Source organism: Microbispora sp. H10949 (genome assembly GCF_014161435.1).
In the GTDB taxonomy this organism is placed as follows: Bacteria; Actinomycetota; Actinomycetes; order Streptosporangiales; family Streptosporangiaceae; genus Microbispora; species Microbispora triticiradicis.
This window is the reverse complement of sequence record NZ_JABBWZ010000011.1, coordinates 1-112,418: the sequence shown is the minus strand read 5'-3', so window position 1 is coordinate 112,418 and position 112,418 is coordinate 1. Positions and strand designations below refer to the sequence as shown.

Genomic DNA, 112,418 nt, shown 5'->3' with positions numbered 1-112,418 from the left:
CCAGCCGCCCGGTCGTCAGCTCGATGAGCCAGCCGGTGAGCGCGGTCGACTTGGCCCGCACCATGCCGGGATCGGCCTCGCAGGCCAGCGCGACACCCTCGTCGAGCGCGACCAGGCTGAGCAGCGGGGGACAGCCCGTGGTCAGGCGTCCGACGCCGGGGTCGGGGCGGTACTCCGCTTCGAAGGCGAACGGATCAGCGTGGCCGAGCCAGCCGGTGATCGGCTGCTCGAATCCGGGGAGCAGCCGCGAGGCGACGTACATGTAGCCGGGCGCGCCCGGTCCGCCGTTGAGGTACTTGTATCCGCACCCGACCGCCAGGTCCGCACCGTCGGCGTCCAGGGCCAGCGGCAGCACGCCCGCGCTGTGCGACAGGTCCCACAGGACCAGGGCGCCCGCGGCGTGCGCCCGCTCGTTGATCTCCTTCATCGGCAGGATCTCGGCCGTCCGGTAGTCGGCGTGGCTCAGCATGACCACGGCGACGTCGTCGTCCAGCGCGTCGAGGAGATCCGGGGCGGGGACCCGGCGCACCCGGGCGTCCGGGTGGACATGGGCGGCGATCCCGTCCGCTACGTAGAGGTCGCTCGGGAAGTTGCCGGAATCGGTGAGGACGGTCCGCCGGGTGCTGATCCGCAACGCGCCGCAGAGCAGCTTGAAGAGGTTGACCGAGGTGGACTCGCCCACCACGACCTGCCCGGGCCCGGCGCCGACGAGCCGTCCGATGCGGTCTCCCACCGTACGGGGCAGGTCGAGCCAGCCGTGCTTCCACCAGCCGGAGTTCATGTCGTCGCGCCAGTCCTGCCCGACGAGTCGGGAGAGCCGGTTCCACGTGCTCTTGGGAGGCGCGCCCAGCGAGTTCCCGTTGAGGAAGACGCGATCGCCGGGCAGATCGAACCTGGTGCGGAACGACGACAGCGGGTCGGCCTGGTCCAGGGCTTCGAAGAAGGATCTGTCGAGGGCCGCCATCGCTCAGTCCGTGATCTGCTGCATCATGCCGAACATGTCCTCGTTGTGCCACCACTCGGCGAGGTGCTCGCCGTCGAACCGCATGATGTCGATGCCGGTGAGCGACACCTTGCGGCCGGTCCCGGGGATCCCGGACAGCACCCCCAGGTGGGTGCCGCAGGAGACGTACCGGGCCACCAGCCTGTCGCCCTCCACGATCACGTCCTCGATCAGGAACCGGTAGTCGGGAAAGGCCTGGTGCCAGTCCAGAGCCATGGCGATGTGGCCCTCCTTGGTGTTCGGGAAGGCGTCGATCGGCCGGTGGTCGACGAAATGCTCCGCGAGCGCCCGGCCGCCCGCGGGGTCTCCGCGGTTCCAGAGCTCGCCGATCCAGATCTCCTCATATACGTGCCGCATAAGGCTGCGCTGTGCCGACGATACGGAACTGGGCATCAGAGAGCACACCTCTCGAAATACGTCCGGGAGTCCCGGGGTCTATTTAAGAAGGTCGAGTGATTCGAAGATCTCGCCTTGCAGGCCGCCCTTCCCGCGCTCGAACCTGCGGGTGACCATTTCCGTGGGCCGGAAACCCGCGTCGAGGACGGGAAGCGCCTTGTCGGGCTGGGCGGAACCGCACATGAAGATGTCGATGGCGGCGAACCGGTATTCCGGCCAGCTGTGGATGCTGATGTGCGATTCGGCCAGTACGGCGACCCCGGACACCCCTTCGCCACGGTCGAAGTGGTGCACGTAGACGTAGAGCAGGGACGCGCCCGCGGCCGTCACGCATTCGCGGAGCACCTTCTCGACGTGCTCGGGGTCGTCGAGTCTGCTGGCGCCGATCAGGTCGGCCAGGATGTGGATGCCGGCGGCTTCGTCTGAGGAAAGCGGGCCCGCCGAGGCGTGCGACATCAGGGACTCTCCTTGAGGAGTTCACGGTCGTTTCACCGGCATGCCGGCGTGGAGGAGTGCCGGGTCACAGGGGGTTCAGCGAGAATCCGCAGACGTCCCGGACCGCCAGGTCGTCCCCCTCGGCCACGGTCACCGGCGTCACGTCGTGCAGGCAGCGCGGATCTTCGAAGACGACGGTGTCGCCCGGCGTCTCGAGCTCCAGCGTCCGGTAGACGCGGCCGTCGAGGTCGGCGAACATGCTGCACCCGCCCTCGACCGACCTCCGGTCGACGAGTGTGATCGAGGTGAACGCGTGCCCGTCGTGATGCATCCCCTCCGGGGCCGGATAGCCCGGCTGGCCGGGGCGGGCCAGGATGCGCATCAGGTGGACGCCGATCTCCCACTCCTTGGCCGCCGCCACCCGCTCGGGCGGCAGCACGGCGAGGACGTCCCACATGAGCCGGTGGAGAAAGGGGTTGGCGGCCGTGCGCTCGGCGAGCGGGGCGAACCTCCGCTCCATCCCGCCCGCGTACGGATTCAGGTCGACGCTCTGGAAGAACGGCCTGTCCTCAAGCCGCTCCACGCGGTGCCCGGCGGTGTCCACCTTGAACAGGCTGAACCGGCGCTGCCGGAAGACGTAGTCGGTCTTGAGCCAGAGATCGTCGGGCAGATCCTCGAAGTCCTCGCAGAGCTCGTGCAGTCCTGCTCCCAGGCTTCCCCGGAACGCGGCGGCACGGCCGGGGAGCAGGATGACCGGATCGTCGACGAAACGATCGGGGGAGAGTGGGCCGAAGAGTTCGGTGCTCGTTGCCATCTGTCGTCCTCATTCGCTGTGGCGGGCCGCGGTTCCGGTGAGTCCCCTCGGGGACCCGCGAGTCATGGCACGTAGTCGAGGTAGGCGTCGAAGTCCCAGGAGGTGGTCGTCGCCAGGAAGCGCTCCCATTCGTCCTGCTTGTGGTCACGGAACACCGAGTAGAGGTCGCCGTGGAGCGCGGAGCGGACGAGCGCGTCGTCGTGGAGCGCGGCCAGCGCCTCGCCGAGGTTCATCGGCAGCCGGTCGGCTCGGGCGGCGTCCGACTCGTAGGTGTTCGCGGTGGTCGGCTCGCCCGCGGGCAGCTTAGAACGGAGGCCGTCGCCGACGGCGGCGAGCAGCCCGGCCGCCATCAGGTACGGGTTCACCATCGAGTCGGCGGCCCGGTACTCGATCCGGTCCGGCGCGGACACCCGCAGAGCGCACGTCCGGTTCTGGTGTCCCCACCCACGGGTGAAGGGCGCCCACAGCCCGCTGTCCCACATGCGGCGGTAGGAGTTGACCGTGGACGCGGCGAGCGCGGTCAGGGCCGGGAGATGCGCGAGAACCCCGCCGATCGAGTGCAGCGCCTCCTCGCTCAGGCCGGCGCCGTCCGCGCGCGGGAAGAGGTTGCGGCCGCCTCGGCGATAGGCGGCGACGTTCCTCCCGACGGCGTCCGGAGCGTCGGCCATCGGAGCGTCCTCGCCACCGCTCCAGAGCGAGAAGTTGTGATGACAGCCGGACGCCGACAGTCCCATGAAGGGCTTGGTCATGAAACACGCGACGAGATCGAACTCGCGGGCCACCTGCCGGCAGATCTGGCGGTAGGTGATCAGCCTGTCCGCGTTGCGGAGCGGCTCGTCGAAGGCGAAGTTGAGCTCCAGCTGCCCCGGCGCGTCCTCGTGGTCACCCTGGATCATGTCCAGGCCCATCTCCCGCGCGTACCGCAGCACCCTGAGCATCACGTCGCGCAGTTCCTCGAACTGGTCGATGTGGTAGCAGTAGGGCTTCGAGGCGCCCACCAGTTCCGCACCGTCGCGGCGCAGCCACATCATCTCCGGCTCGGTCCCGATCCGCAGTTCGAGCCCGTGCCGGTCCGCGAAGCCGGCCGTCATCCGGGCCAGGTTCCCCCGGCAGTCGGACGTCAGCGGGGCGCCCGGCTCGTGCTCCTCCTCCCGGTTGCGGAAGAGCCTGGCGAAGACCCTCGCCACCCGGCCGTCCCAGGGGAGCCGCGCGAAGGTGTCGGGTTCGGGGACGGCGACCAGTTCCGAGGCCTCCGGGCCGTAACCGAGATAGCGTCCGGTCCGGCCGGCCGAGACGTTCGCGGTCGAGCCGTAGACGAGTTGCACTCCGCGCTCGGCCACCCGCTCCCAGTGCGCGGCCGGCATGCCTTTGCCGACCACTCTGCCCGTCACCGTCACGTACTGCACATAGATGTATTCGATTTCGAAAGTGTCGATGAGTTTGCGGGCGTGGGCGACGTCGTCCGCCCGGCCCTGCCTGTTCAGGAAATCGTCGATTCCCGTCATCGCCTTTCCTTCCGAGGCGTGGGGTTTCCTGCTCCGGCGAGTGACGTGGGCATGGTCCGGCTGGAGATTTGCGCCTCCGGGGGGAACGGTGGTTGTCAGCGACAGTAAATATCCAAAGTCGGGACACGAATCCGCGTCAAGGAGTTCCCCATTGCAGCTTCCTGCGGCGGGCCTTTTCGCCGTGTGTTCCGGCGGCGCCGCAGGCATTCGTCATCCGGACGGCGGAGCGCCGCCCCCCGTGGGCGGGGAGCGGCGCTCAGGGCCACAGGATGCGCGGGAGACGTCAGATCTCCGCACCCACCGCGGCCTCGCCCGGCTCGTCCAGGGAGAACACGGCCGTCCTCCCGCCGGCCGACACCTCGTACTCGCCGAGGAAGCCGGTGAAGCGCACCCGGCCGTCGTCGTCGGTGACCATCGTCGTGGGCGGCAGCCACCACTCGCCCTTGACGAGCGAGCGCAGCGCCTCGTACGACGGCTTGGGCGTGCCGTCGACCCGGACGAAGCCGCCCGGCGCGCCGAGCCAGCCGCCGTCCGACAGCCCCCAGTAGGTCATCGCCTCGACCGACGGGTGTGACAGCAGCGTCTTGTAGTGGCGCACGACCTCGTCGGCCTGGCGGGCCTCCCCCTCGGGGGTCGTCGGCCACTCGGGGATCTGGTAGTCGTTCAGGTCGACGATCTCCTCGGGCATGATGTGGCCGGAGACGATCGTCGTCTCGGTGAAGTGGATGGGCAGGCCGTACCGCGCGAAGCGGTCGATGGTCGCGAGCGTCTTCTCCTCGCCCCAGTAGCCCTGGTGCATGTGGCTCTGCAGGCCGAGCACGTCGATCTCGACGCCCGCCTCCAGCACGCCCTCGATCAGGCACTCGTACGCCGCGGACATGTCGAAGTCGTTGAGCAGGAGCGTGGCGCGCGGGTTGGCCTCGCGGGCCGCGTCGAAGACCATCCGGACCAACGGGATGCGGCCCATCTCCCGGCAGATCCGGGTGATGCCGTTGTCGTACTTGTCGAAGATCGGCATGATCACGACCTCGTTGACGACGTCCCACATGTCGATCACGCCGGCGAACTCGGTCACCTCGCGCCGGATGCGGTCCGCCTGCGCCTTGGCGATCTCGGCGTTCGGCAGGTCCATCAGCCAGCCGGCCGTCTCGGTGTGCCAGGCCAGCGGGTGCCCCTTCACCACGCACCCCCGGTCGGCGAACCACCGCGCGGCGGTGAGTGTCCGCTCGGTGTCCGGACGGCCGCGTTCGGGCTCGAACCACCCCCAGTAGAAGGGCAGCGTGGCGAAGTTGAAGACGTCGAGCCACAGGTCGGCGACTGCCTGGGAGCCGGTGGCGGGCGGCTGGTCCGGCGCGGGGGCCTCGCCGTTCGCCAGCGGGATGAAGTCGCCGCCGGTGCAGCCGAAGAGGAACCTGTGCCGCCGCTGCGCGACGACCACCTCCTGACCGGCCAGCGGCGCGCCCTGCGCGGTCACGGTCAGCGTGGCGTCCGCGGTGCGGTGCTTCCTGATCAACGGGTCGGGGTCGAAGGAGGAGGGGTCGAAGCCGGAGGGGTCGAAGGCGGGGCGCGACGACATGGGCGGCCTCCAGGGAGTGCGCGGGGCGGAGGACCCTCTCCGAGAGCCTCCACGCTCCCGCCGGAGGGGTCTCATGATCCAGTGCACAGTATCGCTTGTGCTGGGAAAGGCCCAGGCTGTCTGAAAGGTGCAGACAACAGTCGGAATGCGCATCGCGCTATCGCCAGAAAGTGCACCCGCTGTCACGATGAGCGCATGAGAGTCCCGGCCGGGTGGCGGCGCGCCGCCCTTCCCTCCGCGGGGCTGGTCGCCGTCGGCGGCCTCGGCTACGGCCTGACGAAACTCTCCGACTCCGACGCCGCGGCCAACTGGGCCCAGCTCGCGAGCGTGGCCCTCGCCGTGTTCGCCCTGGTGCCGCCCTTGATCAGCAGCTGGCGGCAGCGGCAGCCGGGCGGGACGAGCACGATCGAGCAGATCGACCGCGCCGAGCGGACGCTGCGGGTGCTGGTGCGGGAGCAGTGGCGCGAGGAGATCGTCATGCGCGAGCTCGACCAGCCCGCCCGGCTGCCCGTCCGCTGGAAGATCTCCGGCCTCGACGTGATGGACCAGGACGAGCGGATCGACGGGGCGCGGCTGCTGCGCTCCTGGTTCGGCCTCGGCAGGGTGCGGTTCGACGGGCGCACCGACCGGATGCCCGAGATGGCCGGACGGTTCCGCAAGCTCGCGCGGCGCCGGCTCGTGATCATCGGCGAGGTCGGCATGGGCAAGACCACGCTGGCCGTCCTGCTGCTCAGCGAACTGCTGAAGGAGCACCGGGAGGGCGACCCGGTGCCCGTGCTGTTGTCGATGTCCGGGTGGGACCCGTCGGACGAGCCCGTCCACCGCTGGCTGGCCAGGCGGCTGCGGGAGAACTACCCGGCGCTGCGCGCGTCCGGCTTCGGCCCCGACGCGGCGCGCGGCCTCGTGACGTACCGCCGGATCCTGCCCGTCCTCGACGGCCTCGACGAACTGCCGAGCCCGGTGCGGTCCAAGGTGGTCGACGCCCTGAACGACGCCTCGGCCGTCGAGGCGCTCATCCTCACCTGCCGTACGTCGGAGTACCTGGCCGCCGTGAACGGGGGCGGTGGCGCGCCGCTGGCCGGCGCGGCCGTCATCGAGCCCAGGCCGGTGAAGAGCGCCGACGTCATCTCCTATCTCCTCGACCGGCTCGCGCCCGGCCAGCGAGCCGGCTGGGCGGAGCTGCTGGCCGCGCTGAAGAGCGAGCCGGACGGCCCGCTGGCCGAGGCGCTGTCCACGCCGCTGGTCGTGTGGCTGCTCTACAAGGTCTACATCGAGACCCGCGCCAACCCCGCGCCGCTGTGCGACTCCGGACGCTTCGACACGGCGGACGCCGTCACCGAGCACCTGCTCGACAACCTCGTCCAGGCGACGTTCTCGGCCGCCCCGCCGGACGACGACCCCGACGAGCGGCACGAACACGACCATCCGTTCCGCCCGCAGCGGTCGTGGGACCCGGAGGAGGCCCGCGGCCGGCTGGCCTTCGTCGCGCACCACATGTCCGAGACCGGCAGCAGGGACTTCCGCTGGTGGCACCTCCACCGGTCGGTGCCGCGGCGTACGAGCATCCTGATCGGCGGTGTGTCCGTCGGCCTGACGGTCGGGACGACCGTGGGACTGGTCAGCGACGCCGTCGTGGCGCTGCGCAGCCCGCACGCGGGCAGCCTGCGCGACGCCCTGCTGTTCGGCCTCGCCGGGGGACCGGTGGGCGGCCTCGTGGGCGGGCTGACCGGCGGGATCATCCTGGAGCGCCTCAAGGGCTACTCGCTGGAGCCGGCGTACGCCAACCTGCGCTGGCGCGGCAACGTCACCGGCCTCGCCGGGCAGCTGGCGCTCGGGCTGGTGACGGTGCTCCCGGTCGGCATGGCCGCGGCGTTCGCCCTGTGGCGGGTCGCGGGCATGTCCTCCGAGGTCGGCGGCCTGGTCCTCTACGGGCTCGTCGTGGGAGCCATCGGCGGCGTCACCCTCGGGCTGAACAAGTGGGTGACGACCCCCCTGACGAACGACCGGCCGCAGGGCCCGGTGACCACGCTCCGGCGGGACCTCCGGCTCGTGTACGGCAGGTCCCTCACGTTCGGCACGGCGCTCGGCCTCGCCTTCGGCGTCGCCGGCACGCTCGTGGACGGGTTCTCCGGGCTGCTGCGCGGAGCCGAGGCCGGGATCGCCTTCGGCCTCGCCGGCGGCGTCGTGTTCACGCTGACCTTCGGGTTCACCGGCGCCAGCTCAACCTACCTGGTGGCCGTCGCCATGCTCCGCGCCCGGCGCCGCGTCCCGCTCCGGCTGATGACCCTCCTGGAGGACGCCCATCGGGTCGGCCTGCTCCGCCAGGTGGGGCCGGTGTACCGGTTCCGGCACGAGAGGCTCCAGGACCGCCTCGCCCACCTGCACCGTCACCCCGGCGAGAACCGGTGATCAGACCGCTCGGCGGGTGAAACGGGCGCTGGGCTCGCCGCGCAGCCGTCCTTCCGGCAGCCTGCGGCCGGACAGCACCAGGACCAGGTCCTGCGCCGCGCCGGTGAGCAGGACGCCCGACCCGAACGACCAGTCCACGTCGTCGGCCCGCAGTTCGATCCCGTCGAGATCGACGCCGAAGTAACGGCGGGCCCTCGGCGACAGCGCGCCGTCGAGCAGCACGCGCAGCCGTTCGCCGGGAACCCGCCGGTCGATCCCCAGAGCCACCGTGATGTCCATCCCGTGGATCACGTCGTGCGACAGCGCGCCCTCGAAGCCGCCGCCCGGGGGCCGCCACGGGTGCTCGGCGTTGTCCCGCAGGCACGCGGTCAGCTCCTCCGCGGTCAGCGAGGCCGTGTCGCGGCGGGCGAGCCGGTCGGCCAGCCGGTCGAAGTTCCCCCGGGCCGCGACCAGGCCGGCCAGCACGCGCGGCCCCGAGTGGCGGTAGGGCAGGGTCAGGTGCGCCACCACTTCCCGGACCCGCCAGCCCGCGCACAGCGACGGCGCGTCCCACGCCCGCGGCGGCAGCCCGCTCAGCAGGTCCGCCAGCTCGCGGCGCTCGGCCGCGATCATCCGCCGTATGTCCGTTCCCATCTGTCCGCCGTCCTTCCGGTCGTCCACCTGTACGTCCTGCCGACGAACGGGAACGGCCCGGACGGACACCTACTCCAGGGCCGCGAGGCGGCGGGCGAGATGGCGGCGTTCCGCGCCGGTCGGGGCCAGGCCCATCGCCTCCCGGTAGGCGTCGCCCGCCTCGGCCGTACGGCCCAGGCGGCGCAGCAGGTCGGCCCGGGCGGCGGGCAGCAGGTGGTAACCGGCCAGCGCCCCCGACTCCCGCAACGCGTCGAGCAACGCCAGACCGGCGGCGGGACCGGCCGACATCCCCACCGCCACCGCCCGGTTCAGCTCCACGACGGGGGACGGGACCAGGCCCGCGAGCCGCGCGTACAGGACGGAGATCTGGGCCCAGTCGGTGTCCTCCGGGCGGGCGGCGGTGGCGTGACAGGCGGCGATGGCGGCCTGCACCTGGTAGGGGCCGGGACGGCCCCGCCGCAGCGCGCCGTCCAGGAGGGCGACGCCCTCGGCGATCCGTGCGGCGTCCCACAGCGTGCGGTCCTGCTCCTCCAGGACCACCAGGTCGCCGGCCCCGTCCAGGCGGGCGGCCCGGCGGGCGTGGTGCAGCAGCATGAGCGCGAGCAGGCCCGCCGCCTCCGGCTCGTCCGGCATCAGCCGCACCAGCACCCGGGCCAGCCGGATCGCCTCGGCGGCGAGGTCCGGCCGCATCAGGCCGGCGCCGGACGTCGCCGAGTAGCCCTCGTTGAACAGCAGGTACAGCACGGCGAGCACCGCCGGGAGGCGCTCGGGCAGCAGATGCGCCGGCGGCACCCGGTAGGGGATCGCCGCGTGCCGGATCTTCTGCTTGGCCCGGGCCAGGCGCTTGGCCATCGCCTGCTCCCCGACCAGGAACGCGTGGGCGATCTCGGCGGTGGTGAGCCCGGCGAGGGTCCGCAGGGTCAGCGCCACCCGGGCCTCCGGCGCGAGCGCCGGGTGGCAGCAGGTGAAGATCAGCCGCAGCCGGTCGTCGGGCACGTCCGGCTCGTCGCCGGGCTCCGGTCCGTACGGCACGCCGTCCTCCCGCATCGCGCTCGCGACCTCCCGCAGTTTGGCGGCGCCGGCCGCCTCGCGGCGCAGCAGGTCCACGGCCCGGTTGCGCGCGGCGGTGGTCAGCCACGCCCCGGGCCGGCGTGGCACGCCGTCGCGCCGCCAGGCGCGCAGGGCCAGGGCGAACGCGTCCTGCACACACTCCTCGGCCAGGTCCCAGTCACCGGTCCGGCGGATGAGCGTCGCCACGAGCTGCCCCCACTCCTCCCGGAACGCCTCGGCGACGGCGGCCTCGACCGGAGACGGCGCGGCGCCGGCCGTCGTGGCTCCGGGTGCGGTGGCTCTGGGTCTCATCTCGGGGAACGCCTCACGGCGACACGAGCGGGCGGATCTCGATCGTCCCGTACGCCGCGGCGGGGTGGGCGGCGGCGACCTCGATCGCCTCGTCGAGGTCGGCGCACTCGATCAGGCAGAACCCGCCGATCTGCTCCTTGGTCTCGGCGAACGGCCCGTCCGACAGCAGCACCTCGCCGCCGCGCACCCGCAGTGTGGTGGCGTCGTCCGGCGGGCGCAGCCCCGCCCCTCCCCGGAGCACGCCGCGCTCCAGCATCGTCTCCGACCACCCGCCGCAGCCGTCGGCGGCGTGTTCCGCCGCCGACTCGTCGCCGCAGATCAGCAGCACGTACTTCATCCGTCCTCCTCGGGCCGTCGTCCCATCCTGACCGTACGACGAACGGGACGGCCCGGAACGGACACCGCCGGCGGGAACCCGGCGGGGAAACGGGTCGTTCCGACCGGTGTACGCCGCAGACAAGGGAGTGATCGGTGTTCCGTAAGCTGATGGCCGCGCTGGGATCCGGGGTCGAGGTCGACACGGTGCTGCGTGACCCGCACGTGCGCCCGGGGGAGACCCTGTACGGCGAGGTCCGTTTCCGGGGTGGTTCCTCCGACCACAAGGTGGAGGGGATCACCGTCGACTTCACCGCCGTGGTGGAGGTCGAGCGCGGCGACGAGGAACACCACGTCACCTACAGCTTCCTGCGCGCGCCGGTGTCCGGGCCGTTCGACCTGCGGGCGGGAGAGGCGCGCACGCTGCCCTTCGCGATCCCGGTGCCCTGGGAGACGCCGGTCAGCGCGATCGGCGGGCGTCCGCTGCCGGGCATGCGTCTCGGCGTGGCCACCGAGCTCGCGCTCGCGGGCGCGCTCGACAAGGGCGACCTCGACCCGCTGCACGTCGCTCCGCTGCCCGCGCAGGACCACCTGCTGGGGGCGCTCATGCACATGGGCTTCCACTTCAAGCGGGCCGACCTGGAACGCGGGACGATCCGGGGCTCGTCCATGCCGTTCTACCAGGAGATCGAGTATCACGCGGGCTCCGAGTGGCGGCGCCACTTCAGCGAGCTCGAGCTGACCTTCATCGCCGGGCCGCACTCGATGGACGTGATCCTGGAGGCCGACAAGAGGGGCGGCTTCCTCACCTCGAGTCACGACGTCTACAACCGGTTCCGGGTGGGGTACGGCGACCATCCGGGCGCGGTGGAGCAGGCGCTGCGCGACGGCCTGGCGTCCATGGCCCGCCACCGCGGCTGGTTCTGACCCTTCGGCCGCCTCCGGCGGGTCAGCCGGGCCGGCCTGCCGGGTGGTGGCCGTGACGGCGATCCTGCCGGTGGTCGCGCCGGTTCTCGGGCCGGTGGGTCCGGCGGTGGTCCTGGGGGTGATCCTGCCGCTGATCCCGGTGGTGGCCGTCGAGGACGGCGTGGTGGTCCACGCCGTCACCGGGCAGCGGATCGGGATGCACGATCACGGCGGTCAGCCGGGGCACGGCGTGGATCAGGTTGTGCTCCGCCTCGACCGCGACCCGGTGGGCCTCCACCACGGTCGTCCCCGCGTCGACGATCACCTCGCACTCGGCCCTCAGCCGGTGCCCGATCCAGCGCAGCCGCACCTGGCCGGTGCCCAGCACGCCCGGCGTACCGCGGAGGGTCTCCTCGGCGAGGTCCACGAGAGCGGGGTCGACGGCGTCCATCAGCCGCCGGTACACCTCCCGCGCGGCCTGCCGCAGGACCGTCAGGATCGCGACCGTGATGAGCAGTCCCACGGCGGGGTCGGCCCAGGTCCAGCCGAGCGCGGCCCCGCCCGCCCCGGCCAGCACGGCCAGCGAGGTGAGACCGTCGGTGCGGGCGTGCAGGCCGTCGGCGACGAGCGCCGCCGAGCCGATCTCCCGGCCGACCCGGATGCGGTGACGGGCGACCAGTTCGTTGCCGGCGAAGCCCACCAGGGCCGCCGCCGCGACGGCCCCGAGGTGGGTGACCTCCCGCGGCTCCAGGAGCCGGACGATCGCGGCGTACGCCGCGGCGGCCGAGGAGGCGGCGATCGTCAGCACGATGGCCACGCCCGCGAGATCCTCGGCCCGCCCGTAGCCGTACGTGTAGCGGCGGGTCGGCGGGCGGCGGCCGAGCAGGAACGCGATCCCGAGCGGCACCGCGGTCAGGGCGTCGGCCGCGTTGTGCAGCGTGTCGCCGAGCAGCGCCACCGACCCCGACAGCACCACGACCACCGCCTGGACCAGCGTCGTCGCCCCCAGACCGGCCAGCGACACCCACAGCGCCCGCATGCCCCGGGCGGAGGACTCCATCGCCGGGTCGACCTTGTCCGCGGCCTCGTGCGAGTGCGGCCGCAGCAGGTGCGCGACCCGCCCCCGCAACCCGCCCCCACCGTGCCCGTGCCCATGCCCGTGGCCGTGCTCGTGCCCGTGGTGGTGCTCGTGCCCGTGGCCGTGCTCGTGCCGGGGACCGGGACCGGCCTGTTCCTGGCTCATGGCACCACCATGCCTCGGAAAAGCCGTCGCAGCACCTCGACAACAGCGTGCCCGGCGCAGTTGCGAGCGTTCCGCAGCCGCACCCCGTCCGCGACGGGCGCCGAGCTGGAGACCCAGCCGGGATCAGCCGCCCGAGATCTCCCGTACGAGGGCCTCGCTGCGGCGGACGAGATGGGGCAGGCCGAGACGGCGATGGGCATCGCGCGCCGCCTCGGCGTGCGCCAGCGCGGCGGAGGTGTCGCCGGTCCGGTGCAGCAGTTCGGCGACCACGTCGTGGAGTGTTCCCCAGGCGACGCAGCCGGTGCCCATGATCACCAGCTCGTGGGCGATGGGCCGCAGCTCCGCGAGCATGGCGTGGGGGTCGGGACGGCCGAGCCGCGCGGCGACCAGACCCCACTGCCAGGCGACGAACTGCCACGTCCAGTCCTGTGGCGCCACGGTTCCCCAGCGGTCGATCAGCCGGTGGGCCAGGTCGTGGTCCCCCGCCTCGACCGCCGCGAGCACGGCCGTCGGGCGTGCGATCATGTTGGACTCGTCGGCCGCGGACTCGACGAGCTCGGCGAGGAGGCCACCGCCCCGGCCCTGGCCCCACTCCACGAAGAACGAGTTGATCCGCTTCAGGACGTCCGGCCCCCAGAGGCTGGTGCGACGGTAGCTCCCGGTGCTGAGGTCGGCGAGGCGCTTCGCCTCCGCCCAGTCGCCCGCCAGCAACGCTCGCCCGGCCGCGGCGTACGAGACCTGTGTCTCGATCTCCGGCATCCGCACTTCGGCGGTGAGTCGCAGGCAGCGGGCGAGCTCCGCGTCGTAGTCGGCGATCAGGCCCGCCTTCAGGAACCTGGGCATGCGGTGCAGGCGGGCGATGATCTCGGTGGCCCGGGGGAGGCCGGGAAGGCCCAGCATCTCCTCCGCCGCGCGGTAGCGCTCCTCCTCGTTCTCCGGCGTCCAGGCCGCGATGACGAAGTTGTTCAGCGTGCGCGCCAGCAACCGGGTGTCACCCGTACGGCGGGCCAGCTCCACCGCCTCCAGCGCGTGCCGGCGGCCCTCCCCGCGCCGCTCGCCGTAGTACAGCTCGACGGCGAGCGTGCCGAGCAGCTCCGCCCGGGTGCCGGCGGCGTCCGGATCCAGCCGGGAGAGCTGGTCCTCCAGCACGGTCACCATGCGCTCGTCCACGACGCCGTACGAGCGCCAGTTCCACAGCGTGACGCCGCCGAAGACCGTGGCCGCCTCGATGACCGCCGCGTCGTCGCCGAGGGCGGTGGCGAGCGTCACGGCCTCGTCGAGCGCGCTCCGCGCGCCGTTCACGTCGCCGGTCACCCGCCGGGCCCTGCCCAGGCCGATCAGCAGCGAGCACCGGGTGGCCGGGGGCCCGGCGGCGCAGGCGTCGAGCGCCTGCTCCCAGTAGAGGACGGCCTCGTCGTAGGCGAGCCGCGCCGCCGCCTGCCCGGCCGCCTCCACGGCGTACGCGACCGCCTTGCCGGCGTACCCGACCCTGGCGGCCAGCGCGAAGTGGTGGGCCAGCGCGGGCAGCCGCGAGGCGGCCTCGCCCCACCGCAGGCTCTCGATCGCCTCGCCGACGCGGCCGTGCAGCTGGGCGCGCTGCCTCCGGCTGAGCCCCGAGTACAGCGCCTCCTGCACCAGGGCGTGCGAGAAGCGGTAGTCCCAGCCGCCGTCCACCTCGACCAGCAGCCCGGTCGCGACGGCGGGTTCGAGCAGCATCATCACCCGGGAACCGCCGATGCCGGTCGCGGTCTCCAGCACGTCGGCGTCCACGTCCCGGCCGATGACGGCGGCGGCGCGCAGCAGGGTCTGGGAGTCCTCCGGCAGCCGCGACACCCGCTGGTTGATCACGTCGCGTACGCCGTCGGGCACGGCGGTCTCCAGCACGTCCGCCGCGCCGACCCGGCCGCCGGTGTGGGTGCTGGTCAGCAGGCGCAACAGCTCGCCGAGGAAGAACGGGTTCCCGCCGGTCCTGTCGTGCAGCGCGCGGGCGAGCTCGGGCCCGGACCCGTCCCGGCCCGCCTCCCGCAGGTAGTCGGTGATCTGCTCGGGGGTGAACGGCGCGACGCTCATCCGCTCGGTGCCGCGCTGGCGGGTCAGCTCGCCGAGCGCCTCGGTCAGCGCCTGCCTGCCCGTCGCGGGCTCGGGCCGTACGGTCGCGAGCACCAGCAGCGGGAGGCGGTGCAGGTCGGCGCCGAGAAAGGTGAGCAGCTTCAGCGACGCCGCGTCGGCCCAGTGGAGGTCCTCCACCACGACCAGGACCGGCGTGGCGGCGGCCCGCCGCGCCAGCGCCCGCGCCACGGCGTCGTGCAGCAGGAACCGGGCGGTGTCGGGGTCGGCCGTGTCCGTCCGGTCGCCCGTCCGGTCGCCTGTCCTGTCGTCTGCCCTGTCGTCTGCTCTGTCGCCGTCCGACAGGCGGTGGGCGAGGCGGGTGAGGTCGCCGTCCGTCTCAAGGGCGTGCAGGGCCTGGATCCAGGGCCAGAACGCGGGAGCGCCGCTTCCCTCGACGCACCTGCTCCAGGCGACCACGGCTCCGCGTCCGGCCGCCATCGCCGCGGCGGCCTCCGCGAGGCGCGTCTTGCCGATGCCGGACTCCCCGCTGACCAGGAACACCCCGCCGACGCCCCGGCGCAGGTCGTCGAGCCGCTCGGCGATCCGCCGCAGGTACGGCTCCCGCCCCACGAGGCCCGGCGTTCCGGAGGCCTGCGCGGACGCGTCCGCGCTGTCCACGGCGTCCGCGGTGCCCGGGGCGCCGGGCGCGGTGGCGTCCCTGTCCGGGGAGACCGGCGGGTCCGGCACGAGCCCGGCGGGCCGCGCCGGCGCGGCGGCGGGCGGCCACGGACCCGCCGGCGACTCGTCCTGGTGCAGGATGGCCTGCTCCAGCCGCCGCAGCTCCGGGCTCGGGTCGAGCCCCAGTTCGTCGTCGAGCAGCGTACGGCAGCGCTGGTAGGCCGCCAGCGCCTCGGCCTGGCGGCGTTCCCGGTACAGGGCACGCATGAGCAGCGCCCACAGGCCCTCGCGGTAGGGGTCCCGCTCCAGCAGGCGCTCGGCCTCGACCGTCACCTCGGCCGCCCGTCCCAGCGCGAGCCACGCCTCCGCCCTTACGGTCAGCGCGGAGAGGCGGGTCTCGGCCAGCCGGGAGATCGTGGACCGGGCGAACGGCTCGTCGGCGAGGTCGGCCAGCGGCTCGCCGCGCCACAGGGCCAGTGCGGGCCGGAGGATCCGGTCGGCCTCCTCGGGACGGCCGGCGGCGAGGGCGGCGTGCGCGGCCTCGGCGGCCCGGGTGAACCGCTCGGCGTCGATCTGGTCCGGCTGCACGTCGAGCAGGTAGCCGGGTTCCCTCGTACGCAGCACCTGGGCGGGCGAGCGCGGGCTGCGCAGGGGTTCGAGCGTCCTGCGCAGGTGCGAGATGTACGCCTGGAGCGTTCCCGTGGCGCTGGAGGGCGGTTCGTCGCTCCACAGCCGGTCGATGAGCTGGTCGAGCGGCACGACGTGGGGGGCGTTCAGCAACAGCAGCGCCAGCACGGCGCGTTGCTTGCGCGGGCCGAGGTCGAGGACCGTTCCGGCGGCGTCGGCGACCTCGACCGTGCCGAGAAGGCGGAAGTCCAGGGCGGAGTTCCGCCGGTCGGCCCGGGCCGGGCGAGGCGCCGGTAATCGCCCGCCGTCGATGCTTGTCCGCATCACAACTCCCGAACAAGCCATACGGCCCTAAGTCGGATTTCTGGCTCATCATACTCAGATGTCCGGTGATTCTCGCCAGCGAACGGGGGGCCGGTCCGCTCGGTGAAACCGGCGTCCTCCAGGAGGGCGCGCACCGCGGCGCCCCCGGTTCCGTTCCCGGTGCCGTCGCCGGGGATGTCGCCGGGGACGGCGTGGAAGACGACGGACCGGATCCCGTCCGCGCGCAGTTCCATGAGCAGGTCGTCGAGCAGGCGGTCGAGCAGGCGGCGGACGAGGCCCCCGCCGCATACGTGACCTCGGTCCGGCGGAGCGACGGTGAGGGCGCGCAACAGGGCCCAGCGCCCGCCGCCGCACGCCGCGTCGCCCCCGGCGGACCGGGCGCGCGAGGGCTCCGCCGTCTCCAGCAGCGCGGCGGCCAGGGGCGCGGCGGCGGCCGGGTCGGCGAGGTCGGCCAGCACGTAGAGGCGGCAGCGGGCGGGCGGGACCTCCCGCAGGGCGAGCGGCAGCGCCGGGCCGAGGATCTCGGCGCCCGGCGCGCCCGCGTGCGCGGCCACCTCGCGCAGCAGCAGCGTGCTGGGCGGCGGACGGCCCTCCGGCTCGTCGGCGTACGGCTCGCCGGCGTACGGCTCGTGGGGACGCGGCGGCCGCTCGTTCGTTGGCGACGACATCGCCCCAGCGTGCGCGGGGTCTCTTGGACGTCTCTAGGAGTTCGCTTGGTCCGTCCCGCCGCCCGGCGGCGCGGGCGGCGCAAGAACATCCCAAGCGGTGGCTGCGACAACTGTGACCGTCAACCACAGCGACATCGAGGACGGACATGTACAGCACCATCGAGGACGCGCTCCGCGGGCAGGTCACCGGGCGGGTCCTGGTCCCGGGGCAGGACGGGTACGCCGAGGAGGCCGCGGGGTTCAACCTCGCCGTGCGGCACCGGCCCGCGGTGATCGTGGCGGCGGAGGGCGCCGCCGACGTGGCCGCGGCCGTGCGGCTCGCCGCCGCGCACGGACTGCCGGTGGCGGTCCAGTCGACCGGCCACGGAGCCGTGCAGGCGGCCGACGGCGCGCTGCTGATCAGCACCCGCGCCATGCGGGAGATCGTGGTCGACGCCTCCGCCCGCACCGCCGTGATCGCGGCGGGCTGCACCTGGGGCGAGGTGATCGCCGCCGCCGCGCCGTACGGGCTGGCCCCGCTGTGCGGCTCGGCGACCGGCGTCGGCGTGGTGGGCTTCACGCTCGGCGGCGGCATCGGGCCGATCGCGCGGACCTTCGGCTTCGCCGCCGACCACGTGCGGGAGATCACCGTCGTGACCGGCGACGGCGTCGTCCGCACCGCCGGCCCCGGGAGCGAGCCCGACCTCTTCTGGGCGCTGCGCGGCGGCAAGGCCGGATTCGGCGTCGTCACCTCGATCACCGTGGACCTGCTGCCGCTCACCCACCTCTACGGCGGCGGCCTGTTCTACGCCGCCGAGGACGCCGGGCGGGTCCTGCACGCCTACCGCACCTGGGCCGGCACGCTGCCCGAGGCCACCACGACCTCGGTCGCGCTGCTGCGCCTGCCCCCGCTGCCCGAGCTGCCGCCGCAGCTCAGCGGCAAATTCGTCGTCCACCTGCGGGTCGCGCACGTGGGGGAGGGGCAGGAGGCCGAGGACCTGCTCGCGCCCATGCGGGCCGTGGCCGAGCCCGTGCTCCAGGCCGTCGGCCCCCTGCCGTACGCGGCGATCGACTCCATCCATCAGGACCCGGCCGGGCCGATGCCGGTCGCGGAGCGGGGGGTGCTCCTGCGGGAGCTGACCGCGGAGACCGTGGAGGCGCTGCTGGCGGCGGCCGGGCCGGCCGTGCCCGCGCCGCTCGCCGTCGTCGAGATCCGCCAGCTCGGCGGGGCGCTCGCCCGTGAGCCCAGGGAGCCGAACGCCGTGGGCGGGCGCGACGCCGCCTTCTCGCTGCTGGTCATCGGCGCGCCGGTGCCCGAGCTGATGGAGACCGCCGTCCCCGCCGCCGTACGGGCGGTGACCGAGGCCGCCGCGCCCTGGGCCACCGGCGGCACGCAGATCAACTTCCACGGCGGCGCGCTGGCGCCCGAGGAGCTCTCCCGGGCCTGGCCCGCGGAGACGCTGCGGCGGCTGGCGAAGCTGCGGGACGTCTACGACCCGGCGAACCTGTTCCGCTTCGGTCACGTCGTTCCTCGCGAGGGCTGAGCACGCGGGCCCGGCTGAGCACGCGGGCCCGGCCGTCCGCCGGAGTTTCGCGAGAAGCCGCATCGATGCGGCCGTACGCCTCCTCGCCGGCTCTTCAATGGGAGAAACGACGGAGGGGATGCCGATGTACGGGCGCAGGAACCGGCTCACGCCGAACGAGGCGCTCCAGGTGGCGCTGACGGCTGTCGGCGCCTTCCAGGGCTACGTGCAGCACGCCGATTCCAAGGTGGCCACGGTGACCACCGTGCATCTCGGCGCGGCGGCGGTGGCGGCCACACAGATCGGAGTGCTCGCCGCTCTCCGGGCGCCCGGCAGGCCGGCGCTGCTCGGCGTCGTCGCCGTGGTCCTTCTCGCGCTCTACGCGGCGGGGTTCTTCGTGGCGGGCTACCACCTCGTTCAGGGACTGCGGCCCAGGCTCGGCGGGCCGGCGGGTCCGAACAGGTTCGGCCTGGCGGGCGGCGAGCCCGGGCCGTCGCCGCAGGCGGACGCGACGCAGCAGGAACGGGAGGCCTGGCTGCTGGCGGGCAGGCTCGCCGAGCTGAGCCGCGACAAGCACCGCAGGGTGGGGCGGGCACTGCCGTGGACGGCGCTCATGCTCGCCGCCACCCTGCTGTGGCTGGCGCTCGGAGGTCTCTACGGCTGACCGGCGCCACCCGGCGGCGACGGATCCGGAACCCGGGTCGGCGCGGCTTCCAGCCGGACGGCCGGAGGCGCGGGCCGGCCAGGGCTCAGGCCGGCGAACGCCGTGAGGCCCGCCATGTCGCGGACGACCACGCCGCGATGGCGCTGCAGCACGAGACTTCGGGCGGACAGGTCGTGCATCGCCTTCTGCACCGTGCGTTCCCTGATCCCGACCAGTTCCCCCAGTTCGGCCTGGGTGACGGGCACACCGACGTCGACGCCCGCACGGTGGGGTCTTCCGTGCCGCACAGCTAGGTCGACCAGGATGCGGGCCAGGCAGACGTCGGCCTCGTACCCCGCGAAGTCGAGACGCCGGCGGTTGGCGAAGCGCAGCCGGCCGCCCGGATCGACAGCAGCGTCCGGGACCCGTTCTCGGCGAGAGCCGTGACCTTCACCAGCGCGTCGAGCAGCAGGTAGACCGCGCTGCCCGGGTCGCCCTCGCGGACGAGGACATGCCTGCCGGGGAACGTCACCGGAGAGCCGAGACGAAGGAGTTCGTCGCGCGCGGCCTCCGGGAGCCGGTCGAGGAACGATCCGGTCAACCATGGTCGTCGCTCGGTCCTCCGCGTCACCTCGGCACCTCCAAGCCGGAGTATGACCCGGCGGGGCTCTCCACGTCACCGGGTCCCGGCGGGGGCCGAACGCCAAGACGCCCTTAGCCAGTCATTACGCTCATAACGTTGTGAGACTGATCCGTCACGCGATGTAATCACATCGGCGATGGGCCGGACCTACTGGCTCCGAAGGAGTGACTATGACGTTCACAGCTATGCACCCCGCGTCCATGGCGACCACGCTGGGCTACGGCTCCCAGCACCAGATCACGCCGCTGCAGCTCGCCCAGCAGATTCCGGGGCTGCAGCAGCAGGTGTCGCCCCTGGCGATGATCCAGCAGGAGGAGCAGATCCTCCCCCAGGAGCACCTGGTGAGCCCGGTGACCTTCTGGACCAAGGTCGCCAGGCACGCCGTCCGCTACGGCGCGCCCGCGGCCCGCCAGATGCTGGAGAGCGTGCTCTACCAGCAGCTGGTGCAGCAGCAGATTCAGGCCCAGATCCAGCAGCAGCAGGTGCAGCAGCAGATCCAGGCCCAGATCCAGCAGCAGCTTCAGCAGCAGATCCAGCAGCAGGCGCTGCCGCCTCAGGTGCTGCAGGCGCTGCAGGCCATCCAGGCCCAGGCCCTGCAGATCCCGCAGGCCGCCTACGCCCAGCCGTACGCGCAGGCGTACGGCGCGCAGGCGTACTCCCAGCCCTACGCGGCCCAGGCGTACGCCCAGCAGCCCGGCCAGCAGATCCCGCAGCTCGGCGTCCAGTCGGTCCTGCCCCAGCACGTCCAGGCGGCGTACGGGCAGCAGGTCCCGCTGACGATGCAGTCGCCGAACCCGCTGGGCCAGGGGTACGGCCAGCTCCACCAGCAGGCCGCCCAGCAGGTCCCGGTGCCGGCCGGTGCCGGACTCTGAGCGGAGGAACACCGTGGAGTCGATGGGTCCCGGGACGGGTGTCCCCGGAATGGGTCCCGGGATGGGACCCGGGATGGGTTCGCCGACGCCCCCGGCCACGGGAGTGACGGCGGGGCAGCCGACGCCGGCGGCGCAGTTGCAGGCGCACTGCGCCGTGACGCTCCAGCAGCTGTACGAATGGCTGCAGACGTCGATCCCGCAGGCGCCCCAGGTCGCGGGGGTCATCCCGCTGCTGGTGCAGGCGGTGCAGCTGTACCGGGCCGGGCGGTACGAGGCGTGCCTGGCGCAGATCCAGTACGCGCTCGGCGTCGTCGCCCCCGGACGGCCCATGGTTCCACTGCTGTGACGTGATCACCTCGGTGGCCCGGACCGGTCGGCGGCCGGTCCGGGCCCCCGCCGTCCCGAGACCGGCGAACCGTGATGACAGAGCCTGAACGGCCGGCCGCGCCGTGCGCGCGACCGGTGACACCAGTCTGAGCTGGGGAGAGTCGAGACGTTGTGACCACTAACGACAAGCCCAAGGACGCAATCGAGGAGCCGCGCCCGGCGACCCCACGGGGGCGGCAGGCGTCGCGCCAGGCGCCGCAGCCGGTGGAGTCCCGGCCGCGGCGCTACATGGTGGCGGCGCTGCCGCAGCCGCACCCGGCGGCGCCGGGAGCCGCCGGGCCGGCGTACGACGACGACACGGTGCGCAGGCTGCTGGAGGACGACCCCGAGGTGCGCGTGCTGCGCCGCGTACGGGGACGGGCGGCGGGGAACCCGGAGGCCGCGGTCCCGGGGTTCCCCGCCGTGGTCGTGGCGGAGACGACGCCGCAGCACGTCGAGGCGCTGCGCCGCCAGTATCCGCAGCTCCACTTCGAGCGCGACCGGCTGCTGACCTACAGCGAGGTGCCGCGGCCACCGCGCCGGCGGCGGCCCGCCCCGGTGGTGGCGCCGCCCGGCCTGGAGAGCACGTTCGCCGTCCTGGTCAGGGACGCGGACGGCACGCCGCTGCCGGGCGCGAGCGTCCTGGTGACCGGGCACGGCTGGCCGGGCCAGGCGGTCACGGGGGCCGACGGACGCGCCGTGGTGACGATGGCGGGAGAGACGCCCGACTCGATCACCGGGCTGACGGTCCGGCCGCGCTCGGGCTACTGGAGCGTGCACGTCGAGCGCCCGGCCCTGTCGACCACAAGGGACAACCTCGTCGAGCCGGTGCGCCTGGCCGAGACCTTCGGCGGCTTCCCGGACCGGCAGGTCTTCGGCTGGGGCCAGCAGGCGATGAACCTCGACCGGCTGCCCCCCACGCTGCGCGGTGCGGGGGTCAGGATCGCCATCGTCGACTCCGGGGCCGACGTCCGCCACCCGGACCTGCGCGAACGCGTACGCGCCGGGATCGACCTGGTCGACGCCGAGCCCGAGGGATGGAGGGCCGACGCGGCCTATCACGGCTCCCACTGCGCGGCCGTCATCTCGGGCGCGGACGACGGCCGGGGCATCGTGGGCTTCGCCGTCGAGGCCGAGGTGCACGCGTGCAAGATCTTCCCGGGCGGGCGGTTCAGCGACCTCGTCGAGGCGCTCGACTACTGCGTCGAGCAGCGCGTCGACGTGGTCAACCTGAGCCTCGCGAGCAGGCACCACTCCCCGCTGGTGGCCGCCAAGATCGAGCAGGCCCGGGCGGCGGGGGTGGCGTGCGTGGTGGCCGCGGGCAACGACGGGGGACCGGTCGCCTTCCCCGGCACCCTGCCCGGCGTGCTGACCGTCGCCGCCGTCGGCAAGGCGGACGCGTTCCCGCCCGGCACCGCGCACGAGGCCGAGATCGACGGTCCCGTCACCGGTGACGGGTACTTCTCACCCCGCTTCACCTGCCGCGGACCCGAGATCGACGTCTGCGCTCCGGGCGTGGCCGTCCTGTCGGCCGTGCCGCCGGACGCGTACGCCGTCCTGGACGGCACCTCGATGGCCGCGCCGCACGTCGCCGGCCTGGCGGCGCTCGTGCTCGCCCATCACGGCGACTTCCGCACCGCCTACGCCGCACGGGACGCGCGGCGGGTCGACCGCCTCTTCCAGATCATCAAGTCGAGTTGCGTGCCGCTGAACCTCGGGGACCTCCACCGCACCGGCGCCGGGATGCCGAACGCGCTGCGCGCCCTCGCGCCCGCTCTCGCGCAGATCACCCCCGAACCGGCCGGGACGGACACGCTGCTTGGCCGGCTCGCCGCCGAGATGACGGAGGCCGGGCTGCTCGCGCCCGCCCCCGTGGGACAGGGCGGCCGGTCCGGGTATCCGGGTCATCCCGGGCAGGCCGGCTCGGGGGCGCAGCACGGCCTCGCGGGCCAGACGGCGTACAGCACGGGCGTCACGACGAACGGGCCGCTGTCCGGGGGGTCCCTCCCGGGCGGGCTCGTCCCCGGCGGTCCCCGCACGGGCGCCAAGGGCGGCGGCTCCGGCCCGGATCCGCGGGAAGGGGCCGGCGGCGCCGGTTCCCCGGGGGGCAGGCGCGGCAGCGGACCGTCCGCCACCCGGTCGTACGCCACCGGCTCGACGGGACCGGGCCGCGCGCAGGGCGCCCGCGGCGCGGCCGGCGAGGCGGCCCCGGTGATGGACGTCACGACCGGCGGCGGGCCGCGGACGGCGAACGGCGCGCCCGCGATGGGCTCACCTGTGGGCTCACCGATGGGTGCGCCGATGGGCTCACCGGCGGGGACGGGGGCGCCGATGGGCGCCGTGCCGTACGAGCAGGTCGCCCTGGCCTGGCTGGCCGAGGAGATGCGCGCCGCCGGGCTGATCGGTGGTTGACAGGGGCTGACCGGGGGCTGACCGGTGGTTGCCCGTGGCTGATCGGTGGCTGATCGGTGAGTAGATCGGTGGCGACACCTGGCGGACCCCGGCCCGGCACGGGGCCGGGGCGCCACGGGTGAATCACCTCGGCAGGACCTCAGCAGGACCCGGCGGCGGGCACTCGGTATCAGTAGGACTCGTACGCGGGCCCGGCCAGCTGGGCCACGTCCTCGGCTCCGTCGCCGATCAGCTTCGACCCCAGGTCGGCCAGCGCGCGACCGGCCGCGAGTTCGTCGCCGATCTCCGGCACCGGCCTGTCGGCCGGGTTGCGGCGGGCCCGGCCGACGCTCTCGTGCCGCCGCCCCGAAGGCGTGTAGAGCACGGCGGTCGCCGTGGTGATGTCGTCCTTGTCGTCCTCGTTCACGAAGATCTCGACGGTCCAGCGCTTCGACTCCATGCGGACCACCTCCCAGGAGTCCAGCATCCCTCCGGGCCGTACGGCCCCGGCACCCACCCCGCCATGAGGAGCGACGAGGACCGACGAGGACCGACGAGGGCCGACGCGACCCGGCGAGGACCGGCGCGGCCCGAAACGCCGCCCCTGGGCGGTGGCGCCACGAAGGGGGCCGGCCAAGGAAGGAGCGCCCATGCCCGGCCAGATCGTCGTCGGCACCGACGGCTCGCCCGCCGCGACGGCCGCCGTGCGGTGGGCCGCGGACGACGCCGCCCGCCGCGGCTGCCCGCTCCACCTCGTCTCGGTCGTGGACCATTGGGCGTACGGGATACCGAAGTTCCCCACCTCGGGCGGTGACCCGCTGACCCGGCACGCCGAGCGGGCGCTCGCCGCCGCCGAGGCCGTGGTTCGCGAACACCGGCCGGACGTGCGGATCAGCGCGGAGATCGTCGAAGGCGTCCCCGCCCGCGCGCTGCGGGACAAGGGGGAGGAGGCCGTCGAGATCGTCCTCGGCAGCAGGGGGCTCGGCGGCTTCGCCGGCATCGTCGTCGGGTCGGTCGGCTTCCACGTCGCCGGGCACGCTCCCTGCCCGGTCGTCGTCGTACGGCCCGGGTGGTCCGGAGGCCGCGGTGAGATCGTCGTGGGGGTGGACGACTCGCCCGAGTGCGATCCGGCGCTGGCGTACGCCTTCGAGCAGGCGAGGCTGCACGGCTGCGGCCTGCGGGCGGTGCACGCGTGGCGGGTTCCCGCCCACCCGCTCGCCCCCGAGATCACCTATGACGTCGCGGAGGCGCGCGAGGCCCGCAGGCGCGTGGCGGCGGAGAAACTGGCGGGCCCGCGCCGCGGGCATCCGGAGGTGGCGGTGCACGAGGAGGTCGTCTACGGCCACCCCGTCGACGCGCTCATCCAGGCGTCACGCGCCGCCGGCCTGCTCGTGGTCGGCTCGCGCGGCCGGGGAGCGCTGGGGTCGGTGATGCTCGGCTCGGTCAGCCGGGGCGTCCTGAACCACGCAGACTGTCCCGTCGCCGTCGTTCGGCCGGCCTGCTGAGCCGTCTCCCTTCCGTTCCGGATGCGCGGGCGACGGTCCGGGCGTGTGACGGAAAGGCCCGGCAGTCGGCGGCCTGGGCAGGTGGCCCTGACGGCCTGGGCAGGTGGCCCGCCCGGTCGGGCGGGCCGTGGTGGGCCCTGGCGGGCTCTGGGGCGGCGCCGGTACTCCCGGGCGCGTCAGTCCTGCTGCCGCTGTCCCTCCGGCCGCTCGATCGGGATGCGCCTGCGCTCCTCCCGCTCCTCGGCGAGCCGTACGCTCACCTCCAGGATGCCCTGGTCATAGGTGGCCTTCACGTCGTTCTCGTCCACGTTCGGGGGCAGCACGACGGACCGGGTGAAGGTCCCGTACCGGAACTCGGTGCGGTGCCCCTGCCGCTCCTCGTGGCGCCGTTCGGCGTGGATGGTCAGAACCCCGTTCGACACACTGATCTCGACGTCCTTCTCCGGGTCGATGCCGGGCAGTTCCGCCCGCAGCACGTACCGGCCGTTCCTGACGTAGTCCTCCAGCCGCATCTGCTGGCCGGCCATCGGCCTCATCGCGGCCAGCGGCGCCTCCAGCAGGTCGAACAGGTCGGGCACGAGGCCCCGGGACTCCCGCCGCATCGGAACGCTCATGGCTGTCACCTCCGTCCGGCAGAACTCATCAGAAGAGACGTACCCGGCATAAATCGGGCAAATCGCCATAGCTGGGCCGCCGCCGCGTGATGCAGGATGCGGAGACGGGTGCGGGCGGCGCCGGAACGACCCGACCGGCCCGCGGTGAAGGGAGTGGGCGATGAGGTTCGTACGCGAGAGTGACATGAAGGCCACCCGGCCGGGACCGGACAGGTTCACCGACGGCGTGTGGGAGGCGGAGGCGCTGGAGGCGGTGCGGCCGGACGGCCTGCGTGCCCAGCGTTTCTCCTACGAACCGCAGGCCCGCTCGGGCTGGCACACCCACGACGGTGAGCAGGCGCTGTACGTGGTGTCGGGACGCGGGGTGGTGGTGCGCTGGGGCGAGACCGGGGGCACGCCCATCGGGCCGGGCGACTGGGTCCACGTGGAGCCGGGTGAGAAGCACTGGCACGGCGCCGCCGCCGACGACACACTGGTGCACCTCGCCGTCACGGCGAGCGGCAAGACCCACTGGCACGGGCCGGTCAGCGACGAGGAGTACCGCGCCGGCCTGGGCTGATCGGCGGCGCCTCAGCCGGTGACGACGACGAGGCCGGCCCGGGAACGCACGTCGTGGCGGGCGTAGTACCGCTCCTCCTGTTCGGCCCAGCGCCGCCAGTGGGGCGCGTACGTCTCGCCGTCACGGGCGAGCGCCCGCGCCCGGCGGACCTCCTCGCCGGCCTCCAGCCACACCAGCCCGCCGAGGTACGGCCCGGCCTCGCGGGCGCCGCAGCCCACGCCCTCGATCACAAGGGTGTCCGCCCCGGCGATCTCGTGCCATTCCGCGTACTCGCCACGCGCCCAGTCGTAGCGCCGCCAGCGTGCCGGGCGGCCGAGGCCGAGCGGTCGCAGCACCCACTCCATCAGGGCGTCCACCCCGGCCTGCAGGCCGTCCCAGCCGTCGTACAGGTCGTCCATGCGGACGACCGGCGCGACGAGCGCCGCGGCCACGGCGGCGGCCAGCCTCGACTTGCCCGCACCCGAGCGTCCCTCGACGGCCAGGACGCGGGTGCCGCCCGCGCGGGCGGGCCGCATGCGCAGCCAGCGCGCGACGGCGGCGGGGTCCGGTGTCACGCGCGCCGAGCCTGGCGGAGCCGCCGGAGCGTGGGCGGCACTCCCTCCGCTCACCGCCGGCTGGGGCTGACTCCCGCCACGGCCAGGCCGAGCAGCCGGTCCGCCTCGGCGGCGGCGTCCGGACGGTGCTCCGTGGCCAGGGCGATGCCGGTGATCAGGGTGAGCAGGTCGGCGATGGTCACGCCCGGCGCCAGCGCGCCGTCGTCCGCGGCGCGGCGCACCAGTGGCTCGCCCGCCTCGGTGAGCTGCGCCGAGCAGCAGTACTCGTGCGCCGCGCCGGCGTCGATCGCGGGGTCGAGGGTCAGCGCGGTGGCCAGCCCCCGGATGGTCGCGGCGTCCGCGACGACGGCGCTCAGCCACTCCAGCAGCGCGGCCCGGGTGTCGGACCCGCCGGTCAGCTCGCGGGCGCGGGCGCACAGGGTCTCGACCCGTTCGCGGAAGACCGCCTCCAGCAGGGCGTGACGGCTGGGAAAGTGCCGGCGCAACGTGGCGGACCCGACCCCCGCGACGCGCGCGATCTGCTCCAGGGAGGCGTCGGGACCGTGCGCGGCGATCTCCTCCTTGGCCACGGCGAGCAGGAGGCCGTAGTTGCGCCGGGCGTCCGCACGCTGGGCGGGCATCGCGTCACCTCACGGTTGCTAACTGGCGGGGTCCGCCGTATCTTACCGAAGCATAAACGGCGGGGTCCGCCGTTTAGCTACCGCCCACCTGTAGGAGGGGTCTCATGTCCACCGATTCCGCACCCGTTCTGGTCACCGGCGCCACCGGACGGCAGGGCGGCGCCACCGCCCGCGCCCTGCTCGCGAACGGCGTTCCCGTCCGGGCGCTGGTCCGCGACCCCACGTCCGCCCGGGCGAGGGCGGTCGAGGAGCTCGGCGCCGAACTGGTCACCGGCGACCTCAACGACCGCGACTCCGTGGTCAGGGCCGCGAGGGGGGCCCGGGGCGTCTTCTCGGTGCAGATGCCCCCGATCAAGGGAGACGCCTACGACTTCGAGGGCGAGGTGGCCCAGGCCGTCAACCTGGTCGAGGGCGCCCTGGCCGCGGGCGTGCCGCAGTTCGTGCACACGTCCGTCACGGGCGCGGGGCGGCACACGGAGGCCCCCGGCTGGGCCGAAGGCCGCTGGGCGTCCATAGAGCCCGCCCTCTCCGCCAAGGCCGAGGCCCAGGAGCGGGTGCGGAAGGCGGGCTTCACGCGCTGGACGATCATCAAGCCCGGCTTCTTCATGGAGAACTTCCTGCCGTCGACGGCCTACCTGCTTCCCCGCGGCGTCGAAGGGGGGATCGTGACCGTGCTGAAGCCGGGCACCCGGCTCTCCCTCGTCGCGTCCGGCGACATCGGGGCGGCGGCCGCCGCGGCCTTCGCCGAGCCGGACCGGTTCCACGAGGTCGAGCTGGAACTGGCCAGTGACTACCTCTCGATGACGGAGATCGCCGGGGTTCTCTCCCGCGTTCTGGGCACGGAGCTGGCCGCGCCCGACATGACCATGGAGGAGGCGATCGCCGCCGGAATGCCGGGAGCGGGCGTCACCTCACACGAGTACATCGACACGGTCGGCCAGCCCGCCCGCCCGGAGTACGCGCGGGCATTCGGCATCCCGCTCACGACCTTCGAGGAATGGGCGCGGGCGCACTTCCGGGCCGAGGCCTGACGGGCCCTTCGCCGGGACACGGCCCGTGGCAGGCGCGTGTGAGCACGGGTGGGCGCCAGGCGGCCCGGAGGGGCCGTCCGGTCCCTCCGGGCCGCACACGGAGCGCCCGCTAGCTAGACGCCCGCGCGGGTGGGGCGGCGGATGTCGCTGCTCTGCTCCTGCCACTCGGGGGTCTCGCGCCCCTTCTCCTCGGACATCTCCTCAAGCTGCAGGGCGATGCCCATCGCGAAGAAGGTCGGGGCCCACTCGCCGACGAACAGCGCCCAGCGGTCCGCGCGTTCGATGCCCGCCTGCTCGTATTTGTTCGAGAGGATCCAGGAGGCGATCGACATGCCGATCGACCCGAACGCCGCGCCGTACATCATGTTGGAGCGGAGCCCTATTTTGTGAAGCATCTTGATCATGGTGTCCCCCTTGTGGTGATTTGCCCCCATTTGTGGGCTACCCGGCCTCTTCTGACGTAACCCGCCGGGCCCGTGACGGCGTGCGATACTCGCGTCCGCGCATGAGGACAGGCCTGCGGGGTAGCCGTGAAGCCGGACCGGGAGGGAAGTCATGGAAGTTCTGGGCATCGACATCGGCGGCTCGGGGATCAAGGGCGCCACCGTGGACACGCTCACCGGGACGCTCACCCGTGAGCGCCTGCGCGTCCCGACGCCGCGTCCCTCCTCGCCGGGGGCCGTCGCCGCGGCCGTGCAGGCGATCGTGGACCACTTCTCCTGGACCGGCCCGATCGGCGTCACCTTCCCCGGAGTGGTCCTCGACGGCGTCATCCGTACGGCCGCCAACGTCGACAAGTCGTGGATCGGGGTGAAGGGCGCCGACCTGTTCGGCGACCAGTCGGTCGTCCTCAACGACGCCGACGCGGCCGGGGTCGCCGAGATGACGTTCGGCGCGGGGCGGGGCAGGCCCGGGGTGGTCCTGATGCTGACCTTCGGCACCGGCATCGGTAGCGCGCTGTTCGTGGACGGACATCTGGTGCCCAACACCGAGTTCGGCCATATCGAGATCCGCGGCAAGGAGGCCGAGCACCGCGCCTCCGACCGGGTGCGCGAGGAGGAGGACCTGGACTGGGACGAGTGGGCCGAGCGCGTCGAGGAGTACCTCGCGCACATGCGCGACCTGCTGTCTCCCACTCTGATCGTCGTCGGCGGAGGCGTGAGCAAGAAGGCGGAGAAGTTCCTGCCGCACGTCCACCTGGGGGACACCCCTGTGGTGCCGGCGGAGCTGCGGAACGAGGCCGGGATCATCGGCGCCGCGATGGCCGCGGTGGGCGCCGCGCGCCTGCCCTGAGTCCGCCTGCCTCGGACGATAGATCTCCCTTATTCCTACCTGGACAGCGGGTAATTTCGCTGTCATGATTGACTCATGAACTCCTCGGGCGGGCTGACCCAACGCCGGCACATCGACCTGCTGCGCGTCTGCGCCGCCGCCTGTTGACCACCTGTCGACGAACCGCCGGCGACCGTGGTCACCACCATTCCGTAAGACAGGCATCCCGTACGCGACAGGCCCTCTTGCGACAGGCGAGGAGAAGCGACATGTCCCACCAGAATGTGATCGATTCCGGCGTACGGGGGTACGAGCACGGCCACGAGCCCCCGGACCCCGGGCAGGGATCGGTGCTCGGCGTGCTTCCCGTGCCGGGCACCGGGGCCGCGCTGATGATCGTTGGCTATCTCGTGCCCGCCGACACGTCCCTGGACGTACCGGCCCGGACGCCCCGTCCGGCCGCCGGAGAGGCGAGCGACGCGGTGAGCAGGACGGCCAGGGCGGCCGTCGAGTCCGCCGGGTCCGCCATCGCGGGCGGACCGCCGTCCGCCGCCACCGCCGAGACGCCGGCCACGCGGGAGCGGGCGCCAGGACCGGCGTGGCACGAGTTCTCCGCCGTGTCCCTCCCGGAGGAGGACCTGGTCCTGGACCGGACCGCGCGGGTGGTCCGCAGCGGCGGCGAGGAGATCGAGCTCACCTACCGCGAGTTCGAGCTTCTCGACTATCTCACCTCGGCGCCGGGCCGGGTCTACAACCGCCGCCAGCTCATGGCGGCCGTCTGGGACCGGTACGACGAGGAGGGCGGGCGCACGGTCGACGTGCACGTGCTGAGGCTGCGCCGCAAGCTCGGCAGGCACGCCGGACGGATCGTCACCGTCCGGAACGTGGGATACAAGTACCAGCCCCCGCGCCGCCACTGAGGCCCCCAGGGCCGTGGCGGGGGTGCCCGCCCGGCCCTCGGCGGTCTCCTCCGGCGGGCCGCCCGCCGCGCGGTTCGAAAACGGCTGGCAGATCGGCCGGGTGCGTTGCCTATCCTTGAGCCTGGAATGAACACGCTCGCCGATCTCCAGGGCCGTATCCCCGATCTGATGCTGCGCGACCAGCGCAGGCTGCGCCGCCGTATCGACGGCATGCGCCGGGTCCGCGACCGCGCCTCCCGCCAGTCCGTCGTCCAGGAGATCGCGGGGGACGTGGAGGCCGCCGAACGCCGCGTGGCCGAGCGCCGCGCGGCCGTGCCGGTCATCAGCTATCCCCCCGATCTCCCGGTCAGCCGGCACAAGGACGACCTGCTCGCGGCCATCAGGGACCACCAGGTCGTGATCGTGGCCGGGGAGACCGGCTCTGGCAAGACCACCCAGATCCCCAAGATCTGCCTGGAGCTGGGCCGGGGCGTCCACGGGGTCATCGGGCACACCCAGCCCCGCCGCATCGCCGCCCGCACGGTCGCCGAACGCATCGCGGAGGAGCTGTCGATCGACCTCGGATCGGCGGTCGGCTACAAGGTCCGCTTCACCGACCACTCCAGCGACGGGACGCTCGTCAAGCTCATGACCGACGGCATCCTCCTCGCGGAGATGCAGACCGACCCGCTCCTGCTGCAGTACGACACGCTGATCATCGACGAGGCGCACGAACGCAGCCTCAACATCGACTTCATCCTCGGCTATATCCGCCAGCTCCTTCCCCGGCGGCCCGATCTCAAGGTCGTCATCACCTCCGCGACCATCGACCCCGAGCGGTTCGCCCGGCACTTCGCCGCCCCGGGCGGCGACCCGGCGCCGATCGTCGAGGTGTCCGGCCGGACCTACCCGGTCGAGGTGCGCTACCGCCCGATCGACGAGGACGACGACCAGACCCAGGCCATCGTGGACGCGGTGGACGAGCTGTGCGCCGAGGGGCCGGGCGACATCCTGGTCTTCCTCAGCGGCGAGCGGGAGATCCGCGACACCGCCGACGCGCTCAAGGGACGCCCGGAGGAGGTCCTCCCGCTGTACGCGCGGCTGACGGCCGCCGAGCAGCACCGGGTGTTCCAGTCCCATCGCGGCCGCCGGATCGTGCTGGCCACCAACGTGGCCGAGACGTCGCTGACCGTGCCGGGCATCAAGTACGTGGTGGACCCCGGCACGGCGCGGATCTCCCGGTACAGCCACCGGCTGAAGGTGCAGCGGCTGCCGATCGAGCCGGTCTCGCAGGCCTCGGCCAACCAGCGCAAGGGCCGCTGCGGCCGTACGTCCGACGGCGTCTGCATCCGCCTCTACTCGGAGGAGGACTTCCTCTCCCGCCCCGAGTTCACCGACCCGGAGATCCTCCGTACGAACCTGGCGAGCGTCATCCTGCAGATGACCTCGCTGGGCCTGGGCGACATCGCGGCGTTCCCGTTCGTGGAGCCGCCGGACAGCCGCCAGATCAGGGACGGCGTCAACCTGCTGGTCGAGCTCGGCGCCCTCGCCGACCGAAGTGCGGACCGGAGCGCGGAGCAGGACGGCGACCGGAGCGCCGAGCGGAGTGGAGACCGGGGCGCCGAGAGGGCCGGAGGCCGGGGCGGACGGGGTCCGGGGCGGGAGGCGCGGCAGGGGCCGCAGCTCACGCCGGTGGGACGCAGGCTCGCCCAGCTGCCGGTCGACCCCCGGCTGGCCCGGATGGTGCTGGAGGCGGAGAAGAACGGCTGCGCCCGCGAAGTGATGATCATCGCGGCCGCGCTGTCCATCCAGGACCCGCGCGAACGCCCGGCCGACAAGCAGCAGGCGGCCGACGAGAAGCACCGCCGCTTCGCGGACAAGGAATCCGACTTCCTGACCTACCTGAACCTCTGGAACTACCTGCGCGAACGGCAGAAGGAGCTGTCGTCGGGCGCGTTCCGGCGGTTGTGCAAGGCCGAGTTCCTCAACTACCTGCGCGTACGGGAGTGGCAGGACATCGACAGCCAGCTCCGCCAGGTGGCGCGGACGCTGAACGTCGTGCCCAACAGCGCGCCCGCCGATCCCCGGCGTGTGCACGAGTCGCTGCTGGCCGGTCTGCTGTCGCACATCGGCGTCAAGGACGTCGAGGCCAAGCGCAGGCAGGACGGCCCGCGCCGTCCGCTCACCGAGTACATCGGCGCCCGCAACGCCCGATTCGCCATCTTCCCCGGCTCGGCCCTGGCCAAGACGCAGCCGCAGTGGGTCATGTCGGCCGAGCTGGTCGAGACCTCCCGGCTGTGGGCCCGGGTCAACGCCAAGATCGAGCCCGAGTGGATCGAGCCGCTCGCCCAGCACCTCGTCAAGCGCACCTACAGCGAGCCGCACTGGGAGAAGGACCAGGCCGCCGTCGTCGCGCTGGAGAAGGTCACCCTGTACGGCGTGCCGATCGTGACCGAGCGGAAGGTCAACTACGGCCGCATCGACCCCGAGCTCAGCCGTGAGCTGTTCATCCGGCACGCGCTGGTCGAGGGCGACTGGCGGACCCACCACAGGTTCTTCCACGACAACCGCAAGCTGCTCGACGAGGTCGGGCAACTGGAGGAGAAGGCCCGCCGCCGCGACATCCTCGTCGACGACGAGACGCTGTTCGACTTCTACGACCAGCGGATCCCCGCCGAGGTGGTCTCGGGCCGGCACTTCGACAGCTGGTGGAAGAAGGCGTCCCGCGAGACGCCCGACCTGCTGACGTTCACCCAGGAGATGCTGGTCAACGACAGCGCCGGGGTCAGCGCCCGCGACTACCCCGACGCCTGGCGGCAGAACGGCCAGCGGATGCGGCTCACCTACCGGTTCGAGCCCGGCGCGCCGGAGACGGGGGAGGCGGACGGCGTGACCGTCCACATCCCGCTCGCCGTGCTCAACCAGGTGGAGCCGGAGGGCTTCGACTGGCAGATCCCGGGTCTGCGGGAGGACCTCGTCACCGCCCTCATCAGGTCGCTGCCGAAGCACCTGCGCCGCAACTTCGTGCCCGCCCCCAACTACGCCAAGGCCGTGCTGGAACGCGTACGGGCGGGCGGCGAGCCCATCCTCGGCGCGCTGGAGCGCGAGCTGCACGCGATGACCGGGGTGGCGATCCCGCGCGACGCCTGGGCGCTCGACCAGCTCCCCGCGCACCTGCGGATCACCTACCGGGTGATCGACGACCGCAGGCGCACGGTGGACGAGGACAAGGACCTGGAGGCCCTCAAGCGGCGGCTCGCCTCCAAGCTGCGCGCCACCCTGTCGAGGGCCGCCGACGACCTGGAGCGCGACGGCCTGCGGAGCTGGACGATCGGGACCCTGCCGAAGGTGTTCGAGCAGGGTAGGATGCGCGCGTACCCGGCCCTGGTGGACGAGGGCGGCAGCGTCGCGGTCCGGATGTTCGACACCGAGGCCGAGCGCGACCGGGCGATGTGGGCGGGCACCCGGCGGCTGGTGCTGCTCACGGTGGTCAGCCCGGCCAAGGCCATCCTGCGCGGGCTGACCACCGCGCAGAAGCTCGCCCTCAGCCGCAGCCCGCACGGCGGCGCCGCCGCCCTGTTCGACGACTGCACGGAGTGCGCGGCCGACCGGCTGATCGCCGAGGCGGGCGGGCCCGCGTGGGACGAGGCCGCCTTCGAGCGGCTGCGCGACCACGTGCGCGCCTCGCTGTTCGAGACGACGGAGGAGGTCGTCACCCGGGTGGAGCGCGTCCTCGCGGTGTGGCACACCGCGCAGACGCGGCTCGACGCGCTGGGCGGCGCCGTCGCCGACCTCGCCGCCGACGTCCGCGACCAGCTCGACGCGCTGGTCCACGCCGGGTTCGTCACCGAGACGGGGTACGACCGGCTGCCGGACGTGCTCCGCTACCTGCGCGCGGTCGAGCGGCGGCTGGACAAGCTCCCCGACGACCCCGGCCGCGACCGTGAGTGGATGCACCGGGTGCACGATGTCGAGGACGACTACCGCGACCTGCTCGACCGGCTGAAGCCCGCCGAGCGGGACGCCAAGGCCGTACGGGACATCCGGTGGATGATCGAGGAACTGCGGGTGAGCTTCTTCGCCCAGCAGATCGGCACCCCGACACCGGTCTCCGAGAAGCGCATCCGTAAGGCCGTCGAGCAGGCCGAGTCCGCCGCCCGGGCCGGGTGACCCCGGCGTCGGCGGCCCCGGCGGCGGGCTTTCAGTGGCCGAGCGCGGCGCCGATGAGGGCGCGGGGGTCGGCCGCCCCGGCGAGCGAGCCCGACGGGAGCAGGTCGATCAGGTGGGCGTGCCCGAAGTCCGTGCCGTACGCGGCCGTCCCGACCGCATGGCCGCGCTCGCGCAGGCCGTCCGCCCACGGTGCCCCCTCCTCGACCTCGACCCCCTGATCGGACCGCCAGGTGTCGAAGCCGGTGTCGCCGCCGCTCAGCCGCCACCGGGGGGCGCCTACGGCCTCTCCCGGCGTCTGCCCGTGCAGGAGGAGGCGGGTGACGATCTGCAGCAGGATCTGCGGCTGGGCGTCCCCGCCCATCGTGCCGAGGACCGCGCGCAGGGTCCCGTCCGGGCGGGTGACCAGCGCCGGGCACAGGGTGTGGGGCGGCCTGCGGCCCGGGCCGTACTCCGCGGGATGACCGGGCGTGAGCGAGAAGCCGATGCCGCGGTTGTGCAGGTTGATGCCGGTGCCGGGCTCGAAGAGCAGGCTGCCGAAGCCCGACGCGTTCGACTGGATCAGTGAGACGCCCATGCCGTCGCCGTCCACCGCGCACAGGTACGTCGTGTCGCCGGACGCGGAGGGGGCGGCCGGCAGCGGCGAGCGGCGCGCCGGATCGACCAGGGCCCGCCGGGCGGCCGCCGTGTCCAGGGGCGCGACGGCCGTCTCGTGCAGCACGCCGAGGCGGTCGTGCCCGGCCGCTCTGGCCGACTCCACCAGCAGGTGCGCCCAGCGCGGCTCGGCCGGATCGGCGGGCGGGCCGAGCCCGGCGAGGATCTCCAGAGCGAGCAGCAGCAGGTAGCCCTGCGAGTTCGGCGGCGTCGTCCAGACGCGGTGCCCGAACACCTCGATCTCCAGTGGCTCCACCCAGTCGGCGTTCGGCCGGGCCAGGTCGTCCCCGGTGTACTCGCCGCCGCCCAGCGCCAGCAGTCCCTCGCCGAACTCGCCCTGGTAGAACGCTTCCCGGCCGCCTTCGGCGAGGGCGGAGAGCGCCCTGGCGACCCCGGGACGCCGGATCACGTCTCCGGGGCGCCGTACGGCCGCGAAGTCGCCCGCACCGGCGAGCGTGCCGACGAAGTCGGCCGTCGGCCCCAGCAGCGGCGAAGCGGGGAAGCCGCCGGCCGCGTGGCGGATCGCCGGGGCCAGCAGGTCGGCGAGCGGCAGGCGGGCGTACCGCTCGTGCAGCGCCAGCCATCCGTCCGCGCAGCCCGGCACCGGGACCGACCGGATGTCGAACAGGTGCGGCATGCGGTCCCGGCCCTCCGCCCGCAGCCGGCCGGGGTCCGCGCCCGATCCCGCCCGTCCGGACGCGTTGAGCGCGGACACGGCGCCGTCGTGGACGAGCGCGAACAGGTCGCCGCCGAGACCGCACAGATGCGGGGCGGTGACCGCCAGCACGGCATTGGCGGCGATGGCGGCGTCCACCGCGTTGCCGCCCCGGTCGAGCATCGCGACACCGGCCGCCGAGGCCAGGTGGTCGGCCGTGCACACCATGCCGTTCAGGGCGTACCGCGTCTCGCTCACGACCGGTGATCGTACGGCACGTCGTAGAGTGGCTGCCGTCAATCAGGACGTAAGGGATGGGATGGTCATGGTCCGGGCGCTCGTGTTCGACGTGGGGGAGACGCTCATCGACGAGACCCGGATCTGGTCGCGGTGGGCCGACCGGCTGGGCGTGCCGCGCCTGACCTTCATGGGCGTCCTCGGCGGCATGGCGGCTCTCGACCGAAGCCACCGGGAGGCCTTCGAGCTGGTCAGGCCGGGAATCGACGTCGAGGCCGAGATCGAGGCCTGGCGGCGCGAGGACCCGGCCGGGCTGCGCGAGAACTTCGACGCCGACGACCTGTACCCCGACGTCCGGCCGGGCCTCGCGGCGCTGCGCGCGGCGGGCTACGACCTGGTGGTCGCGGGAAACCAGCCGCCCCAGGCCTACGACGCGCTGGTCGCGATGGACCTGCCGGTCGACGGTGTCCACACCTCCGCCGCCTGGAACGTTGAGAAGCCCGACCCGGCGTTCTTCGCCAAGGTCGCGGCCGTGTGCGGGCACGAGCCGGAGGAGATCCTCTACGTGGGCGACCGCCTCGACAACGACGTCCTCCCGGCCGCGGCGGCGGGGATGCGGACGGCCCTGCTGCGCCGGGGCCCCTGGGGCCACCTGCACGCCGCCCGCCCCGAGTCCGCCCGCGCCGACCTGGTCGTCGACGCCCTCACCGACCTCGTCCACCTGGTCCCCGCCCTCGGCTGAGCCGGAGCTTCCCGGCGCCCGGCCGGACGGAGGCCACGCCGGGAGCGGTGATCGTTCCGGCCTTTCCCGGCACGGCGCGCGCGGGAGGACGTCGTCACTGGGGGCGTAGCCGGCGGGAGAGCAGGTCGCTCAGGGCGCCGGTCTCCCGGGCGAGCCGGTCGAGCGACGCCAGGAACTCCTCCGGGGCGTCGAGGAGGCCGAGCATTCCGGCGGACACCTCGGCGCGGGCGGTGCGGCCCGCCTCGATCGCGGCCTGGCCGTACGGCGTGAGTTCGATCATCCGCGCCCGCTGGTCGCCGGGGTCGGTCCGGCGCGCGACGTAACCGGCGCGTTCCATCTCGGCCGCCACCTTGGACGCGCCCTGGGGAGTCATGCCGAGCAGCCCGGCCAGGTCGGAGACCCGTACGGGCCCCTGGAGCAGGTGCTGGAACACGTACCCGTGCACCGTGCGCACCCGGTCGTGCCCGGCCGCGGTCATCCGGGCGCGCACCTCGGCGTCGCAGGCCGCGCTGAGGGCGGCGAACAGCAGGGTCAGGTCACTTGACACCACAGGAGGATGCTCTAATACTCAACCATGGTTTCGCAACCAAGGTTGAGTATCTGGAGGACGTATGTGGTGTGATCCCGCGTTCCGGCCCGTCGCCGAGGCGTTCCGGCAGGTGTGCGAGGGACGGCCGGGTGGCGCGGCCGTCGCGGTGTACGCGGACGGGCGGCTGGTGGTGGACCTCTGGCACGGCACGGCCGACCGGGACGGCGGCCGTGCCTGGGAGCGCGACACGGTCGTCAACGTGTTCTCCGCGTCCAAGGGGGTGCTCGCGACGCTCGCGCACCTGTACGTCCAGCGCGGGCTGCTCGACCTCGACGCCCCGGTGGCCCGTTACTGGCCCGGGTTCGCCACCGCGACCACCATCGCCGACCTGCTGGCGCACCGGTCGGGGTTGCCCGCCGTCCGCCGCACCCTGCCGCCGGGCTCGCTGTTCGACTGGGACGCCATGACCGGCGCGCTCGCCGCGGAGAGCCCGTGGTGGCCGCCCGGCGAGCGGCACGGGTACCACGCGGTGACCTTCGGCTGGCTCGTCGGAGAGGTCCTGCGCCGGATCGGAGGGCGGCCGGTGCGTGACCTGGTCCGCGACGAGTTGCGCGTACCCGGCCTGTCGATCGGCCTGCCCGCCGCCCAGGCGGGCAGAGCGGCCCACCTGGCGCCCCCGGAGGCGGCACCTCAGGAAACCCGGGAGGAGGCCGGGCAGGCCGGGCAGGACGCCGCCCCGCCGGCGTTGGCGTCGGCCATGGCGGATCCCGGCTCGATCACCATGAAGGCCTTCTGCAACCCGCCGGAGCAGCTCACGCCCGGCCTGGTCAACACCGCGCGCTGGCGCTCCGCCGAGATACCCGCGTCTAACGGGCACGCCAACGCCCGGGCCCTGGCCACCCTGTACGGCAGGCTCGTGTGCGGTGAACTGCTCGATCCCGACGTGCTCGGACGCGCCGTCGAGCCGCGCAGCGAGGGGCGCGACGAGGTGCTGCTCGCCGGGACCAGGTTCGCCCTCGGCTACATGCTGCCCGGTGAGATCCGGCCGTTCGCGCCGGACCCGCGCGCCTTCGGCCACAGCGGCACGGGCGGGGCGCTGGCCTTCGCCGACCCGGCGGCGGGCGTGGCCCTGGCCTTCACCCCGAGCCGCCTCCTCGTCAGTCCCGCCGGGCCGGACCCGAGGTGGCGGCCCATGGTCGCGGCGCTGTACGGCTGCCTCTGACCGGCGGGGCACGCGTCGCCGCCGTGCGACGTCCGGCGTGCCCGCCTCGGCTGCCCGCCCGTACGATGCCCGCCGTACGGCGCCGCGGCCCGGGGTCAGCCCTGCTGCTTCTTCTGCCTGATCGCGGCGACGAGCTCGTCCTTGGTCATCCCGGACGCGCCCTCGAGCTCCAGCTCCTTGGCCTGGTGCAGCAGCTCCTCCTTGGTGCGCGAGCGCGGCTTGATCGGCTTGGCCAGCACCTCGGCCTTCCGCCTGCTGAAGGCCTTGCCCGCCCGCACCCGCTCCTCCAGCGAGACGGCCTGCTCCAGGAGGGGGAGGATGTCGGTCTCCTCCTCCTCGACGTGGTGGGACACCGCCGCCACCAGCTCCCGCAGCAGGGTGTCGAACTCTGTGCTCTCCGGGTCGCTCTCCAGCAGCCGCGAGAGCATCTCCTCGGCCTCGTGGTGCTCCTCGGCGCCGTGGTGGACCTCTTCCTTCTCCTCCGGCCGCCGCCTGGCGAGCAGGGGGTAGACCACGTCCTCCTCGCCCTCGCTGTGGGCGATGAACTTCGCCGCCAGCTCCGCGAGCAGAGCCGGACGGTTCTCCGGCATCTTCTGGAGCCGCTCGAACAGCGACTCCACATCGCGGTGATCTTCCTTGATCAGGCCGATGACGTCGGTTGCCATGGATTTCCTCCTGTGCGTGGACGCCCTCGCGACTACCCCGCGTCCCGCCGCTCACACCGATCACGGCCGGTAGGAGCACCCGCTTGTCGAACCCCTCGTCGGCCCTCCGCTCACAGCCGTGGGCGAATCGGCCCGAAATCGGCTCACACCGGGAAGGTGGCTAGTGCCGCATCAGAGGACCTGCGCCCCGTAGTGACGTGACGCGCCGTTCGGATGCTGGTCCGTGCGGCGCGGTGTCGCCAGGCTGCCCGGGTGGCAGAACGGGTACGCGTCCCGACTGTGTCGTCGGCCGCATCGATCCCCACTTCGTTCGCCGCTCGTCAGGGCAGGCGGGCGTGTTCGGCTCGGGTGGCAGCGATCCGCTCACGCGCGAGCGTACGGGCCCGCTTGGTGTCGTCGCCGGTGAGTCGGGCGAGGATCGTCGCGAGCGGCCTGATCTGGCCCCGGCCGCCCCAGTGACCCTCGGGGATCTCGGTGGGGAATACCCAGACCCGGCTGGCGTCACGCGGCCAGGCGCCGTTCTCCGCGTCGAGGATTGCCTCGGTGACCTCGGCGATGACGCTCGCACGCTTCTGCTCGTCGAGCTGGCCTTCGGGGACGGACGGGACGACCTTGTAGCGAGGTGCGTCCGCGGGTTCTCCGCCGACGTAGATGCCGGCCGGTCGGTGCAGCCAGAGCCAGGAGACGGAACGGCTCACAGGGTCGGCAGGGTCGAATCCCTCGTTGCGGACGAGGATCTCGGTGATGCGGTTCAGCAGGGCCGCCTCGGCGTCCGGCTGGAGCGCGCCGTCGGGAATGTACACGTCGAGCATGGGCATGGTCGATCTCCTTGATGAGTTTAGTTCTTCAACTCAGGCCGGAGTCTACGAGGGCTAAGTACAGCTTGTAAACCCAGATGGGTACACTCGTCCCATGGAGACGCGGCGAATCGACCCAGTGAACTGCTCGGTGGCGCGCGCCCTCTCGGTGGTGGGGGAGCGCTGGTCGCTGCTGATCGTTCGTGAAGCGCTGGACGGCGCGCGCCGGTTCGGAGAGTTCCACTCCCGCCTCGGGATCGCCAGAAATCTTCTGGCGACTCGGCTCGAGGCCTTGGTGACCGCGGGAGTGATGCGCCGCGTGCCCTATCAGGAGCCCGGGGAGCGGCAGCGCTTCGCCTACGAGCTCACCGAGCAGGGCCGGGCGTTGCGGCCCACGCTCGTGGCGCTCCTGGAATGGGGCGACACCTACCTCGCCGACCCGCAGGGCCCGTCGGTCATCGTCCGGCACCGGCCCGTCGACGATGCGAGCTCCTGCGACGAGCCGGTCAAGGTCGTCCTCGAGTGCGCTGCGGGGCACAGCCACCTCGCCCCGGAAGACGTCTGCCGCACGCCCGGGCCGGGCGCGCGCTTCGTGGAAAGCTCCTGAGATCCCAGGATCGTACTGAGCAGCCCACTACACCGGCTCCTTCGTCTCCGACGACGGACGCACCCGACGACAGCCCCGTGATGCAGTGGGTGGAGAAGGGGGAAGCCGATACTGCCACGCCGTCTCCACGTACATATATCTGCCACCCAATACGGCCCAGCCGCAGACGCTGACGGGCAAGGTGGACTATTACACGGGAAGTATCTACACCACCGTCGCCAGAACGACCTTCCATCAGGTGGGTGGATACTAATACTTCCTGGTGAGGTCGCCGGTGTAGGTGAACAGCTTGGCGTCGTCGCTGTGGCGGTAGGCGAGGGCGTCACCCTTCCGGGTGAGCATCACCTCGCCCAGCACGCACCCGTCCACGTCCTCCAGGCGGAAGGTGAGCGCGGGGCCGGAGCCCCCCGTGAGCCCTCCCGTCAGCCGCAGCGTGCCCTCGCAGGAGTTCGCCGGCTCCTTCCACCTGCCCGTCTTCTCGCCCCGCCGCAGTTCGATCTCGATGTCGTACTCGCCCATCAGCGGGGTGTCGGGCGCGATGTGACCCTGCCACTTGCCCGCGAACGCGGCCGGAATCGCGGCCACCGTCGTGGTCGTCGAAAGGGAGGAGGACGGTGTGGAGCCGCCTCCGGGCGAGGCGGTCGCCTCCGCGCCGGTGCCGTACGTCCCGGTGGCGGACGTGTCCGGGGCGGACGTGGCGGTAGTGCCGCTCGTCGGCGGCGGGTCCGCGGACGCGGAGGGGGAGGTGCCGTCAGGCGCGGCGTTGAGGCGCGGCACCAGCACCGCCGCGGTGATCCCGAGCGCCGCCACGACCGTGGCCGCCCCCGCCAGGACGCGGGCGCGCGAGCCCCCGCGGGCCGCGCCGCCGGGAGAGGTGACCGCCGCGCCGGTCCCGGCCACCCCGGACCCCGCCGCCCCGGGTTCCGGCGCGCCGTACGGCGGGCGCGGGAGCGTGCCGTACGAGTCGCCGGCGGCGGCTGGGGCGGCTCCGGCGGCGGCACCCGCGCGCAGCGGGTCGGGCGCGCTCCCGACCAGAGTGAGCAGCAGATCGCGGGCGGTCGGCCGGGCCGCCGGATCCTTCGCCAGGCACCGCTCGACCAGGGCCCGCAGCGACGGCGGCAACGCCGTCAGGTCGGGGGAGGCCGTCATGATCCGGTGCAGCACGGCGGCGACGTTGTCGGCGCCGAAGGCCGCGCGCCCGGTGGCGGCGAAGACGATCGTGGCTCCCCACGCGAACACGTCGGACGCGGGCGTGGCCGGCTGCCCGGCGATCTGCTCGGGCGCCAGGTAGGCCGGGGTGCCCACCGGCCCCGCCGTGATCGTCTGGCTCTCGCCCTGGCGGGCGATGCCGAAGTCGACCACCCGCGGGCCGTCCGGCCCCAGCAGCACGTTGCCGGGCTTGAAGTCGCGGTGCACGATCCCCGCGGCGTGGATCGCCGCGAGGGCGGTCGCCGTGCCCACCGCGAGCCGGTCGAGGTCGCCGCCGCGCAGCGGGCCCGAGGCGGCCACCCGCTGCTGGAGCGAGGGGCCGTCGACGAACTCGCTCACGACGTACGGCCGGCTCCCCTCGACGACCGCCGCGATCACTCTCGCCGTGCAGAAGGGGGCGACGCCGCGCATGGCGTCGAGTTCGCGGGCCAGCCGTTCGCGCACGACGGGGTCGAGCCCGGTCTTGAGCACCTTGACCGCGACCGGGTCGCCGTCCGGCCCGTGGCCCAGGTAGACGACGCCCTGGCCGCCCTCGCCGAGCCGGCCGCCGAGGCGGTAACCGCCGAGCGTGCGCGGGTCATCTGCCTCAAGGGGGGCAATCATGGTCAAACCGTAGCGACCCTGGGGCCGCTCCGGGTCAAAGGGCGCCGAGGCTCACCGTGTAGGCGAGCTTGCGCCGGCCGGCGTCGCTCAGGTGCAGATGGTCGCCCGAGTCGTACGGCACGGCGAGTTGCTCGGGGAACTCGGGGTCGCGCACGGCCTTGTCGAAGTCGAGGACGCCGTCGAACGCCTTGCTCGTGCGGATCCACTGGTTGAGCCGCAGCCGGACGTCCTCGCGCTCCGGCGTCCAGGTGCCGAACCCGTAGAACGGGGTGAGCGTGGCGCCCAGCACCCTGATCTTGCGGGCGTGCGCCAGGCGGATCAGCCGCTTGTACCCGTACGCGAGGGGTTTGATCGAGGTGTACTCGCCCCGGGAGATGTCGTTGATGCCCATGAACACCACGACGGTCCGTACGCCGGGCTGGGTGAGCGCGTCGCGGTAGAACCGGCTGAGACCGCTCGGGCCGACGCCGGAGTGCAGCAGCCGGTTCCCGGCGATGCCCGCGTTGAGCACCGCCATCCTGCGCGACGGCGAGAGCCGGGCCATGCGCTGCCGCAGGTAGTCGGTCCAGCGGCGGTTGGCGTCGGTGTTCTGGCCCGCCCCGTCGGTGATCGAGTCGCCGAAGGCGACCACCGAGCCCGCCTTCGACGTGGTCTCGACCGCGATGCGGTCCAGGAAGTACCACTGCGTGCTGGTGTAGGTGAAGCCGTCGGCGGTCTCCTCCGCCGCGTGGTCGCCGGGGTCGGACAGGAACGTCGTGGCGTAGGCGCGCTCGTGCCCGGTGATGGCGCTGACCGTGCCCGGCAGATAGAGGCTGACGACCAGGGCGGAGCCCGTGACGATCCGGCCCGGGATCGGATCGCTCCAGACCGCCCGCCCGGCCGGCACCCGCACCGACTTCCGGCCGCCGAAGGTGACCTGCCGGTTGGTGCCGGTGAGGATCTCCGCGCCGTACGCCTGGACGCCCACATGGACCTGGGCGAAGGTCACCGGCGCCGTCCCGAACACGTTGGACAGCCGGAGGCGCGTTCCGCCGCCGCCGGCGCTCACCCGCACGACCATCCGCACGGTCTGCCCGCCGAGAGCCGCCACCACGCGGTCGGTCGAGGTGGTCCAGGCGCCCACCAGGTGCGGCCGGGCGGGCGTGTCTCCCTTCCGTGCGGCGGCCGGCGAAGCAGCCGCGCGAGCCGCGGCCGTGACGTTCGCGGTCGCCGGGGACTCCGCGTGGACCGGTGCCGTGGGGAGCGCGGCGGTCGCGCCGGTCACGGCGAGGGCAAGAGCGGCCATGGTCAACCGGTGAGCCGGCCGTGCCATCCGGGTCCTCCAAGTGGGTCGGGCTGCCTGGGCGGGTCGACGGCGGCGGCGCGATAGGGCCGCCGGAACCGTTGATCGTAGAGCATGCGCGACGCCCTACATTACGGCTGTTTGCCGAACACTGGGGGACAACTTGACGGGTGCGTGTGATCGCCGGTGCCGTCCCCGATGCCGAAGGGGTTTCGGACCTTCACTCTGCCCACATTCTTCCGTCACAGAGGGGCGGATAGGCTCGGAATGATGAATGCACACAAGCGTTGGATCGTTCTCGAAGGCGCGGCGAACGTGCGCGACCTCGGCGGGCTCCCCACCGAGGACGGGGGGACCACGGCGTCCGGACGGATACTGCGGGCCGACAACCTGCAGGGCCTCACCACCCGTGACATCGGGCTGCTCGTCGGCGACCTCAAGCTGCGGCACGTCGTCGACCTGCGGTCGGGGACCGAGGTGCGCCTGGAGGGGCCCGGCCCCCTGACCCGCCTGCCGGAGGTCGCCGTACACCATCACAGCCTGTTCGCGGAGGGCGGGCGCTTCACCGACGTCGAGGCCGACACCATCGACGACAGGGCGCTGCCGTGGCAGGACGAGCGGAGCGAGGAGGACCTCGCCGAACTCCGGGTGACCGGCTACTACTACGGCTACCTGCGCGACCGGCCCGACTCGGTGGTGGCGGCGCTGCGGGTGCTCGCCCGTGACGACGGCGCGGCCGTGGTGCACTGCGCGGCGGGCAAGGACCGCACCGGGGTGGTCTGCGCGCTGGCCCTGGCCGTCGCCGGGGCCACCCGGGAGGCGATCATCGGCGACTACGTCGCGACCGGGGAGCGGCTGGCGGGCATCCTCGCCCGACTGCGGGCCAGCCCCACCTACCGCGCCGACCTCGACGGCAAGCCGGTCGACAGCCACCTGCCGCGGCCCGAGTACATGGCCCAGTTCCTGGCCACCCTGGACGACCGGTTCGGCGGCCCCCTCGGCTGGCTGCACGCCCACGGCTGGACCGGCGCCGACACCGGGGCGTTGTACGGCCGCCTCCGCGGCTGACCCGGCCGGGACCGGAGTCGTGGGCGGGCCGGCTCACTCCCCGTGTGCGGGGACGGGCACCACCTGGCCGAGGGACGCGGAGAGCCGGGCCGCCTCCAGCACGGCGATCGCCGCGACGGCCTCCTCCGCCGGCACCGGCGGCGGCGCGCCGTCGCGCAGGCAGGCCACCACGCCCTCGTAGAACCGCTGGTAGGCGCCCGGCTCCGTCCGGACCGGGCGGACGTCGCCCTCGACCCCGAGGGTGCCCCAGCGCTCGGGCGGCTCCGTGCCCCAGCCGTCGCGCCGCTCGGTGTCCCGGGGGTCGCGCCGCTCGGTGTCCTGGGGGTCGCGCCGCTCGGTGTCCCGGGGGTCGCGCCGCTCAATGTCCCAGCCGGCGGGCGGCTCCGTGCCCCAGCCGTCGCGCGGGTCACCGCCGCGGCCGAAGTCGGCGGGCCCCGGGCGCTCGCCCGCGCGCAGGCGTTCCTCCTGCGGGTCGAGGCCCCACTTGACGTAGGCGGCGCGGGAGCCGAGCACCCGCAGCCTCGGGCCGGGCAGCCCGGCAACCGCGCTCATCCACAGGTGCGACCGGGTCCCGCTCCGATGGGTCAGCGCGACGAACGCGTCGTCGTCATTGCGGATGCCGGCCCGCCTGACGTCGGTCTCCGCGTACACGTGGGTGACCGGGCCGAACAACGTCAGGGCCTGGTCGACCAGATGGCTGCCGAGGTCGAAGAGCGTGCCGCCCACGTCCTCGGGGCCGCCCGCCTCGCGCCAGCCGCCCTTGGGCACCGGCCGCCACCGCTCGAACCGCGACTCGAAGCGGTGGACCTCGCCCAGTTCGGGCAGCAGGCGGCGCAGCGTGAGGAAGTCGCCGTCCCAGCGTCTGTTCTGGAAGACGGTCAGCATGAGGCCGCGGTCACGGGCCAGCCGCACGAGGTCGCGGGCCTCGTCCGCGGCGCCGGCGAGCGGCTTGTCGACGACCACGGGAAGACCGGCCTTGAGCGCCTCGGCCGCCAGCGGCACATGGGTGCGGTTCGGCGTCGCGATCACCACGAGGTCGCAGGCGTCCCAGAGGTCCTCCGCCGCCGCGACGACCTCGGCACCGGGGTGGTCCGCGCGTACCTGCCCGGCTCTGCCGGGGTCGCGGGTGACGACGGCGGACAGGCGCAACCCGGGGGTGGCGGCGATCAGCGGAGCGTGGAAGAAGGACCCGGCCGGGCCGAAGCCCGCGAGCCCGACCCGGATGTCGGAGGTGTCGCCGGAAGACGGCGTGAGCGGGGAAGGCATGAGTGGTGCGTTCTAGCCGTCGTGGTCGTCGCGTTCGGCGAGGAACGCCTCGAACTGGGCGGCGAGCTCCTCACCCGTGGGCATCGGCGTGTCCTCCGCCAGGAGGCTCTCCCGCGTGGCGCCCGACTGGAACGCGTCGTACTGCTGCTCCAGGCCGTGGATGGCGCCGGCGAGCTCGTCGGAGGCCGCGATCTGCTCCTCGATCTCGGCGGTGGTCTTCTCGGCGGCGTCCCGCAGGGCCTCGGTGGGGAACACCAGGCCGGTGCCGCGGGTGATCGCCTCCAGGGCCGCGACGGCGGCCTGCGGATACTCCGCCTGGGCGAGGTAGTGCGGCACATGGATCGCGTAACCGAGCGCGTCGTGGCCCTTGGCCCCGAGACGCAGCTCGATCAGCCCGGCGAGGCTGCCCGGCACCCGGACCTTCCCGAACGGGCTGTTCTGCCCGTGGACGAGGTCGGGGCGGCTGGCGTGGGCCGTCAGGCCGAGCGGCCGGGTGTGCGGGACGCCCATCGGGATGCCGTGCACGGTCACCAGCGTGCGGATGCCGAGCCGGGTCACCAGCATGCCGACGGCCTCGGTGACCAGCTCCCACTCCCGGTCCGGCTCCGGCCCGCTCATGATGAGGAACGGGGTGCCGGTGACGTCACGGGTCAGGTAGACGGCCAGCTCCGGGGTCTCGTAGTCGGTCCAGCGGTCGGTGTCGAACGTCATCACCGGCCGGCGGGACCGGTAGTCGAGCAGCCGGTCGACGTCGAACGTCGCGATTACCCGGTGCTCCAGCTCGGCGAGGAGGTGCCCCAGGGCGAGCCGCCCCGCTGCGCCGGCGTCGACGAACCCCTCGAAGTGGTAGAGCAGCACCGGATCGGTCAGCTCGGGAAGGTCCCCGTCGAGCCGATAGAGATCCGTGGGGTCGGACACGTGTCCCAGCCTTTCTCAGGAAGCCTTTACCTACTGAACCTACGGGGTGCCCGGTCGATTCCGCGGTGGTTGCGGCGACCTTATCGGTGGACGGTGTCCAACGGGCACCCGGACCCGGAGCCGGACCGGCCGGGCGCCGGGCACCCGGGCCGGTCCGAACCGGCTGCGCTGAATCGCTGACCGATGTGTCCGTAATCAGGGCAAGGGTGGCCCCTGTCTCCCCGGCGGGATCATTCTTGTCGGATGGCTACTGCGAAAGCGGATTCCCTCAGTGGACACCCCCTCCGCATCCCCCCGCTCGCCTGCCCTTTCCCCCGTGCGGTCAACCCCCACGTGGACGAGGTGGACCGGGACACGCTGGCCTGGCTGGCCGCATCCGGCATGATCGCCGGCGACCAGTTCGAGCGTTTCCGGATCGCCCGGTACGGATGGCTCGGCGCCCGCACCTACCCGTACGCCTCACGGGAGCTGTGCCAGCTCGTCACCGACTGGTGCGTATGGCTGTTCGCGTTCGACGACGCCTACTGCGAGTCGGACCGGAGGGCGGCCGAGATCGCCCGGGCGCTGCCCCAGCTCTACACCGTCGTGGAGGACGCCGGGGGAGGTGGTGCGGTCGAAGACGTCTTCGCCCGGGCGCTGCTCGGCATCAAGACCCGCATCGCCGCCCACGCCACCCCCGATCAGCTCGACCGCTGGCGCACGACGACCAAGGACTATCTGTTCGCCCAGGTGTGGGAGGCCGCCAACCGGGAGGACGACGTGCTCCCCACCATCGACGACTACGTCTTCATGCGCCGCAGGACCGGCGCGATGCTCACCGTCTTCGCGCTGATCGACGTGGCCGCCGGGGTACGCCTCACAGTGGACGAGTGGCTCCACCCGGCCGTCCACGAAATGACCGGGCACGCCAACGACGTGGTCGTCTGGGACAATGACCTGATCTCCTACGCGAAGGAGCGGGGGCAGGCGAACATCCGCAACAACCTCGTCAGCGTGCTCGCCGGGCACACCGGCTGCGGCGTCCAGGAGGCGATGAACCGCATCGGCGTCATGCGCGACGAGGCGGTCGCCGCCATGGTGGAGCTCACCCCCGCCACCGAGGCGCTCGGCTCGCCCGCGGTCGACGCGTACGTGCGGGGCCTGAAGTTCTGGGTCAGCGGCAGCGTGGACTACTCGCTGACCAGCTCCCGGTACGCCGGCGCCTGGCAGTGACCCGACCGGCCCGGAACAGCCCCGAGAAGCCCGGCCGGTCCGGTCAGTCCTCGGGGAGGTCGTCGAGACCGTCGAGGTCGTCCAGCGCGTACTCGACGAGATCGCCCAGGCTGAACCGGGCCCCGGCGGCGTACGCCTCGTCGTAGGCGTCCTCGCCGACCAGCTTCTTGCACTCCTTGACGCACTGCTCGTGCTCGGTCGTGAAGAACGGCGACCCGAACTGGGGCAGCCCGAACGTCCGCCAGTTGGCCTGGGCCGCCCCGAGGAGGGTCGCCGTCCGTTCCGGCTCACCGGCCTCCAGGCTCAGCCTGGCGAGGTTGTCCACGCACAGGACGATGCCGAGCACGTCGTGGAAGCGCCGCTTGATGCGCAGCGCCTCCTTGCACGCCACCAGGGCCTCGTCCCGCCGCCCGGTCTCCCGGTGGACGAGGGAGGTGACGTACCAGGCGTAGGAGCGCAGCCACAGCTCGCCGCGTTCCCGGCAGACCTGCAGGCAGTCGGCCAGCAGCGTCTCCGCCTCCTCGAACTCGCCCTGTGCGAGCAGCACCATCGACAGCTCGACGATCGCCGGGAGCAGGCCCGGGTTCAGCTCCCGGCCACCCCGGTGGAACTCGATCGCGACGCCGAGCAGCGCCGTCGCCTTCTTCGCGTCGCCCTGCAGCATGGCGGCGGTGCCCTGCATCTTCGTCGCGAGCAGTACGGCGCCCGAGTCGCCCACCCGCACCGCGTCGGTGCTGCACTGCTCGGCCGCGGCCAGCGCGCCGGCCATGTCTCCCTGGGCGCTGCGGATGTAGGCCAGCACCCACAGCGCCTTGCAGCGTTCCCTGCTCGGCGCCGGGCTCGCCTTGAGGGCGCGCTCCAGGTAGACCACCCCCTCGCGGGCGAAGCCGCAGGCCACCCAGAGGAACCACAGGGCCGACAGCAGTTCCAGGCCGACGCGTTCCTCTCCCGGCGCCGACAGGCAGTAGTCGAGGGCGACCCGGACGTTGTCGTGCTCCTGGCGCATCCGGCTGAACCAGTGCACCTGGCGGGGCCCCGACCAGGAGTGCTCGCTGAGCTCGGCGAGCCGGAGGTAGTGGTCGCGGTGGCGCCGCCGCAGGTCCTGCGTCTCGCGGAGCTTGTCCAGCCACTCGCCGCCGTACTGCCGCAGCGTGTCGATCAGCCGGTACCGCTGCCCGGCCGGGGTGGCGAAGCTCAGCAGGACCGACTTGTCGACCAGACCGGTGATCACGTCGAGGATCCGGTCGGCGGGCAGGGCGTCGCCCGCGCAGACCTGCCGGGCGGCGTCGAGGTCGAAGTCGCCGGCGAACACCGACAGCCGGGCCCACAGCAGCCGCTCGGCGGGCTCGCACAGCTCGTGGCTCCACCCGATCGCCGCGCGCAGCGTCTGGTGCCGCGGCAGAGCCGTGCGACTGGCCCCCGCCAGCAGGCTGAACCGGTCGGCGAGCAGGGCGAGGATCTGCTCGACCGACAGCGTGCGCAGCCGTACGGCGGCCAGTTCGATCGCCAGCGGGATGCCGTCGAGGCGGCGGCACAGCTCGGCGACGGCCGCGATGTTGTCCTCGTCCACCGTGAAGTCGGGCACCACGGCGGAGGCCCGCGTGCCGAACAGTTCGACCGCCTCGTTGGTGAAGGGATCGTCCGACAGGTCCTCGCCGGGCACCGTGAGCGGCGGCACGGCCACCGTGAGCTCTCCCGCCGCGTTCAGCGAGCGCCTGCTGGTCGCGAGGATCCGCAGGTGCGGCGAGGTGCCGAGGAGGTCCTCTGTGAGCCGGGCGCACGCGTCGACCAGATGCTCGCAGGTGTCCAGGATGAGCAGGATCTCCCGCTCGGCCAGCCATTCGGCGAGCGTGTCCGACCCCTCGCGCGGGGACTGGTCCGCGATGCCGAGCGCGGCCGTGATCGTGTGATACACCATCGCCGGGTCCTGCAGGCGGGCCAGGTCGACGTACCAGACGCCGTCCCTGAACCGCCGCCGCACCTGGTGCGCCAGGCGCAGCGCCATGCGGGACTTGCCGACGCCGCCGATGCCGGTGACCGTGATGAGCCGGGACTCCTGCAACCTCTGCCTGAGCGACGCGAGTAACCGTGTCCGCCCGACGAAGCCGGTGAGCTCCACGGGAAGGTTGCCCTCTTGCCGCCATCCTGCTGGCGCTGCCATGCCGCCTCACGGGGGGGATTTGTCCGGCGTGCTCCCTGCTCCCGCATCGTACCCGCGCCGCCGTCGGCTGTCCGGTCGTACGGGCGTGAGGCCGGTACGCCAGAGAGGCTGTTGTTTCTCCCCTCACCGGAAGGAGTCCCAGGGCATGACAGGCGTCTCCACGGGCCGCCGCGGGAGCCGATACCATTGGGATCGTGAGTATGCGGCATCCGGATGACATGCGTCCGGTGGACCTCTTCGACGAGGGGCTGCCGGTGCTGCCAGACCAGACGAGCGACGACACCGACCTCGGGTGGGGCGAGTGGCGCTCCGACTCCGACGTCTCCCACCTGCTGGAGGAGCGTCCGCCCCACTGGGACTAGACGTTCACGGGGAGCTCGAACCAGACGGCCTTGCCCCTGCGGGTGGGGAGCACGCCCCAGGCGCGGGACAGCGTGTCGACGATCAGCAGTCCCCGCCCGCCCTCCTCCTCGCGCCGGGCGGTTTCGTCGCGCGGTGACGTGCCGCGTGCCCGGACCGGGACGCGGGCCTCGTCCTCGACCTCGCACCGGAGGGTGTCGTCCCGCAGCAGCAGGAGGGTGAGGAGGGGTGATCCCCGCCCGTGCCGCATGGCGTTGGCGACGAGCTCGCTGACGAGGAGTTCGGCCACCTCCGCAGCCTCCCGGTCTCCGTCGCCGCACCAGTCGCGCAGTGCGGCGCGGACGAACCGGCGGGCCAGGCACGTGGACGACGCGTCGAGGGGCAGGGTCCAGCAGGAGCGGTGGACGGCCGGCACGTCGTCTGCCGGCCGCCGGCTCAACGGGACGAGCGAGCACATCATGTTCGCATCCCTCTTCATGCGGCCCGCGTGCAGCGGGCCCGGTGCGTGGGAAGGCTCCGGCCGTCGGGCAGCAGTTCGCCGGTGTCCTCGAACACCACGACGCCGTTGCAGAGCAGGCCCCACCCCTGCTCGGGATGGAACGCCACCAGCCGGGCCGCCTCGTGGTCGTGCGCGTACGCGGGCGGACACGGCGGACTGTGCGGGCAGGTGGGGCACATGCGTGTCACCTCGATCCTTCAGATGAGCAGGACGGTTCGCGGGGGGCCGGCCCGGGCCGGGCAGCCCGGCTCGGGGAGCGGAGGCGTGCGGTGCCGGCGCCGGAAGGCCGCACCGGGCCGAGGCCGTCGATCCCGTCGGCCCACGCGTCGTGACGGTCGGTCAGCATCGCCGCCCTCTTCCTGTCCTGTGACCTCGCCGGCTTCGCGGTCGCCCGCTCACCCCCCTACGATCGCTCGTGGAGGGCGCCGCGTCTGCGCGGGCAGCCCCCATCTCGCACGGGTGTCCACCGGCATGCCGAGATGCCTGCTACCTGCAATGACGTGGACGCGAGCCGGTGTCAGCATGGTGTTGTGCCTCTGCGGTGTCTCATCGTCGACGACAGCGATCACTTCAAGGACGCCGCCCGCCCGTTGCTGGAGGCGGACGGCATCTCCGTCGTGGGCGCGGCGTCCACCACGGCCGAGGCTCTCCGGAACTGTCAGGAGCTCCGGCCGGATGTCGTGCTGGTCGACATCGACCTGGGCGAGGAGAGCGGCTTCGACCTGGTGCCGCGGCTCTGCGCGGAGACGGGGGAGCGCCCGCCCCGGGTCATCCTGATCTCGACGTACGACGAGCAGGACTTCGCCGAGATGATCGCGTCCAGCCAGGCGCTCGCCTTCCTGTCCAAGCCGAGACTGTCGGGCCGGGCCATCGACGAGATCCTGCGGAGAGCGGACGCCTGAAGCGGCCGTTTCGGTCCCGGCCGAGGCGCCGCCGATGTTCCCGTGCTCGGTCCGGGCGCCGCCGTACGGCGTCAGCGGGCGTCGAGGAAGGCGAGCACGGCGAGCACGCGGCGGTGGTCGTCCTCGGTCTCCGGCAGCCGCATCCTCGACATGATGCTGCGGACGTGCTTCTCGACGGTGCCCTCGGTGATCCACAGTTTGTGCGCGATCCCCGCGTTCGAGCGGCCCTCCGCCATCAGGGCGAGCACCTCACGCTCACGCTGGGTGAGCTCCTCCAGCGGATCGTGCCGGCGGCGGGCGTTGATCAGCTCGGCGACGAGGCTGGGGTCGACGACCGAGCCGCCGTGGACGATGCGTTCGAGCGTCTCGACGAAGTCGGACACCGCGGTCACCCGGCTCTTGAGCAGGTAGCCGACCCGTTGGCCCGCCGCGAGCAGCTCCATCGCCTGGTCGACCTCGATGTGCGCGGACAGCAGCAGGATGCCCACGTCGGGAAGTTCCGCGCGGATGACCTTGGCCGCCTCGACGCCCTCCGTGGTGTGTCCCGGCGGCATCCGGATGTCGATGACGGCGAGGTCGGGATGGTGTTCCCGGACCAGGGCGAGCAGCTCGGACGCGTCACCCGCCTGCCCCGCCACTTCGAACCCCGCGCGCTCCAGCAGGCTCGCGAGCCCCTCCCGCAGCAGGACGTCGTCGTCCGCCAGGACCACCCGGCTCGGGGTCTCGTCCACCGCTCCGCCGCCTTCCGCGTGCGCAGGTCACGCCGGATCGAGGGTCGTGCCTCGATCGCGCCGGCGATCGGGGCGGCCGTGCCAGCCGTGGTCGTCCGATCTGCGTCGACGTGGTGCGAACAGCCGCGTAACGTGGGCTTATGCGCGCGCGAATGTTGTCGTCGCTGCTCCGCGTGACGCGCCCGCCCCTCTTGGTGGGCGTCATCGTCGGCGTCGCATGCGTGACGGCGGAGACTTTTCTGACCTTCCTGCTGGAGCGGGTGGCCCCCTCGAACGCCCTGAACGTAGTTTATCTGGTCGGCGTTCTCGTGGTCTCCTACCTGTGGGGCCTGCCGCTCGGCATGCTCACCGCCGTGGCGAGCGGCTTCGTCTACGACTACTTCCTGGTCGTTCCCCGCCACGCGATCAGCGTCTTCAGCGGCTGGTCGTGGATGCCGCTGCTGGTCTTCCTGGTCGTCGGGCTGCTGGTCAGCGCCGCCGCCGCGCTGATGCGGACGCTGCTGATGGAGGCGGAGGAACGCCGCGGCGAGGCCGATCTGGAGGCCGCCACGGCCCGTCTCCTCCTGCGCGCCGAGCACCTGCCCGCCGCGCTGCCGGTCGTGGCCCGTCGTCTGGCGCAGGGCCTCGGCCTGCCGTTCCTGGCCGTGGAGCTCGGAGCGACCGGTGCCGGGGACCCGGGCAAGGTCGCACTGCCGCTGAGCGACGACGACGTACGGCTCGGCACGCTCGTCGCGCCCGCGAACCTGCCGGCGGCGGTGCTGCGCCGCCTCCGGGAGCGCGTGGTGCCCTCACTGGAGGCGGTGCTGGCGGCGGCGTGTGATCGTGAGGCCATCGGGAACGCCCTGGCCACGAGCCGGGACGAGCTCGCCAGGGTCGCCGACGAGCAGGCCGCCCTGCGCCGGGTCGCGACGCTGGTCGCGCGTGGCGTCCGCCCGGCGGAGATCTTCGGCGCGGTCGCCCGCGAGATGGGTCTGATCGTGAACGCGGACCACACGGCGGTGGAGCGATACGAGCCCGACCGGACGGTCGCCCTGATGAGCTTCTGGAGCGCCTCGGACGGCGGCCCGGCGCCGCCGATCGGCTCACACCGGCCGCTCCGGGAGGACGGCCTGTCCGCCCTCGTCCTGCGCACGGGACAGCCGGCCAGGATGGCCGCGGCCGAGGGCGCGGCGGGAGAGCTGGAGACCTGGGTCAGGGACGACAAGGTCGTCTCCGCGATCGCCAGCCCGATCGTCGTCGAGGCCCGTTTGTGGGGTGTGGTGATCGCCTTCTTCCGCGGCCGTGAGCCGCAGCCCGAGGGCATCGAGGAACGCATCCGGGACTTCACCGAACTCGTCGCCACCGCGATCTCCAACGCCCAGGCCCGCGACGAGCTCGCCGCCTCACGCGCCCGCGTGGTCGCGGCCTCGGACGAGACCCGGCACCGCATCGAACGCGACCTGCACGACGGTGCCCAGCAGCGCCTCGTCTCCCTGGGGCTGCAACTGCGGATGGCGGAGACCGCCGTGCCTCCCGAACTGCCGAAGCTCAGGGAACAGCTCTCCCGCACGGCCGAGGGCCTGACGCTGGTGCTGGAGGACCTGCGGGAGCTGTCCCGTGGCATCCACCCGGCGATCCTGTCCAAGGGCGGCCTCGCACCGGCCCTGAAGATGCTCGCCCGCAGGTCGTCGGTCCCCGTCGATCTGCGGGTGCGGGTCGACGGGCGCCTTCCCGAGCGGGTCGAGGTGGCGGTCTACTACATCGTCTCCGAGTCGCTGACGAACGTCGCCAAGCACGCGCACGCCTCGCTGGCGTGCGTCGAGGTGGACGCGGTGGGCGAGGCCGCGCGGGTCGCGATCCGCGACGACGGGAAGGGCGGCGCGGACCCGCGCGGGGGTTCCGGTCTCATCGGCCTCCTCGACCGCGTGCAGGCCCTCGGCGGCACGATCGAGATCACCAGCCCGGCCGGCCATGGCACCACTCTGACGGCCGTCATCCCGGTCGGCGGCGGCTGAACACGGCCTGGTCAGGAGACGACGTCCCGGCGCCGGAAGCGGCGGAAGGCGAAGGCGACGATGATCGCCGAATAGGTCACCGAGATCGCCACGCCCTTCACCATGCCGCCGTACTCGGGCTCCGGCGCGAGGGCGTCGAGCCACGCGGCGTTCCAGAACGTGGGCAGGAACTCGCGCAGCGAGCCCAGCGCCTCGACCGCCTGGAGGATGCTGCTGACGATCACCAGGCCGACCGCGCCGCCGACCGCGCCGAGCGGGGAGTCGGTGGTCACCGACAGCAGGAAGGCCACCGAGGCGACGACCAGCTGACTGACCATGGCGTACCCGATCACGACGGCGAACTTCGGCAGCACGTCGGCGGCGGGGATCACCTCGCCCGTCCCCGGCACGGTGATGTCGTTCCACCCGAAGGCGAGCGTGCCGGCGAGCAGGGCCATCAGCGGGAGCACGGTCACCGCGGCGGCCGAGTACGCCAGCGCCACCACCAGCTTCTGGCGCAGCAGCCGGTCGCGGGGGACCGGGGCGGCCAGCAGGTAGCGCAGCGACGACCAGCTCGCCTCGCTCGCCACCGTGTCGCCGCAGAACAGCGCCACGGCGACGACCAGCAGGAAGCTGGCCGACACCGACAGGGCGAACGCCGCGAAGTTGAGCCCGCCCGCCGTGGCGAGGTCCGACAGCCGCAGGCTGCCCTGGCCCCGCCCGGCCGGGCCGAACTGGAACGCCACCACGAGCACCCAGGGCAGGGCGAGCAGCACGCCGAACATCGCCATCGTCCGGCGGCGGCGCAACTGCCGGACGAACTCCACCCGCAGCGGCAGCGTGCGTCCCGGCGCGTATCCGGGCGCGTGCGCGGCCGCCGCCTGTCCGGGCGTGTGGCCGTCCGCGTCGCTCCCGTGTGCGTCCGGCCCGTCGTGCCGGACGGCCCGCCCGGCGGCGGGGGCTTCTCCGGCCACGTCCGGGGCCGGTCGATCCATCGGGCTCAACGGCGCTCTCCGATCAGGTCGAGGAACACGTCCTCCAGGCGCGGGCCGGCGCCGTTGGCGGTGGTGGCGGTGCCGAGCAGGTCGCCGACCGGTCCGGCCGACACCAGCCGCCCGCGATGCATGACGACCACGTGGGTGCAGGTCTGCTCGACCTCCGCGAGCAGGTGGCTGGAGACGATGACCGTGCGCCCCCGTTCGGCGTACGCCCTGAGCACCCGGCGCATCTCGGCGATCTGCGGCGGGTCGAGGCCGTTCGTCGGCTCGTCGAGCACGAGCAGGTCGGGGAGGCCGAGCATGGCCTGCGCGATGGCCAGGCGCTGCCGCATGCCCTGGGAGTAGGTGCGCACCGCGCGGCCCAGGGCCGCGCCGAGCCCGGCGATCTCCAGCGCCTCCTCCAGGTGGGCGTCCTGAGGCGGACGGCCGGTGGCCCGCCAGTACAGCTCCAGGTTGGCCCGCCCGGACAGGTGCGGCAGGAACCCCGGCCCCTCGACGAACGACCCCAGCCGGGACAGCACGGGCGCCCCCGGCGCCACGCGGGTGCCGAAGATCCGGATCTCGCCCTCGTCGGGATGGATGAGACCCATCAGCATGCGCATGGTGGTCGTCTTGCCCGCGCCGTTCGGCCCGAGCAGGCCGAGCACCTGCCCCTTCTCGACCCGGAACGACAGGCCGTCGACCGCCTTCTCGCCGTTGCGGTAACGCTTGACCAGCCCGCTGATCACCAGGGGCACCTCGGCCGGCCCGGCGTCTGCGGCCCGGTCGCCGGTAGGGGCCGGGTCGCGCCTCGCGGCCCGGCCGGTCAGCAGGAGGACGGCCGCGATCAGGATCGCCGCGAGCGGCATGGCCCACGTCCACCAGGCGGGGCCGGTGGCGGGCGTCCGCAGCGCCGCGAACCCCGGGACCTCCAGCGCCGGGGACTCCAGCCCGATCCGGTAGACGGCGGGGGCGGCGGGTGTCGCGTAGCCGAGGTCGGTGGTCGACACCACCACCCGCATCCGGTGCCCGGCGTCGAAGCGCCTGTCGACGGCCGGGAGCGTCACCGTGACCGGCGTGCCCGCCTCGCTCGCGGTCACCCGCAGCGGCGCGACGAGGCCGGACGGCAGCACCGGGAGCGACCCCCCGGAGACGTCGTAGAGCTTGGCGAACAGCGTGGCCTCGCCCGTGCCGTAGACCCTGATCCGGACGGCCGGGCTGCCGGTGACCTGGGTGGGCCGGGCCAGCGGGGCGGACTCGAAGACGGCCGCCTGGCCCGGCATGTCCAGCGCGACCGACACGCCGCCTCCGCCACCTCCGCCGGCGCCGCCGAGCAGCCCGCCGAGGCCGGGCACCGCCGAGATCGACGCCGGCGACCCGCCCGCGGGGTTGGCGACCGGCTGGGCGGCGCCGTGCAGAGCGATCGTGGTGCGTTCTCCACCCGCCAGGCCGGGGTATCGGCCCGCGGTCGCGTGCAGGAGCACGGGGCGGCGGGTGCCCGGGTCGCGTCCGCCGTCCCGGGTCACGGTGAACGCGGCCGAGGCGGCGTCGGCGGGGGAGCCGGACCGCTTGAGATAGCGGTCGAACCAGCCCGCCGTCCGGTCGGACAGCCAGTCCGCCTCGCCGTCGCCGCCGTCGTGGCCGCCGTTGAACCAGGCCACCTCCACGGGAGCGCCGGTCGCGGCGATGGCCCGGGCGTTGGCGTCGGCGTGGGAGAGGGGGAACAGCGAGTCGCGCTGGCCCTGCACGAGAAGCGTCGGCACCTTGATCCGGCCGGGCACGGAGATCGGGCTCGACCGCCGGAGGAGGTCGACCGCCTCCTTGGTGGCCCTGCCGGTCTCGGCCACCTTCTGGTACATCGCGCAGATCTCCGGCCGGAACCGCCCGCACTGGACCTGCTCCGCCTCCCCGCCCCCCGACGTGCCGCCCGGCCCGGTCCGCTGCCCGGACCCCTGGCCGGTCTGCGGGGCGGCCGTGTCCCCGGGCCTCGCGGTGGCCGCACCGGCCTCCGGCGAGGGCGCGCCGGGCCCCTGCTCGCCGGTGCCCGGTGCCCGGCCGCCGCTGCCGGCGGCGGCGCCCGCGAGGCCGGCGAGACCCCCGGCTCCGAGCCCCCCGGCGCCGAGGCCGCCGTCCGGGGCCAGCCGGTCGGCGGCGGCGCTGAAGAAGATGCCGGCCCACATCTTCTTGAACACGCCGTTGGCCGGCCCGGCGCCCGAGGCGTCGGGGAAGAGCGCGTCGGCGAGGTCGTACCAGGTGATCTGGGGCACGATCGCGTCGACCCGGCTGTCGTAGGCCGCCGCCATCAGCGCGATCGCCCCGCCGTACGAGCCGCCGGCGATGCCGACGCGCGGGTCGCCGGGGGCGTCGAGACGCACCTCGGGCCGCGCGGCGAGCCAGTCGACCAGCCCCCGCACGTCCTTGACCTCGTAGTCGGGGGAGTTGAGCGCGATCTGACCCGTCGAGCGGCCGAACCCGCGGGCCGACCAGGTCAGCACGGCGTAACCGCGCCCGGCGAGCCGCTCCGCCTGCTCGCGCATGCTGTCCTTGCTGCCGCCGAAGCCGTGGGCGAGCAGCACGGCGGGGGCCCTGCCGCCGGAGGCGGGGGGATAGAAGGTGGCGTCGAGATCGACGCGCTGGTCGCCCGAAGGCCCGTCGACGACGGGGATGGCGAGATCGCGCCCCTGCACCGCCGGGCCGGAGGGCCACAGGGCCCACGCCACCCCTCCGGCCACCAGGATGACCAGCGTGACCACGATCGCGAGGGCACGCCGCCCACCCGGAAACGTCATATCGCGATGCTACTTGTCGCACCTGAGAGCGGGCTGAGGAGCCCGCCGCGCCTGTGGACAACCGGCCCGCGACACCGGGCGCGGCCTCCCTCGGCATACGAATCGTGATGATGCATCGGGGTAATCCCTGATTGCGCCTGACCTTGGGGGACGGCATCATTTCGCGCGTGAACGGAACGCCGCTGAAGCAAGTCCCCACGCGCGTGGTCGAGTGGGCCCTTCCCTACTGGACCCGGGGGGAGGCGGGCAGGCAGACCCCGTCCGACCTGTTCCGGGTGCTCTACGCTGGCTGGCTCGCGGCGTTCGTCCTCAAGGTGCTCGGGTCGAGCTGGGACGTGTCGTGGCACTTCAGGTGGCTGCGCGACGACCTGGCCCCGCCGCATCTGCTCAACACCGTCGGCACGGCGATCGCCGTCGCGCTGACCATCGTGCACTGGTACACCGGTTACGGGGTGGACCGCGCGTCCTCCCGCCTGATCGTGTGGGGCACCGGCGTCTTCCTCATCGCCATCCCGCTCGACCTGATCAACCACCGGGTCAACGGCATCGACATCACCGCCTGGAGCCCCTCTCACGCGCTGCTGTTCGTCGGCACCGCGCTGATGCTCGCGGGTGTGATCCGCGGCTGGTACCTCGGCTCGGGCCGCTACGCCGAGATCTCCGGCGGGCGGCGCGCCCTGGTGCTCGGCGGCCTGTTCGCGTTCTTCCTGGAGAACGCGCACTTCCCGGAGCAGCACCAGGAGTACGGCGTGCTGGAGCTGGCCTCGTGGGACCGCGGCCAGCCGTACGCCGAGCCGACGCTGCTGAACTTCGCGGCCGACCAGATGGGCCGCGCCGTGGACCGCGCGATGGTGCTCAAGTTCTCGCTGCCCGTGCCCGACGCCGTCTACTCCGTCTACGCCGGCGTGTTCGGCGTCGCGATCCTGGTCTTCGCCCGGGTCATGACAGGCCGCCGCCTCACCGCCACCACGATCACCGCGGGGTACCTCGCCTACCGCTGCCTGATCTGGCCGCTGCTCGTCGGCGGCGGGTTCCCGCCGTCGGCGATCCCGTTCTTCTTCCTGCTCGCCGGGATCGGCGTCGACCTGGCCTTCCTGGTGCCGATCCGGCTCCTGCGCCCGCTCGCGGGCGGGGTGCTCGCCACCGTCGGCGTGTACGGAGGCCTGATGGCGCAGGACCGCCTGCTGGAGGCCCCGCCGTACGCGCCGGAGGCCTGGCCGTACGCGCTCGCCGGGCTGGTGGTCGTGTGGTACGCCGTCGAGTGGTTCGCCGGGCGCAAGGGGCTGACGGCCGCCGACGCGGAGGCCAGGGACGCCCGGGAGAGGGCGGCGGACTCCGGGTCGCCCGTCTCCACGTCGCCGGTCTGAGGACGTTCAGGCGACGGGCGTCCGGGTCAGCGCGACCGCGACGCCGAACGCGAGGCCCATCACCGTGACTTCGAGGGCCGCCCAGGCGGCGAACGCCGTGGGCTCACGCCGCGCGATCGCCGGCAGCAGCCGCCAGCGGATGTTCGCCCCCAGCAGCGCGATCACGCCGGTGAGCACCGCCTTGGCGATGACCAGCCAGCCGTACCGGGTGGTCACGAGCGACCCGGGCAGGGTCTCGCCGGGCGAGAGCGCGAGCTCGACCAGGCCGTTGAAGAGCCCGGAGAGCCCCACCACGAGCAGGGCGTAGGTCGCCAGCCGGGAGAACCTGGGCAGCGTGGGGGCGAGCAGGTCGCGGTCGCGCGGGAGCAGCACGCCGAGCGCGACCAGGCCGCCCACCCAGGCGCACGCGCCGATGACGTGCAGCTCCATCGACACCATGCTGAGGTCGTGCCAGTACCAGTTCGACGCGTGCCCGGTCACCGGCAGCGGCAGCAGCCCGAACCCGGCGACGAGCACCCGCAGCTCGGCGGGCACCTTCTCGCCGAAGCGCACCGCGAGCATCCCCACGGCGGCGCTGGCCAGGGCGCACGACGCGCTCACGATCATGCCCTGCCCCGAGCCGATGCCGTCCACGTACGCCGCGACGTCCGGCGCCCCTCCCGGCATGATCTCGGCGGCGCCGAGCACGGCCGACAGCAGGGCAGCCGCGCACCAGACGAGGGAGAAGGCCACGGCCCAGTGCCGTGCCCTGGCGGCGACGGGCTCCGTCCGGTCCGGATCGTCGAAGCCGAGCAGCTTGGGCAGCAGACTCAGGCCGAGGGCGGCGGTGGCGGCCAGGTCGAGGACGACCCGGACGACCGGCAGGCCGTACTCCACGACCGCGCCCGGCATCGGAATGCCCGGCGCCGCCCCCGGACGGGTGAGCCACGTCGCGGTCACGACGGCGAGGACGGCCGCCACGGTCAGCCCCGCGACCGGGATCCGGGTCCTGGCGGGCGTGGCGCGGCGGTCCGTGGTGGCGGGCCGCTCCGTGGTCGCGGTCATCCGGCCTCCCCGGCGGCGGAGTGGCCCGGCGCGGCGCTCGCCACGCGGCGGTCGTGCCGGAAGAGGACGAGGGCGGACAGCGCCAGCAGCGCCGCGGTGAAGATCAGCAGCCCCCAGACCCAGCCTCCGCCGCCCTGGCCGCCCGCCGCCGCGGAAAGCCCGGTGCCGGGCTTCGGGTCCACCGTCTCCACGGCGACCACTTCGGTGTTCACGTAGCCGGTCGGCAGGGTGAACCGGAGGGTGCCGGTGACCGGATGGCCGTCGTTCGACACGATGCGGTAGCCGACGGCGTACGACCCGGCGGGGACGGTGAACGCCTTTCCCGGGGCGGCCGGTGGTCGCACCGCGATCGAGATGCTCCCGCCTTCGACGGTGACATCGCCGTCCTCGTAGTGCCCGCCGTCCGGTCCGGTGACGGCGATCCGGGCGAAGTCCGCACGCACCGCCTGGTCGAACGTGAGCGTGACGGTGCGGGGCAAACTGTCGAGTACGGCGCCGTCCTTGGGGTCGCTGGACACCAGGACGTTGTGCGCGCTCGCGGGTGTCGCGACCAGCGTGACGGCGAGCAGGGCGAGCACGGGCCACACGAGCAGGGCGAGCGCAGGAGACGCCAGGCGGGCGAGTACCCGCGACATGGGCCGAGCGGGCGGGGGCGGCGGCACGAGCCGCGCGGGCATCCGCGACACAAGCCGTGCCGGCGTGGGCGGGGCGGTTCGTCCAGCCGTACGCCGGCCACCGCGCGGGGCCGGGGCGTCGTGGCACGTCGGGGTGCGTGCGACCTGGTCCACCTGCCTTGCCTTCCTTTTGCCGGGCACCGACCCTGACATGGTCCCACTGATCGCGTGCCCGGAACGCCCCGGGCGGGGCGCGTACGGCCGGGCCGTTGTTGAGCGCGGGCCGGGCGGAGGCCAGCATGGGGGGCACGGTCACCGGCCCCATCGTCACGACCGCGAGAAGGAGAAGCCTCTTGACCCCCCAGCCCTCGTCATGCGAGTCCCAGCGCGACCCGGCCCGGAGCGAAGCGTCGACGCCGCGCTCGTCATGGGTGACGATCATCGTCATCTATCTGGCCGGGGTCGCCGCGGCGACGAGCCTCGGCAAGTTCTCCTCGGTGGGGCCGCAGATGACGGCGCAGCTCGGGCTGTCGCTGTCCCAACTGGGCTGGGTGATCTCGGCGGTGGTCGCGCTCGGAGCCGTCGCCGGGCTGCCGGCCGGTTACCTGGTCCGCCGGTTCGGCGCGGCGAGGTCCCTGGTCGTCGCTCTCGTGCTGATGGTGGCGGCGAGCGCGCTCAGCGCGGCCGCCGGAAACCTCGCCTGGCTGCTGACGTCCCGCGTCGCCGAGAGCGCGGGCTACCTGCTGGTCTCCATCACCTGCCCGGCGCTGATCCTCCGTCTCGCGCACGAGCGGGATCGAGGGGTCGCCCTGTCCATCTGGGCGACGTTCGTCCCGGTGGGCATCGGACTGAGCACCCTCGCGGGAGGCGCCGCCGGCGCCGCCCTCGGCTGGCGCGGCTGGGTCCTGCTGCTCGCCGGGTTGACGCTGGTCATGACGCTGATCGTCCGGGCGCGGCTGCCGTGGACGTCCGCTCCCGAGACGGCGGCCGGGTCCGTGCCCGGCGCGCGGGCGCTGGCGTGGCCCGCGCTGCTCACCGTGGCCTTCTGCCTGATGGTCCTGGTGACCATCCCGGTGATCGTGCTGCTGCCGACGCTGCTGATCGAGCAGCACGGGCGGTCGGCCGCCGTCGCCGGAGCCCTGACCTCGGCGATCTCGCTGGTCGGGGTGCCGGGAGGGCTGGCCGTGGGACTCCTGCTCCGCCGGAGGGTCCCGCTCGGGGTGCTGGCGGCGTCCGGACTGCTGGTCGTGCCGGCCGCCTGGCTCACCTACGACAGCGAAGGGTCGCTGGCCGCCGCGGTGACGGGCGCGGGAGTGATCTCGCTGGAGAACGGGCTGCTCGGCGCCCTCGTCTTCGCCGCCCTCCCGCAGGTGCTGGAGCGGCTCGACCACGCCGACGTGGGCAACGGCCTGGTGACCCAGATGGGCAGCCTCGGATCGCTACTCGGTCCTCCGCTGTTCGGCCTCGTCGCCGGCGCCTCCGGGTACGGCGCCGCCGTGCCGGTCATCGTGGCGGGCATGGTGGCCTCGGTCGGGATCATGCTGCTGGTGACCCGGCACGTGAGCGGGCGGGCGCGGCGGGCCGCGCCGGAGATCGGCTGAGCCGCGGGCCCGTCAGGCCAGCAGCCAGCCGTACAGCCAGGCGAGGAACGCCATGCCGGTCAGAGCGGGCACGATCTTCGCGGCGCCGGCGGTGAGCCGGAACGCCTCGATCACCGACAGCACGGTGCAGACGATCGCGAGCAGGCCGAACCAGGCCAGCGCCGGAGGCACCCCGATCGCCAGCACGACGGGATCGGTGATCGCCGAGAGGCTGAGCGCCGACAGCGCGCCGAGCACGACACCCGCGAGGCCCGCGAGCACGCTCAGCCCGCCGCCGCGGCGGCGCAGGAGGGAGACCAGCCCCACGAGCAGCTGTACGGCGGCCACGAGGAGGAACGCCGCGGGTATCGCGAGCGGAGCGGGCGACCGCAGCATGCGGTACACCGAGGAGGTGAGGAGGAGATCGCCCGGCCGGACCATCGCGTACGGCGCGACGCCGGGGTCGCAGGGCCGGGCGGCCGAGGCCGGGTCGGCCAGGAACGCGGCGATCGTCCGGCGGCCGCACTCGCTCGACAGGAAGACCGCGTGCCCGACGCCGTCGAACTCGGCGAACCGGGCGCCCGGCACCGCCGACACCGCTTCACGGGCGGCCTCCGGCGGCGTGGTCGGGTCGTAACGCCCGCCAAGCGCCAGGATCGGCACCCCGCCCCCGGCCGTCGTCTTCCCGGCTGTCCTGCGCCTGGCGGCCGCGCTCCCGGCCGTCGCGCGCCCGGTCGCCCTGCCCTCGGCTGTCGCGCCCGTGGTTGCCGTGCCCGTGGTTGCCGTGCTTTCGGCCGCTGCGTGCCCTGCGAACGCGTTCCTGGTCGCGTTGCCCCCGGCCCTCGCGGTTCCGGCATTCGTGCGCCCGGCCGTCCTGCCCTCGGCTGTCGCGCTCCTGGCCGTCGTGTGCCCGGTCGTCGTGCCCCGGGTGTCCGCGGTCGCGGAGCGCCCGGCGATGGTGGCGTCCGCGCCGACGGCGGTGACCGCCGGGTCGGGGGTCAGGGCGTCGGGTTCGGTGCGGGAGGCCGGGAGCCCCCACGCGCCGCACACCGCGGCGTCGACGACACCGGTGAACAGCCGCGGGTGCGCGGAGCCGGGGAAGGAGTTGCCCGGCGTCTCGTCCTGGCACTGGACCGCGTAGTACAGGCCCCACTCGTGCGAGGTGAGCCCGTCGCCGGCCTGGTCGACCAGGGGTTGCAGCAGCTCGGTGCGCCCCGCGGCCAGCCCGTCGACGAGAGCCGGCATGACCGGGATCACGTCCGTCTCGTGCAGGGCCTCACCCAGGATCGTGGCCACGTCGTCCCCGTTGAGCCACACGGTCAGCCGCTTGCGGGTCAGCGGGTCCCGGGTCTCGTACGCGGCCGGATGGGCGTTGAGCGCGGCCACCATGGTGTCGAACCGGCTGGTGAGCCCAAGCTTCGCCATGGTGGCCGTGAGCGAGCCGGGGGACTCGTCGTACCACCGGGCGCGCGGGGGGAGGAGGGAGTCGAGCACGATCCCTCGGCTGCCCTGGGGATCGAGCGCCGCCGCCCGCAGCATCGGGCGGGTCGAGTAGCTGACGCCGAACAGGTACCACCGCCGGTAGCCGAGCGCGGACCGCAGGTCGACGATGTCGGCCGCGATCTCGGCGGTCCGGTAGCCGCGCAGGTCGACGTGCTCGCTCTCCAGCCGGGACTGGCAGGCCGCCGCCCGCCGTACGACCGCCGCCGTCTCGTCCGCGGTCGGGCCGGGGGTGCGCAGGGTGTCCACGATCCCCTCGACGATCTCCGGGCAGCTCAGGCGTGGCTCGGAGTAGCGCCCCCCGCGCTGCTCCAGCACGATCACGTCGCGGCCGGGAAGCATCTGCGTCAGCAGCCCGGTGAGCTGGAGAGAGGCGGAGCCGGGGCCACCGCTCATGTAGACGACCGGGTCGGCGTCCTGCGCGCCCGCCTGCCCTGTGACCTGCCCTGGCGCCTCTCCTCCGGCGCGGTGCACGGCGTAACCGACCTTGATCGTCCTGCTGTTGGGGACGTCACGCCGCTCGGGCACCAGGAGATAACCACACGTCGTGCCGGCGGGAACGGTGACCGGGCAGGGCCGCTCCTCGACGGGCGCCGTGGCGGACGCCCCGGCGGCCGTCGCACCGGCCGCCGTCGCGGCCCCGGGCCGGCCGGACACCGGCGCCGCCAGGGCCGCCGACCCCGGACCTTCCATCAGCATGAGGGCCGCGACGAATGCCGCGACGGCCGCTCCGCGCAAACTACGCAACCGTCAGCCCCGTCCCGCGAACCCGGCGATATCGGCAGAAACCTTAGCGTGTCCGTTGGTCATCCCGCCCACATTCGCCACATGCGCCGCCGGTCGGACGATCACCGAAACGCCCGCCGGCTCCCTGTCCGGGAAAGCGGATGACCGGGAGGAGGCCGGAGCGCGAGAATGCGCCCCATGTCCCAGGCGACACTGCGTACGGGCCGGATCGAACTCGTCCCGCTGTCCGACGAGCACCTCGAAGACGAGATCGAACTGGACGCCGACCCCGAGGTCATGCGTTACATCACCGGCCGTGCCCGCGACCGCGCGGAGGTCGAGGCGCTCCACCGCCGGAGACTCGCCGCCGCGGAGCGCGTCGCCGGGCTCGGCTTCTGGGCCGGTCTCGTCGACGGGCGGTTCGTCGGTTGGTGGATCCTGGAGCCGCCCACCCGCGCCGACCAGGGTCCGGTCGAAGGGCAGGCCGAACTCGGCTACCGGCTCCTGCGCCGCCACTGGCGTCAGGGGCTCGCCGGCGAGGGGGCCCGCGAACTGGTGCGGCACGCCTTCGAAGACCTTCGGCTGTCCCGCGTGTTCGCCGAGACGATGGCGGTCAACACCGCCTCCCGCGCGACGATGACCGCGATCGGCATGCGGTACGTCCGTACGTTCCACCCGGACTGGGAGGAACCGCTCCCCGGGAGTCATCTCGGCGAAGTCGAGTACGAGATCACCCGGGAGCAGTGGCTCGCCTCCCGGGCGGCCGGAGCGTAACGGCCCGGCCGAGTCGGCTCCATTTCTCATCGCGGCCTGGCGGTGCTCTCCCTGATCACCAGATCGGTGGACAGCTCGACCCTGCGGGCCTCGGTGTTCTCACCGCGGCCCATGGCCAGCACCATCCGCGCGGCGAGGGCCGCCATCTCCTCCAGAGGCTGGCGTACGGTGGTCAGCGGCGGCCACGCGGAACTGGACAGCGGCAGGTCGTCGAAGCCGACCACGCTGAGGTCCTCCGGCACCCGCAGGCCGCGCTGGCGCGCGGCCTCGAACACGCCGAACGCCTGCATGTCGCTGCCCGCGAAGATTGCGGTCGGGGGAGTCTCCAGCGAGAGCAGCGAGTGGCCGTGGTCGTGGCCCGAGTTGACCAGGAAGTCGCCGTACCGGATGAGCTCGGGGTCGATGGACACCCCCGCGGTCTCCAGCGCGGCCCGGTAGCCGTCGATCCTGGCCCGGCTGCAGAGCATGTCGGGCGGGCCGCCGATCATGCCGATCCGGGTGTGGCCGAGGTCGAGGAGGTGACGCGTGGCCGCCAGGCCGCCGTGCCAGTTGGTCGCGCCGACCGACGCCACCCCCGGCGGCGGCTCGCCCTCGGGATCGACGACGACGAACGGGATCGAACGCGCGCTGAGCTGGCCCTGCTGACGCACGGAGAGGCGTGAGCTGACGATGATGACGCCGTCGGTCCGCCGCGCCGCGATGCGCTCCAGCCAGTCGCGGCCGGGTCCCGCATGGGTGTGCAGCACCGAGATCACCACGCTCGCCGCGGCCTCGTGCGCGGCCTGCTCGGCCCCGCGCACCAGTTCCATGGCCCACGGGCTCTCGATCTCGGCGAACACCAGGTCAAGTAAACCGACCGGGCCGTCGCCCTGCCCGGTCCTGCGCTGGTAGCCGTGCTTCTGCAGGAGGCGCTCCACCCGCTGGCGGGTCTCCGGCGCCACCTCGGGACGGCCGTTGATCACCTTGGACACGGTCGGAACGGAGACCCCGGCCTCCTCCGCTATCTGGGCGATGGTCACCCGCCTTTTCACTGGCATGGTGCAGATCGTAGCCGAAAGTTTCGGGGGAGCCGTACCGGATACCTCCTGATGGCGCGGATGTCGCAGGTGATCAAGCCCGCGATGCTCTTGACGCTTAACGACCGTATTACATATTCTCCGGTCCGCGAAAACATTCGGATATCAGCCGAAACTTTTCAAAAGCGGACAGAGGAGAGGCAGGCCCGTCGCCCCTCCGGCCACGCCACTGGTTTCGAGGTTTAGGAGAATCGATGACGCTGCTGCGCGTGTCCGGATCCCGGCTGGTGAACGAGACGGGTGACACGGTCCGGCTCCGGGGGGTCGGCCTGGGCGGCTGGCTCAACATGGAGAACTTCATCACCGGCTACTCGGCCAACGAGTCCTCGATGCGCGCGGCGGTCCGCGGGGTGCTCGGCGAGGAACGCTACGAGCTGTTCTTCGACCGTTTCCTGACCTCGTTCTTCACCGAGGCCGACGCCGACCTCCTGCGCGACATGGGCGTCAACTGCGTACGCATCCCGGTGAACTACCGCCACTTCGAGTCGGACGACCGACCGATGGAGATCATCGAGCGGGGGTTCCACCACCTCGACCGGGTCGTCGCGATGCTCGGCGAGCGCGGCGTCTACAGCGTCATCGACCTCCACGCGCTCCCCGGGGCGCAGAACCAGCACTGGCACTCCGACAACCCCACCCATGTCGCCTCATTCTGGCAGCAGCGGCACTTTCAGGATCGGGCGGTCCACCTCTGGGAGGCGGTGGCCGACCACTACAAGGACAATCCGTGGGTGGCCGGCTACAACCCGGTCAACGAGCCGGGCGATCCGAGCGGCCAGGTGGTCGGCCCCTTCTACGACCGGCTGGTCAAGGCGCTGCGCGCCGTCGACCCCGCCCACGTGCTCTTCCTGGACGGCAACACCTACTCGACGGACTTCTCGGTGTTCCGGGAGGTGTACGAGAACACGGTGTTCGTCTGCCACGACTACGCCCTTGCCGGTTTCGCCCACGGCGGGCCGTACCCCGGCTACACCCGGGGCGAGTGGTGCGACCGCGAGGAGCTGGAGCGCACCTTCGCCCGCCGCACCGCGTTCCAGCGCGAGACGGGCACCCCGATCTGGGTCGGCGAGTTCGGGCCCGTCTACACCGGCGACCCCACGGTGGACGAGCAGCGCTACCGGATCCTCAGCGACCAGCTGGAGATCTTCGACGCCCACGGGGCCGGCTGGTCCATCTGGACCTACAAGGACGTCGGCCTGCAGGGCCTCGTCTGCGCCGGCGGGACGTACATGGAGCGGTTCGGGCCGTTCATCGCGAAGAAGAAGCGTCTCGGCGCCGACCGGTGGGGCTCCACGATGGAGGAGACGGCCAACGAGCTCGCGCCGCTGCACCGCCTGATCGACACCGAGTTCCCCTCCTGGACCCCCTACCCCTGGGGCGCCCGCTACCAGACCGACGACCTCATCCGGCACATCCTGATCGCGCAGGCGCTGCTGCCCGAGTACGCCGAGCTGTTCGGCGGGCTGGACGACGACGAACTGGTCGCGCTCGCGGACTCCTTCGCCCTGTCCGCCTGCACCAGGCGGGAGCCGCTCATCCAGCTCCTCGGTGACAACCTGTCCGCGGGCTAGCCGACGAACTCGGGAAGGGGCACGTTCCCGAATTCCCGCCTCGGCGCAGGCCGGCGGGATACAGTGCGGCAAGGCCACGCGTCTGTGACCTTCTTGAACGGCCCTTACTCGCCTACTGTCGAAGCGAGGGGATGGCGAACTGGGAGCCCGCGTGCCTGGAACCTGCGACGTCGTGATCATCGGTGGTGGCGTGATCGGCTGTGCGATCGCGCACCGGCTCGCCGCGCGGGGCACGAAGGTCGCGGTCGTCGACTCGGGCCAGCGGCTCGGGCTCGGCGCCTCCGACGCCGCCATGGGCGGCATCCTCACTCAGACGGAGCCGTCCTGTCTCGGCCCGCTCAGCGTCGTCATCAAGCGCAGCCGGGACATCTACCCCCGGTGGCTGGAGGAGGTCGCGGCCGCCTCGGGCCTCACGGTCCCGGTGCTGGAGGGCGGCGACATACAGGTCGCCCTCGACGAGGCCGAGATGGAGCGCCTGGAGTCCGAGGTCCTGCCCGAGTGGAAGAACTCGCCATTCCAGGTCGTGCGCCTGACCGCCGCCGACGCGAGAGACCTGGAGCCCCTGCTGAGCGATCGGGTGGTCGGGGGGTTCCTGCTGCCGCAGGAGCTCGCGCTCGACCCCCGCGTGCTGATGGCCTCGCTGGGCCGCGCGGTGCTGGAGCACCCGGGGATCCGCGTGCACAACCAGGCGCACGCCACCGCCCTGCGCTCCACGCCGGGCGGCGTCGAGGTGGACCTGCACGACGGCCGCCGGCTGCGCGCGGAGACGGCCGTGGTCGCCGCCGGGCACCTGAGCGGGGTGTTCCTGCCCCGCCTCCGCGAGCACCTGTTCCCGATCAAGGGCGTGGCGTTCGACCTGCGGCCTCCCGGCGCCACCACCTACCCCCTGCGCCACCACGTCTTCGCGGAGTTCACCGACGGCGAGCGGGAGTACTTCCCCTACCTCGTGCCGCGGCACGACGGCCGGGTGGCCGCGGGCGTCACCTACGAGGAGAACGTCGGTGACGTGACGGTGACCGCCGAGGCGATCGAGGAGATCCGGCAGGGGGTCGCCACCCTCATGCCGGAGGCGGCGACCTGGCCGATCGGCCGGCGCTGGGCCGGCCTGCGGCCCGGCAGCGCCGACCACCGGCCCATCCTCGGCCAGGTGGACGACCACGGCAGGATCGTCGCCGCCACCGGCCACAGCGGCCTCGGCGTCACCCTCGCCCCCGTCACGGCCGAGCTGGTTACGGCACTTGTCACCGGGGAGGTGGGCGCGCCGGAGCGGAGACTGCTCGACGTGTGCAGGCCCGACCGCCCCTTCCCGCCCGCGCCGCCGGTGCCTGCTCCTCCGGTGCCTACGCCGCCGGCGTCGCCGCCTGCCACAGTTCGCTGAACCGCTCCACGCGTTCCCGCACCCTCTCCTGGTCCCGTACGAGGATCGTGCTGTGGATCACCGGCGCGATGTCGTCGCCGAGCTGGGGGGCGGGGTTGGACTCGTAGTAGACGACCCCGTCGAACAGGATGAAGTCCGACAGCGAGCCGCGTAGCAGGGGCGGCGCGTCGGTCAGCAGGAGCGTGCGGACCTCGATCCCGACGCCGGCCTGCCACTTCCACACCCTGCGGAACGCGTCGGAGTCGAGTCGTTCGGAACGATCCATGACGAACACGCGGCGCACCCGCACCCCGCGCTGGACGAGATCGCGCTGGAGCTTGACGTAGCGCTGCCCGAGATCGGTGTGCCAGAAGCCGCCGGCGAACTCGATGTCGCGGGCGTCCACGCTGGTCAGGCTGATCGCGTCCAGGCTGACCTGGGTGTTCTTGGCGAGCGCGAGCAGCCAGTCGCGGTCCTCGCCCTCGTAGAGGGCGTACCTGCCGTCGGTCAGCTCGCCGAGGAACTTCGCCATCCGGCTGATCTCGTGGTGCACCAGGAGCTTGACGAGGTCGGGCATGTCGTCGCGGATCTTGGTGGCGTTCCGCACCAGCTCGGCCACGCCCCTGGTGTGCAACGACGACATCTCCATCAGGCCGAAGAGCTTGCTCGCCTCGTTGATCCTGGTGAAGCTGTCGGCCACGAGGGTGTGGGTCTTCGAGTGCTGCCTGCTCTGCTCCTTCCGTACGGTCTGCAGCTGGTCGTCCACGTCGACCAGGAACTGCACGACGAAGGCGACGCCGCTGATGAACGTCGCGAGCAGCAGGCTCCACAGGTCCTCGTTCGGGCCGTGGATGAGCGCGTTGCTCACCAGATAGCTGACGCCGCCCACGAGCACGGTCACGAGCGCCTTGCGCACGATCCTCGGCACGAGCGTGGGGGGCGGCTCCGGTTCCGCTCCGGTCACGGTCACCTCCCTCCGGTTTCGGCGTTCGCGCTGAGCAGGGCGAGGGTGTGCACCGCCAACTGGTCGCGGACGCGGTCGACCAGCGACCGCCACTGGCGGCTGAAGCCCGGCCGCCGCTCCAGGCTCTCCCAGAACGGCGTCAGCCGCTCCTCGACCCGGGCGGCGGGCATCCACAGGTGCAGCAGATGGTCGACGGCGGGCGACAGCCGCGCCGCCACCTCGGCCGCCGGGGTCGCGCCGACGCGCGCCCGCTCGACGACGACCAGCAGCGAGGTGAGCAGCCAGTCGTGCACCGCCAGGTCCTCGCAGAGGTCCACCACCGCGGGCGTGAACGGGCCCGGATGCGTCAGGCGCAGCGTGCGCTCCTGCTCGGTGTGCAGGGTGAAGGCGATCGACGGCTCGCCGGTCTCCGCCACCCATCGCAGGATCGTCCGCGGCATCCTGAAGGGCGCCCGCCGGTTCAGCAGCGGGGACGTCTGGACGAGGTCGAGGAAGCGGCCGGTGACCGCCGTCAGGTCGAGGCAGCCGTGGAGGCGCGGGGCGCCCTCGCCGACGAACCCCTCGGCGATGTCGGCCGCCCTGGCCTTGCCCAGGACCTCGATGACGCCCGGCCGCGCCAGGTAGTGCGACCAGGGCAGCCGCCGGTCGGTCTCCGAGCGCGCCAGCCGGACGTACGACGAGCCCTGGGCCACCCGGCCCCCGGTCACCGCGCAGCGGGACACGACGGTGCCGACGCCCCTGATCCGCGAGCCGGAGGCGGCGGGCAGCACGCAGTCCACTCCGGTCAGCCGGTCGGGCGACAGCGCGTGGACGATGGGGCGGCGGGACACTCGCACGGTCTCCCCGGTCATCAGCCCGAGCACCTGACGGCACGCCGGTTCGGAGATCTCCCCGGAGTTCTGCAGCAGCCCGGTGTGGACCTCCCCCATCACCAGCATCGGGCCCCTCAGGTGAAGACGTAGGAGACGCGGTCGACGAGCTCCTCTTCGAGCCGGACTCGTTCGCTCTCGCTCCGGGCCGCTACCTGCCGCAGGACTTCGTCGTCCACCGCGACCTGACCGAGGATCGTCCGAACGGCCAGCTCGACGGGCAGGAACCGGGGGGAGAGGACGGAAAGCGTGGTGTACGCGCTGAACGGCGCGGCCTGGGGGTTGATCCGGACGACGGCGGGCAGCCGGTCCCAGTCGCCGGGCCAGTCACCCTCCAGGGGCACCGGGGGCAGCGGCACCCGGCCCTCGGCGCGCAGCAGGCCGAGCCGCAGGAGCTGCCAGACGGCGGCGAGGAAGGGACACGACCAGGTGCGCCGCGCCCCCCTCTCGTCCCACAGCTCCACGTCCACGAAGATCGAGTGGCCGCGCTTGGCGTTCTGGGTGGGCGGCTCCCAGGGCCGGGCCTTTCCCATCGCCTGCAGCGGGGTGGTGAGGGGTGAGCGGGAGCCGTTGCACAGCCAGCCCGTCTCCTTCACCGGCGGGCGGGACCCGTCGGTCTCCGGCGGCGGGTCGTCGACGAGGCGGTCCTCCACCAGCCGGGCCAGCTCCACGGCTCCGGACCGGCCGTCCTCGAACTGCGCGCACGCCGACTCTCGGGCCAGGTAGTCGATGGTCAGATCGTGCTCGGCCGCCGCCTCCAGGATCATCGGGACCAGCTCGGCCGGGGTGCTGAACCGGCTGAAGTAGTCGTCCACGAGGAAGCAGGTGCTCACCCGGGCCCGGCCCCCGGGCACCCGCTCCCGCCACACGGAGCGGATGGTGGCGAGCCACGGCGCGACCCGGCGGAACTGCTCGCGTAACCGGGCCGGGCCCGCCTCGAAGTCCTCCATGTAGAGGTGCCCGAGCTCGACGGACACGTGCGAGAGAGGGACGGACGCGATCCTGCGCTCGGCCGCCACCTCGCCGAACGTCGCGTGCACCGGCGTCACAGACCCTCCCACGCGTTGTCGTCGACGATCTTCTTGGCGAGGTCGTCGAACGCGGCGGCGGTCTCGACGTTGGCGATCTTGCTGGCGAGCACGTCCTCGTCGGTGATGAGCTGCTCGCGCCACTGGAGCACCGGGTCCAGCGGCACCTTGCCCAGCATCGTCGTACGGCCGACGCCGTGGCGGCCCGCGAGCTCGCGCAGCTCGCTGTCGCACGCGCTCAGCCAGGCCCGCTGCTCGTCGCGCAGGCCGACCAGCTCCGCCGCGTCCGGCTCCAGCACGGCCGTGCGCACGAAGCGGATGCGGTCGCGCAGGACCTCCGGGTCGTGCCCGAACCGGGTGCCGACGTCGAACAGCCCGTCCGTGCCGGTGACGAGCCCGTCGGCCGCGATGATGTGCTGGCGCGTCCAGCGGTGGAAGACCAGCCAGCGGAACGGGACCGCGGGCATCCGCACGGTCGCCGCCAGGACCAGCTCGGCGGTGAACGACCGGCCGGCGCTGACGTCGACCATGCAGAGGTCGAACTCCTCCTCCAGCCGCCCGAACAGCTGGACGCACCGCCCGACGACCTCCTCGGAGAGCGCGGACAGCTCGCCGCCGCCCTCGCTGCCCGGCAGCAGCACGAGCCGTCCCGCGCCGGGCGGACGGGTGCGCAGTCCCTCGCGGTCGGACTCGGCCCACACGTCCACCCGCCGCGGCTGCGGGCAGTCGCCCCGCAGGTACTCGTGCAGGCCGCTCTCCCGCGTGCCGCGCGCCACCGAGCCGACGCTGAAGATGGCTCCGGCCGTGGGCGAGCCGAAGTCGAAGTCGAGGTAGCAGACGTCGTTGCCCTGCAGGGCGTGCCGGTAGGTGATGTTGGTGCCGGTGACCGAGCGCCCGGTCCCGCCCTTGTCCGAGATCGCGAAGACCAGCACTCAGATCGCCTCCGACGCGCTGTCGCGGGCGGCGGCCAGCCGTTCGAGGTCGAGCAGCGCGTCGTTGATCAGCGCCTGGGCCGTCGCGGGCCGGTCGCTGATGATCGTCCTGGCCCGCTGGAGCGCGGACTGGATCGTGCGCAGCTTGGGCTGGATCGTCTGCCCGGCGACCAGCGGCCGGGTGACCATCTCCTGGTCGAGCAGGTGCTCGGCCTCCCCGAGCATCTGGTAGGCCAGCTCGACGAGCTGCGGGCTGCGCAGCGGCGGCTCCCCGCTGGCCGTCGCCGCGGCGACGAGGAACTCGGCGACCCGTTCGGAGAAGTACCAGGACGGCTCCTCGTCCCGCACCGGGATGTCGGTGAAGACGTTGCCCGGCTGGTCCCACAGGCCGGCGGCCGGGCCGGCGGTGTGGCGGCGCTGCAGGATGTGCCGCCAGATCTGGTCGGCGAGCGTGAGCAGCCGCTCCCGCATGCGGGTGTTCTGGGCGATGCTGGCGGCCCAGATCGTCCGCTTCAGCAGCGTGATGGCGAAGTCGGACACCATCCAGAGGAGGTGCGGGCCGAGCATGTCGCTGCCGTGCAGGTTGACCGGCACACCGGGGGAGTGCATGAGCACCGGCGGGTCGCCCGGCACCGCCCTGCGGATGATCCTGGCGCGGATGGCCAGCTCCTCCAGCACCGCGCCGACCCGGTCGAGGTCGACGTCGGCCGACCGGTTGTTCACCAGGCTCTGCACCACCATGGCGGTGACGCCGAGGCTGTAGTAGTCCGACTCCTTCTCGTCGACCGTCCGCCAGGGGATGTCCTCCAGCGGCCAGGTGCCCCGCCCGTACGTCGCGATGGTGCGCCAGTAGAGCTGCGTGAGGTCCCAGCGGCGCTGGATGGCCTCGGCGAGCGTGATCTGGTCGTCGTTGAGCAGGCTCAGCACTCTGGTGCGCGGCGAGAACAGGTCGGCGATGCCGACGAGGGCGTTCACGGTGAAGTACAGGAACGGCGTGTCGGCGGCCACGCCCTCCGGCTGGGGGCCGATGTCGAGCGGCGTGACGACGGCCGGCGCGTCCTTCACGATGCCCCACGTCCAGCCGCACTCGAACAGCAGGTTCTCGTTGTCGAGGTCGGCCTGGCTGCCCGAGCCGATCGTCAGGTCGCGCAGGCCGGCCCGCACCGGCCGCAGCTCGCGCCGCAGATCGTCGAGCACCCGGCGGGTGGGCGCGCCGGTCTGGTTCACCGTGCGCAGCAGCGCGCGGCCCGCCGGGGAGGCGGGGTCGAACGCGTTCACCGTGAAGCTGCGCAGCAGGCCGGCCATCGCGGCCGAGAGGCGTTTGCCGGCCAGGTCCTCCAGCTCCCGGATCTCGGTGCGGATGGACTGGCGCCGCACGCTCTGACGGAAGACCTTCAGGAAGCCGAGTGTGCCGAGCGCGAGCGTGACCGACATCGAGAACGAGTCGACCACGTCGAGCTGGAGCTGTTCCGGGGTGACCTTGGCGTCGTCCTCCTGGGTGCGGAAGTAGCTGCCGCCGGAGAAGATCGGGCGCCCGTCCTCGGCGGTGTAGGTGCGCAGGTACTGGCCGATGACCTTGAGCAGCAGCTTGGGGATCTCCACGGAGTCGCCGAGCACGGTGAGCGCGGCCAGCACGTCGTCGCCGGTCTCGTTCGGCGTGTCCAGCCGGAAGCCCGGCAGCTCGGAGGCGGGGTACATGAAGCACAGGAGCTGCTCGGCGTCGGAGATGGAGTTCGACCCGTCCCGGCCGCCCCACGTCCATACGCCGTCCCGGTAGGAGGTGCGGGCGGCCGCCTCCCACAGCTCCAGAAGCTGCTGTCGCGGCTGGAGTCTCATACGGGCCCTCTCTGCACTGCCTTCGCTTGCCTCGGGTTCGCCTATAAGGGGCGGATACCTGATGGCGGGCCGAAGACCGGTGTTCCCGCGGCCCACCTGGGGAGTTCCTTGCGAGGAGTTGTCCGTACCTGGCACGTCGCTATCAATATTCTGTATATCATTGAACTCGCACTTCGTCGCTACAATCGTCCGCGATATTTGGCATTCCAGCTGGGCTGCAGTGATTCCGGAGCCTACGGAAACCAGTGAGAAGCGGGTCCTGAATCGAGAGATAACGCAATGGTCCACCCACCGGTTGTCGGGGCTGAAACATTCGGCGATGCCGCGACGTCACGGGTGGACGGTGCGGAGAGGCCGGCGAGGGGCGGGGTGGTCCTCGTCACCGGCGCCGGCATCGACACGAAGCTGCTGGCGCCGCTGAAGGAGCGGCACGGTCTGAAGGTGCTGTACCTGCCCGGCCCGCTGGACGAGACCGAGCTCGGTCATCGCCTGGGGCAGCACGTGCGCGCCTACCTCCACGGAGGCGAGGAGCGGGCGACCGGCGGCGTGCTGCGCAAGGCGACGTCCCTGCAGGTGGTCGCCTTCGTGGGGGTGGGCTACGAGAACTTCGTCGACGTGCCGACGGCCGACGAGCTCAACATCGCCGTCACGAACACCCCGGGGGCGGCGACGGACGCGGTCGCGGCGTTCACGGTGGGCCAGATCATCAATGCCAACTGGCGCATACCCCACCGTCTCGGCCGGCGCGTCCCGGGCTGGGGGGACCCCGGTGACATGCCGCACGAGCTGGGCGCCTGCCGCGTCGGCATCCTCGGCATGGGGGCGAACGGGCAGCGTATCGCCGAGATCCTCCGCGACGGATTCGACGCGACCGTCGCCTACCACAGCCGCACCCGGAAGGCGGACGTCGAGCGCAGGCTCGGCCTCTCCTATCGGGGATCGGTGTCCGAGCTGGCCGAGGGCAGCGACATCCTCGTCGTCATGGTGCCGGAGACCGACGAGACCAGATCGATGATCGACCGCTCGGTGATCAAGCTGATGCCCTGGGGGTCGGTCATCGTCAACACCGCGCGCCCGGCGATCGTCGATCCCCATGCCCTGTACGAAGGGCTGAGCGACGGCAGAGTGCGCATGGCGGTCTTCGACGGCTTCTACGACCTCGACTCCGATGCCGGGCTGAAATTGACCCGGGATTTCGCCGACCGCCTTCTCGTTACCGGGCATATCGCCTCCCACACCCAGGAGACGATGAACCGCATGATCACTCAGGCCGTCGCTTCCATCGACAATTATCTGACAAATGGGACGGATGAGCACGAGGTAGGCAAACGCCGCGACACGTTTGGGACGGCGCTCCGGGTGACATGCGGTCGGTCATCATAATTCGAGTGCCGGAAGAGCGTACGCGGTGCACGACGGGGGAAACCTAGGGAGTAAACCTCCGTAAACCCCTTCTCTCCCCGGGAAGTGACGTGGCCACCGAGGACCCGATCCATTCCAAGGGGACGCCCGCCGGGATCACCGGTGCCCGTGCCCTGGTCGAGACGTTGACGGCGCACGGCATCAAAACGATTTTCGGTATACCGGGCACCCACAATCTCGCGATCTACCAGGAACTCGACGGCGCGGGCGTGCGATGCGTGACGCCGCGGCACGAGCAGGGCGCGGGATACGCCGCCGACGGGTACGCCAGGGTGACCGGCAGGCCGGGCGTCGTCGTCACCACCACCGGCCCCGGCGTGGTCAACGCGGCCACGGCGATCGGGCAGGCGTACTCAGACTCGTCCCCGATCCTGCTCGTCTCCCCGGGCGTCCCGACCGGCCATCCCCGCGACGGCCGCGGCTACCTGCACGAAAGCAGGGACCAGTCGCGGGCGATCGGCGCCCTGTGCGACTGGAGCCACCGTGTGACGAGCGTGCGCGAGATCCCCGCCGCCGTCGCCCGCGCCTTCGGGCACTTCGCCGAGGGACGCCCCCGGCCGGTCCACATCGAGATCCCCGCCGACCTGCTCGACCTGGAGGGCCACGTCAAGATCGTGCCGCCGTACCGGGTCATGCCTCGCGAACCGGATCCGCAGGCCCTGGACGAGGCGGCCGAACTGCTGCGTGCGGCGCGGCGCCCGGGTTTCGTGCTGGGCGGCGGCGCCCAGCGGCCGGGCTCTGACGAGCCGCCGGTGGGCCGCCTGGCGATGCGCCTGGCGGAACGGCTCGGCGCGCGGGTCGTGACCACGGTCAACGGCAAGGGCGCGGTGCCGGAGAGCCATCCGCTGGCGCTCGGCGCCACCCTGCACCTCGCGGCCGTCCGCCGCTGGCTCGCCGCGTGTGACGTCGTGCTGGCCGTCGGCACCGAGCTGGGACCGGCCGACCTGTGGGAGGACCCCTTCGCCCTCACCGGCCGCCTCGTACGGATCGACATCGACCCCGGGCAGATGCACGGCGACCACGTGGCCGACGTGGCGATCGTCGCGGACGCCGAGCGAGCCATGCGCGGCCTGACCGAGCGGCTCGACGGGCGGCTCAATGGCCGGGCCGGCGGGCAGGGGGACGCGCCGGGCCCGGAGCGGGAGCCGGGCGTCGGCCACGAGACGGAGCTCCAGGACCTGGTTCGCAGGTGGTCCGGCCAGCTCGCGGCGCTGCGCCGCGCCATGCCGCCGGAGACCGTCGTGGTGGGGGACAACTCCATGTTCGTCTACCACGGCGCGCTCGTCGGCATGCCGATGGACCCGCCCGGGCGGTTCCTGTTCCCCACCGGGTTCGGGACCCTCGGCTTCGCGCTGCCGGCCGCCATCGGCGCGAAGCTGGGTCAGCCCGAGCGGCCGGTGGTGGCGCTGGCGGGCGACGGGGCGTTCCAGTTCACCCTGCAGGAGCTGGCCACGGCCGTGGAGCTGCGGCTGAGCCTGCCGATCGTGGTGTCTCTTAATGGCGGTTTCGGGGAGATCCGGGAGGAGATGGTCGCCCGCGGCATGACGCCGGTCGCCGTGGACCTGCACGCGCCGGACTTCCCCGCACTAGCCGCCGCGTTCGGCGCGCGGGGCCTCGCCGTCAAGACGCCCGGGGAGCTGGAGGAGGCGGTCGCCGAGGCCCTGCGCGCCCCACTGCCCACGTTGATCGCTGTACCCGAGGGGGAGTGACGCCGCCGCCGGATCGCCGGCGCTCGACGACGTAGCAGCCGTCGGCGAAGCCCGTCACCCGGCCGCCCTCAGCCATCAGGCCGCCGAGCACCTCGCGTACGGCGTGCCGCCACGCCGCGGCCGTCGCGGGGTCGCGGCGGCGCAGCGTCTCCATGTCCGCGGGCACGGCGACGAGCACCGCCGGGGCGTCCGTCCGCAGGACCAGGGGCCGCCCGTCCCGTTCGATCAGCGCGCGGCCCGCGCCGTCCGCGCTCACCGGCCGGTACGGCACGCCGGCGCAGGCCCGCGACACGGCGGGCGAACTGAGCCGCCAGACCGCCAGGAGCCGGTCGGACTCGTCCCCGGCGTTCAGCGCGTCGCCCATCGGGCCGTAGAAGTCGGGAAGGTACTCCTCCGGCCGCGCGGCGAGCTTGACCAGGTTGAAATGGGCGTTGCGCCGGACCAGCGGATCGAACGTCCAGGTGATCCGGCTCAGCCCGCGCCGCAGGGCCCAGGCGCGCTGGTGCAGCTTGAGCGCGAAGCCGGCCCCCGGCCGCACGGCGCCGGTGACGTGCGAGTGCAGCACCTGTCCCGCGGGCGCGGCGAGGAAGCCGACGCACGCCCCGACGAGATCGGGTCCGTCGAACGCCCCCGCGACGTATCCGCCCGCGTGCGACAGGGCCCGCATCAGCTCCGCGGTGACCGGCGGGTTCGACGGCTCGGGATGCCAGATGTCGTCGAACAGCTCGACCACCCGGCCGAACTCGTCGTTCGTGTCCAGCTCGGCTATCCGCAGGCCGCCGCGGCCCGCCGGTCTCCCGGCGGCCCGCGTTCACGCCGTGTCCCCGGCTTCGAGAGGACCGGTCTCCACGTGACCCGTCTTCCCACGACCGGTCTTCCCGCGACCGGTCTCCACGTGACCCGTCTCCCCGAGGCCGAAATGGCCGGTCCCCGCGCGGCCGTGCGCCGCGTGCGTTCCGCCACGGCCGTTGTCCGCCGTGTCGCCAAGGTCGCCGGGGTCGCCGGGGTCGCCGGGGTCTCGGGGGTCGCGGGGGTCGCCGTCCGTCGTCTCCCCGCAGCCCGGGGGTCCGACGGCCCCGCCGGCCAGGACGTACGCGGTGAGCGCGGCCACGAGGCGGGCCCGGACCGGCATCTCGGCGACCACGACGTGCTCCCCGGCGGCGTGCGCGCCGCCGCCGACCGCGCCCAGGCCGTCGAGCGTGGGGCAGCCGGCCCCGGCGGTGAAGTTGCCGTCGGAGCCGCCGCCGACCGCGACCCCGCGCAGCGGCGCCGTGCCCAGCTCGCGCGCGGTCCGTACGGCGACCTCGAAGAGCCCGGCGGAGGCGGCCGGGTCGAGAGGCGGGCGGTTCGGCCCGCCCCGCAACTCAAGGCGTACGCCCGGGGTGCGGGGGGTGAGCGCGCGCATCAGCTCGTCCACCCGCCGCTGCGCGGCCTGGTCGGGCACCCGCACGTCGACCGCGACCCGGGCCCGCGCGGGCACGGTGTTGGTGCTCGTCCCGGCGGACAGCATGGTGGGGGTCACCGACGTGGCCCCCGCCCTGGACGACGACCCGACCTGGTCACCGATCGCCGCGACGGCAAGCACCTGATGGGCCAGCTCCACGGCGGCGTTGGCGCCCAGCTCGGGTTCGAGCCCGGCGTGCGCGGCCCGGCCGTGCACGATCAGCTCGTAGCGGGAGATGCCCTTGCGCGCCGTCTTGAGCGCGCCCCCGTCCGCGCTGGCCTCCAGCACGAACGCGGCGGCGCACCGCGCCGCGATCGACTCGATCAGCGGGCGGGAGGTCGGCGAGCCGAGTTCCTCGTCGCCGACGACGAGCACGCTCAGGCCGTCGGCGGACGGCAGCGAGGCGGCCGCGTGGAACAGCTGCACGAGCCCGGCCTTCATGTCGAACACCCCCGGGCCGCGGGCCACGCCGTCCGTCACCGACCAGGGGTGCTCGCGCAGCGTGCCGACGGGCCAGACGGTGTCGTGGTGGCCGAGCAGCAGCACCCGCGGGGCGCCGAACGACCAGAGCAGGTGCGTCACCCCGTCGATCACCAGGATCTCCGGGTCCGCCCCGAGCAGCCTGCGGCCCTGCGCGGCCACGACCCGGGCGCTGCGCGCCACCGCGTCGTGGTCGCTGGAGTACGACTCGCAGAGCACCAGATCTTCGAGGTCGGCCAGCATCGCGTCCAGGTTCACCGCGCGGGCTGTTCCTCTCCCGCCCCTTCGGGCGCCGGCCGGCCGAGCTCGGCCCGGAACAGGCGCATCACGTTCGCGCCCAGGATCTTCTGGATCTCCTCCTCCGAGAATCCCCGCTTGACCAGCGCGTCGGTCACCAGTGGAAGCCCGCGCGGCCCCTCCAGGCCGGGGATCGCCGCGTTGGCGTCGATCCCCGGGTAGCCGAAGCCCTCGCAGCACGGTGGGGTGAGGTCCTCGTTGACCTCGCGCATGAAGTCGGGGCCGAGGCCCACGTGGTCGATCCCGGCGACGGAGGCGACGTGCTCGATGTGGTCCACCAGATGGTCGGCGGTGGCCGAGCGCGCGTCCTCGGTGAGGAAGGCGGCCAGGAAGTTCACGCAGATCACGCCGCCGCCCGCGGCGACGCCCCTGAGCTGCTCGTCGGTGAGGTTCCGGTGGTGGTCGCGCAGGGCGCGGGCCGAGGAGTGGGTCGCGATGACCGGCCGGGCCGCGATCTCCAGCACGTGCGCGACCCCGGCCGCGCCCAGATGCGAGATGTCGAAGAGCATGCCGAGCCGTTCCATCTCGCGCAGCGCCTGAACTCCGTGGCTGGTGAGCCGGGAGCCGGCGCCGTCCTGGCCGCTGCCGTCGGCGAGAGCCGTACGGCCCCAGTGGGCGATCGACGCGACGCGGACCCCGAGCCGGTGCAGGGTCGGGATCAGCTCCACGCTCTCGTCGATCCCGGGCATGCTCTCCAGGGCGAGGACCAGGGCGATCCTGCCGAGGGCGAGCGCCTCGTCGATCTGCTGCCCGTCGTGGCACAGCGCGACCGCGTCCTGGTTGCCCTCGGCCAGCACGTGGGCGCACTCGATCATGCGCAGGGTCTGGCGCAGCGCCCCCTCCGGGCGGAACCGGCTCTCCACGAACACCGGCAGCACCTGCACGTCGACCCCGCCCTCGGCGAGCTGGGGCAGCCATCGGTCCCGGAAGAACGAGGACCAGACCTCCGGGGGCCTGGCGGAGACGGCCATCAGAAGGTCGTTGTGCGTGTCGGCGACCACGAATCTGTCGTGCGGGCTCTGCTGACCATCGGGCACGGCGGGGTCCCTCCCTGTGTCGAGTCCTCGGTTGGGACGTTACCTTTCCCGGGCCGCCCCGCCACCAGGCTGTAGTGTGCGCGGGTGGATTCGATCTCCTCCTGCGCCCTCGCCGAGGTCGTCGCGCGCCTGGACGCGTTGTACGACCCCTCCTGGGCCGAGTCGTGGGACGCGGTGGGCCTCGTCTGCGGCGACCCGGAGCAGCCCGTACGGAAGATCCTCTTCGCGGTCGACCCGGTCGCGGTCGTCGTCGACGAGGCCCTCGCCTGGGGGGCCGACCTCGTCGTCACCCACCACCCGCTCTATCTGCGCGGCACCACGAGCGTCGCCGCGACCACGTTCAAGGGCCGGGTCGTCCACCGGCTCATCCGCGGCGGCGCCGCGCTGTACGCCGCGCACACCAATGCCGACGTGGCCGATCCGGGCGTCTCGGACGCGCTCGCGCGGGCCGTCGGCCTCGCGGGTGAGCTGCGGCCCCTCCAGCCCGCCGCGGACGATCCGCGCCGGGGGCTCGGCCGGATCGGGGACCTGCCCGCCCCGATGCCGCTGCGGGAGTTCGCCGCGCTGGCCGCCGCCGGACTGCCGCGTACGGCGGCTCCGCTCCGCGTCGCGGGGGACCCGGACCGCGCGGTGCGGACCGTCGCCGTCTGCGGCGGCGCCGGTGACTCCCTCCTGGGCACGGCCCGGGCGGCGGGGGTGGACGTCTACCTGACGGCCGACCTCCGGCACCACCCCGCCGGTGAGCACCTGGAGGCGGGCGGGCCCGCATTGGTCGACGCCTCCCACTGGGCCACCGAATGGCCCTGGCTCGCGGACGCCGCCGAGCGTCTGACGTCAGCGTTGGCCGCAGGTGGCATTACTGTTGAGGCGCGCGTCTCGGGCGCCGTCACCGACGCCTGGACGGCGACGACCACCGACTTGGACCCCCGAGCATCTTGAGGGATTTGGGATGAAGGCCGCACCGGAAGCACAGAAGCGTCTGCTCGATCTCGCGGAGCTCGACACGGGTCTCGACCGGGTGCGGCATCGCCGCCGCACCCTGCCCGACCTGGCCGAGATCGACGAGCTGTCCAAGAGGCTCGCACGGCTCGCCACACAGGTCATCGCCGCCGAGACCGAGGCCGGCGACCTCGCCCGCGACCAGGCCAAGGCCGAGTCGGACGTCGACGCCGTACGCGTCCGGGTCGACCGCGACACCAAGCGTCTCGACTCCGGGCAGGTCTCCTCGCCCAAGGACCTGGCGAGCCTCCAGTCCGAGATCACCTCGCTGCGGCGCAGGCAGTCGGACCTGGAGGAGGTCGTGCTGGAGATCATGGAGCGCCGGGAGGCGGCGGACGCCCAGGTGGAGTCGCTCAGGTCGGAGCGCGACAAGGTCACCGGGACGCTGCGGGCCGCCGAGGAACGGCGTGACGCGGCCTTCGCCGAGATCGACAAGGAGGCCGGCGAGCTGACCGGCGGCCGGACCGCGATCACCGCGGACATCCCCGCCGACCTGCTCGCCCTGTACGAGAAGCTGCGCGAGCAGAGCGGCGTCGGCGCCGCCATGCTGCACGGCGGCCGGTGCCTCGGCTGCCGTACGACCCTGTCGATCGCCGACCTGAACCGGATCAGGGCCGCCGCCCACGACGAGGTGGTCCGCTGCGAGGAGTGCCGCCGGATCCTCGTCCGCACGGCCGAGTCCGGGCTGTGACACCGGCTGCGTGAACGAGGGTGTGCGGATGACGAGGGCGTGCGGGTGACGGGGGTGCGTGGATGACCGGGGGGTACGTCGTCGAGGCCGACGGCGGGTCGCGGGGCAACCCCGGCCCGGCCGGGTACGGCGCGGTGGTCAAGGACGAGGCCGGGCACGTGCTCGCCGAGGCGGCCGAGTCGATCGGCACCACGACCAACAACGTGGCCGAGTACCGCGGCCTGATCGCCGGGCTCGAGTCGCTGCTCGCCCTCGGCCTGGAGGGCGCGCGGGTCGAGGTGCGGATGGATTCCAAGCTGGTCATCGAGCAGATGGCCGGGCGCTGGAAGGTCAAGCACGAAGGGCTGCGCCCGCTCGCCCTGGAGGCGGCGGCCCTGGCCCGGCGCCTGCGCGTCACCTGGACCTGGATTCCGCGGGAGCGCAACACCCACGCCGACCGCCTCGCCAACGAGGCGATGGACGCCGCGGCCCGGGGGGAGACCTGGCGGGCGGGCCCGGCCACCTCCGCCCCGCGGACACCGCCCACCACTGGGCCTGATAGCGGGTCCGCTAAAAGGCACGCCGTGGGCCCGGGCACCGACCCGTCCGACCCCGGCACGCTCTTCCCCGCCCCCGCGCGGGACGACGGCACCGGTGCCCACGGCGGGACCGCGTCGGCGGAACGCGGCGCGAGACCCGGGGACCGCGAGGCTCGGGGCACGGACGCCGTGGCCGACGATCGGCGCGGGCACGGATGGATGCCCGGGGCCACCCGGACCGCCACGTCGCTGCTGCTGCTCCGGCACGGGCAGACGCCGCTCTCGATCGAGAAGCGGTTCTCCGGGCTCGGCGACCCGGAGCTCACTCCGACCGGGCTCGCGCAGGCCGAGGCCGCCGCCGCGCGCCTGGCCCGCGGGCCGCGGCGGGTGGAGGTGATCGTCACCTCCCCGCTCGCCCGCGCCCGGCAGACGGCGGAGGCCGTGGCGTCCCGTACGGGTTCGGCGGTGCTCGTGGACGAGGACCTGCGCGAGACCGACTTCGGGGCGTGGGAGGGGTACACGTTCGCGGAGATCCAGCGGCGCTGGCCTGATGAGCTGGCCGCCTGGCTGGCCGACCCTGAGGTGGCGCCGCCCGGCGGCGAGAGTTTCGCCTCGACGGCCCGGCGGGTCGAGCAGGCGAGGGAACGCATCGTCAAGGCCCACGAGAGCCGCAGCGTCGTCGTGGTCTCCCATGTGACCCCGATCAAGACGCTGATCCGCTTCGCGCTGGGCGCGCCGCCCGAGGCCCTCTACCGGATGCACCTCGATCTGGCCTGCCTGTCGGCGATCGACTACTACGCCGACGGTCCTTCCGTGGTGCGGACGTTCAACGACACGGCGCACCTCGGCTGAGGCCACCCGCCCGGCGGAGTCGGCGCGCCGGTCGCCGGGTGGACGGGCAGGGAGACGCGGAAGGCAGCCCCGGCGCCGGGCGCGGTCCGCAGTTCCACCCGCCCGCCGTGGGCGGCGACGATCGACCGGACGATGGCCAGTCCGAGGCCGGCCCCTCCCGCGCCGCCGCGGCTGCGTGATCCGTCCACGCGGTAGAAGCGGTCGAAGACCCGCTCCGCCTCCTCCGGCGGCAGCCCCGGCCCCTCGTCGGCGATCACCAGGACGCCTTCGGCGCCGCCGCCGGTACCGACCGTGCCGACGCCGATCCTCACCGGGGTGCCCGGCGGCGTGTGGGCGACGGCGTTGCCCACCAGGTTGGAGACCACCTGCCGCAGCCGCGCCTCGTCGCCGCGTACCGGCGCGGCACCGGCCGGGCCCCCGTCGGGGCCGGTCAGCGTGACCGTCCGGGCCGGATCGAGCGCTCGGAGGTCGTGGTGCGCGTCGGCGGCGAGCGTCCGCAGGTCCATGGGTGCGAGGTCCATCGGCAGGGCGTCCTCGCCCTCGTCGAGGCGGGCCAGCAGGAGCAGGTCCTCCACGAGCCGGACCAGGCGCACCGCCTCGCTCTCGATCCGGCCGAGGGTGTGGTCGACGTCGGGAAGGCCGCCCATCCGGTGCAGTTCCGCGAATCCCTTGATCCCGAAGAGCGGCGTGCGCAACTCGTGGCTCGCGTCGGCGACGAATCGCCGCATCCGGGCCTGCGACCGCTCCCGTCCGGCGAACGCCGCCTCCAGCTGGGCGAGCATCGTGTTGAGCGCGGCGGCCAGCCGCCCGACCTCGGTGTGGGGAGCGGCGGGCACGGGCACCCGCCGGGACAGGTCGCCCGCGGCGATCGCCGCCGCCGTCCGCTCTATCGCGCGCAGCGGCCGCAGCCCCCGGCGTACGGCGAACCAGCCGATGACGGCGAGCGACGTCATGAGGGCGGCGGCGGTCGCGGCGCAGACGAGCGTCAGGCGGCCGACGGTCGACCTGACCCCGCCGAGTGACGCGGCCACGACGACGGTGCCCACCTCAGCCGCACCCGCACGAGGCCCCTCGCCAGGCCCCTCACCAGGCCCCACGGCGGTGAGAGCGGCCCGAGGGACGGCGACGACCCGCCACGCGGCGCCGTGGTCGTCCCTCGCGTCGAACGGCCGCCCGCCCAGCCGGCGGACCGCCGCGGCGTCGAGCCGGGGGAGCTCCGGACCCCGTCCCCGCAGCCAGGGGCCGCCCTCCTGCTCGACGGTCCCGTCCGCCCGCAGGTACGCCAGATACACCTGGTCGATCAGGTCCATGCCGGGCAGGGCGCTCAGCGGCACCCGGCTCTGGCCGGTGAGCGGGGCCGTCAGCAGCCGGGCGGGGACCCGCGACAACAGCGTCGCCATCGGCCCGAGCTGCTGGTCCACCCGTTCGATGAGGTGGGCCCTGAGCGTGGCGACGGCGACCGCGCCGCTGGTCGCGAGGCCCGCCGCGAGCAGGGCCAGGGTGATGAGCAGGAGCCGCCCCCTCAGCGACAGGCTCCTCCGGTGTGTCGTCCGGCGGGTCACGGGCGCGGCCCGCGCAGGACGTAGCCCACGCCGTGCATGGTGTGGATCAGCTTCGGCCCGGCCTTGTCGATCTTCCGCCGCACGTAGCTCACGTACGTGTCCACGATGCTGGTGTCACCCGCGAAGTCGTACCGCCAGACGTGCTCCAGGATCTGCGCCTTGGAGACGACCCTCCCGGCGTTGAGGATCAGGTAGTGCAGCAGGCGGAACTCGGTCGGCGACAGCCGTACGGGAACGCCCGCGCGTGTCACCTGATGGCCGTCGGGGTCGAGTTCGAGGTCGGCCACCCGCAGCGTGCGGTCCTCCGGGGCCGCCCCCGCCCGCCTGAGCACGGCCTCGATCCGGGCGAGCAACTCCTCCAGGTCGAAGGGCTTGGTCACGTAGTCGTCGCCGCCCAGCCGAAGCCCGTTGATCTTGTCCTGGGTCGTGTCGCGCGCGGTGAGGAACAGGACGGGCACCTGTCCCGGACGGTCACCGGACAGCGGGCGGGGGCGTTCCCGGAGACGCCGGATGACCTCGAACCCGTCCATGTCGGGCAGCATGACGTCGAGGAGGACGAGATCGGGAGGCTCGGCCCCCGCCGCCTCAAGGGCCTGCGACCCGGTCGCGGCGGAGGTCACGGTGTATCCCGCGAAGCGCAGCGTGGCCGCCAGCAGTTCCCGCACCACGGGCTCGTCGTCGACCACGAGCAGGCGCCGCCCGTCCACTCCGGCCTCCCTTCGTCGGTCAGCGGCAGGATAGGTCCGCCGTCCAGGATCACGTGCCTTCAGACGTCCCGTGCCCGGAAGACGGCGGCGGCCGCGCACAGCAGCGCGAGCACGGTGGCGGCCAGCACCCCGATCCCCGTGAGCGGGGCCGGCCCGCCGGACCCCGGATGGACCGCGAACACCCGCGCGCCCGCCGCGCTCGGCCACCAGGCGACGATCCATTCGGCCAGCGCATCGGGGAACAGGGACGCCATGCCGGGCAGGATCAGCAGGAAAGTCCCGAGCGAGACGGCGCCCGCCGACCTGCGCAGCAGGAACCCGAGCGCCACGCCGTACAGTCCGACCAGCCCCGTGAACAGGCCGGCGCCCGCGACGGCCCCCAGCACGCCCGGGTCGCCGAGGCCCGCGCTCGGCACGTTCCGCGCGGCCAGCGAGAGCTGGCTCAGCGTGAACGACACCAGCGCCATCGGCGGCCCGGCGACGAGCGTGACCACCGCGACGACGGCGGCCTTGCCGCCGAGCAGCAGGCCCCGCCTGGGCACGGCGGCGACGCTGACCGGCATCGTCCCCGAGGCGTACTCCGACGTCACGGCGAGCACGCCGACCGCGCTGACGAGCACCCCCGCGAGCACGAGAGCGCGGAAGCCCGTGTCGGTGGGATCGAAGGCCGCCCGGTCCGCCGCCGACCCGGCCAGATACCGGCGGGCGTCGGCCAGCCCGAAGAGGTACCCGTACGCCGCGGTCGCCGCCAGGGCCCCGGCCAGGCAGCCGAGCGTCGCCCGGATGCTGTGGAACTTGCCCCATTCCGAACGCAGGACGTCGTACGCGGTCATCGGGCGGCTCCGCTGGCAGTCATGGATGTGGTGGTGGCTTCGGTTTCGGCGGGGGGCGCGGGCCGGGCGCCGGCCGAGGCGAAATCGGCGCTGCCGCCGGTGAGTTCGAGGTACGCCTCCTCCAGGGAGGCCCGCCGCGGCGTCAGTTCGTGCAGGACGACGCCGTGCGCGCCGGCGATGTCACCGACCGCGGCGCCGGACACCCCCGTCACCAGCAACTCGTCCCCGGCGCCGGGCCGTACGGTCGCGCCGGCCTCTTCGAGCAGGGCGGCGAGCGGCCGCGCGGCCGGCGTGCGGACCAGGACCGTCTCCCGGGCCGCGGACCGTACGAACGCGTCGAGACCGGTGTCCGCGAGCAGCCGCCCGCGGCCGACGACGACCAGGTGATCGGCGGTGAGCGCCATCTCGCTCATCAGGTGGCTGGAGAGCAGGACGGTGCGGCCCTCGGAGGCCAGATCGCGTGTCAAGGAGCGGATCCAGCGGATCCCCTCCGGGTCGAGCCCGTTGACGGGCTCGTCGAGCAGCACGACGCCGGGATCGCCGAGCAGCGCCGCCGCGATGCCGAGGCGCTGCTTCATGCCGAGGGAGAACCCGCCCGGGCGGCGACCCGCGACGTCGGCCAGCCCCACCAGCCCGAGCACCTCGTCCACCCGGCGCCGGCCGATGCCGTTGCCGCGGGCCAGGGCCAGCAGGTGCTTCGCGGCGCTCCTGTACGGATGCACGGCGTGCGCGTCAAGCAGCGCGCCCACCTCGCGGAGCGGCGTGGGCAGATCGGCGTAGCGCCGTCCGCCGATCGTGGCGCTTCCGCTCGTCGGCCGGTCGAGGCCGAGGATCATCCGCATCGTGCTCGTCTTGCCCGCGCCGTTCGGGCCGAGAAAGCCGGTGACGACGCCCGGCCGTACGTCGAAGCTCAGCCCGTCGACGGCCGTGACATCGCCGTAGCGCTTGGTCAGTCCGCGTATCTCAATCATGCGCTCAGGCTGGCCCACGCGTCTTGGCGTTCCGGGAGAGAGCCTGTGAGATCTCTGTGAGCGGTCCCCCCGTGGCCTGCGCCGCTGCCGCCGGCCCGCCCGCCCCGGGTGGAGAACTCGCAGAATCCTCACATGACTTCCGGCCGTGCCGGGGAACGGAGCGGAAGCCGATAGGCTTGTCCTCACGGCGGACGAGCCGGCCGGGCGGCCGCGTCAGGGCCTCGCGCTCTGCCGAGGAAGGTCCGGGCTCCACAGGGCAGGGTGGTCGGTAACGCCGACCCGGGGTGACCCGCGGGACAGTGCCACAGAAAACAGACCGCCCCTTCCCAGGGGTAAGGGTGAAACGGTGGTGTAAGAGACCACCAGCGCCCACGGTGACGTGGGCGGCTCGGTAAACCCCACCCGGAGCAAGGTCAAGAAGGGACGTTCTCCGGAACGTCCCGCGCGCGACGTTCGAGGGCTGCCCGCCCGAGCCGCGCGGGTAGACCGCTTGAGGCCGCCGGCAACGGCGGTCCTAGATGGATGGCCGCCGGTCAGCCCCCGTGGCTGACCACAGAACCCGGCCTACAGGCCGGCTCGTCCACCTTCACATCTCTGATCAGGGCCTTGGCGCGGGCCGGGTGCCGCTGTCCAACCCCGGCAGCGACCCGTCGGGGACCGGGGAACAGACGCCCCCGGCCGGGATCACCTATCCGGGGAGGGTGTCTCCGGGGAAGCCGTGGCACGGGTGGACCTCGCAGCGCAGCATCCCGGCTCGAACGCAGGGGTCCCCGGCCATGATCTCCGCGGCCTCCTCGGCCGGCACGGTCATGATCACGACGCCGGCCACGGTGTCGGAGGCGACCGGGCACAGGATCGCGATCACCCCCTCGGCGCGCAGCGACACCATGCGTCGCTGGTGTTCGAGTTCGATCGCGTCGGCGCCGTCCATGGTCCGCTCCGGCCCCCACTGAAGGAGCGCCAGGCTGTAGGGCTTCGCGGTCGCGGCCAGAGCCCGGATCTGTTCGTCGGTCACGGTCGTGCTCATGATGTCTCCTTACTTCTCGATGCGCTCGGCCAGCGAGACGATGATTCCTTCGGGCCCGCGGACGTAGGCCATCCGCCACACGCCCTCGTATTCGCCGATGCCCCCCACCAGGCCGTAGCCGCCGGCCGCGGCGTGGCCGACCGCGGCTTGGAGGTCGTGCACCTCGAAGGCGACGTTGCGCAGGCCCAGCTCGTTGGCCGGCGCGGCAGGCGAACCCGGGAGGTGGTCCGGCCGCGTGAAGCTCGAGAGCTCCAGCGTCGTACCCCCGCCGGGCGCTCGCAGCATGACGATCTCGGTGCGGGCGCCGGTCATGCCGATCACCGTGTCCAGGAACTCGCCTTCGACGGCCATCTTCTGATCAGCCTCCAGACCGAGGCTGACGAAGAACGCCGTCGCGGCGTCGAGGTCGGCGACGGTGATCCCGACGTGGTCGAAGCGCCTTACGAATGTCATCGGATCCCTTTCGAGGTTTCTTCAAGAGACGCTGAGAAAGGTAACACCCGAGGTTTCGTAAGGGAACCCCACTTGCTAGATTGCTGCCATGCAGCGAACGCGGTTCGGGGAGATGGCGTGTTCCATCGCGCGCACCTTGGACGTGATCGGCGAGCCCTGGTCGCCACTGATCCTGCGCGACGTGTGGGCCGGGGTGCGCCGCTTCGACCACATCCAGGCCGACCTGGGGATCTCCCGCAAGGTACTCACCGAGCGGCTCAATTACCTGGTCGAACAGGGTGTGCTCGAACGGCTGCCCTACGACGCCCGTCCCCGCTACGAGTACCACCTCACCGCCAAGGGTGTGGATCTCGTCGAGATGCTCATGGTGATGGCCCGGTGGGGTGACCGCTGGCTCGCCGGCGAGGCCGGGCCTCCCGTCCTGTACCGTCACCACGCCTGCGGGCAGATCGGCCACGTCGACCCACGCTGCAGTCACTGCGGGGAGCCGATGCACGCCGACGACGTCGATCTCCTCCCGGGCCCGGGTTCGGCCGGATGACCGTGACGACGGTCCGGACCCCGCGGCTATCCGAGGACGAGCGGGAGTCTCGTGGTCAGCTCGCCCAGTTCGGTCCTCTCCGCGTCTGTGGGGGCTCGCCGTCCGGTGCCGACCAGCAGCGCGTCCCTGTCTGAGAACGACGAGGGAAACGCGCTCCCCGCGATCTTCTCCAGCATCTCGCGGGACCGGGCAAGCCCCTCCGCGGGCGGTCCCGCGGCGTCCGCCAGGTGCGCGACCAGGTCGAGGTGGTGCAGTGTCCACTCCATGACGTACGCGGACAGGTAGGCGTCCACGGTGAGGACCTCGCCGCGGGTCCCGACCCGGAGGTGCGGGTCGGCGAGCCCGGCGGCACGGCCTGCGGCGGAGCCGACGTCGTCGAGGTGGAACTTGAGCAGCCGCGGCTCCTCGTACGCGGCGGCCAGCCGGACGACCAGCGCGTCGAGCGGGTCGTCGCCGGTCGGCGGCGTCGTGGCGACCTCCCAGTAGGTCACCGCGTCGCGGGTCGGTTCCGTCTCCACGGGGGTCGCCAGGGTGATCAGGACATCCTGCGCGTCGATGACCAGATGGCACACGAGATCCCGCACGAGCCAGCCGGCACAGCCCGACCGCTGGGCGAAGTCCTCATCCGGAAGCTCGGCGACCGCCCTGCGCAACGCCGTCCACGAGCGCGCGAAAAGATCCGTGCGGTACTTCGGCGCCACGAGGACATCCACCTCGCCTTCCTCAGCATCGGCTGCGCCCTGATCTGCTGGCGCCGCCTCAGTTTGCCACGCCAGTAGACGCGGGGGATTGAACGGCGCCGGCGTGACCGGTGCCCTGGCCACGGTCCTCGGCTACGGTACCGAGGACGCCATGGCTTCGGTCCACTCCGACTTTCGGTAGAGCGCACCGCGGCACGAAGAACCGGGGCGGGCAGGAGAGGAGACGGGGCGGTCAGTTCTCCGGGTCAGGGAGCAGGACGGAGGGGAGGGAGGTGTCGGGGTGCAGGCGTAGTAGTTGGTAGAGCATGCCGCCCACTCCCGGCATCAGACCTGGGCTGAAGGCGTCACGTGAAAGGCCACTCACCGGGCCGTGCTCGTCCATGCTGCCGATCACGTACGCGGCGAGGTACTCCGGCGTCAGCTCTTCGGGCCCGACACCCACATCGATCGCGTGGCGCACGATTTCCCAGGTGCCGAGGTCTCCGTGGCAGAGTGTGTGGTTCCAGCCGATGCCCCTCGACCAGGACGACGCGGCGGCCCGGCGCAGCACGTCCGCCCAGCGCGGGGCACCTTCGCGGGCCAGCCGGTCGGCCGCGACGAGGCCGATGCCGGCGGCTCCGTGGCACCATGCGCTGGAGGTCACGCGATGGTCGTCCATTTCACGCAGGTCACGCCAGCCCTTCTCCGCCGGGTCGTACAGTGACTCCTCGTACAGAAAGGCCCTGTCTGCCAGTGCGCGGAAGTCCGCAGCGCCGGCCGTGGCACTGTCAGCGAGCCGGGCCAGCGCCCAGGCGATCCCGGTGGCGCCGTGTGAGACCCCGCCTAACCCTTGTGGGAAGGCGGTGCTGGGCCAGCGTGCTCCCCGGTCGTCGATGTGGGCCAGTGAGAGCAGGCGCTCCCCGATGCGGTCGGCCTGCATGGACCACTGCTGGTCACCGGTCTGTTCCGACAGGCGGAGCAACGGCACGATGGCGCCTGCCATGCCGGTGAGCAGGTCGTACACCCCGTCGGCGGCCACCGCCTCGGGCAGTTGCCCCGCCAGGGCGCCGGCCCGGGCGACCGCCTCCTGCGAGCCGACGGTGCCCAGCCTGCGCAGCAGCAGCCAGCTCCAGATTTGCGAGCCGATGCCGACATAGCCACCTGGGGTGGCGGGGCGGCGCCGCGGCCCGGTGCGGCGTGCCTCCGCGTCGCGCTCCTCGGCCAGCCTGATCGTATGGAGGAGATCGGCGAGCAGCCCGTCCAGCCCCGGCACCTCGTCGGCCCTGCCCTGCCCGGTCTCACTCACGTAGGCGGCCAGGGTGATGGCGACCCCGTACGCCCCGCCGTACACGTCGGGAGACAGCGACTGTACGAACCAGCCGTCGGAGGTGAGCACCGGCGCGGTCCAGGTGACGGTGCCGTCGTCGCCCCGGACCGCCGTGTCAAGCATGCTGCGGGCGATCCCGGCCGCGATCCGGCGCCGGCGCCGCTCGAGGTCCTGGTGCTGGATGAGAGGCACGGTCATACGCTTGTTGGCAGGCATCCACCCTTCGTTGAGGTAGGCGCTGACCAGAGCGGACCGGATCACCTCACGGTCCAGGGCCGCGTCACGGTCGCGCCAGCGCCGCAGCGCGTCCGCGATGAGGTCCTGCTCGTCTCCGTACGAGGTTCTGCCAGGGCCGTCCAGACGGCCGCGAGCAGGGGTTGTGGCGAAGAAGGGGATGTCGCCGACCAGCAACTCGGCCACCTCGGCGTCGATCACCTCGGGGTCCGATGGCGCGCCGGGCAGGTTCTCGGCATGCTGGGCCAGCAACCCCGCCGCCTTGCCCATCGCGGTCGGCTCGTCGTGCAGTGAGGCCGGGTGCCACAACATGCGGGCCAGCTCGGCGTACGCCTCGGTGGCGCGGAGCACGACCCGGATCGGACGGTCGGCGAAGTCCGTGAGCAGCCCGGCGAGCTCACCCCGCCGATCCAGCATGTCGAGGTGCTCGGCCAGCTCGCTGAATCCGGACAGCACCAGATCCCAGTAGTGGACGAGGATCGGATCGGGGCTCGGGTGGTTGCTCACCGCTCCCAGCTCGACCCGTTCCATTCCCAGTCTCGCCATGTCCGTGCCCGCGTCGACGACGACCGGCACCTGCGTGTACGGCTGCTGGCCAGGCAGGCCTCCGACGGCGGACATGTCGACGCCGCGCCAGGCGAGCGAGACGCCGCGTCCGGGAAGGAGTCCGGTGCGCAGCACCGATCCGCTGAGCAGGTCGGTCGCCTGGTCGACGGCGTCGCCGTATCCGGACGGTTTGGCCGGGACGTGCGGGGTGAACAGCGTCTCGCAGTCGACGACGACGGGCGCGGGACCGGCCGCGATGAGGTTCTCCATGTGCAGGTCGCTGCCGCCGATCAGCCGCATCAGCGCCAGCCAGTGCCCGACACCGCGGTAGAAGGACCGCAGCTCCGTCTCGTCGGCGCAGTAGCGGTGCTGGATGTGCTCCGCCCAGCCGTACCCCTGGCGAATCAGCACGTCGGGTACCCGGATGCGGCTGCCGGCGGGCAGCTGGGGTGCCAGGCGGTCGATCAGCCGCGCCAGCGCCTCGTCCACGGCGAGGGACCGGGGCTTGTATACCACCTTGCCCTGCGAGCCGTGCAGGACGACGACGCTGTGCCCTCCGCGATGGCTGTCTCCCGCCCCGAAGTCGACTCCGACCAGCTCGCCGCGGAGACCGCCGGGCAGTGTGGTGAGCGCCGCGCGATCGGCGGCGAACCTGCGGGCCAGTTCCACGGCCGCGGCGCACCTGTTGTCGATGATCGTGCCGAGCCTGGACAGCATCGTGGGGTAGTGCTTGGTCAGGGACAGCCAGAACTCGGGCGTCGCGGCCGTCGCCTTCCACTCCTGCCACCGCAGCTGCGGCGTCTCGGCGGTCAGCCTTCCGCTGATTCTGGCGGCGTTGAGTTCCAGCAGCAGAACCCTGTTGACCTTGAGGCGGACGGTCTCCTCCAGCGCTTCGGCGGTGCTCTGGCATACCAGCCGGGCCTCCGCCTCCGTGAGGCCGGGGATCGATCCCAGCGTGGCGGACAGCCCGGCCAGCGCCGGTGCGGTCAAAAAGTCCAGCGACGGGTCGAAGTCCCCGGCCATTCGGATCCTCCTTCCTTGATCAGCAGCAGAAGCGGCTGCAGGTGCACGAGCTCGCCAGCCGGGTGTCCAGGGCCGTCAGCGTGATCTCCGACTCGGCGTACTCGCCGATGAACAGCGGACCGGCGGGGCTGTCCCAGCCCTCGACGTCGGCTCCGCTGCGCCACGCGGAGACGATCTCCTCAGAGCGATCCAGTGTGAGAGGCATTGCTACTCCCTTCGTGACTGTGCGTTCCGATCCGCATTGACCGGGTAGGTCCGATCAGCAGCAGGGAATGGTGTTGGCGCCCGTGCACGAGCTCGGCCTCCGCGTGTCCAGGGCCGTCAGCGTGATCTCCGACTCGGCGTACTCGCCGATGAACAGCGGACCGGCCGGGCTGTCCCAGCCCTCGACGTCGGCTCCGCTGCGCCACGCGGAGACGATCTCCTCAGAGCGATCCAGGGTGACAGGCATTCTTACTCCCTCCATGACTAGGCGTCCCGATCAGCGTTAGTCAGCCGATCGAAAAAATCAATACATAGCAGGCGAAATGTAGACTTGTCGGCATTCGGCGGAAATGGCGAAAGCTGCGGTTGACTGTGACGGAGCTTGCCTGGACGCCGAAGGGATGTCCGGAACGCGCGAGCGAGACCGGCCACCCTCCACGCCACGCGCCCACGCCCTCCAAGGGGGCGAAAGCACACGTCAGGGGGGGTTCCTCCCGCAACGGGCTATGACTACCACCTCGGCGACGGCGCTCATGTACGGGACGACCCAGCGAACCGCTTTGATACGGAAGAGGCGGGCGCGAGAAGGTTTCCGCTGTTCGGGAGCGCGGCAGACGGCGGCGAACAGCCCCGGTCACGGGGCGTCCGGCGACATTTCCCACCAATGTGCCGGAGATTCTCCACATATTGCGGGCGACAATTATCGCGATTTGTGAATATAGCTCTCCGGCGGCGCGCCGCCCCGGCCCGAGCACCCCTCCCTCCAGGCGTGGTGTACCCCTACTGCTGGACTCCGCGGCGGGCCAGCACCTCGGCCGGCGTCGGGCGGGCGCGTGGGTAATCTCTTCGGCCTTCGGCCCACAGGAGGAGTCCCTGTACCGGCACGAGACAGTGGCTCCCGCGCTCGCGCCGGCCAGCCGCCTCTCCGGGGTCCTGTTCCACCGGGACATGGTGGAAAGTCACACTCTGCTCGGCGGGGTCATCACCGCTCCCGTACCCGACGACCCTAAGTAAGCTCCCCGCCGATCCCGGCTCAGTCCGACCATCTCCGTGACCCCCGCACCAGGAATACGGCGCACCCACACCTCACATCCTTTCGTTCGGTCAGGCGCAGCCCACGCTACTCACGCAGCTCGCCATCGCTGCCGGGGCACGCACTGCTGAAGACGATGCGGCGTCCGTCCATCGCGGACCAGGCGCGGGGAGCGCCGGGCTCATTCGTCACCCTCTTCGTACGGGACCCATCGCATGCCGGCGGGCATGGCGACCGTTCCGACGCCGCTGCGGTCCCATCCCAGCTGGGCCACGGCGAAGATGTTGTCGGCACGCCCTCGTAATCCGGCCATGGCCGGGCACGTCGTCCTGTTCGGCTCGTTGCCGGCGGCGACCGTCATCACCCGTACGTCTGCGGCCGCCGCCACGGCCGCCTCGCAGAGATCGCAGGTGCCGTCGCAGGCGAACAACCCCCAGCGCCGTGAGTAGCAGCCGAGGCTGATGTTGACGCACACCGGCGACGACGTCCCCCGCGCGAAGTCGCGGACCCATTCGATCCCTTTGATCAGGTCGCGGGGCGTCGCGCGGCCGTTTCCGTCGGCGACCTTCACGTTGAGAAGGCGCGGCCGGCGGGTCAGGCCGGCCGCGAGGATGAGCGCCACCATCGTTCCGTGGCCGTTCGCGTCCTCGCCGTCGGGTTCCGTGGTCAGGTTGGTCCCGTCCACGATCAGCCCTCGCAGGAGGGGGTGACGGGAGAGCAGGCCCGTGTCGAGGACGGCGTAATACTCGGGCGTCGGTTCCGGGCGCTTCCTCGTCAGTTCGCGCCAGATTTCCGGCCACGCGCGCTCGAGCGCGTCCGCGTCGAATTCGGCTCCGGCCTGTGCCTGCAGGTACGCCGCCTTCACGCCCCGCTCGCGGAAGGCGAGCATCTCCTCGCTGTCCGCCGGACGGAGGTACGTGCCGGTGCCGGCGTCGAAAACGTACTGCATATATCTGCCGGGTGAGCTGCCCTCGTCTCCGGCGATCTCGACAATTCGCTCATCCATATGAGCCGTGACCCACGACATCGCCGGCCTAGACGAAGAGGGAAACGATCAGAAGGACCACGCCGGCCGCCACCAGAAGGGCGCAGAGTCTGACCCCGAACTCGGAGAACCACTCGGTGAAGCCTCTCCGGCCACCGTCTCCCAGCACGTTCACCTGCGCCGGCAGTTTGACGGCCACGATCCCCGCCAGCAGTGCGCCCACCACCAGCACCGCGAGTCCGACGCTCGTGGTCTCCGCCTTCGCCCCGGCGACCTCGCCCTTGAACTCGACGACGCCACCCAGGCCCAGTATCGCCACCACGGCCCCCGCCACGGCGAGCAGAAGTCCCGTGATGATAAGCACCGTGTACGTGATCGAAATTCTGGTTCTGTTGGTTTTCTTGCCCGCACGCCCTTTGCCCATGCTGCCGCTCCAGAGCCCAGATCAATACAGAACCAACGTGAAAGGATCTATATCACATCTTCTTCTGAAGTATCCATGGTTTCCTCGAATAAGGTTTGTGATGGCCCTTCTGTCGGGACTCCGAGAATGGGTGATAAAGACAGCCTTAGGCGATATTTCCTCTTGTGAGAATTACGAGAATCGTTCGATGGTCACGGGGATCGGGCCCGCGTGACGTATCGCCGTGGTCAGGCTCCGGAGCAGCGGCCGGAGGGCGTCGTCGGACATGGTGCCCAGGTGTGCCGTGAGATCGACGCAGCAGGCGACGCCGGGCCCGATCCGGCGCAGTTCCCAGGTGAACTCGTCCCGCGCCGTCCGCAGCCCGCCCGTGCCGGCGATCCGGGTACGCGGGTCGTCGGCGTTCTCGGCGAGTGTGACGACCTCCGGCGCGAGGCGGGCGAGGCCGGCAAGGCGGAGATCGCCCGCGAACAGGACGCGGTATGTCCGGGAGTCGTGGAACCCGCTGGAGCCCCCCTCCGGGCCGAGGCGCAGGGGAGCGGAGTCCGGAAGGGCGAGGGTGTCGCGGAAGCGATCCCGCAGCGTCGCCTCGCCGGGGAGTTCCTCTCCTCCGAGGCGGAGATAGGCGGCCTCGGCGTCCGTACGGCCGACGGCGACCACCCGGGCGCGCAGTTCCGGGTCCTCGCGCATGGCCCGCCCGAAGGCCGCCGAACTCCACCAGGCGCGGTCGTCCCCGCTCCATCCGGCGGTGTCCAGGCCGATGGTCCGATGGTCGCCGCTGAAGACGAACTCCTCGACGACGAGACCCTCCGCTCGTACGGCGCCGGCCCCCGCCCCGGGCGTGATCACGTAGTAGTCCAGGGCCGGCTGGGTGGGGGCGGAGGCGGTCGCCGCCAGCCCGGCCCGGAGGAGGTCACCAGTCACGGGCATACCGTACTGATCCGCCCCACATCTGAAGCGGTGTCTCCATCGGCGAGGCGCCCCCGTCCCTCCGACGGGGGAGGGCTCGGGGGCGCCGTCGCGTCGCGTCCGTACCGCCTGCCGTCGCGACGTACGTGCTCGCGTCAGGCCGGGCGCGTGGTCGGGCGCGTGGTCGGGTGTGCGGTCGGGCGTGTGGTGGGGCGGGGGCCGGTACGCCTCAGTGGGACATGTCCATGCCGCCGCCGGAACCGCCGCCCATGCCGCCCATGTCATGGCCGCCCGGCACGTTCCCCTTCTCATCGGACACCATGAAGACCCCGGCCATGCCCATGTCCGAGTGGCTCTGCACGTGGCAGTGGTACATCCACATGCCGGGACCGACACGCTCTCCCGCGACCACCTGGAAGCCGAACGACTCGGCCGGGCCGGTGGTCTTCGTGTCGATGATCCGGCTCGGGTCCTGGGGGCTCTCCAGCAGGCCGGTGCGGTTGTCGGCCCACCGGTGCCCGTGGATGTGGAACGTGTGGAACGCGCTCCCGTGCGTGATCACGATGAACTCGACCCGCTCGCCGATCTTGGCGAGGAAGTGCGGCCCGGCCGGGAGGTTGTTGATCCGTACGTCGTTGAAGACGACGGTGAACGTCTTGTCCGGCAGCACGTCGCCCTTACGGCGGACCACCAGCGGGCCGTAGAGGCCCTTCTTGATGCCTCCCGTGCCGTGGTCGGTGCCGACCACGTGGTCGTGGTAGTGCCAGTAGCCCGCGCTGCCGGGCTCGATGGTCCCGCCGGGGCGGCGGCCCGGTGCGTGGGTGCGCCAGACGTAGACGCGCCGGGCCCCCGGCTCGACCACGCTGTCGTTCATCCGCGTGCCGTCGCTGCTCGTCTCGTAGTCCACTCCGTGCACATGGAGGCTGGCGGTGACGTCCGCGTTGTTCACCAGCTCGACTTCGAGGGTCTCGCCCTCGACCATCTCGATGAGGGGGCCGGGGATCGTGGCCTTGCCCGGCTCGAGGCCGTAGCCCATGTCGCCGTTCGGCAGGTTCTCGACGTAGAGGGTGATGCGGCGCGGGTTGCCCAGGCGAACAGGCGCTGTCGCGTTCCTGCCGACGGGCGCCGCGTCGGCCTGAGCCGACACGACCAGCGGTGCTATCGCGGCGGCCGTCGCCGCCGTGGTGAAGGCGCGCCGCGAGAACGTGCTCCGCGTCGTTCCCCTGCCTACCTCGGTCATGGTTCCCCAATCCGTTGTGCCGTTCCGTCCGCGAGGCGCGTGGCCGCGAGCCGGCGGTGGGGCCGGGCCTCGCGGCGTGACGCCGGGACCGGACCACGGGCGCGGTCCGGCCCTGGAACCAGGCGGGACGAGACGGGTGCCCGATGCTTTCCACCACACCGGGCATCACTTTTGATGGAATTAGGCGATAGTGGCCGAGGAAAGTCAATAAGTTGGACATAAAGCGATAGGACTTCGTCACATACCAGACTGAAGTGATGTGAGATGGCTCCGTTCTGTCGTCGCACCGTCGCATTCTGTCGCTCGCGCCGCCGGTCCGGTGGCGATTCGCGAGCCGGACGGGAGCGCGTGGCAGGTGTCCGCGTGGGGCGTGTCGGGCGTGCCGGACATGCAGGTGTGCAGGTGTGCAGGGTGCGCCGGGGGCGGCTCAGTCGGTGCGGAAGGGGTCGTGCTCGGCCAGCAGCCTGTCGAGCCTGGCCTGGTCCACCCGGCTGACGACGGTGGCCTCCTCCTGCCGGTCCCGCACACACTTGGCCAGCGTGAAGGTCGAGGTCACCACGTACATCAGCCCGAGGGCGAGGAACGAGCGCACCCAGGTCGTGACGGGCAGGTAGAGGATCCCGGCGGCCAGTCCGGCGAGGGAGATCGCGAACGAGATGACGGCCTGCAGGTAGAAGGCCGTCGTCGTCGTGCTCTTCACTGGTTTCGTCATGGCGCCCATGCTGCGCGCCCGGCGCCGCCCGGACATGAGCGCCGATACTCAGTTACCGATGAGTACGATCTCTCGGTCAGGCCGCCGGGGCGCGGCCCGGAGCGGCCCGGAGCGGCCCGGAGCGGCCCGGAGCGGCCACGCGGGAACGGCTCGGCGCAGGCGGCGGCCCCGGCGGCATGGGCTCAGCGGCACGCTCTCAGTGGCGTGGGCTCAGTGGCGTGGGCTCAGTGGCGTGGGCTGAGCGACCCGGCTCAGTTCGGGGAGATCTCGTGGAGCCGGCAGACCTGACGCCAGACGCGGGGGTCGAGGGTGCCCGCTCTGTCGTCGAACGAGGCGGAGGGCACCCGGACCGGTCCGGTGAGGTCGAGGAAGCTGTTGTGGTCCGCGCTCGGGTCCCACGTGCGGGTGGGGATCTCGACGTGGTCGGAGCGGTCGCTCCGGTCCTGGCTGGTGATCTTCAGGACCTCCGCGCCGCCGTGGTACGTCCTGAGCACCACGCAGGGACGCACCTTGTGCCCGGGCCCGTCCTCGTACGGCACGTCGGCCCACCAGATCTCGCCCGGCTGCGGGCCGGTGCGCTCATCGGTGGCGGCGCCACTCCGGGTTCCGCCGCGGGTCGTACGGGAGGAGGGCGGGGAGGAGGGCCGGGCACCTCGTGACGGGCGCGTCGTCGCGCCCGGGGGGCGTGGCGCGGGCCGGCGGCGGGACGTCCCGCGGGCGGGCCCGCGGGACGCCTGACGGGCACGTCCGGTCCCGGCCAGCGCGGCGAGCACGATCAGTACGGCCACGATCGAAAGAGCCACCCAGAGCATGCCCGACAGCCTACGGCCCGTGCGCCTCACGGCGGCAGCCCTGCGCCCGGTGCCGCCGTGGTCGTCCCATCGCGCTCCGGCCTGTGCGCCTCACGGGCAGCCCTGAGCCTCTGCGCCTGGTGCCGCCGTGGTCGTCCACGGCGCTCCGGCCCGCGGTCTCCGGGCGGCCCTGAGCCGCTGCGCCCGGTGCCGCCGTGGTCGTCCCATCACGCTCCGGCCCGCGGCTTCCGGGGGCCGGACCCCGCTCCTGCTGGGGAACGCGTCAGCGGGCGTCCCAGGCGGCGAGCACGCGGCGCTCCTTGTCGGGGTCCATGCCGCTGCCCACCCGGACGCCGCGGAAGCTGCGCCGCTCCTCCGGGATGTCCTTCAGCCACTCCCATGTGTCGCGTACCGTCTCGCGGAGCGGACGGCAGGTGAGACCGGCGGCGAGGGCCTTGGCGGAGGAGTGGTTCCACACACCCAGGCCGTCCGCCCCCGGATACCACAGCGGAAGCTCGGTCCACGGCTCCACGCCCTGAGCGGTCAGGAAGTCGTCGTCGGCCCAGACGAGCTCCGCGCCCGAGCCGGTGGCCTCCACGCAGTCGCCGAGCCAGCTTCCGAACGTGGCCCTGCCCGGCACACCGCCCGTCATGTAGCGGCCCGTCGTGCCACCGGCCGCCTGGTCGAGGGTGAACGCCGCGATGTCGCGGGCGTCGATGAGCTGGATCGGCTGCGCCGGGTCGCCGGGCGCGAGCACCCGGCCGCCCTTGGAGATGCGGTCGAGCCACCAGGGCAGCCGGCCGACGTTCTCGTGCGGGCCGAGGATCAGGCCGGGCTGGACGACCAGGGCGGCGCCGTCGAAGTGCTCCTCCACCGCGCGTTCGCAGCCGGCCTTGAGCACGCCGTAGTCGCCGAACTCGGCGTCCGCGTCCGCCGGGCACTCGTGGGTGGGGAAGGTCTCGTCGACGCCCGTCTTGTCGGGCCAGTCCGGGTACGCGGAGATGCTGGAGATGAATGTGTAGTGCGAGGCGTGCCCGGACAGCGCCCGCACCGACTCCAGGACGACCCGGGGGACGAATCCGCAGACGTCGACGACCGCGTCCCACCGCCTGCCGTCGGCGAGCCGCAACAGGTCGCCGGTCACCTCGCGGTCGCCGCGCACCGCCTCCACCCCGGGCAGGTCCGTCCCGCTCCTGCCCCGGTTGAACGTCGTGACCTCGTGATCGCGCCGCAGCGCCTCCTCCACGATGGCCCGGCCCAGGAACACCGAACCACCGATGACCAGAATTTTCATACGGTCATCCTTGGTGCTGTGGCGCGCGGAGTCCGCCCGGTTTCACGATCGGCGGACATCGTCCGCTCACAGCGGAAGCGCACCGGTGCGTTCCCGGCCACTGCGTTCCTGACCACTGCGCTGAGGGCCGGTGCGCTGTGGGCCGGTGCGGCTCAGCCGGTGGTGCGCAGCTCCGGGACCGGGGTGAAGCCTTCCTGCTCCAGCACGTGCACCCGGGCCGCGCCGATGTCGAAGTACAGGCCCGTGAGCTCCAGCCTGCCCGCCCGTACGAGCGTGTCCACAAAAGGGTGGGTCCGCAGGTTGTCGAGCTGCTGGATGACGTTGACCCGGCACAGCCGGTCGAGCGGCCCGGCGTCGTCGGCGTCCTGGCCGGGCCCGGCGGCCACGAACCGGGCCAGGCTCTGCCGTCCGTGCCGCAGCCAGGCGCGCAACGCCGGCAGGTCGGGGACCTCGCCGAGGAGGGCTGCCATCGCGCCGCACCCGGAGTGCCCGCAGACGGTGATCATGCGGACCTCCAGCACGTTCACGGCGTACTCGACCGCCGCCGCCACCGAGTCGTCCGGCGGGACCGAGCCCGCACGCGGCACGAGGTTGCCGATGTTCCGCAGAGTGAACAGGTCACCGGGGCCGCTCGCGGTGATGATGTTGGGCACGATCCGCGAGTCGGCGCAGGTGATGAAAAGGTGCGACGGCGACTGCCCGCGGGCCATCCGGGTGAGCAGCGGACGGACCATCGGCGCGGTCCTGCGGTGGAACTCCCGCGTCCCCTCCAGGAGGTCGGGCACGCCCTGCGGCTCGCAGATCACGGCGTCGTCGTGGCCCGCGAAGCTCCCGCCGTCCACGCCGACCACCTCGAAGGACCCGTACGGGCCCGGACCCGGGGAGTGGGCGCCGGAGGAGTGGGCGCGGCGCCGGTAGGCCCAGGGCAGCCACCAACGGTCGTGCCGGGGCGGGATCCTGGCGGGGGAGAGCCGGGCGCCGCTGATCGCGGCGGAGTACCACTCGCCGTGCGGCTCGTCCACGTCGACCTCGCCGCCGGCCCGTTCGTGCTCCAGCCGCCAGGTGTGCAGCGCCTCGAAGGCGGCGTTGTCCATGAAGTCGAGGTGCAGGTCGAGCTCCACCGCCGACCCGGCGGGGATGGCGCGCAGCGCCTCGGTCAGCCGGGGCACGCCCAGGAACGTCAGCGATCCGGTGACGACGACCCGCCAGTGCCGCTCGCCGTCCTGGCGGACGTCGACCGAGACCCACGCGAGGCGGCGCAGGGCGAGCAGGGCGGCCAGCCCGAGGCCGATCGCCACTCCCTCGGCGAGCCCGATCAGCACGACCCCGGCCATCGTCACGGCGTACACCGGCACCTCGCGGTGGTTGCGCAGGTTCCGTACGTGCCCGAGGTTGACCATCTGCACGCCGATGAACAGCAGCAGCGCCGCGAGCGCCTCCAGGGGGATCAGCGCGAGCATCCAGGCGAAGGCCGCGGTGAACAGCAGCACCCACACGCCGTGCAGGACCGTGGACCAGCGGCTGCGGGCGCCCGCCCGCGCGTTGGTGGTCGTACGGACGACGACCCCCGCCACCGGCAGGCCGCCGAGCAGACCGGACACCACGTTCGCCACGCCCTGCGCGGTGAGCTCGCGGTCGAGGTCGGCACGGGGGCCGTCGTGCAGGCGGTTGGACGCCACACACGTCAGCAGCGACTCCACCCCCGCGAGGAGGGCGACGAGCAGGACGGCCCCGGCGATGGCGTGCCAGTCGCCCTGGGGCGCCAGCGGCCCCTGGACGGAGGAGAACCCGTCGCCGAGGTCCACCTTCGTCAGGTCCCAGCCCGACACCCCCGCCGTCAGCGTCGCGATCATCAGCGCCGCCAGCGGGGCGGGCACGGCCCGCAGGCGCGGGATCCGGCCCCACACGAGCAGGACCGCGATCGTCAGGACGCCGATCAGCACGGCGTGCGTGTGGTTGTGGACGATCTGGGCGGGCAGTTCGAGCACGTTCTCGAGCGCGGAGCGCTGCGGGCTGCCGCCGAGGACGATGTGCAGCTGGGAGAGCGCGATCACGGCGCCGACCCCGGCCAGCATGCCGTGGACGACGGCGGGGGAGACCCCCAGGGCCGCCCGCGCCACCCGCAGCGCGCCGAGCCCGACCTGGAGCAGCCCGGCCATGGCCGTGATCGCGCACGTCGCGCGCCAGCCGTACGTGTGGACCAGCTCCGCGACGACCAGGGAGAGCCCGGCGGCCGGGCCGCTCACCTGGACGACGGACCCGCCGAGCGCTCCCGCGACCACCCCGCCGACCACCGCCGCGACGAGGCCCGCCGCGACGGGAGCGCCGGACGCGACGGCGATGCCGAGCGACAACGGCACGGCCACCAGGAAGACGACCAGCGAGGCGGGAACGTCATGGCGGAGCACGGACTTCCAGTCACGATGCGAGATTGTGCCGTCACTGAGGGTCATGGGCCGACGATACGTCAGCCACGGAAACCGTCACCAGGCAGGGAACGGGAAAGTCACCGATAGTAGTCGGGATAGTCGGTGTCGGGATCGCGGTGGCTGCCCCGGCGACGGCCGCCGGCCGACGTGGAGGCGTCGCCGTACAGCTCGTCGTAGGAGGGCCAGCTTCCGCCCATGTTCTGCTCGGGCCACGACGGCTGCGTGCCGCCGTACCCCTGCTGTTGCTGGTCGTAGCCGTACTGGCTCTGCCCCGACGGCGCGTCGTAGCCCGCCGACTCGTACGGCGAGGCGGACCCGGGCGCGGCGCCCGTCACGCTGTCGGAGGCGTCGATCGACGCCCAGCCGGGGTTCACCTCGTACGACGGTGTGACCGGGGGCGGAACGGGCGACGACGCGGCCGGGTAGGAGGACTCACCGGAGTGGCCCGCCTGGTAGCCGTCGTAGGCCGGGGTCTGGTAGGTCTCGGCGTTCGGCCAGGAGGACGAGCCGTGCGACGGCTCGGGGTCGTCCAGCACGTCCCGGGCTGCCGCCCAGCCCGGAGTGGGAGCCGAGGCGGCGGGGGCCGGCGGGTAGCTGCCGGTCACGGGCCAGCCGGGGTCGGTGGCACTGCCCTGGCTGCCGGGAGCGGGGGTGCCGACGGCCGGCTCCTGGGTGGGGGAGTACGAGGGGCGCGCGGCCGGGAACGGGCCCGTCGAGGCCTGGGAGGGGTCGTAGGCGTCGGTGCGGGCCGGCTGACGAGCCGTCCAAGGGTCGAAGGAACTCTGGGGCGCAGGCTCGGCGAGGGCGTCGGCGGGCTGGGCAATGGGTTGAACGGGGGACGCGGCCGCCTCGAACGCGCCGCTGCCGCGCGCCGGGTCATAGCCGCCCATGACGAAGGTCCCGGTCTCCGGCACGGGGGAGGCCGACGCGGCGTCGAAGGAACCGGCCGCGTGACCGTCGTACGAGCCCGTGCCGCCGGCGGACGGGAACGGGCCGGTGGCCGCGGCGCGGTTGAAGAAGCCGGTGTCCCCGGAGGCGGCCATCGGGCCGGTGTTCGCCTGGACGCCGTCCAGGGCGTCGGCGCCCGGCGTCGCCGGGTAGGAGCCGGTGCCCGACGGCGTGGTGAACGGGCCGGTGCCCGCGGACGCCGGGAAGGGGCCGGTGCCTCGGGGGATGTCGTAGGAACCGCTCGCCTGGCCCGCGTCGGCGGAGGCGGCGGCCGCGGCGCGGCGGGCCGCTCGCGACGACCTGCCGGACCTGCCCGGCCTGCCGCTCTGCGCACCGGCCGGTGTTGCTCCGGTCGGGGGGGCGGCGGGGGCGTCGAACGGGCCGGTGGCGGGGGAGCCGGCGGCGTCGAGCAGGTCGGGCGTCGGCGCGGCGAACGTCATGGTCTTCTGCTCGGCCATCGCCGAGGCGGGGACGGGGGCGTCGGCGCGGCCGGCCGCGGGGCGCGCGGGCAGGGGTGCCTGCACGGTCACCGCGTCGGCGTCGGCCGCCTGTCCCTGGGACGCGCCCGGAGATGCGCTCGCCGGGCTTGAGGTGTCCTGGACGGGCCGGGGGGTGGCCATCCTCGCGGCGATCGTGCCGCCGAAGCCGCCCTCGTCGGCGCGTACGCGCGACCAGTAGTCGTCGTCGTAGTCGTCCGGCTCGCCCCACTCGTCCACGCCGCGCTTGCCGCGGGCGGCGGCGGGCTGCTTGCCGCCGCGCTGCGCGGGCCGCGCCTGCCGGCTGCCGGGGCGGGTGCTCGCCGGCCTCGGCTTGGGCGCTTCGGGCTCGGGCTCCTCGAAGGCGTCGAACCCCTTGGGGAAGCTCTCGAAGAACGTCTCCTCGGCCGGTCGGCGCGGCTTGGGACCCTTGTTCTCGGCCATCGCCTTGATGCGCTCTGAGGAGAGAGCGCTCTCTCTGCGGTTCATCGACCGCATGCCCAGCGCCACGACCAGCAGCACGAGAAGCACGACGGCGACAAGACCGACAATGACCGCAGTCATAGCACCACCTTCAAGGCCATGGCCTTTCTGCGGCGCCGGTGAGGTCGCGCGGCCATCGACGCGACCTGCCCCCTCTGGCCACCTGCGCTCAGCAATTGAAACCGATTCTGCTCGACCACAATGACCGTTGTCACACCCTAGGTGAAGATTGGTGTAGCACGACTACCTCCGGTGCCCAGCATGTCACTCGATCGTGTCCGCCGTGAGGCGTCCACGTGCGATGGTGTGGCTCGCGATGCTCTCCAGCGTCGGCGCGAGGCCGGCACCCTGCTCCAGACCGAGCTTCGCGTCCAACGCGTAGACAGTGAAACGGTAGCTGCCATCGGTCCGGCATGGGGGCGTATAGCCCACCTTCCCGCTCGTCGTCCTGCCCAGCCTGGCGCCCCGGGGGACGTCGTCCATGCCCAGTTCGGTCGTGTCGGGATCGATGTCGAACACCACCCAGTGCACCTCCGGCCCTCCGCGCGGGCTGCTGTCGTCGACCACGAGGGCCACGGACTTCGCGCCCGACGTGCCCGACCAACGAAGAGGCGGGTTCCCCTGCCCCCCCTTGCAGGAGTAGTCCTGCGGCAGGGGGGCGCCGTCGCGGAACTGCGGGCTGGACACGCTGATGACGTCGAGGTTCCTCGGCGATCCGCCGCCGATGATTGCGCAGCCCTGCGTGGCCAGCATGAGCGCCGTCACCGTGACGGCGGCTCCCGCGACCGCTGATTTTCTCGGCGACCCCATGCCCGATGATGCTACGCGGATTGGACAGGTGCCCCGACCGCATCGCGATGATCCGTACAGCCGTCCTTGCCCGCGTTGGCCGGTTGACCTCTACTTGTTCGCTCTACGAGCAATATGACCGAAAAGTCAGTACGGAGGGCGGCGTGGGCTACCCGCGTACGGCGGGCACCCGGCCGACCGGCGGCAGGCCCGCTCCGGGGTCGTGGTCGTAGAGCCAGGCGGTGGCGCGTTCGTAGGCGAACGGGAAGACGACCGGCATGATCAGGTTGCGGAGCCGGCGGGCGACCGGGCCCAGGGCCTTGGCGTCCCGGTTGTCGTCACCGGCCTTGAGCATCCTGGCGACGCGGTCCCGCCGCGCCTGCCCGTACGCGGCCAAAGCGCTTGCCAAAGCGGCGGGCTGTGCGGTGGGCGCGTCGCCGGTGGCCGCCAGGCAGCGGGCCAGCACGACCGCGTCCTCGATCGCCATCGACGCGCCCTGACCGGCGCCGACGGGGTGCCAGGCGTCGCCGACCAGGGCGATCCGGTCGTCGTGCCAGACCGGCACCGTCGCCAGGGCGTGCATAAGGGTCGGGCGCCGCACGCTCGTCGCGGCGCGCAGCAGTGCGGACGGCGTCTCCTCGTGGCGGTAGAGGTCCCGGAGGTCGTCCAGGCCGGCCTCGTCCGGGCCGGGAGGCGTCGCGGAGGCGGCCTGGGCCGACCACCACACTTCGCCGCCGGGGGCGGCCAGGTAGATGAACGCGCCCTTGCGGCCGAAGACCATGTTGAAGACGCCGGGTTCGACGTCGACGCCGCGTGAGACGCCGGAGACGGAGTAGAACCCGGCGTACGCCGGCTCGGGCGCGGCCGGGTCGAGCACGCGCCGGGTCGCCGACCAGATGCCGTCGGCGCCGACCAGGAGGTCCGCGCGGGCGGTGTGGCCGCTCGCGAACCGGGCCCGGATCCCGTCGCCGTCGCCGTCGCCGTCGCCGACGGCGCCGGTCAGCCGTTCGCCGGTGACGAAGCGCGCGCCCTGGGCGGCGGCGCGGGCGCGGAGCGTCTCGACGAGGCGGCCGCGTTCGAGTGTGACGCTGTGCAGAGGCTCACCCTCGGGGCGGCCGCGTGGTGCGTCGCCCAGAAGTTTGCCGGTGTCGGCCCACAGCCGCTGGCGCGCCACGTCGAAGCCCGCCTGCTGCACGGCTTCGAGGCAGCCGAGGGCACGCAGGCCCTTGAGCCCGTTGGCCGCCAGGCTGAGGAACGAACCGACCGGTCCGGCGGGGTCGGCGTACGCCTCGTACACGGTGACCTCGGCTCCGATGCGCCGCAGCGCGAGCGCGGTGGTCGCCCCGGCCACTCCGCCGCCTGCCACGATGACCTGCAACCCATCCTCCTGAATCTCGGTTCACTGAATAGTTATTCGGCGAATCTGGGTTCAGTATGATTTGACGCATGAACGAACGTCAAGGCGGGGTGCGCAAGGCGAGGGCGGCCGAGACCCGGGTCGCGCTGAAGGACGCCGCGCGCCGCCTGTTCATGGAACGCGGCTATCTCAACACCAAGATCGCGGACATCGCGGCGGAGGCGGGCCGGGCGACGGGGTCGTTCTACGAGCACTTCAAGAGCAAGGAGGAGCTGCTCCAAGCCCTGATGGCCGACCTGGAGGGCCAGGCCGACGAGGAGATCGGGGCGGCCGGGCATCCCCGCGACCACGACCTCACCGACCGGGCGCAGCTACGCGGGCACATGGCCGTCGCCTGGAGCGTGCTGCGGGCCAACCTGCCGGTCGTGGCGGCGCGGATGCAGGCGCTGATCGCCGAGCGCCCGGCCTCCGGCGCCGCCTGGGCGAGTCTGACCGCCGAGTCGGAGGTGCTGCGGGACCACCTGGAGTATCTGCGGGATCGCGGGCATCCATTGCCGGGCGATCCCGCCCTGCTCGCCGCGATGATGGCGGCGATGCTGTCGATGTTCGGCTACGCCGTCCTCACCGCGGGCGAGCATGGGCCCGCCGCCACGGACGACGAGATCGTCGACGCGCTCACCGGCCTGCTGCTGCACGGCCTGGCCGGTCCCTGACGCCCGGCGCCGGACGTCAGGGAACGCGCATCAGCAGGGCTCAGCAGGCGACGTCGGCGGCCGGCAGCGTCCCGGTGGTGAGGAAGGCGTCGACCGCGCCGTTCAGGCACGCGTTGCCGTACGCGGGGTAGGGCGCGTGGGTGTGGGCGTCGATGGTGACGATGCGCGAGCCGCGGATGCGCGCGGCCACGGCGCGGCTGTTGGCGATCGGCACGGCCACGTCCCGCAGCGCGGCGGTCACCAGGACCCCGGGAGACCGGTTGGCCGACAGCCGCACCGGCTCGTCCTCGATCCGCGGCCAGAAGGCGCACGGGGTGATGTTGGCGTTGGCCGGCCCGAACAGCGGATACCGCTCACTGTAGGAGGCGATGTCCCGCAGGTAGTCGCGGGGATCGCGGGGCCACGGCCCGTCCCCGCACCGGTAGGCCATGTTCGTCGCGGTGTGGTTGTCGACCGGCACGCCGGGCACTCCGGCCGGGGGCAGCGGGCGGAGGGGGAACGGCACGAACGGCTCCCGCCCCGCGGCGAGGGCGGCGAAGGCCGCCGCGACCAGGCCGAAGGACCGCTCGTCGTAGATGCCCACCACCAGCAGCGTCCCCACCTCATCGGACGTCCAGGCGTGGCCCCCCACGACGATCGGGGCCGTGCGGGCGCGGCGGATGAGCCCCGTGACGGCGTCGGTGACCTTCTGCGCGGTGTCGCCGAGGCCGTAGTCGGCGTTCCGCTGGGCCGTCCAGGCGGCGAAGGCGGCCGTCCCGGCCTCGAAAGCGGGGGTGCGGGCCAGTTCGTACGCCCGCCAGACCGTGTCCGCGTTGGGCGGGCTGTCCAGCACGAACCTGTCGACCCGGCGGGGGAACAACGTGCTGTAGACGGCCCCGAGCATGCCGGCGTAGGAGCCGCCGAGGTAGGAGATCTTCTCCTCGCCGAGCGCGGCGCGGATGACGTCCATGTCCCTCGCGGCGTTCGCCGTGGTGGCGTGGGGCAGCGCCCACCCGGCGGCGCGCACACACGCACGGGCGTACGCGCGGGCCTCGGCCGTGTCGGCGGGGAAGCTCCCGGAGGTGGCGGTGCGGACCCAGTAGCCGCCGGGCTCCTCCACGTCCTGGCCGCAGCCGATGGGCGTGCTGCGCTCGACGAACCGCATGTCGAAGCCGATCAGGTCGTAGCGCGCCCGCACCTCGGAGGACAGCATCGGGGCGAGGCTCGACGGCAGCGGGACGCCCGGCCCGCCGGGGCCGCCACCGGTGGTGAGCAGCACCCCACGGCGGCGGGCCGGGTCGGTCGCGGGCAGCCGTGAGACGACGATCGTGATTTTCCGGCCGTGGGGATGGTGGTAGTCCAGCGGCACGGCGACCTCCGCGCAGCGCAGGGCCGGGTCGGCGACCCCCGCGCAGTCGCCCCAATGCAGCTCCTGCCGCCCGAACCGGCCCGCCGCGCTGTCCGCGCCCCCTGTGGCGGCCTCCGTGCTCTCTGTGCTGTCCGTGCTCCGCTCGGCCGCCGCGCTGTCCGCCCCCTGCGAGGCCGCCACCGAGCTGTCCGCTGCCCGCGCGGCTGCTGCCGGTGGTGCGGCCAGCACTGCCGCGAGCACGGCGGCGAACACCGCGACGAGCACACGCCGAGACCCACCCATTTGGTACGCCATCCCGCACGGCCTCCTGATCATGTGGATGGCGTGGATCATGGACGACGTGCCGCACTGCGCGCCACCCGCCGCAACCGGGGCGCCGGCCGTACGGGAGGGTGCGCAGTTCCCGGGCACCTCACCCCGGTCCGCGCGTGAAACTTTCTCGCGGGCGCGCACCGCGCGTGCGAAGTCTCCGGACCGAACGGCCTGCTCCGACGAATCAACAGGACGCCGCCGTCCCTATAAGGACGGGGGATCCGCCAACCTCGATCCGGCGCAGCCGGGTTGCGCGGCCCCTCGTAGGGGTGATGAGGGCAACAGCGCGAAGAGCGTGCCCGGTCATACCCGGGTGTTGCGATCCCTCGTAGGGGCGATGAGGACACCTCCATGACTGGGTGCAGCCCTTGATCGAGGCGTTGCGACCCCTCATAGGGGCGATGAGGACGGCATGGTCCCCGAGGTGGTTGCGACCCCTCGTATGGGCGATGAGGACCCGGCGTCGGATTCAGCGTGGAACGCCGGTATGTGGAGTTGTGACCCCTCGTAGGGGCGATGAGGACCCTGCGGAAGATCGAGGTAGCGCACGGCCTGTCCGAGTTGCGACCCCTCGTAGGGGTGATGAGGACCACCCGACACCACCGAAAGCGAACTCATGGCCAGGATCTGTCAACGGACTCCCGATAGTGACCCCCAGCGGTTCCGGGAACTTTAACCCCCCGGGGTTGGCTCAGTCGCGGTTGGCGCGGTTCTCCTTGGCCAGCAGCTCGCGGCGTTGGCGGG

At 72.8% G+C, this 112,418-nt stretch carries 100 protein-coding genes and 1 other RNA gene (1 of these 101 running past the window's edge); 34 read left to right on the top strand and 67 right to left on the bottom strand.

The genetic code is table 11. The features are described from left to right. The 6 genes from kynU to HHX40_RS27115 form a co-directional block, all read right to left on the bottom strand. On the bottom strand, positions 1 to 964 hold the 5' portion of the coding sequence (gene kynU, locus HHX40_RS27140; RefSeq protein WP_182882847.1) for a kynureninase. It extends 266 nt beyond the left edge of the window; only the first 964 of its 1,230 coding nucleotides appear in the window; the start codon lies at positions 962 to 964; its stop codon lies off the left edge, out of view. A 3-nt stretch (positions 965 to 967) separates the two neighbouring features. Then, positions 968 to 1,360: an ester cyclase gene (locus tag HHX40_RS27135; RefSeq protein ID WP_165900607.1), complete on the bottom strand. Its 393-nt coding sequence runs from the start codon at positions 1,358 to 1,360 to the stop codon at positions 968 to 970. A 78-nt stretch (positions 1,361 to 1,438) separates the two neighbouring features. Next, positions 1,439 to 1,855: an adenosylmethionine decarboxylase gene (speD, locus tag HHX40_RS27130; RefSeq protein WP_182874392.1), complete on the bottom strand. Its 417-nt coding sequence runs from the start codon at positions 1,853 to 1,855 to the stop codon at positions 1,439 to 1,441. Positions 1,856 to 1,919: 64 nt separating this feature from the next. Next, positions 1,920 to 2,648 carry a 2OG-Fe dioxygenase family protein gene (locus tag HHX40_RS27125; RefSeq protein ID WP_111699991.1) on the bottom strand — a complete coding sequence of 243 codons (729 nt, stop codon included), beginning with the start codon at positions 2,646 to 2,648 and terminating at the stop codon, positions 1,920 to 1,922. Between the two features lie 62 nt (positions 2,649 to 2,710). Beyond that, entirely contained in the window at positions 2,711 to 4,153 is a 1,443-nt protein-coding gene (locus tag HHX40_RS27120; RefSeq protein WP_182882846.1) for a glutamine synthetase family protein, read from the bottom strand. Between the two features lie 283 nt (positions 4,154 to 4,436). After that, positions 4,437 to 5,729 (bottom strand): endo-1,4-beta-xylanase, encoded by a 1,293-nt coding sequence (locus HHX40_RS27115; RefSeq protein ID WP_182882845.1) that lies wholly within the window; start codon positions 5,727 to 5,729, stop codon positions 4,437 to 4,439. Between the two features lie 195 nt (positions 5,730 to 5,924). Between HHX40_RS27115 and HHX40_RS27110 the strand changes: the two genes are divergently transcribed. Next, the gene (locus HHX40_RS27110; RefSeq protein WP_182882844.1) at positions 5,925 to 8,138 is read left to right on the top strand and encodes an NACHT domain-containing protein; all 2,214 of its coding nucleotides are present in this window, start codon (positions 5,925 to 5,927) and stop codon (positions 8,136 to 8,138) included. On the opposite strand, the gene HHX40_RS27105 is transcribed toward HHX40_RS27110, so the two are convergent. The 3 genes from HHX40_RS27105 to HHX40_RS27095 form a co-directional block, all read right to left on the bottom strand. After that, the gene (locus HHX40_RS27105) at positions 8,139 to 8,771 is read right to left on the bottom strand and encodes a maleylpyruvate isomerase family mycothiol-dependent enzyme (protein WP_182882843.1); all 633 of its coding nucleotides are present in this window, start codon (positions 8,769 to 8,771) and stop codon (positions 8,139 to 8,141) included. Positions 8,772 to 8,840: 69 nt separating this feature from the next. Continuing rightward, positions 8,841 to 10,133, bottom strand: a complete 1,293-nt coding sequence (locus tag HHX40_RS27100; protein ID WP_182882842.1) for an RNA polymerase sigma factor — start codon at positions 10,131 to 10,133, stop codon at positions 8,841 to 8,843. 13 nt (positions 10,134 to 10,146) lie between these two features. After that, entirely contained in the window at positions 10,147 to 10,470 is a 324-nt protein-coding gene (locus HHX40_RS27095; protein ID WP_111699986.1) for a YciI family protein, read from the bottom strand. A gap of 134 nt (positions 10,471 to 10,604) precedes the next feature. Here HHX40_RS27095 and HHX40_RS27090 point away from each other — a divergent pair, with 134 nt between their 5' ends. Further along, positions 10,605 to 11,375 carry a sporulation protein gene (locus HHX40_RS27090; RefSeq protein WP_310738305.1) on the top strand — a complete coding sequence of 257 codons (771 nt, stop codon included), beginning with the start codon at positions 10,605 to 10,607 and terminating at the stop codon, positions 11,373 to 11,375. A 22-nt stretch (positions 11,376 to 11,397) separates the two neighbouring features. Here HHX40_RS27090 and HHX40_RS27085 read toward each other — a convergent pair whose 3' ends face one another. The 3 genes from HHX40_RS27085 to HHX40_RS27075 form a co-directional block, all read right to left on the bottom strand. Continuing rightward, positions 11,398 to 12,597, bottom strand: coding sequence for a cation diffusion facilitator family transporter (locus tag HHX40_RS27085; RefSeq protein ID WP_220499636.1), 1,200 nt, complete (start codon positions 12,595 to 12,597; stop codon positions 11,398 to 11,400). Between the two features lie 123 nt (positions 12,598 to 12,720). Next, a complete protein-coding gene (locus tag HHX40_RS27080) occupies positions 12,721 to 16,275 on the bottom strand; it encodes a BTAD domain-containing putative transcriptional regulator (RefSeq protein ID WP_182882841.1) in 3,555 nt (1,184 codons plus the stop codon). After that, positions 16,275 to 16,943: a hypothetical protein gene (locus tag HHX40_RS27075; RefSeq protein ID WP_182882840.1), complete on the bottom strand. Its 669-nt coding sequence runs from the start codon at positions 16,941 to 16,943 to the stop codon at positions 16,275 to 16,277. The genes HHX40_RS27080 and HHX40_RS27075 overlap by 1 nt, the downstream gene beginning before the upstream one ends. Positions 16,944 to 17,089: 146 nt before the next feature. On the opposite strand from HHX40_RS27075, the gene HHX40_RS27070 reads away from it, so the two are divergent. Then, positions 17,090 to 18,466: an FAD-binding oxidoreductase gene (locus tag HHX40_RS27070; RefSeq protein WP_182882839.1), complete on the top strand. Its 1,377-nt coding sequence runs from the start codon at positions 17,090 to 17,092 to the stop codon at positions 18,464 to 18,466. Between the two features lie 124 nt (positions 18,467 to 18,590). Then, positions 18,591 to 19,109, top strand: a complete 519-nt coding sequence (locus HHX40_RS27065; protein WP_182882838.1) for a hypothetical protein — start codon at positions 18,591 to 18,593, stop codon at positions 19,107 to 19,109. On the opposite strand, the gene HHX40_RS37920 is transcribed toward HHX40_RS27065, so the two are convergent. Together HHX40_RS37920 and HHX40_RS37915 are read right to left on the bottom strand one after the other, a co-directional pair. After that, positions 19,100 to 19,396, bottom strand: coding sequence for a helix-turn-helix domain-containing protein (locus HHX40_RS37920; protein WP_220499635.1), 297 nt, complete (start codon positions 19,394 to 19,396; stop codon positions 19,100 to 19,102). The two genes, HHX40_RS27065 and HHX40_RS37920, sit on opposite strands and share 10 nt — an antisense overlap. Positions 19,397 to 19,398: 2 nt before the next feature. Next, positions 19,399 to 19,719, bottom strand: coding sequence for a Crp/Fnr family transcriptional regulator (locus tag HHX40_RS37915; RefSeq protein ID WP_220499634.1), 321 nt, complete (start codon positions 19,717 to 19,719; stop codon positions 19,399 to 19,401). Between the two features lie 182 nt (positions 19,720 to 19,901). Here HHX40_RS37915 and HHX40_RS27055 point away from each other — a divergent pair, with 182 nt between their 5' ends. The 3 genes from HHX40_RS27055 to HHX40_RS27045 all read left to right on the top strand — a co-directional run bounded on the left by HHX40_RS27055 (position 19,902) and on the right by HHX40_RS27045 (position 23,381). Then, positions 19,902 to 20,603: a hypothetical protein gene (locus HHX40_RS27055; protein ID WP_182882837.1), complete on the top strand. Its 702-nt coding sequence runs from the start codon at positions 19,902 to 19,904 to the stop codon at positions 20,601 to 20,603. A 73-nt stretch (positions 20,604 to 20,676) separates the two neighbouring features. Beyond that, entirely contained in the window at positions 20,677 to 20,949 is a 273-nt protein-coding gene (locus HHX40_RS27050) for a hypothetical protein (RefSeq protein ID WP_182882836.1), read from the top strand. A 152-nt stretch (positions 20,950 to 21,101) separates the two neighbouring features. Further along, a complete protein-coding gene (locus HHX40_RS27045) occupies positions 21,102 to 23,381 on the top strand; it encodes a S8 family serine peptidase (RefSeq protein ID WP_182882835.1) in 2,280 nt (759 codons plus the stop codon). 169 nt (positions 23,382 to 23,550) lie between these two features. Here the strand turns inward: HHX40_RS27045 and HHX40_RS27040 are convergent, their stop codons facing one another. Continuing rightward, on the bottom strand, positions 23,551 to 23,877 hold the full coding sequence (locus tag HHX40_RS27040; protein ID WP_310738304.1) for a DUF1876 domain-containing protein: 327 nt from the start codon (positions 23,875 to 23,877) through the stop codon (positions 23,551 to 23,553). 133 nt (positions 23,878 to 24,010) lie between these two features. Here HHX40_RS27040 and HHX40_RS27035 point away from each other — a divergent pair, with 133 nt between their 5' ends. Beyond that, positions 24,011 to 24,865, top strand: coding sequence for a universal stress protein (locus HHX40_RS27035; protein ID WP_182882834.1), 855 nt, complete (start codon positions 24,011 to 24,013; stop codon positions 24,863 to 24,865). A gap of 176 nt (positions 24,866 to 25,041) precedes the next feature. Here the strand turns inward: HHX40_RS27035 and HHX40_RS27030 are convergent, their stop codons facing one another. Continuing rightward, entirely contained in the window at positions 25,042 to 25,479 is a 438-nt protein-coding gene (locus tag HHX40_RS27030) for an Hsp20/alpha crystallin family protein (RefSeq protein WP_117408266.1), read from the bottom strand. Between the two features lie 160 nt (positions 25,480 to 25,639). Here HHX40_RS27030 and HHX40_RS27025 point away from each other — a divergent pair, with 160 nt between their 5' ends. Beyond that, on the top strand, positions 25,640 to 26,038 hold the full coding sequence (locus tag HHX40_RS27025; protein ID WP_182874376.1) for a cupin domain-containing protein: 399 nt from the start codon (positions 25,640 to 25,642) through the stop codon (positions 26,036 to 26,038). An 11-nt stretch (positions 26,039 to 26,049) separates the two neighbouring features. Here HHX40_RS27025 and HHX40_RS27020 read toward each other — a convergent pair whose 3' ends face one another. Then, positions 26,050 to 26,592 carry a hypothetical protein gene (locus HHX40_RS27020; protein WP_220499633.1) on the bottom strand — a complete coding sequence of 181 codons (543 nt, stop codon included), beginning with the start codon at positions 26,590 to 26,592 and terminating at the stop codon, positions 26,050 to 26,052. 50 nt (positions 26,593 to 26,642) lie between these two features. Then, a complete protein-coding gene (locus HHX40_RS27015) occupies positions 26,643 to 27,212 on the bottom strand; it encodes a TetR/AcrR family transcriptional regulator (RefSeq protein ID WP_117408264.1) in 570 nt (189 codons plus the stop codon). Positions 27,213 to 27,316: 104 nt separating this feature from the next. On the opposite strand from HHX40_RS27015, the gene HHX40_RS27010 reads away from it, so the two are divergent. Continuing rightward, the gene (locus HHX40_RS27010) at positions 27,317 to 28,243 is read left to right on the top strand and encodes an NmrA family NAD(P)-binding protein (protein WP_182882833.1); all 927 of its coding nucleotides are present in this window, start codon (positions 27,317 to 27,319) and stop codon (positions 28,241 to 28,243) included. A gap of 113 nt (positions 28,244 to 28,356) precedes the next feature. Here the strand turns inward: HHX40_RS27010 and HHX40_RS27005 are convergent, their stop codons facing one another. Then, on the bottom strand, positions 28,357 to 28,647 hold the full coding sequence (locus tag HHX40_RS27005) for a hypothetical protein (protein ID WP_182882832.1): 291 nt from the start codon (positions 28,645 to 28,647) through the stop codon (positions 28,357 to 28,359). 151 nt (positions 28,648 to 28,798) lie between these two features. On the opposite strand from HHX40_RS27005, the gene ppgK reads away from it, so the two are divergent. From ppgK to hrpA, 3 genes are all read left to right on the top strand, one after another. Continuing rightward, positions 28,799 to 29,536, top strand: coding sequence for a polyphosphate--glucose phosphotransferase (gene ppgK / locus HHX40_RS27000; protein ID WP_182882831.1), 738 nt, complete (start codon positions 28,799 to 28,801; stop codon positions 29,534 to 29,536). A 248-nt stretch (positions 29,537 to 29,784) separates the two neighbouring features. Then, a complete protein-coding gene (locus HHX40_RS37910; protein WP_182882830.1) occupies positions 29,785 to 30,435 on the top strand; it encodes a winged helix-turn-helix domain-containing protein in 651 nt (216 codons plus the stop codon). Between the two features lie 126 nt (positions 30,436 to 30,561). Continuing rightward, entirely contained in the window at positions 30,562 to 34,584 is a 4,023-nt protein-coding gene (gene hrpA, locus HHX40_RS26990) for an ATP-dependent RNA helicase HrpA (protein ID WP_182882829.1), read from the top strand. 31 nt (positions 34,585 to 34,615) lie between these two features. Here the strand turns inward: hrpA and HHX40_RS26985 are convergent, their stop codons facing one another. Further along, a complete protein-coding gene (locus HHX40_RS26985) occupies positions 34,616 to 36,148 on the bottom strand; it encodes a gamma-glutamyltransferase family protein (RefSeq protein WP_182882828.1) in 1,533 nt (510 codons plus the stop codon). A gap of 67 nt (positions 36,149 to 36,215) precedes the next feature. Here HHX40_RS26985 and HHX40_RS26980 point away from each other — a divergent pair, with 67 nt between their 5' ends. Beyond that, the gene (locus HHX40_RS26980) at positions 36,216 to 36,869 is read left to right on the top strand and encodes an HAD family hydrolase (RefSeq protein ID WP_182882827.1); all 654 of its coding nucleotides are present in this window, start codon (positions 36,216 to 36,218) and stop codon (positions 36,867 to 36,869) included. Between the two features lie 94 nt (positions 36,870 to 36,963). Here HHX40_RS26980 and HHX40_RS26975 read toward each other — a convergent pair whose 3' ends face one another. After that, the gene (locus HHX40_RS26975; RefSeq protein WP_220499632.1) at positions 36,964 to 37,416 is read right to left on the bottom strand and encodes a MarR family winged helix-turn-helix transcriptional regulator; all 453 of its coding nucleotides are present in this window, start codon (positions 37,414 to 37,416) and stop codon (positions 36,964 to 36,966) included. Positions 37,417 to 37,480: 64 nt separating this feature from the next. Between HHX40_RS26975 and HHX40_RS26970 the strand changes: the two genes are divergently transcribed. Beyond that, the gene (locus HHX40_RS26970) at positions 37,481 to 38,620 is read left to right on the top strand and encodes a serine hydrolase domain-containing protein (RefSeq protein WP_182882826.1); all 1,140 of its coding nucleotides are present in this window, start codon (positions 37,481 to 37,483) and stop codon (positions 38,618 to 38,620) included. Between the two features lie 95 nt (positions 38,621 to 38,715). On the opposite strand, the gene HHX40_RS26965 is transcribed toward HHX40_RS26970, so the two are convergent. Further along, positions 38,716 to 39,285 (bottom strand): hemerythrin domain-containing protein, encoded by a 570-nt coding sequence (locus HHX40_RS26965; protein WP_182882984.1) that lies wholly within the window; start codon positions 39,283 to 39,285, stop codon positions 38,716 to 38,718. A 320-nt stretch (positions 39,286 to 39,605) separates the two neighbouring features. Continuing rightward, on the bottom strand, positions 39,606 to 40,103 hold the full coding sequence (locus tag HHX40_RS26960; protein WP_182882825.1) for a tautomerase family protein: 498 nt from the start codon (positions 40,101 to 40,103) through the stop codon (positions 39,606 to 39,608). 94 nt (positions 40,104 to 40,197) lie between these two features. Between HHX40_RS26960 and HHX40_RS26955 the strand changes: the two genes are divergently transcribed. Continuing rightward, positions 40,198 to 40,689: a winged helix-turn-helix transcriptional regulator gene (locus HHX40_RS26955; RefSeq protein WP_182882824.1), complete on the top strand. Its 492-nt coding sequence runs from the start codon at positions 40,198 to 40,200 to the stop codon at positions 40,687 to 40,689. 249 nt (positions 40,690 to 40,938) lie between these two features. Here HHX40_RS26955 and HHX40_RS26950 read toward each other — a convergent pair whose 3' ends face one another. Together HHX40_RS26950 and HHX40_RS26945 are read right to left on the bottom strand one after the other, a co-directional pair. Then, on the bottom strand, positions 40,939 to 42,501 hold the full coding sequence (locus HHX40_RS26950) for a serine/threonine-protein kinase (RefSeq protein ID WP_259403975.1): 1,563 nt from the start codon (positions 42,499 to 42,501) through the stop codon (positions 40,939 to 40,941). 34 nt (positions 42,502 to 42,535) lie between these two features. After that, positions 42,536 to 43,813: an SGNH/GDSL hydrolase family protein gene (locus tag HHX40_RS26945; protein WP_182882822.1), complete on the bottom strand. Its 1,278-nt coding sequence runs from the start codon at positions 43,811 to 43,813 to the stop codon at positions 42,536 to 42,538. Positions 43,814 to 44,053: 240 nt separating this feature from the next. Between HHX40_RS26945 and HHX40_RS26940 the strand changes: the two genes are divergently transcribed. Continuing rightward, entirely contained in the window at positions 44,054 to 44,851 is a 798-nt protein-coding gene (locus HHX40_RS26940; protein WP_182882821.1) for a tyrosine-protein phosphatase, read from the top strand. A gap of 33 nt (positions 44,852 to 44,884) precedes the next feature. Here HHX40_RS26940 and HHX40_RS26935 read toward each other — a convergent pair whose 3' ends face one another. Next, positions 44,885 to 46,117, bottom strand: coding sequence for a Gfo/Idh/MocA family oxidoreductase (locus HHX40_RS26935; RefSeq protein WP_259403974.1), 1,233 nt, complete (start codon positions 46,115 to 46,117; stop codon positions 44,885 to 44,887). 12 nt (positions 46,118 to 46,129) lie between these two features. Continuing rightward, positions 46,130 to 47,035 (bottom strand): proteasome assembly chaperone family protein, encoded by a 906-nt coding sequence (locus HHX40_RS26930; RefSeq protein ID WP_117408253.1) that lies wholly within the window; start codon positions 47,033 to 47,035, stop codon positions 46,130 to 46,132. Positions 47,036 to 47,278: 243 nt separating this feature from the next. Between HHX40_RS26930 and HHX40_RS26925 the strand changes: the two genes are divergently transcribed. Continuing rightward, positions 47,279 to 48,247 carry a 4-epi-cubebol synthase gene (locus HHX40_RS26925; protein ID WP_182882820.1) on the top strand — a complete coding sequence of 323 codons (969 nt, stop codon included), beginning with the start codon at positions 47,279 to 47,281 and terminating at the stop codon, positions 48,245 to 48,247. A 43-nt stretch (positions 48,248 to 48,290) separates the two neighbouring features. Here HHX40_RS26925 and HHX40_RS26920 read toward each other — a convergent pair whose 3' ends face one another. Next, positions 48,291 to 50,408: an ATP-binding protein gene (locus tag HHX40_RS26920; RefSeq protein WP_182882819.1), complete on the bottom strand. Its 2,118-nt coding sequence runs from the start codon at positions 50,406 to 50,408 to the stop codon at positions 48,291 to 48,293. Positions 50,409 to 50,602: 194 nt separating this feature from the next. On the opposite strand from HHX40_RS26920, the gene HHX40_RS26915 reads away from it, so the two are divergent. Further along, positions 50,603 to 50,770 (top strand): hypothetical protein, encoded by a 168-nt coding sequence (locus tag HHX40_RS26915; RefSeq protein ID WP_165900781.1) that lies wholly within the window; start codon positions 50,603 to 50,605, stop codon positions 50,768 to 50,770. Here the strand turns inward: HHX40_RS26915 and HHX40_RS26910 are convergent. Both HHX40_RS26910 and HHX40_RS26905 read right to left on the bottom strand, forming a co-directional pair. Continuing rightward, on the bottom strand, positions 50,767 to 51,246 hold the full coding sequence (locus HHX40_RS26910) for an ATP-binding protein (protein WP_182882818.1): 480 nt from the start codon (positions 51,244 to 51,246) through the stop codon (positions 50,767 to 50,769). The two genes, HHX40_RS26915 and HHX40_RS26910, sit on opposite strands and share 4 nt — an antisense overlap. After that, complete coding sequence (locus HHX40_RS26905) at positions 51,243 to 51,446, bottom strand: DUF5999 family protein (RefSeq protein WP_182882983.1); 204 nt, start codon at positions 51,444 to 51,446, stop codon at positions 51,243 to 51,245. The genes HHX40_RS26910 and HHX40_RS26905 overlap by 4 nt, the downstream gene beginning before the upstream one ends. A 351-nt stretch (positions 51,447 to 51,797) precedes the next feature. Here HHX40_RS26905 and HHX40_RS26900 point away from each other — a divergent pair, with 351 nt between their 5' ends. After that, positions 51,798 to 52,169: a response regulator transcription factor gene (locus tag HHX40_RS26900; RefSeq protein ID WP_220499631.1), complete on the top strand. Its 372-nt coding sequence runs from the start codon at positions 51,798 to 51,800 to the stop codon at positions 52,167 to 52,169. A 71-nt stretch (positions 52,170 to 52,240) separates the two neighbouring features. On the opposite strand, the gene HHX40_RS26895 is transcribed toward HHX40_RS26900, so the two are convergent. Further along, positions 52,241 to 52,900: a response regulator transcription factor gene (locus tag HHX40_RS26895; protein WP_182874358.1), complete on the bottom strand. Its 660-nt coding sequence runs from the start codon at positions 52,898 to 52,900 to the stop codon at positions 52,241 to 52,243. A gap of 140 nt (positions 52,901 to 53,040) precedes the next feature. Between HHX40_RS26895 and HHX40_RS26890 the strand changes: the two genes are divergently transcribed. Further along, a complete protein-coding gene (locus HHX40_RS26890) occupies positions 53,041 to 54,894 on the top strand; it encodes a GAF domain-containing sensor histidine kinase (RefSeq protein WP_182882817.1) in 1,854 nt (617 codons plus the stop codon). A gap of 11 nt (positions 54,895 to 54,905) precedes the next feature. Here HHX40_RS26890 and HHX40_RS26885 read toward each other — a convergent pair whose 3' ends face one another. Then, positions 54,906 to 55,868 carry an ABC transporter permease gene (locus tag HHX40_RS26885; RefSeq protein WP_182882816.1) on the bottom strand — a complete coding sequence of 321 codons (963 nt, stop codon included), beginning with the start codon at positions 55,866 to 55,868 and terminating at the stop codon, positions 54,906 to 54,908. Between the two features lie 5 nt (positions 55,869 to 55,873). Then, positions 55,874 to 58,639: an alpha/beta fold hydrolase gene (locus HHX40_RS26880; protein WP_182882815.1), complete on the bottom strand. Its 2,766-nt coding sequence runs from the start codon at positions 58,637 to 58,639 to the stop codon at positions 55,874 to 55,876. A 167-nt stretch (positions 58,640 to 58,806) separates the two neighbouring features. Here HHX40_RS26880 and HHX40_RS26875 point away from each other — a divergent pair, with 167 nt between their 5' ends. Beyond that, positions 58,807 to 60,006 carry a hypothetical protein gene (locus HHX40_RS26875; protein WP_310738303.1) on the top strand — a complete coding sequence of 400 codons (1,200 nt, stop codon included), beginning with the start codon at positions 58,807 to 58,809 and terminating at the stop codon, positions 60,004 to 60,006. Positions 60,007 to 60,012: 6 nt separating this feature from the next. Here HHX40_RS26875 and HHX40_RS26870 read toward each other — a convergent pair whose 3' ends face one another. Beyond that, a complete protein-coding gene (locus tag HHX40_RS26870) occupies positions 60,013 to 61,050 on the bottom strand; it encodes a copper resistance D family protein (RefSeq protein ID WP_182882814.1) in 1,038 nt (345 codons plus the stop codon). Next, complete coding sequence (locus HHX40_RS26865) at positions 61,047 to 61,685, bottom strand: copper resistance CopC family protein (protein ID WP_182882813.1); 639 nt, start codon at positions 61,683 to 61,685, stop codon at positions 61,047 to 61,049. Before HHX40_RS26865 ends, HHX40_RS26870 begins: the two co-directional genes overlap by 4 nt. A 332-nt stretch (positions 61,686 to 62,017) precedes the next feature. Here HHX40_RS26865 and HHX40_RS26860 point away from each other — a divergent pair, with 332 nt between their 5' ends. Further along, complete coding sequence (locus HHX40_RS26860) at positions 62,018 to 63,265, top strand: CynX/NimT family MFS transporter (protein WP_167521649.1); 1,248 nt, start codon at positions 62,018 to 62,020, stop codon at positions 63,263 to 63,265. A gap of 12 nt (positions 63,266 to 63,277) precedes the next feature. Here the strand turns inward: HHX40_RS26860 and HHX40_RS26855 are convergent, their stop codons facing one another. Continuing rightward, a complete protein-coding gene (locus HHX40_RS26855) occupies positions 63,278 to 65,491 on the bottom strand; it encodes an alpha/beta fold hydrolase (RefSeq protein WP_182882812.1) in 2,214 nt (737 codons plus the stop codon). Between the two features lie 177 nt (positions 65,492 to 65,668). Here HHX40_RS26855 and HHX40_RS26850 point away from each other — a divergent pair, with 177 nt between their 5' ends. Further along, the gene (locus HHX40_RS26850; RefSeq protein ID WP_182882811.1) at positions 65,669 to 66,244 is read left to right on the top strand and encodes a GNAT family N-acetyltransferase; all 576 of its coding nucleotides are present in this window, start codon (positions 65,669 to 65,671) and stop codon (positions 66,242 to 66,244) included. Between the two features lie 26 nt (positions 66,245 to 66,270). On the opposite strand, the gene HHX40_RS26845 is transcribed toward HHX40_RS26850, so the two are convergent. After that, on the bottom strand, positions 66,271 to 67,281 hold the full coding sequence (locus HHX40_RS26845; RefSeq protein WP_117408596.1) for a LacI family DNA-binding transcriptional regulator: 1,011 nt from the start codon (positions 67,279 to 67,281) through the stop codon (positions 66,271 to 66,273). 233 nt (positions 67,282 to 67,514) lie between these two features. On the opposite strand from HHX40_RS26845, the gene HHX40_RS26840 reads away from it, so the two are divergent. Beyond that, entirely contained in the window at positions 67,515 to 68,891 is a 1,377-nt protein-coding gene (locus HHX40_RS26840; RefSeq protein ID WP_182882810.1) for a glycoside hydrolase family 5 protein, read from the top strand. A gap of 151 nt (positions 68,892 to 69,042) precedes the next feature. Then, the gene (locus tag HHX40_RS26835; protein ID WP_182882809.1) at positions 69,043 to 70,269 is read left to right on the top strand and encodes an NAD(P)/FAD-dependent oxidoreductase; all 1,227 of its coding nucleotides are present in this window, start codon (positions 69,043 to 69,045) and stop codon (positions 70,267 to 70,269) included. Here HHX40_RS26835 and HHX40_RS26830 read toward each other — a convergent pair. From HHX40_RS26830 to HHX40_RS26810, 5 genes are read right to left on the bottom strand one after another with little or no spacing between them, the layout of a single operon-like run. Next, positions 70,232 to 71,212, bottom strand: a complete 981-nt coding sequence (locus HHX40_RS26830) for a phosphatidylserine/phosphatidylglycerophosphate/cardiolipin synthase family protein (protein WP_182882808.1) — start codon at positions 71,210 to 71,212, stop codon at positions 70,232 to 70,234. The two genes, HHX40_RS26835 and HHX40_RS26830, sit on opposite strands and share 38 nt — an antisense overlap. Before the next feature lie 2 nt (positions 71,213 to 71,214). Then, positions 71,215 to 72,150: an SCO2521 family protein gene (locus HHX40_RS26825; RefSeq protein ID WP_117408600.1), complete on the bottom strand. Its 936-nt coding sequence runs from the start codon at positions 72,148 to 72,150 to the stop codon at positions 71,215 to 71,217. Positions 72,151 to 72,158: 8 nt separating this feature from the next. Then, positions 72,159 to 73,130, bottom strand: coding sequence for an SCO2522 family protein (locus tag HHX40_RS26820; RefSeq protein WP_208759287.1), 972 nt, complete (start codon positions 73,128 to 73,130; stop codon positions 72,159 to 72,161). After that, positions 73,127 to 74,041 (bottom strand): SCO2523 family variant P-loop protein, encoded by a 915-nt coding sequence (locus tag HHX40_RS26815; protein ID WP_182882807.1) that lies wholly within the window; start codon positions 74,039 to 74,041, stop codon positions 73,127 to 73,129. Before HHX40_RS26815 ends, HHX40_RS26820 begins: the two co-directional genes overlap by 4 nt. After that, entirely contained in the window at positions 74,042 to 75,877 is a 1,836-nt protein-coding gene (locus HHX40_RS26810) for an SCO2524 family protein (protein ID WP_138462995.1), read from the bottom strand. A gap of 369 nt (positions 75,878 to 76,246) precedes the next feature. On the opposite strand from HHX40_RS26810, the gene HHX40_RS26805 reads away from it, so the two are divergent. Both HHX40_RS26805 and HHX40_RS26800 read left to right on the top strand, forming a co-directional pair. Next, positions 76,247 to 77,260: a 2-hydroxyacid dehydrogenase gene (locus HHX40_RS26805; RefSeq protein ID WP_182882806.1), complete on the top strand. Its 1,014-nt coding sequence runs from the start codon at positions 76,247 to 76,249 to the stop codon at positions 77,258 to 77,260. An 89-nt stretch (positions 77,261 to 77,349) separates the two neighbouring features. Then, a complete protein-coding gene (locus HHX40_RS26800) occupies positions 77,350 to 79,008 on the top strand; it encodes a 5-guanidino-2-oxopentanoate decarboxylase (RefSeq protein WP_310738302.1) in 1,659 nt (552 codons plus the stop codon). Here HHX40_RS26800 and HHX40_RS26795 read toward each other — a convergent pair. The 3 genes from HHX40_RS26795 to HHX40_RS26785 all read right to left on the bottom strand — a co-directional run bounded on the left by HHX40_RS26795 (position 78,920) and on the right by HHX40_RS26785 (position 82,266). Then, positions 78,920 to 79,741 (bottom strand): GNAT family N-acetyltransferase, encoded by an 822-nt coding sequence (locus tag HHX40_RS26795; RefSeq protein WP_310738301.1) that lies wholly within the window; start codon positions 79,739 to 79,741, stop codon positions 78,920 to 78,922. The two genes, HHX40_RS26800 and HHX40_RS26795, sit on opposite strands and share 89 nt — an antisense overlap. A gap of 78 nt (positions 79,742 to 79,819) precedes the next feature. After that, complete coding sequence (locus HHX40_RS26790) at positions 79,820 to 81,190, bottom strand: M20/M25/M40 family metallo-hydrolase (protein WP_310738300.1); 1,371 nt, start codon at positions 81,188 to 81,190, stop codon at positions 79,820 to 79,822. Beyond that, positions 81,187 to 82,266: a dipeptidase gene (locus HHX40_RS26785; RefSeq protein WP_310738299.1), complete on the bottom strand. Its 1,080-nt coding sequence runs from the start codon at positions 82,264 to 82,266 to the stop codon at positions 81,187 to 81,189. Before HHX40_RS26785 ends, HHX40_RS26790 begins: the two co-directional genes overlap by 4 nt. 84 nt (positions 82,267 to 82,350) lie before the next feature. On the opposite strand from HHX40_RS26785, the gene HHX40_RS26780 reads away from it, so the two are divergent. From HHX40_RS26780 to HHX40_RS26770, 3 genes are all read left to right on the top strand, one after another. Then, positions 82,351 to 83,205, top strand: coding sequence for a Nif3-like dinuclear metal center hexameric protein (locus HHX40_RS26780; RefSeq protein ID WP_182882805.1), 855 nt, complete (start codon positions 82,351 to 82,353; stop codon positions 83,203 to 83,205). Between the two features lie 10 nt (positions 83,206 to 83,215). Further along, positions 83,216 to 83,956 (top strand): zinc ribbon domain-containing protein, encoded by a 741-nt coding sequence (locus HHX40_RS26775; protein ID WP_182874343.1) that lies wholly within the window; start codon positions 83,216 to 83,218, stop codon positions 83,954 to 83,956. Positions 83,957 to 84,018: 62 nt separating this feature from the next. Then, positions 84,019 to 85,326, top strand: coding sequence for a bifunctional RNase H/acid phosphatase (locus tag HHX40_RS26770; RefSeq protein WP_182882804.1), 1,308 nt, complete (start codon positions 84,019 to 84,021; stop codon positions 85,324 to 85,326). On the opposite strand, the gene HHX40_RS37905 is transcribed toward HHX40_RS26770, so the two are convergent. Genes HHX40_RS37905 through HHX40_RS26755 form a run of 4 tightly spaced genes read right to left on the bottom strand, consistent with a single transcriptional unit; the run spans position 85,269 to position 89,399 of the window. Continuing rightward, positions 85,269 to 86,888, bottom strand: coding sequence for a sensor histidine kinase (locus tag HHX40_RS37905; RefSeq protein ID WP_220499630.1), 1,620 nt, complete (start codon positions 86,886 to 86,888; stop codon positions 85,269 to 85,271). The genes HHX40_RS26770 and HHX40_RS37905 overlap by 58 nt on opposite strands. Next, complete coding sequence (locus HHX40_RS26760) at positions 86,885 to 87,595, bottom strand: response regulator transcription factor (RefSeq protein WP_307801373.1); 711 nt, start codon at positions 87,593 to 87,595, stop codon at positions 86,885 to 86,887. Before HHX40_RS26760 ends, HHX40_RS37905 begins: the two co-directional genes overlap by 4 nt. A 59-nt stretch (positions 87,596 to 87,654) precedes the next feature. Further along, positions 87,655 to 88,428 (bottom strand): hypothetical protein, encoded by a 774-nt coding sequence (locus HHX40_RS37175; RefSeq protein WP_259402311.1) that lies wholly within the window; start codon positions 88,426 to 88,428, stop codon positions 87,655 to 87,657. Next, positions 88,425 to 89,399, bottom strand: coding sequence for an ABC transporter ATP-binding protein (locus HHX40_RS26755; RefSeq protein ID WP_182882803.1), 975 nt, complete (start codon positions 89,397 to 89,399; stop codon positions 88,425 to 88,427). Before HHX40_RS26755 ends, HHX40_RS37175 begins: the two co-directional genes overlap by 4 nt. Positions 89,400 to 89,591: 192 nt before the next feature. Here HHX40_RS26755 and rnpB point away from each other — a divergent pair. After that, an RNA gene (gene rnpB / locus HHX40_RS26750) (RNase P RNA component class A) lies at positions 89,592 to 89,982 on the top strand. A gap of 105 nt (positions 89,983 to 90,087) precedes the next feature. Here rnpB and HHX40_RS26745 read toward each other — a convergent pair. Together HHX40_RS26745 and HHX40_RS26740 are read right to left on the bottom strand one after the other, a co-directional pair. After that, a complete protein-coding gene (locus HHX40_RS26745) occupies positions 90,088 to 90,426 on the bottom strand; it encodes a hypothetical protein (RefSeq protein WP_182882802.1) in 339 nt (112 codons plus the stop codon). 9 nt (positions 90,427 to 90,435) lie between these two features. After that, positions 90,436 to 90,879 (bottom strand): VOC family protein, encoded by a 444-nt coding sequence (locus tag HHX40_RS26740; RefSeq protein WP_182882801.1) that lies wholly within the window; start codon positions 90,877 to 90,879, stop codon positions 90,436 to 90,438. An 88-nt stretch (positions 90,880 to 90,967) separates the two neighbouring features. Between HHX40_RS26740 and HHX40_RS26735 the strand changes: the two genes are divergently transcribed. Next, positions 90,968 to 91,420, top strand: a complete 453-nt coding sequence (locus HHX40_RS26735; RefSeq protein WP_182882800.1) for a winged helix-turn-helix transcriptional regulator — start codon at positions 90,968 to 90,970, stop codon at positions 91,418 to 91,420. 26 nt (positions 91,421 to 91,446) lie between these two features. On the opposite strand, the gene HHX40_RS26730 is transcribed toward HHX40_RS26735, so the two are convergent. From HHX40_RS26730 to HHX40_RS26660, 15 genes are all read right to left on the bottom strand, one after another. Beyond that, the gene (locus tag HHX40_RS26730; RefSeq protein WP_310738298.1) at positions 91,447 to 92,133 is read right to left on the bottom strand and encodes a maleylpyruvate isomerase N-terminal domain-containing protein; all 687 of its coding nucleotides are present in this window, start codon (positions 92,131 to 92,133) and stop codon (positions 91,447 to 91,449) included. Positions 92,134 to 92,353: 220 nt separating this feature from the next. Next, the gene (locus HHX40_RS26725) at positions 92,354 to 95,230 is read right to left on the bottom strand and encodes a type 2 lanthipeptide synthetase LanM family protein (RefSeq protein ID WP_182882799.1); all 2,877 of its coding nucleotides are present in this window, start codon (positions 95,228 to 95,230) and stop codon (positions 92,354 to 92,356) included. Between the two features lie 19 nt (positions 95,231 to 95,249). Next, positions 95,250 to 95,435, bottom strand: coding sequence for a DUF6229 family protein (locus tag HHX40_RS26720; RefSeq protein ID WP_111701617.1), 186 nt, complete (start codon positions 95,433 to 95,435; stop codon positions 95,250 to 95,252). A 54-nt stretch (positions 95,436 to 95,489) separates the two neighbouring features. Then, positions 95,490 to 95,681 carry a DUF6229 family protein gene (locus HHX40_RS26715; protein ID WP_208758842.1) on the bottom strand — a complete coding sequence of 64 codons (192 nt, stop codon included), beginning with the start codon at positions 95,679 to 95,681 and terminating at the stop codon, positions 95,490 to 95,492. Between the two features lie 967 nt (positions 95,682 to 96,648). Continuing rightward, positions 96,649 to 97,473: a S8 family serine peptidase gene (locus HHX40_RS26710; protein WP_182882798.1), complete on the bottom strand. Its 825-nt coding sequence runs from the start codon at positions 97,471 to 97,473 to the stop codon at positions 96,649 to 96,651. A gap of 28 nt (positions 97,474 to 97,501) precedes the next feature. Continuing rightward, positions 97,502 to 97,876 carry a hypothetical protein gene (locus tag HHX40_RS26705; protein ID WP_182882797.1) on the bottom strand — a complete coding sequence of 125 codons (375 nt, stop codon included), beginning with the start codon at positions 97,874 to 97,876 and terminating at the stop codon, positions 97,502 to 97,504. 171 nt (positions 97,877 to 98,047) lie between these two features. After that, positions 98,048 to 98,797, bottom strand: a complete 750-nt coding sequence (locus HHX40_RS26700; protein WP_182882796.1) for a hypothetical protein — start codon at positions 98,795 to 98,797, stop codon at positions 98,048 to 98,050. 214 nt (positions 98,798 to 99,011) lie between these two features. Continuing rightward, a complete protein-coding gene (locus HHX40_RS26695; protein ID WP_111701622.1) occupies positions 99,012 to 100,022 on the bottom strand; it encodes a multicopper oxidase domain-containing protein in 1,011 nt (336 codons plus the stop codon). Between the two features lie 427 nt (positions 100,023 to 100,449). Beyond that, on the bottom strand, positions 100,450 to 100,734 hold the full coding sequence (locus HHX40_RS26690; RefSeq protein ID WP_182882795.1) for a YiaA/YiaB family inner membrane protein: 285 nt from the start codon (positions 100,732 to 100,734) through the stop codon (positions 100,450 to 100,452). A gap of 251 nt (positions 100,735 to 100,985) precedes the next feature. Beyond that, positions 100,986 to 101,546 (bottom strand): type II toxin-antitoxin system PemK/MazF family toxin, encoded by a 561-nt coding sequence (locus HHX40_RS26685; protein ID WP_182882794.1) that lies wholly within the window; start codon positions 101,544 to 101,546, stop codon positions 100,986 to 100,988. A gap of 262 nt (positions 101,547 to 101,808) precedes the next feature. Next, entirely contained in the window at positions 101,809 to 102,819 is a 1,011-nt protein-coding gene (locus tag HHX40_RS26680; protein WP_182882793.1) for an NAD-dependent epimerase/dehydratase family protein, read from the bottom strand. 152 nt (positions 102,820 to 102,971) lie between these two features. Next, positions 102,972 to 105,272 (bottom strand): SulP family inorganic anion transporter, encoded by a 2,301-nt coding sequence (locus HHX40_RS26675; RefSeq protein ID WP_182882792.1) that lies wholly within the window; start codon positions 105,270 to 105,272, stop codon positions 102,972 to 102,974. A 53-nt stretch (positions 105,273 to 105,325) separates the two neighbouring features. After that, on the bottom strand, positions 105,326 to 107,236 hold the full coding sequence (locus HHX40_RS26670) for a hypothetical protein (protein ID WP_182882791.1): 1,911 nt from the start codon (positions 107,234 to 107,236) through the stop codon (positions 105,326 to 105,328). A gap of 183 nt (positions 107,237 to 107,419) precedes the next feature. Next, positions 107,420 to 107,965 carry a YbhB/YbcL family Raf kinase inhibitor-like protein gene (locus HHX40_RS26665; RefSeq protein ID WP_259403972.1) on the bottom strand — a complete coding sequence of 182 codons (546 nt, stop codon included), beginning with the start codon at positions 107,963 to 107,965 and terminating at the stop codon, positions 107,420 to 107,422. A gap of 148 nt (positions 107,966 to 108,113) precedes the next feature. Beyond that, complete coding sequence (locus HHX40_RS26660) at positions 108,114 to 109,322, bottom strand: FAD-dependent oxidoreductase (RefSeq protein ID WP_182882790.1); 1,209 nt, start codon at positions 109,320 to 109,322, stop codon at positions 108,114 to 108,116. A gap of 68 nt (positions 109,323 to 109,390) precedes the next feature. Here HHX40_RS26660 and HHX40_RS26655 point away from each other — a divergent pair, with 68 nt between their 5' ends. Beyond that, on the top strand, positions 109,391 to 110,014 hold the full coding sequence (locus HHX40_RS26655) for a TetR/AcrR family transcriptional regulator (protein ID WP_182882789.1): 624 nt from the start codon (positions 109,391 to 109,393) through the stop codon (positions 110,012 to 110,014). A 40-nt stretch (positions 110,015 to 110,054) separates the two neighbouring features. On the opposite strand, the gene HHX40_RS26650 is transcribed toward HHX40_RS26655, so the two are convergent. After that, positions 110,055 to 111,644, bottom strand: a complete 1,590-nt coding sequence (locus HHX40_RS26650) for an alpha/beta fold hydrolase (RefSeq protein ID WP_182882788.1) — start codon at positions 111,642 to 111,644, stop codon at positions 110,055 to 110,057. Positions 111,645 to 112,418 lie beyond the last annotated feature (774 nt).

What these genes read in the sequence shown, in the direction of transcription:
- HHX40_RS27105 (WP_182882843.1), bottom strand. Translation starts at nt 8,771, where the DNA reads ATGGGAACGGACATACGGCGGATGATCGCGGCCGAGCGCCGCGAGCTG.
- HHX40_RS26945 (WP_182882822.1), bottom strand. Translation starts at nt 43,813, where the DNA reads ATGGCACGGCCGGCTCACCGGTTGACCATGGCCGCTCTTGCCCTCGCC.
- HHX40_RS26655 (WP_182882789.1), top strand. Translation starts at nt 109,391, where the DNA reads ATGAACGAACGTCAAGGCGGGGTGCGCAAGGCGAGGGCGGCCGAGACC.
- HHX40_RS26670 (WP_182882791.1), bottom strand. Translation starts at nt 107,236, where the DNA reads ATGACTGCGGTCATTGTCGGTCTTGTCGCCGTCGTGCTTCTCGTGCTG.
- HHX40_RS37175 (WP_259402311.1), bottom strand. Translation starts at nt 88,428, where the DNA reads ATGACCGCGTACGACGTCCTGCGTTCGGAATGGGGCAAGTTCCACAGC.
- HHX40_RS26680 (WP_182882793.1), bottom strand. Translation starts at nt 102,819, where the DNA reads ATGAAAATTCTGGTCATCGGTGGTTCGGTGTTCCTGGGCCGGGCCATC.
- HHX40_RS26920 (WP_182882819.1), bottom strand. Translation starts at nt 50,408, where the DNA reads ATGGCAGCGCCAGCAGGATGGCGGCAAGAGGGCAACCTTCCCGTGGAG.
- HHX40_RS26715 (WP_208758842.1), bottom strand. Translation starts at nt 95,681, where the DNA reads ATGCCTGTCACCCTGGATCGCTCTGAGGAGATCGTCTCCGCGTGGCGC.
- HHX40_RS26685 (WP_182882794.1), bottom strand. Translation starts at nt 101,546, where the DNA reads ATGCTCTGGGTGGCTCTTTCGATCGTGGCCGTACTGATCGTGCTCGCC.
- HHX40_RS26850 (WP_182882811.1), top strand. Translation starts at nt 65,669, where the DNA reads ATGTCCCAGGCGACACTGCGTACGGGCCGGATCGAACTCGTCCCGCTG.
- ppgK (WP_182882831.1), top strand. Translation starts at nt 28,799, where the DNA reads ATGGAAGTTCTGGGCATCGACATCGGCGGCTCGGGGATCAAGGGCGCC.
- HHX40_RS26665 (WP_259403972.1), bottom strand. Translation starts at nt 107,965, where the DNA reads ATGGGGTCGCCGAGAAAATCAGCGGTCGCGGGAGCCGCCGTCACGGTG.
- HHX40_RS26710 (WP_182882798.1), bottom strand. Translation starts at nt 97,473, where the DNA reads ATGGATGAGCGAATTGTCGAGATCGCCGGAGACGAGGGCAGCTCACCC.
- HHX40_RS26825 (WP_117408600.1), bottom strand. Translation starts at nt 72,150, where the DNA reads ATGCTGGTGATGGGGGAGGTCCACACCGGGCTGCTGCAGAACTCCGGG.
- HHX40_RS26870 (WP_182882814.1), bottom strand. Translation starts at nt 61,050, where the DNA reads ATGACCGCGACCACGGAGCGGCCCGCCACCACGGACCGCCGCGCCACG.
- HHX40_RS26885 (WP_182882816.1), bottom strand. Translation starts at nt 55,868, where the DNA reads ATGGATCGACCGGCCCCGGACGTGGCCGGAGAAGCCCCCGCCGCCGGG.
- HHX40_RS26950 (WP_259403975.1), bottom strand. Translation starts at nt 42,501, where the DNA reads ATGATTGCCCCCCTTGAGGCAGATGACCCGCGCACGCTCGGCGGTTAC.
- HHX40_RS26940 (WP_182882821.1), top strand. Translation starts at nt 44,054, where the DNA reads ATGAATGCACACAAGCGTTGGATCGTTCTCGAAGGCGCGGCGAACGTG.
- HHX40_RS26845 (WP_117408596.1), bottom strand. Translation starts at nt 67,281, where the DNA reads ATGCCAGTGAAAAGGCGGGTGACCATCGCCCAGATAGCGGAGGAGGCC.
- HHX40_RS27065 (WP_182882838.1), top strand. Translation starts at nt 18,591, where the DNA reads ATGTACGGGCGCAGGAACCGGCTCACGCCGAACGAGGCGCTCCAGGTG.
- HHX40_RS27005 (WP_182882832.1), bottom strand. Translation starts at nt 28,647, where the DNA reads ATGATCAAGATGCTTCACAAAATAGGGCTCCGCTCCAACATGATGTAC.
- HHX40_RS26705 (WP_182882797.1), bottom strand. Translation starts at nt 97,876, where the DNA reads ATGGGCAAAGGGCGTGCGGGCAAGAAAACCAACAGAACCAGAATTTCG.
- HHX40_RS26745 (WP_182882802.1), bottom strand. Translation starts at nt 90,426, where the DNA reads ATGAGCACGACCGTGACCGACGAACAGATCCGGGCTCTGGCCGCGACC.
- HHX40_RS26980 (WP_182882827.1), top strand. Translation starts at nt 36,216, where the DNA reads ATGGTCCGGGCGCTCGTGTTCGACGTGGGGGAGACGCTCATCGACGAG.
- HHX40_RS26880 (WP_182882815.1), bottom strand. Translation starts at nt 58,639, where the DNA reads ATGACGTTTCCGGGTGGGCGGCGTGCCCTCGCGATCGTGGTCACGCTG.
- HHX40_RS27135 (WP_165900607.1), bottom strand. Translation starts at nt 1,360, where the DNA reads ATGCGGCACGTATATGAGGAGATCTGGATCGGCGAGCTCTGGAACCGC.
- HHX40_RS27075 (WP_182882840.1), bottom strand. Translation starts at nt 16,943, where the DNA reads ATGTCGTCGCCAACGAACGAGCGGCCGCCGCGTCCCCACGAGCCGTAC.
- HHX40_RS27035 (WP_182882834.1), top strand. Translation starts at nt 24,011, where the DNA reads ATGCCCGGCCAGATCGTCGTCGGCACCGACGGCTCGCCCGCCGCGACG.
- HHX40_RS27010 (WP_182882833.1), top strand. Translation starts at nt 27,317, where the DNA reads ATGTCCACCGATTCCGCACCCGTTCTGGTCACCGGCGCCACCGGACGG.
- HHX40_RS26970 (WP_182882826.1), top strand. Translation starts at nt 37,481, where the DNA reads ATGTGGTGTGATCCCGCGTTCCGGCCCGTCGCCGAGGCGTTCCGGCAG.
- HHX40_RS26935 (WP_259403974.1), bottom strand. Translation starts at nt 46,117, where the DNA reads ATGCCTTCCCCGCTCACGCCGTCTTCCGGCGACACCTCCGACATCCGG.
- HHX40_RS26965 (WP_182882984.1), bottom strand. Translation starts at nt 39,285, where the DNA reads ATGGCAACCGACGTCATCGGCCTGATCAAGGAAGATCACCGCGATGTG.
- HHX40_RS37910 (WP_182882830.1), top strand. Translation starts at nt 29,785, where the DNA reads ATGTCCCACCAGAATGTGATCGATTCCGGCGTACGGGGGTACGAGCAC.
- HHX40_RS26810 (WP_138462995.1), bottom strand. Translation starts at nt 75,877, where the DNA reads ATGAGACTCCAGCCGCGACAGCAGCTTCTGGAGCTGTGGGAGGCGGCC.
- HHX40_RS27025 (WP_182874376.1), top strand. Translation starts at nt 25,640, where the DNA reads ATGAGGTTCGTACGCGAGAGTGACATGAAGGCCACCCGGCCGGGACCG.
- HHX40_RS26925 (WP_182882820.1), top strand. Translation starts at nt 47,279, where the DNA reads ATGGCTACTGCGAAAGCGGATTCCCTCAGTGGACACCCCCTCCGCATC.
- HHX40_RS26840 (WP_182882810.1), top strand. Translation starts at nt 67,515, where the DNA reads ATGACGCTGCTGCGCGTGTCCGGATCCCGGCTGGTGAACGAGACGGGT.
- HHX40_RS26755 (WP_182882803.1), bottom strand. Translation starts at nt 89,399, where the DNA reads ATGATTGAGATACGCGGACTGACCAAGCGCTACGGCGATGTCACGGCC.
- HHX40_RS26720 (WP_111701617.1), bottom strand. Translation starts at nt 95,435, where the DNA reads ATGCCTCTCACACTGGATCGCTCTGAGGAGATCGTCTCCGCGTGGCGC.
- HHX40_RS26960 (WP_182882825.1), bottom strand. Translation starts at nt 40,103, where the DNA reads ATGCCCATGCTCGACGTGTACATTCCCGACGGCGCGCTCCAGCCGGAC.
- HHX40_RS27095 (WP_111699986.1), bottom strand. Translation starts at nt 10,470, where the DNA reads ATGAAGTACGTGCTGCTGATCTGCGGCGACGAGTCGGCGGCGGAACAC.
- HHX40_RS27015 (WP_117408264.1), bottom strand. Translation starts at nt 27,212, where the DNA reads ATGCCCGCCCAGCGTGCGGACGCCCGGCGCAACTACGGCCTCCTGCTC.
- HHX40_RS26690 (WP_182882795.1), bottom strand. Translation starts at nt 100,734, where the DNA reads ATGACGAAACCAGTGAAGAGCACGACGACGACGGCCTTCTACCTGCAG.
- HHX40_RS26770 (WP_182882804.1), top strand. Translation starts at nt 84,019, where the DNA reads ATGACCGGGGGGTACGTCGTCGAGGCCGACGGCGGGTCGCGGGGCAAC.
- HHX40_RS27120 (WP_182882846.1), bottom strand. Translation starts at nt 4,153, where the DNA reads ATGACGGGAATCGACGATTTCCTGAACAGGCAGGGCCGGGCGGACGAC.
- HHX40_RS26955 (WP_182882824.1), top strand. Translation starts at nt 40,198, where the DNA reads ATGGAGACGCGGCGAATCGACCCAGTGAACTGCTCGGTGGCGCGCGCC.
- HHX40_RS26905 (WP_182882983.1), bottom strand. Translation starts at nt 51,446, where the DNA reads ATGTGCCCCACCTGCCCGCACAGTCCGCCGTGTCCGCCCGCGTACGCG.
- HHX40_RS26725 (WP_182882799.1), bottom strand. Translation starts at nt 95,230, where the DNA reads ATGGCCGGGGACTTCGACCCGTCGCTGGACTTTTTGACCGCACCGGCG.
- HHX40_RS27070 (WP_182882839.1), top strand. Translation starts at nt 17,090, where the DNA reads ATGTACAGCACCATCGAGGACGCGCTCCGCGGGCAGGTCACCGGGCGG.
- HHX40_RS27030 (WP_117408266.1), bottom strand. Translation starts at nt 25,479, where the DNA reads ATGAGCGTTCCGATGCGGCGGGAGTCCCGGGGCCTCGTGCCCGACCTG.
- hrpA (WP_182882829.1), top strand. Translation starts at nt 30,562, where the DNA reads ATGAACACGCTCGCCGATCTCCAGGGCCGTATCCCCGATCTGATGCTG.
- HHX40_RS26695 (WP_111701622.1), bottom strand. Translation starts at nt 100,022, where the DNA reads ATGACCGAGGTAGGCAGGGGAACGACGCGGAGCACGTTCTCGCGGCGC.
- HHX40_RS27110 (WP_182882844.1), top strand. Translation starts at nt 5,925, where the DNA reads ATGAGAGTCCCGGCCGGGTGGCGGCGCGCCGCCCTTCCCTCCGCGGGG.
- HHX40_RS27050 (WP_182882836.1), top strand. Translation starts at nt 20,677, where the DNA reads ATGGGTTCGCCGACGCCCCCGGCCACGGGAGTGACGGCGGGGCAGCCG.
- HHX40_RS26650 (WP_182882788.1), bottom strand. Translation starts at nt 111,644, where the DNA reads ATGGGTGGGTCTCGGCGTGTGCTCGTCGCGGTGTTCGCCGCCGTGCTC.
- HHX40_RS27100 (WP_182882842.1), bottom strand. Translation starts at nt 10,133, where the DNA reads ATGAGACCCAGAGCCACCGCACCCGGAGCCACGACGGCCGGCGCCGCG.
- HHX40_RS26735 (WP_182882800.1), top strand. Translation starts at nt 90,968, where the DNA reads ATGCAGCGAACGCGGTTCGGGGAGATGGCGTGTTCCATCGCGCGCACC.
- HHX40_RS27055 (WP_182882837.1), top strand. Translation starts at nt 19,902, where the DNA reads ATGACGTTCACAGCTATGCACCCCGCGTCCATGGCGACCACGCTGGGC.
- HHX40_RS26675 (WP_182882792.1), bottom strand. Translation starts at nt 105,272, where the DNA reads ATGACCCTCAGTGACGGCACAATCTCGCATCGTGACTGGAAGTCCGTG.
- HHX40_RS26865 (WP_182882813.1), bottom strand. Translation starts at nt 61,685, where the DNA reads ATGTCGCGGGTACTCGCCCGCCTGGCGTCTCCTGCGCTCGCCCTGCTC.
- speD (WP_182874392.1), bottom strand. Translation starts at nt 1,855, where the DNA reads ATGTCGCACGCCTCGGCGGGCCCGCTTTCCTCAGACGAAGCCGCCGGC.
- HHX40_RS27085 (WP_220499636.1), bottom strand. Translation starts at nt 12,597, where the DNA reads ATGAGCCAGGAACAGGCCGGTCCCGGTCCCCGGCACGAGCACGGCCAC.
- HHX40_RS26740 (WP_182882801.1), bottom strand. Translation starts at nt 90,879, where the DNA reads ATGACATTCGTAAGGCGCTTCGACCACGTCGGGATCACCGTCGCCGAC.
- HHX40_RS26775 (WP_182874343.1), top strand. Translation starts at nt 83,216, where the DNA reads ATGAAGGCCGCACCGGAAGCACAGAAGCGTCTGCTCGATCTCGCGGAG.
- HHX40_RS27080 (WP_182882841.1), bottom strand. Translation starts at nt 16,275, where the DNA reads ATGCGGACAAGCATCGACGGCGGGCGATTACCGGCGCCTCGCCCGGCC.
- HHX40_RS26910 (WP_182882818.1), bottom strand. Translation starts at nt 51,246, where the DNA reads ATGAAGAGGGATGCGAACATGATGTGCTCGCTCGTCCCGTTGAGCCGG.
- HHX40_RS27115 (WP_182882845.1), bottom strand. Translation starts at nt 5,729, where the DNA reads ATGTCGTCGCGCCCCGCCTTCGACCCCTCCGGCTTCGACCCCTCCTCC.
- HHX40_RS26890 (WP_182882817.1), top strand. Translation starts at nt 53,041, where the DNA reads ATGCGCGCGCGAATGTTGTCGTCGCTGCTCCGCGTGACGCGCCCGCCC.
- HHX40_RS27125 (WP_111699991.1), bottom strand. Translation starts at nt 2,648, where the DNA reads ATGGCAACGAGCACCGAACTCTTCGGCCCACTCTCCCCCGATCGTTTC.